The organism is Thermocatellispora tengchongensis (assembly GCF_014202315.1).
Taxonomy (GTDB): domain Bacteria; phylum Actinomycetota; class Actinomycetes; order Streptosporangiales; family Streptosporangiaceae; genus Thermocatellispora; species Thermocatellispora tengchongensis.
Window position 1 is genome coordinate 18,721 of sequence record NZ_JACHGN010000027.1, and the last position, 114,570, is coordinate 133,290.

Genomic DNA, 114,570 nt, shown 5'->3' on the forward strand with positions numbered 1-114,570 from the left:
GCGTCTTCTCCCGGCACGACCCGCGCTCAAGCCGCCGCATCCCGGGTGCTGGGCCTTCCCTTTGTGGCCCGCTTAGCGGGTGGGGTCGTGCCCGTGTGCGTGGTCGGAGTGGGCGCCGGTGGCGGCATCGCGACCGTGGTCCCTGCGCTTCTTCTCCCGGCACGACCCGCGCTCAAGCCGCCGCATCCCGGGTGCTGGGCCTTCCCTTTGTGGCCCGCTTAGCGGGTGGGGTCGTGCCCGTGTGTGTGGTCGGAGCGGGCGCATGTTCGCGGTGGCGGCATCGCGACCGTGGTTCCTGCGCTTCTTCTCCTGGCACGACCCGCGCTCAAGCCGCCACATCCCGGGTGCCGGGCCTTCCCTTCGTGGCCCGCTTGGCGGGTGGGGTCGTGCCCGTGTGGTGGTCGGAGCGGGCGCATGTTCGCGGTGGCGCCGGCCGTGCGGAGCGCGGGCCGTGAACGCAGCCCGGCCGTGCGGAGCGCGGGCCATAAGCACAGATGTCGCGGAGGTTAGGCGAATGAAACGTTTAGGTGACACGCGGACTAGAGTGGATTTCAACAGTCCACTGGCGGAAGGCGTAGACTTAGGAGTGCTCCACGGCGGACTATGGTTTTGGAGCACGACGTAATCCCCCTACTTCTGTTTGATCAATAAGCGTAAGTGTTGAGGAATGCACGCGATCACATTTGACGAGCCCGGTGTCGTCAGCGTCGGCTCCGAACCCCCCGCCGAGCTCATCCCCGGCAGCGTGCGGGTGCGCACGCTCTACTCCGGCGTGTCGGCGGGCACCGAGCTCACCGCGTACCGGGGCACCAACCCCTACCTCAACCGGCTTTGGGACCCGGACAAGCGCCTGTTCGTCGAGGGGCGCACGCACTCCTATCCGCTTACCGGCTGGGGCTACCAGGAGGTCGGCGAGGTGGTCGAGGCCGCGCCCGACGTCGCCGCCCCGGCCGTGGGCAGCATCGTCTGGGGCGTGTGGGGCCACCGCGGCGAGGCCGTGCTGCCCGCCGAGCGGGTGGCCGGCCACGTCCTGCCGCCCGGCGCCGACCCGCTGGCGGCGGTCTTCGCCCGCGTGGGCGCCATCGCGCTCAACGCCGTCCACGCCGCCGACGTCCACCTGGGCGACCAGGTCGCGATCTTCGGCCAGGGCGTGATCGGGCTGCTCGCCACCCGGCTCGCCGTGCTCAGCGGCGCCCGCGTGGTCGCCGCCGACGCCATCCCGGCCCGGCTCGAACTCGCCCGCGAGTACGGCGCCGCCGAGGTGTTCGACGTGCTGTCCGGCTCGGCCGCCGAGTTCGTGCGCAAGCGCATCGAGGGCGCCGACATCGCGATCGAGCTGAGCGGCACCCACCAGGGCCTGAACGAGGCCATCAGGACCGTGCGCCGGGGCGGCCGGGTGGTCGCCGCCGGGTTCTACCAGGGCGAGGGCCTCGGGCTGCGGCTCGGCGAGGAGTTCCACCACAACCAGGTGCAGCTCGTCTCCTCCCAGATCGGCGCCGTCGCCTCGTGGCTGTCGCACCGCTGGGACGTCGAGCGTCTGCAGCGCACCTTCATGGAGCTGGTCCAGCGCGGCGAGATCGACACCGCGCCCCTGGTCAGCCACGTCGTGCCGGTGCAGGACGCCGCGGCGGCGTACGAGCTGCTGGACCGGCACCCCGGCGGCGTGCTGCAGCTCGTCTTCAGCTTTCCCCCACCGCAGGATCTCCCATCCCTCCACCACCTAGCCGAGGAGCAGGAATGAAGCTGGCCGTCCAGGAGCAGTTGCTGCCCGGCCGCTCGCTGCAGGAGAAGTTCGCGTTCGCCGTTGACGCGGGCTTCGACGCCATCGAGCTGCGCGGCAAGGGCGACTTCGCCTTCGCGGGCCGCCTCACCGAGCTCAAGCGGGCCCTCGCCGACGGCGTGGTGATGCCGACCGTCTGCGTGGACATGCCCCACTTCATCGGCGACTTCGACCCCGACAAGCGCCGCGACGCCGTGCAGCAGCTCCGCTCCCAGCTCACCGTGATCGCCGAGCTGGGCGGCATCGGCGTGATGACCCCCGCCTCCTGGGGCCAGTTCTCCCTCAGACTGCCCCCGTTCGTGCCCCCGCGCAGCCCCGAGGAGGACCGCGAGGTGCTCGCCGAGGCGCTGAACGAGCTGGGCGAGCACGCCGCCCGCCACGGCGTGCTGATCATGCTGGAGCCGCTCAACCGCTACGAGAACCACATGGTCAACACCCTGGCCCAGGCGGTCGAGCTGTGCTCGATGGACTCCATCCGGGTCGTCGGCGACACCTACCACATGAACATCGAGGAGGACGACCCCTGCCGCGCGCTGGTCGAGGCCGCCCCCTACCTCGCCCACATGCAGATCAGCGAGTCCAACCGCAACCAGCCCGGCACCGGGCACATCGACTGGGCGGCCGAGCTGGCCACCCTCGACGCGATCGGCTACGACGGCTACCTGGCTCTGGAGTGCCGCCTGCGCGGCGAGCCCGAGATCGCGCTGCCGCAGACCGCCGCGTTCATCAGGAAGTTCCGGTGATCGCCGGGGAGGACGCCGCCGGGATATCCCGCGCGGCGGTCCGCGTCCTGGTCGCGAACTGGGATGGCGGGCACACCGTGCCCTCCAGGCGGCTCTACCCGCACCAGTGGAGCTGGGACTCCGCGTTCATCGCGATCGGCAACGCCCGCTGGGCGCCGCGCCGCGCCCGGTGCGAGCTGCTGACGCTGTTCGGCGCCCAGTGGCGCGACGGCAGGGTGCCGCACATCGCCTTCAACCCCGAGGTGCCCATGGGGGCGTACTTCCCGGGGCCCGACTTCTGGGACGTCAGCGCGCCCTCCGGCACCGTGACGTCCGGCATCGTGCAGCCGCCCGTGCACGCCATCGCGGCCTGGCGGGTGCACCTCGCCGACCCCGACCCGGCCTTCCTGCGCCGGATCTACCCGCGCCTGGTCGCCCAGCAGGAGTTCCTGCGCGCCAACCGGCGCAACCCCGACGGGCTGCTGTCGATCCTGCATCCCTGGGAGTCGGGCATGGACAACAGCCCGGCCTGGGACGAGCCGCTGGCCGCGGTGAACGCCGGGCCCCTGGCCGCCGCCGTCCGCCGCGACACCGCCGTCGTCAACGCCGACGAACGGCCCACCCAGCGCGACTACGAGTGCTACGTCGAGATCGCCCGCGCCTACCGCGACACCGGCTACCGCCGGGCCGGCGAGTTCTCCGTGGCCGACCCGCTGTTCAACACGGCCTACGCCGCCGCCGAGACCTCCCTGGCCAAGATCGCCATCGTGTGCGGCCTGGACCCCGAGCCGCACCGGCGCGAGGCCGCGGCCATGGTGCGGGCGATGGCCGAGCACCTGTACGACGACGGCCTGTTCCACGCCAAGGACGAGCTGACCGGCAAGCTGCTGCGCTCATCCAGCGGGGCCGGGCTCACCCCGCTGATGCTGCCCGGCCTGCCGCCCCGGCTCGCCGACGAGCTGATCGCCACGGCGCTGGAGCGCTTCGAGCTGAAGCGGGGCCTGCTGCCCAGCTTCGCGCCCGGCGCGCCGGAGTTCGACTCCGCCCGCTACTGGCGCGGCCCGAGCTGGATCAACCTGGCCTGGATGGTCTGGCAGGGCCTGCGGCACCGCCGACCGGTGGTCGCCGAGCGGATGGCCGAGACCATGATCCGGGTCGTGGGCCGCGCCGGCTTCCGCGAGTACTTCGACCCGCTCACCTTCGAGGGCCACGGCTGCCACGACTTCTCCTGGTCAGCCGCGCTCGTCCTGGACCTCATCGCCGAGTACGGCCTGGACGGCGTGCCGGCGGCCGGCGGCGAGGTCGGTCAGCAGCGCGGGCGCCTCCTCGAAGCCGACCAGATCGGTGACCACGTGCTCGCGTAGCATCGGGCCGCGCTCCCGCAGCAGGCCGACCGTCTCGTGGGACAGGCGCTCCCTGTCCCACGCGTGGCCAAGGCCCCGCGGCACCCTGCCGATCTGCGCGCAGCGCACGGTCAGCCCGTTGTGGTGGAACTCCTCGCCGAGCCGCACCTCGTCGGCGCCGTCGGGGTAGAACGCCAGGTCGATCACCGTGCCCTGGGGCCGCAGCAGCTTCAGGGCCAGGGCCAGCGCGCGGGCCCGGCCGCGGCACTGGAACACCACGTCCGCGCCGCGGTCGCCGGGGCCGTGCCGCCAGCGCTCCTTCAGCGCGACCGCCGACTCCTCGCCCGTGCCGCCTGGCTCCTCGCGCAGCGTCTCGGCGCCCAGGGCCTCGGCCACCCGCAGCCGCTGCGGGGTCTCGTCCACGACCACCACCTCGGCGGCCCCCAGCGCGAGCGCGAACGAGGCGGTCAGCAGGCCGACCACCCCCGCACCGACGACCGCGACGCGGCGGCCGTGCACGCCGTCGCCCAGCTCGCGCACGTACGGCCCGTGCAGGTCGGCCGCCGCGTGCAGCAGGCCGTTGGCGCAGATGGGGCCCATGTGGGCCACGTAGATGCCGAGCAGCGGGTCGATGTCCTCCGGCAGTCGGACGAACCGGTCGGCGAGCGGGTCGGCGACGTAGCCGGTGCGGTGCCCGTACGCCATCGCGACCGGCGTGCCCTCCGCCACGGCCCGCGTGCGCGACTCCACCACCGTGCCCACCTGCATGTAGCCGATGCCGCGTACGGGATACTCCACCGACGCCGTGCCGCGCCGGAACAGGCACAGCGCGGGGTCCCAGGTGGAGGTCAGGTAGGGGTTGGTGCCCTTGACGTAGGTCAGCTCGGTTCCCGCCGAGATCCCGCTGTAGCGGGTGCGCACCATGAACCCGCCGCGGGGCACGTCGGGCAGCTTCTCCTCGACCAGCGTGACCTGGCCGGGCGCCTCGATGCTCAGCGTCGAGACGACGTCCATCTGCTCACCTCTCCGTCTCCAGGGTGACCGGTACGCCCTCGGCGGCCGAGCGCGCCACCGCGTGCGCCAGCCGGTGGGTGGCCAGCGCCTCCTCGTACGTCGCACGCACGCCCGCGCCGTCGCCACGCACCGCGTCCACGAAGGCCCGGTCCACCAGGGTCTTGGCGTCGGACTCCGCGCGCACCATCGTGTCGCCGTCCACCAGCATCTCGGTCTCGTTCAGGTCCAGCGTCACGCCCTCGGCGTGCACCTCCAGGCCGACGCGGTGCTTGCGGTTGAGCAGGCAGGTGGCGGCCAGCAGCCCGGCCGCGCCCGAGGCGAAGCGCATCACCGCGGCCGTGGCCCGGTCCACCTCGCCGTCCGGCTGCGCGCCGTCGTCGCCCGGCACCGCGTGCACCATGGTCACCTCGCCCACCAGGACCCGCGCCAGGTCCAGCACGTGGACGGCCTGCTCCAGCACCTGCCCGCCCGACATCTCGCGCCGCGTCCACCAGGGGACCGGCGGCACCTTGTCCAGCCAGTGCCCGAGCGCGAGGCGTACGGGACGGCCGTCGAGCAGCTCGCGGGCCCGGTCGAGGGTGTCCAGGTAGCGCCAGTGGTGGCCCACGGCGGAGGGGAGCCCGCGCCTCCGGATCTCACCGCCGACTTTCTCCGCGGTGAGTATGTCCAGCGCAAGCGGCTTTTCAACAAATATGGGTAGATCGGCGGATAAGGCATCCAGCTCCGGCGTACCGTGCGCGAAGGGAGGAACGCACACGTAGACCGCGTCCAGCCCGCCCGCCTCCAGCAGGCCGCCGTGGTCGCCGTAGGCCGGAGCACCGAAGCGCGAGGCCAGTTCCCTGGCCTTGCTCAGATCGGTGTCGGCGATTCCCGCGATGGCGACATCCGGGAACCCGGACAGCACGGTGGCGTGCCGGGCCGCCACGTTGCCGGCTCCGATGATTCCGATCCTGGTGACTGAACTCACAGACCGGCATATGCCTCAGGTGCGGCGGAGCAAACAAGAAAGTGGGATTTGCTCGACTAATGTTCCAACCGCTCTGTTTGGGGCAGTTTTGTCCGACCGTGATGCGACGAGTGCGAGTGAGATCGGGGCGACGCATGGAGAACTACTCGGGACGGGGACCGGCCGTGCCGGACCGCGTACGGGAATGGTTCGGGCCGCACACCACCAGCGCGGCCGACTGGCCGCTCGACGCGCTCCTGCTGGCCAAGGGGCCGGTCACGGTGAGCGTCGTCCTGCCCGCCCGCGATGAACAGGAGACGGTCGGCGAGATCGTCTCCATCATCCGGCGCGACCTGGTGGACGCCGTGCCCCTGGTTGACGAGATCGTGGTGGTGGACTCCCGCTCCACCGACGCCACCGCCGCCGTGGCCGCCGCGGCGGGGGCCAGGGTCGTGCACCAGGACGCGGTGCTGCCCGGCCTGCCACCCCTGTCCGGCAAGGGCGAGGCCCTGTGGAAGGGCCTGGCCGCCTCCACCGGCGACCTGGTCGTCTTCGCGGACGCAGACCTGCGCAACTTCGGCGCCCACTTCATCTCCGGCCTGCTCGGCCCGCTGCTGACCGACCCGCGCGTCCAGTTCGTCAAGGGCGCCTACGAGCGGCCGCTGAAAGGGCCGGGGGGCGTCGTGCAGCGCGGCGCGGGCGGGCGCGTGACCGAACTGGTCGCGCGCCCGCTGCTCAACCTGTTCTGGCCGGAGCTGGCGGGGTTCGTCCAGCCGCTCGGCGGCGAGTACGCCGCCAGGCGGCGGGTCCTGGAGGCCGTCCCGTTCGTCACCGAGTACGGCGTGGAGTTCGGCCTTCTCGTGGACCTGCTCGAACGCGTCGGCCTGGACGCCATGGCGCAGGTGGACCTGGGCAGCCGCGAGCACAGCTCTCAGTCCATCGCCGCCCTGGGCAAGATGTCCGGGCAGATCATCCTCACCGCCTGGTCACGGCTGGAGCGGCAGGGCCGTCTCGTGTCCTCCGAGCCTCCGGCGACCGCCCTGCTGCAGTTCGCCCCCGATCTGAGCACCGCGGTGAGCGACGTCGCCGTCGCCGAGCGCCCGCCCCTGATGTCGGTGGTGCGCGAGGCCGTGGCACGGGGGCCGGAGGTCAAGGAGGACGTGGCATGAAGGTGCTGATCAACGCCGGGCCGTGGCTGCCCGTGCCGCCGACGGGGTACGGCGGCATCGAGAACGTCGTCGCCACGCTGATCCCGCCGCTGCGGCGGATGGGGGTACGCGTGGTGCTGGCCACGGTGGGCCAGAGCACCATCGAGGTGGACGAGGTGCTGCGCGTGTACGACGAGGGCCAGTTCCCCCACTTGCAGGAGCCGTACAACCAGGTCATGGGCATCGCCCACGCGCACCAGGCCGCCCTGGTCGCCGAGCTGCGCCGCCGCGACGACATCGACCTGGTGCACGACCACCTGGAGGTGGTCGGCCCCGCCGTGCTCTCCGCGCTCGGCGGCCCTCCCGTGCTGCACACCCTGCACTGGGACCTGCGCAAGCACCCGGACTTCTACGGCTCCTTCCCGCGCGACATCTCCGTCAACGGCGTGTCGAACTCCCAGCTCTCGCGGGCGCCCGCCCGGCTGCGCGCCGCCTCGCTCGGCGCGGTGCACCTGGCCACGCCGCTGGCCGACGCCCCGCCCCTCGACGTGCCGCGCGGCGAGCACGTGATCGTGATGGGCCGCATCTGCCCGATGAAGGGGCAGCACATCGCCGCCCGCGTCTGCCGAGACCTGGGGCTCCCGCTCGTGATGGCGGGGCCCGTGTGCGGGCTGAACACCCCCGAGGAGCTGAACGCGGTCCTGGACGACCCGGGCCACCCGCTCAACGGGCACGGCGACCTCCGCTACCACGCCGAGCGCGTCGCGCCGTACCTCGACGGCGACCTGATCCGGTGGATCGGCGCGGTCGGCGGCGAGGAGCGCGACCGCCTGTACGCCTCGGCGCGCGCCGCGCTGTTCCCCATCCAGTGGGACGAGCCCGGCGGCACCGCCGTCGTGGAGGCGCTCGCGCTGGGCGTCCCGCCGGTGGGGCTGCGGCGCGGCGTGCTCCCCGAGATCATCGAGCACGGGCGTACGGGGCTGCTGGCCGACACCGAGGAGGAGCTGGTTGGCCTGCTGGCCCGCGTGGACGAGATCGACCCCGAGGAGTGCCGCCGCGAGGCCAGGACCCGCTTCTCCCCCCACGTCATGGCCCAGCGCTACCTCGACCTGTACGAACGCACGCTGACCCGCGCCCGCCGCCGGGCCAAGCCCCCGCTGCGCTCCATCGCCGGCGGCGGCATGGCGTCGGTGGCCGCCGCCCGCGCCCGCTGACGGCTCAGGCCGGGCGCAGCCGCATCCGCAGCCGTACGCGGGAGCGCCCGGCCAGCCGCTGGATCGCCACCTCATCGCAGAGCACGCCCATCAGCCACAGCCCGTAGCCCCTGGCCCCCGGTGTGGCCGGCCGCCCGCGCCGGGCGTGCTCGGCGGTGAGCCGGCCCTGCTCGTCGGTGACGTCCACGGTCACGTACGCGCCGTCGTGCCAGCACGTGAGCGTGCCGCGCCCGCCGCCGTGCTCCAGCACGTTCACCACCGCCTCGTTGGCCGCGATCAGCAGGTCGTCCACCCGCTCGGGCGCCAGCCCGGCCCGCTCGGCGCACCGCTGCACGTGCGCGCGCAACCTGCCCAGATCGTCGGTGATCCGGATCCTGACCGGCCTGCGCGCGATCATCTCGGCGTCACGGCCCGGGGTGCCGGGACGAGGAGCGTACGGCCCGCGCCGCCTCGTCGGCCGTCTCGTGCACCAGGAACGCGTGCATCAGCCCGGTGGTCTCGAAGATCCGGACCAGCCGCCGGTTCAGCCCGGCCAGCGCCAGCACCCCGCCGGCCTCCTGAACCCGGGTGCGCATCGCCAGCAGCACCCGCACCCCGCTGGAATCGCAGAACGTCAGCCCCGACAGGTCCAGCACCAGCGCCCGTGGCGCATGCGTCTCCAGCAGCCGCAGGAAGTCGCCGCGCAGCCGCTCGGCGTTGCTGTGATCCAGTTCCCCGGCCGCGGTCAGCACCTCCACGTCGCCCTCGGCAGGATGCGGCCGCAGCCCGAGGATCACCGGGGCCGTCACCGCTCCACCCTGTCCACGCGAACCTCCCGAAGGGCCGCACCGTCGCGGGCCCCTTCACTGTAACGAGTCACGCAGCCCCGCGAGACGGCAAAGCGCCCGGAACCCGTCCTCGGTCCCCGGCCAGTGCCCCCGCACCGCCTCGATCCCCGCCCTGCGCACCACACTCCGCAACACCAGCGCCACCACGATCGCGTCGTCGGCCTGCCCCAGCACCGGCACGAAGTCGGGCACCAGGTCGAACGGCATGGCCAGATAGGCCAGCAGCAGCACCAGTCGCACCCGCACCCCCCGCGGCAACCCGCGGTCCGCCGCCAGCCGCCGCAACAACCGCACCAGATCAGGCAACAGCCGCACGGCCTCCCGCAGCAACGCCCCCCGCGGCCGCGCCACCGCCAGCACCCCCACCATCACCACCCACGCCAAAAGGACCCCACCCACCACACCCGCCAAGATCTCCCACCCCACCCGCACAACCTACTGCCGCCGAACCAAGACGAACACCCACCCCCACGCCCGAGAGGCGAGACCGACGCACCCGCCCGGCAAAAGGAAGCGCAGGGAGGCACGTGCACCCGATAAGTGGCGGGGATCGGGATGAGCGCCCCGCCGTTCACCACCGGGGCGCGCGTAGAAGGGCCCAACGGGTTCGGCCCGGGGCTGTCCGCGTCGCATCCCGGGGTGTGTCCGTGTTCGGGAGAGGGCTGTGGGAGGGCGTCGCGTTCGCGCAGGTTCCGTCACCCGCCCCCATCCCGCCTTGCGGAGAATCCACCATTGCCGGACACTCCCGCATCCCGCGGCCAGGCCGGACAGGTGCGCGACGAAGGGGAATGAGCAGGCTGCCAGGATGCGCGGCCGGGGCCGTTGTCCCTGTGATCGCATCGCTGCGCCGGTCTCTGCCGTTTCCAGCTCCCACCCTGAGGCCCCGGCATTCCCACTGTGCCGCGACGGCGGGTGTGAGGTGTGTCCCCGTGCCGGAGGAGGCGGCGGGAGGGCGCCGCGTTCCGCAGGCTCCGGCATCCAGCCCCATCCCTTGTGGAAGATCCACCGTTGCCGGGACACTCCCCGCCGCGACGGCGAAACCGCGCTGCCCGGCCACCTGCTCCCGGCCTCGGGCATACGTGAGATCGGCTGCGGGCACCGGGATGCTCGGAGCGGAGGCCGCGTGGTGGGGAGGCGTGCGGCCGGATGCGGCCAGGGCGTGGGCGTTGCCCCGGGCGCGTAGACCTGCCGCGACGGGCTCGGGCCCGGCGGCCATCGCGCCGACGGCCGGGGCGGGAGTGCGGGATGAAGGGGGGTGCGGGCTGTCAGGGGTCGGCCGCGCCGCCATCCCTTGACCGCATCGCTTCGCCCCACTGCATCCAGGATGGCGAGTGCTGGAACCTGGACGCCCTTCCGCCTACTTCCTTCCGAACCGGACACCCCCGATCCGGCCGCAGGGATCGGGGTGAGCGCCCCGCTACGGCCGTCGCCGGGAGCGCGCGTAGGCACGCCGTGGCAGGTTCGGCGCGGCGCCATGGGCGTCCCCGCCGCCGGGCAGGGCAGGGCATTGGGCGACGAAGGGGGATGAGCGGGTTGCCGGGTGGTGTGGCCGGGGCCGCCATGACTTGATCGCATCGCTGCGCCCACCGCCCGTCCCTACCGGGCCGGCCCCAGGCAGGCGGGATGGGCCGGGTGCTGGAACCCGCGCACACGTGACGCCCTCCCGCCTCCTCCCCGCCCCGGACGCCCCCGGTCCAGTGGGCCGGGGGCTGGGGTGGTCAGGTAGTGGAGGTGGGGCGGCGTTTCTCGTCGGTGAAGACCTCGTCGATCAGGCCGTAGGCCTTGGCCTCCTCGGCGGTGAAGATCTTGTCGCGTTCGGTGTCCTTGCGGACGCGGTCGATGGACTGGCCGGTGTGGCGGGCTATGAGGAGGTCCTGGAGGTCGCGCATGCGGATGATCTCGCGGGCCTGGATCTCCAGGTCGCTGCCCTGGCCCCGGCCGCCCTCGGTCCAGGGCTGGTGGAGCAGTACGCGGGAGCGGGGGAGGGCCGCGCGCTTGCCGGGGGCACCGCCCAGGAGCAGGACGGCGGCGGCGGAGGCGGCCTGGCCCAAACAGACCGTGGCGACGTCGGGCTTGATGAACTGCATGGTGTCGTAGATGGCGGTCATCGAGGTGAACGAGCCGCCGGGGGAGTTGATGTAGATGCTGATGTCGCGGTCGGGGTCCATCGACTCCAGGGTGAGCAGTTGCGCCATGACGTCGTTGGCCGAGGCGTCGTCGATCTGCACGCCGAGGAAGATGATCCGGTCCTCGAACAGCTTGTTGTAGGGGGTGGTCTCCTTAACGCCGTACGCCGTGCGCTCGACGAAGGAGGGCAGCACGTGGCGGGCCAGCGGTGACCGGTAGGGCATCGCCTGAAATCCTTTCGTGGGCGTCAGGAGGTCGCGACCCGGGCGGTGCTGGGGATCACCTGGTCGATGAGGCCGTAGTCCTTGGCCTCCTCGGCGGTGAACCAGCGGTCGCGGTCGAAGTCGGTGCGGATCTGGTCGATGGGGTTGTCGCTGTGGCGGGCGATGATCTCGGCGAGCGTCTGCTTGGCGTAGATCATCTGCTCGGCCTGGATCGCCACGTCGGACGCCGTGCCGCCGATGCCGCCGGACGGCTGGTGCATCATGATCCGGGAATGCGGCAGCGCGTACCGCTTTCCGGGCGCGCCCGCGGTCAGCAGGATCTGGGCCATCGAGCCCGCGAATCCCATCGCGACCGTGGCGACGTCGTTGGGAATGTATTGCATCATGTCGTAGAGGGCCATTCCCGCGGAAACCGAACCGCCCGGTGAATTGATGTAGAGCCAGATGTCGCGCTTTGCGTCCTCTGCGCTCAGCAGCAGCAGCTCCGAGCACAGCCGGTTGGCGATGGGGTCATCGACCTCCTCGCCCAGGAACACGATGCGCTGCTGCAACAGCCGGCCGTAGAGCTGCTCGCTCACGCTGGCAGGGGGCGTCTGGACGGCGCGGGCCCGGATCGGCGACACGTCGTCGCTCAGGTGCCGGGCCGGGCCGGGAATCTGCCACGGGTTGCTCATGTTCGCTGTCCCCTCATGCCGGATGGCTCACCGGACGCGGGCCGCCACGCGGCGGCGGGACGCGTCCCGTAAATCGGTCGAATTCGACACTAGAGCATTTCCCGTATTCCGGTGCCGCTGTTTTCGCCGACGGCAAATTTCGCTCACGGCCTATTCTGCTTAAAGCGTATTAAGCCCTAAGGGAATTCGAATGCGAAATGGCGGCGGTCGTGGTATCCGCGCGTTCCGGGCCGAGGGCGATTACCGTGGAAAGGGTGGATGAGAATCGGGCCCGCAGGGTCGTGGACGCGCTGCGCGAGCGCGGCATAGACGCCCACCTGGCGAGGGTGGGCGTCTATCAGTTCGGGGTGCGGGTGGCGCTGGGCGACGGGCGCGAGGCCGAGTGGGACACCGACGGCACGGCCGGCCTGGAGGCCCAGGTGATGCGCAACGGCATGCTGGTGGGCTTCGTGCCGGTGATCGAGGGCTCGGAGGATTTCGACGAGGCGCAGGTGGTCGATGCCATCGCGCGCACTGACTACGACCGGCCGATCGCCACGCAGCGCCCGGTCGCGCCGCCGCCGGGCGAGCCGCTGCCGCGCGTGGGCGGGCTGTTCCGCCGCTTCCTCGACGGCTTCCGGTATCGCTGAGCCCCGCCCTGTCCCGCACGCCGTCCTATGCGCCGTCCCGTGCGCCGTCGTCCCGTGCGCCGCCGCGCCGTCTTGACCATGGAAGGCCCCGCGCGTACCGTCAAATTGCCTATACAGGTATGAACAGGACCAAAGGGATGTAATGCGATGGCCGTGAACCAGCGTGACGGCGGGCCCGGCGTCCTGCGAGTGGAGACGAACGGCATCAACGTCATCTCCGACGCCGAGCGCAAGGGCACGCCGCGGCAGCTCTTCTGGCCCTGGTTCGCGGCCAACGTCTCGGTGCTCGGCCTGGGCTACGGCGCCTTCGCGCTCGGCTACGGGATCTCCTTCTGGCAGGCGGCCCTGGCCGGGGTGCTGGGCGTGGTGGTCTCCTTCCTGCTGTGCGGGTTCGTGGCCCTGGCGGGCAAGCGCGGCTCGGCCCCGACGATGGTGCTCAGCCGGGCCGCGTTCGGCGTGCGCGGCAACCGCCTGCCCGCGGTGATCTCCTGGATGCTGACCGTCGGCTGGGAGACCGTGCTGACCGTCCTGGCCACGCTGGCCACCGCCACGGTCTTCGCCGAGCTGGGCTGGGGCGGCGGCACCGCCACCAAGGTCGTCGCCCTGGTGGTCGTGGCCGCGCTGATCGTGGTGGCCGGTGTGATGGGCTTCGACCTGATCATGCGGCTGCAGGCGGTGATCACGGTGGTGACCGCCGTGCTGACCGTGGCGTACATCGCGTTCGTGGCCGATCGCATCGACTGGGCGACGGTGAGCGCCATCCCCGCCGGTTCGGCGCCGCAGCTCGCCGGCGCGCTGGTGCTGCTGATGACCGGGTTCGGGCTGGGCTGGGTGAACGCCGCCGCAGACTACTCCCGCTACCTGCCGCGCACCGCGTCCGGCCGGGGCGTGGTCGGCTGGACGGCCTTCGGCTCCGCGCTGGCCCCGGTGGTGCTGCTCGTGGCCGGGCTGCTGCTGGCCGGCTCCTCGCCGGAGCTGAGCGAGGCGATCTCCGGCGATCCGATCGGCGCGCTGGCCACGCTGCTGCCGACCTGGTACCTCGTGCCGTTCGTGATCGTGGCGGTGCTCGGCCTGGTGGGCGGGGCCGTGCTGGACATCTACTCCTCGGGGCTGGCGCTGCTCGCGGCGGGCGTACGCCTGCCGCGGTTCGCCGCCGCCCTGATCGACGGCCTGATCATGATCGCCGGCACGGTCTACGTCGTGTTCTTCGCCACCGGCTTCCTCGGCCCGTTCCAGGGCTTCCTGATCACGCTCGGCGTGCCGATCGCCGCCTGGTGCGGCATCATGCTGGCCGACATCGCGCTGCGCCGCCGCGACTACGCCGAGGCCGACCTGTTCCGCCCCTCGGGCCGCTACGGCGACGTCCGCTGGTTCCCGGTCGGGCTCCTGGCCGCGGCCACCGCGATCGGCTGGGGCCTGGTCACCAACACCTCGGCCGGCTGGCTGTCCTGGCAGGGCTACCTGCTCGGCCCACTGGGGCTCGGCGGCAGGCAGGGCGAGTGGGCCGGGGCGGCCCTGGGGGTGCCGGTGGCGCTGGTGCTGTGCTTCGCCGTCACGCTGGTCACCGGGCGCGCCGCGGTGCGGGCGCAGGAGGCGGCCGGCGTACGCGAGCCGGTGCCGGAGCGCTGAGGCGGCGGGGCACAGGGGGACGGCGCCCGATGGCGGCGAGGACGACCGGAGAGGGTGAGGGCGGCCGCGGGGCTGCGCGGACGGCCGGGCAGGGCGAAGGCGGCCGGAGGGCGGCGCGGACGCCGCGGCTGAAGCACGAGGGCGTGGTGGAGGCGCTCTCGCGCGCGATCCGCTCCGGAGCCCTGCCCAGGGGCGCCCGCCTGCCGGGCGAGGTCGCCCTCGCCGCCCAGTACGGCGTGAGCCGCAACACCGTACGCCAGGCGCTGGCCGAGCTGAGCGCCCGCGGCCTGGTCGCCACCAGGACCGGCAAGGGCTCCTACGTCGTCTTCGACGGCCGTCCCCCGGCCGAGCGCCCCTCCTGGTCCCGGCCGGTGCCCCGCCCCGGCCTCCGTGCCGCCACCGCCGTCGTCCGGCTGGACCTGCGGCCCGACCCGCAGCTCGCCGAGTCCCTGGAGCTGCCGGACTCGGCCGAGTTCGTGGTCGTGGACCGCCTGACCACGCTCTCCGGTGGCGCCGCCGTCGCCCTGGAACGTACCCACGTCCCCGCCGCCGGCCCGCTACGCGAGCTGCCCGCGACCGGCCTGACCGTCCCCCTGCACGAGGCCCTGGCCGAGGCGGGCCTGCACCCCGACCACGGCGAGGAGTGGACCACGGCGGCCCCGCTGACCCCGCAGGAGGCCGCCGTCCTGGGCCGCGCCCCCGGCACGGTCTTCCTGCGCTCCCGCCGCGTCCTGCGCACGCCGGACGCCCGCTTCGCCGCGCACGTCGATCGCCTCCTCGACCCGTCCTGCTACCACCTGCACACCCGCCTCCCCCCGGAGCCCTGAGCGGCCCGGGGGCGGCGGTGCCCCCACCGGCAGCCTGGCTGCCTCGGGCGGTTTGTGGTGGTGCGGGGGCGCACGCCGGTTCTTTCCGGCATGGCGGCCGGAGGGTTCCCGAAAATCCCGACATTGTTACTTTTTCAGTCATATCGTGGCTTGGGTGAACGTGATCCACTTCGGGCGCGATCGGCTGGCGGCGGCGCGTGAGGCCGCGGGGCGGGCCGCGGAGCTGCTGGAGGACGGCGACTACGAAGGGGCGCGGCGGGCCGCCGATCTCGGGATCGGGTTGCTGGAGGAGCCGGGCGCGGAGGAAGCGGGGGCGGACGCGCACCGGCGGGAGCTGGGCCGGCTGCTCGTACGGCGGGTGTTCGCCCGGTTCTCGCTGTCGGACCTGGACGGGGCCGCCGAGGACGCCCGCCGGGCGCACGCGGCGCTGGACGGGGTCGTGCGCACGGGCGACGACCCCGACGCCTACGACGCGGCCGACGCGCAGGTGTGGCTGGCCGGGCTGCTCGCCGCCGCCGGGCGGGACGACGAGGTGCGGGCGCTGGGCTGCGACCGGCTCGACCGCTACCGCGCCGCGGCCCTGACGACGCCGGAGGAGGCCCCGAGGCTGGCCGGGCTGCTCGGCCGGTACGGCGGCGCCATGCTCGCCATCGGCGAGTACGCGCGCGGCCACGAGCGCGTACGCGAGGCCCTGGAGATCTACCGGGCCCACGCCGGCGGGCTGTCCGCCGAGGACATGGCCCTGTTCGCGAACGCGGCCACCACGCTCGCCGAGAGCCTGGACCCCGGCCCGGAGACCGCGCCCGAGATGCTGGCCGCGGCCGAGGACGCGGTGGCGTACTGGAGCCATCTGGCGGGCCGGGGAGCGCCGGTGATCGACTGGGTCGTCTACGCGATGTACCTGCGCGGGATGGGCCTGGGCGCGCTGGACCACCCCGAGGCCGTGCAGGCACTGGTGGACGCGCGGTTCGTGCTGTTCTCCTTCTACGAGGAGGACTCCCAGGACGCCGAGAAGCTGGCCGGGCTGCTCACCCGGGCCCTGGACGGCCGGGGCGAGGACCACTACATCAGCCGGGACGTCGCCGTGGCCGTGGGCCGCTGGATGCGCATCCGCAGGGACGCCGAGTCCTAGCCGCAGCCCGCCCGCGGCGGCTCCCGGCGTTAACGCCGAGGACACCTCCACCCCGCGACCATGGGGGACCGGCGGGGCGACGCCCGCCGTCAGGGAAGGGCTACAGGGTGCGTGTTCTGGTGATCGAGGACGAGAAGGTCATCGCGGACGGGATCGCGGAGTGGCTGCGCCGGGAGGCGTTCGCCGTGGACGTGGTGTACGACGGCGGGGCCGCGCAGGAGCGCCTGGGCGTCAACGAGTACGACGTCGTGGTGCTGGACCGGGACGTCCCCGTGGTGCACGGCGACGAGGTGTGCCGTTCGATCGCGGAGGCGAGGGCCGGGGCCCGGGTGCTCATGCTCATCGCGGCCGGGCGGGTGCGCGACCGGGTGGCCGGGGTGCCGGCCGACGACTACCTCCCCAAGCCGTTCTCGATGCTGGAGCTGTCCGCCCGGGTGCACGCGCTGGCCCGCCGGGCCAGGCCGACGGCGCCGTCGGTGCTGAGCCGGGCGGGGATCAGGCTCGACCCGGACCACCGCGAGGTGTACCGGGACGACCGGCCGGTGCTGCTGGGCAACCGGGAGTTCGCGGTGCTCGCCGAGCTGATGCGCGCCGGAGGCGAGGTGGTCTCGGCCGAGGAGCTGCTGGAGCGCGTCTGGGACGAGCACATCGACCCGTTCACCAACGTCGTACGGGTGACGGTGATGAAGCTGCGCCGCAAGCTCGGCGACCCGCCCGTGGTGCTGACCGTGCCCGGAGCGGGGTACCGCATCCGTTGAGCGGCCGGCGGGCGGCCCGGTAAGTGGCCCGGTAAGCGGCCCCGCTCCCGCTCGCCGACCGGCCGCTGCTCAGGGACGGCATCGAGCGGACCCGCGCCGAGCGGCGGCGCGGCACGTCCCCGGCCCGGTGCCGCGATCGGTCCCGGCAGGGGGTCGCGGGAAGTCAACGACCTCCCTGTTGGAAGATGTGCCCTCTTGTACGTTTCGGTGCCGTGAACTAGCTTTGCGGCTCAGGCAAGCGCTTTCCAAGGCGATCGCCCTACCCGGTTTTTCCGACCCCCCGAGGAGAGACTGTGCCGGACCCGTTGAGTCGCCGCACCTTCATCGCCGTCACGGGCCCCGCGTTCGCCGGTGCGGTGGCGCCGCTGCGGGCGCGCAGTCAGATCGCCGAGGCCGCCACGGCGCCCCTGGGGGTGACCGTCGCATGAGCGCCATCGGCGACGACCGGCGGAAAGCAGCAACCCCCGTGGAAAGGACGTGCACCGATGCGGTCAGGAACCTTGGCCCGGCTCGCGGTGGCCGGCGCCCTCGTCGCCGCCACCGCGGCCTGCGGCGGTTCGGGCGGTGACTCCGGCGGTGGCAAGATCGAGCTGCGCTTCACCTGGTGGGGCTCCGACGTCCGGCACCAGGTGACGCAGAAGGCGATCCAGGCGTTCGAGGCGGCCAACCCGAACATCACCGTCAAGGGCGAGTACGGCGAGTGGAACGGCTACTGGGACAAGCTGGCCACCACCGTCGCCGCGAACGACGCCCCCGACGTGATCCAGATGGACGAGCGCTACCTGCGCGAGTACGCCGACCGCGGGGCGCTGCTGGACCTGAGGCAGCAGAAGGCGCTGCGCACGAACGAGATCGAGCCGGCCTCCCTCCGGGCCGGCGAGGTGGACGGCGGCCTGTACGGCCTGTCGGCCGGCATCAACGCCTACGCGATCGTGGCCAACCCGGCGCTGTTCGAGGCCGCCGAGGTCGAGTTACCCGACGACGAGACCTGGACCTGGGAGGACTACGCCCGCATCGCCAAGGAGATCACCGAGAAGTCCTCCGGCGTGTACGGCTCGCAGGCGTACGGGAACGAGGAAACGGCCCTTTCGGTGTGGGCCCGCCAGCACGGCGAGTCGCTCTACACCGCCGACGGCAAGCTCGGCGTGACCGCCGCCACGGTCGCCTCCTGGTACCAGAACCTGCTGAACATGCAGAAGGACAAAGGGCTGCCCCCGGCCGACGTCACCGCCCAGGACATGATCGCCCCGCTCGACCAGTCGCTGGTGGGCACCAACAAGGTCGCCATGGGCTGGTGGTGGAGCAACCAGCTCGCCGCGCTGAGCAAGGCCAGTGGCGAGAAGCTCACGCTGCTGCGGCTGCCCAGCGTCACCGGCAAGGCCGCCGAGAACGGCTCGTACTACAAGGCGTCGATGTACTGGTCGATCTCCTCGCGCACCGAGCACCCCGAGGAGGCGGCGAAGTTCGTCGACTTCCTCGCCAACACCACCCAGGCGGGCGACATCATCCTGTCCGACCGCGGGGTGCAGCCCAACACCACCGTACGGGCCGCGATCGGCGGCAAGCTGCCCGCCGAGGAGAAGGCGGCCCAGACCTTCATCGAGGACATCCGCGACGAGCTGGGCCCGGTGCCCGCGCCCCCGCCGCCGGGCGGAGGCGGCGCGCAGAAGATCCTGCAGCGCTACACCCAGGAGGTGCTGTTCGAGCGGCTGCCCCCGGCACAGGCCGCCGAGCGGTTCCTCAAGGAGCTCGGGTCGGAGATCACCAGTTGAGCGGCGAGCGGAGCGGGCGCAGGGCCAGGGTGGCGATCGTCGGCGCGGGCGCGATAGCGGCGCACTCGCACATGCCCGCGCTCGCCGCGCAGGCCCACCGCGCCGAGGTCGTGGCCGCGGTGGACACCGACCCGGCCAGGGTCAGGGAGTTCTGCGCCGGCCACGGGGTGCCCGCCGGCTACACCTCCTTGGAGGAGATGCTGGCGGCCGAGCGCCCGGACATCGTGCACGTGTGCACGCCCCCGTTCCTGCACGCCCAGCAGGTCGTGGCCTGCCTGGAGGCGGGCGCGTGGGTGTGGTGCGAGAAGCCGCTGTGCCTGTCGCTGGCGGAGTTCGACGCGATCTCGGCGGCGGAGGGCGACGGGGGGCCGTACTGCGCGGTGGTGTTCCAGCACCGCTTCGGCTCCGGGGCGCGGCACCTGCGCGACCTGGCCGCGTGCGGCGCGCTCGGGCGTCCCCTGGTCGCGGTGTGCTCCACCACCTGGTTCCGCGCGCCGGAGTACTTCGCGGTGCCCTGGCGCGGGCGCTGGGACACCGAGGGCGGCGGCCCGGCCATGGGCCACGGCATCCACCAGATGGACCTGATGCTCTCGGTCCTGGGGGAGTGGCGGGAGGTGCGCGCCATGGCCGGCCGCCTGGACCGCGACACCGAGGCCGAGGACGTGTCCATGGCCCTGGTCCGCTTCGAGAACGGGGCGATGGCGAGCGTGGTCAACAGCCTGCTCTCGCCGCGCGAGGAGAGCTACCTGCGCTTCGACTTCGCCGAGGCGACCGTCGAACTGCGCCACCTGTACGGCTACCGCAACGCCGACTGGTCCTCCACCTCGCCGCTGTGGTCCCCCGGCGAGGACGTGCCCAGCTCGCACGCCGCCCAGCTCGGCGCGGTGCTGGACGCGTACGAGAAGGGCGTGCGCCCGCCCGTCGGCGGGGCCGACGCGCGCGCCACCCTGGAACTGGTGGCCGGCCTGTACGCCGCCGCGCTCACCGGCGCCCCCGTGCGCCGCGCCGAACTCACCCCGGACCACCCCTTCTACCCCAGAATGAACGGAGGACTGAGCCTGTGAAGGACACCGGCGCCGAGCTGGTCCACGAGATCGGCGGGGTCGAGGTGCTGCGGTACGTCTACCGCCCCGACATGCCGCAGCGAGAGTCGCCCAAGCCGTACTTCCACCCGCTGCGCACCCTGAGCGGCGACCTCGTCACCGGCTACCGGCCGCACGACCACCGCTGGCACAAGGGCCTGCAGATGACCGTCTCGCACCTGTCGGGGCAGAACTTCTGGGGCGGCGGCAGCTACGTGCACGGCCAGGGCTACGTGGACCTGCCCAACAACGGGTCCATGCGGCATGAGGAGTGGCTGGCCCCGGGCGTCGAGCGGCTCACCTGGTGGACCCAGGACGGCGAGCACTGGGTGGACGAGACCCGTACCATCGAGGTCGCCGAGGGCGAGGGGTGGTGGCGGCTGGGCTTCGCCACCACGCTGCGCAACGTGCGGGGCGAGGACCTTCTGTTCGGCAGCCCCACCTCCCACGGCCGTCCCGCCGCCGGCTACAGCGGCCTGTTCTGGCGCGGGCCGCGCGACTTCACCGGCGGCACGGTGCTCGCCTCCGACGGCCAGGGCGGGCCGGAGATGATGGGCCGCACCGCGTCCTGGCTCGCCTACGTCGGGCAGCACGACGAGGTGGACCGGCACTCCACGCTGCTGTTCCTCGCCGGGCCCGGCCAGACCTGGTTCGTGCGCACCGAGCCGTTCCCCGCGGTCAACCCCTCGATCGCGTTCTCGGAGGACGTGCGCCTGCCCCCGGGCGGCGTCATGGACCTCCGCTACGCCCTGGTCGTCGCCGACGGGGCCCTGGACCGCGGCCGGCTGGAGTCGCTGGCCGCGGACCTCGCCCCCACCCCGTAGCCGGGGGACCGGGGCGCGGCGGGCCGGTCAGTACTGGTTCTCGCGCGCGTCCCGGTCCAGGGCCGCGTTCACCTCCGCCTCGTCGATCCGGTCGTCCCCCTGCTGGCTGCGCACCAGGCTGCCCGCGCTGGGCACGTTGCGCCGGTCGGGCCAGGTGGTGTGGTCCCACAGCGAGGAGCGCAGGAACGCCTTCGCGCAGTGCAGGAACAGCTCCTCGACCTCCACCACGATGGCCAGGTCGGGCGTCTTGCCCTGGACGGTCATCCGCTCCAGGAACGGCGCCCCCGTCACGATCGAGGCCCTGCCGTTGACGCGCAGGGTCTCGTTCACGCCCGGGATGATGAACAGGGTGCCCACGCGCGGGCGGCTGAGGATGTTGCGCATGCTGTCCAGGCGGCGGTTGCCCCTGCGGTCGGCGATGGCCAGCCGCTTGTCGTCCAGGACCAGCACGCTGCCCGCCGGGTCGCCGCGCGGGGACACATCGACGTTCCCCTCCTCGTCGGCGGTGGCCAGCAGGAAGAACGGCGACGCCTCGATGAACCGGCGCGACTGCTCGTCGATGTGGTCGGTGCCCTTGTTGGCGATGGACTCGTGCGGGGGCTTGACGAACTCGCGGAGCTCGGCCTCCGTGCCGAGCACCCGCATGCCGGCCGTGATCTCATCTCGCATTCCCCCATCATCCAGGACGGTGCTCTGGACACCGACCCCGGTTCACCGTAACTTTGTTCCGTAACATTGTCACGAAACCTCCTGGAGGCGTGCGTGGACGGCGCGCTCGTCACGTACCGGCTGGACGGGCCGGTGGCCACGATCACCATGGACGACGGCAAGGCGAACGCGCTGTCGCCGCGCATGCTCGCCGAGCTGGACGCCGCGCTCGACCGCGCCGCCGCCGACGGCGCGGTGGTCCTGCTCACCGGCCGCGAGGGGATCTTCTCCGCCGGGTTCGACCTGAAGGTGCTCGCGGCGGGCGGGACCGCGATGCGCGACCTGGTCGCCGCCGGCTTCACGCTGGCCGAGCGGGTGCTCGGCTTCCCGGCCCCCGTCGTCGCCGCGTGCGGCGGGCACGCGATGGCGATGGCCGCGTTCCTGCTGGCCTGCGCCGACCACCGGATCGGGGCGCGCGGGCCGTACAAGATCGCCACCAACGAGGTCGCCATCGGCATCACCATGCCGCGCGCCGCGGTCGAGATCTGCGCCCAGCGGCTCACGCCCGCCTTCCGCGAGCGGGCGCTCGTCCTGGCCGAGGTGTTCCCGCCCGAGGAGGCGGTCGCCGCCGGGTTCCTGGACCGCGTCGTGGACGCGGCCGAGCTGGAGAAGACGGCGCGCGAGACCGCCCTCGCGCTGGCCGGGCTCGACCGCGCCGCCCACGCCGCCACCAAGCGCCGCGTCCGCGGCCCCGCGCTGGCCGCCCTGCGCGCCGCCATCGAGGCCGACCGCGCCGAGCTGACGCCCGCTCCCTGACCCCCGCCCGGCTACGATCCACACCATGCCGAGGGCCAAGCAGCGCACTCCCGAGCTGCGCGAACGCGTGCTGGACGCCGCCGTCGGCCTGCTCGCGAACGAGGGCGTCGCCGCCTTCACCGCGCGCAACGTCGCCCGCGAGGCCGGGACCTCCACCCCGGCCATCTACGAGCTGTTCGGCGACAAGGCCGGCCTCGTACGCGAGGTGTTCTTCGCCGGGTTCCGGCTGCTGCGCGCCCGCCTCGGCGAGGTGCCCGAGACCGCCGACCCCCGGGCCGACCTGGAACGGCTCGCCGAGGTCTACCGGGCGTTCCTGCGCGAGAACCCGGTGCTGGCCGCGGTGATGTTCTCCCGCCCGTTCGCCGACTTCGACCCCGGCCCGGCCGAGATCGAGGCCGGCGGCTCGGTGCGCGCGTTCGTCGTCGCCCGCGTACGCCGCGCGGCCGAGGCCGGCGTGCTCGCGGGCGACCCGGTGGACGCCGCCCACGTCCTGGTCGCGCTGGTCCAGGGCATGGCCGCCGCCGAGCTCACCCACCGCCTCGGCACGTCGGAGGAGTCGGTGGACCGCCGCTGGGCCCTGGCGGTGCGGGCGGTCCTCGACGGCCTGGCGTCCCGGCCCGGAAACGGGCCCCCGCCGGGCTGAACTGCGCGCGGCGGCGCGGCGTACCTACCTTCGACCGCCTCTGGCGAAGGAGCCGCGCATGCCTGGGTCCAAGCTGCGCCGAGCAGCGACCGCCGCCCTCGTGATCTGCTGGGGGATCGCCGCCGCCGCGTCCCCCGCCTCCGCGCACAACGTGCTCGAAGCCAGCACACCCGCCGACGGCGCCGTGCTGGACCGGGCCCCCGCGACGATCCTGCTGGACTTCAACGACGAGGTCCTGCCCCGCGCCGCGATCGTCCAGGTACGCGGCCCCGGTGGCGACCGCGCCGACAGCGGCGACCCCACCGTCACGGCCGACAAGGTCAGACAGCGCGTAGACCCGCCACAGCGGCCCGGCCGCTACACGATCGCCTACCGCGTCGTCTCCGCCGACGGCCACCCGATCACCGGCGAACTCGCCTTCACCCTCACCGAGTCCGCGGCCGATCCGGCGGACGCGGCTGATGCGGCGGAGAAGGCAAAGGAAGACCAAGCCCAAAGCGCCCCCGCCGACACCGGAGATCACGAAGACCCCGCCACGGCGCCGGACACGAGCACTTCCGCCCAGAGGGACGCTTCCGCCGACTCCGGCACGTCCAGGGAAGCGGGCCGCACCGCCGCCCCCCAGCCGCCCCCGGGACCCGCCGGAACCGCCGCCGCCCCCTCCGCGGACGACGGCCCCGGCATGATCCCGCTGGCCCTGCTCGTCGTGGCCCCGGTCCTGCTGGCCGCCGCAGTGGTGCTGACGCTCCGGGCGAGGAGAGGAGCCGCCGATGCCCAAGACACCTGACCGCGCCGCCCGCGGAGGCCGCCACGAGCGCAAGCCCCGCGACCGCAAGCCCCGCCGCCCACCTTCCGGCTACGCCACAGTCACCCCGCTCCCCTGGGTGACCCTCCCTCCCGAGCCCACCCCCCACCCGACCCCCGAGCCCTCGCCGGATACGGCCCAGGCAGGTGGGGTGCGGCCGGATGGGATGTGGCCGGATGGGGCACCACCTCCGGCACCACCGCCTGCGCGGCCCGCGCCGCCCCCGATGCCTGGCGGTTCGTCGCCGTCTTCGGGCCCGGCTCGGGTGCCGTTGCGGCCGGAGGGGCAGGCGGCGGCGGGTGGTGGGGCGTTCCCGTGGCCTGCACCGGTTCCCGACCCCGCCGCCTCCGCCGTCGCGCCGCCGGATGGGGCGTGGCCGGATGGGATGTGGCCGGATGGGGCGCGATCGGATGGGGTGCGGCCGGATGGGGCCCGGTCCGATGAGGGCTGGCCGGATGTGGCACCACCTTCGGCACCACCGCGTGCGCGGCCCGCGCCGTCCCCGGTACCCACCGGTTCGTCGCCGTCTTCGGGACCGGCTTGGGGGCCCTTCCCGTTGGAGACGGAGGCCGTGCCGAGCACGGGGGCGTTCTCGTGGCCCGCACCCGTTTCCGACCCCGCCACCTCCGCCGGTCACCCCCACCCGGCCTCCGATCCCTCCGTGCGTGCGTCTCCGCAACCGGTGTCTGGCGGTTCGTCGCCGTCTTCGGGTCCGGCTCGGGGTGCGTTGCGGGCGGAGGGGCGGGCGGCGGGGGGTGGGGCGTTCTCGTGGTCCGCATCGGTTGCCGAGCCTGCCGCCTCCGGCGCTGCGCCGGGGCGGGATCGGGGGGCGGCGGGCGGGCGTGGGGGGTGGTCCTTCTTCGAGTCCTGGGAGGAGCAGGGCGACGCGGCGGTCGCCGGTGGCGGGCGGTGGGGGGACGCGGATGCCGGTAGGGGGGCGGCCGGGTTGTGGGGGGCCTCGGACACGCGGCTGCTGTCCGGGGCCTGGCCGCAGGGGGGTGGCGCCGCTGAGCCTACGCCCCCGAGCATGCCGCGTCCGGACAGGGCTTCGGACATGGCTTCGGACATGGCTTCGGACGTGGCTTCGGACATGGCTGTGCGTCCGGACATGGTGGCGAATATGCCGCTGGCGGCGTTCGGGCCCTCGCCCATGCCGGTGCGGCCGGAGTCGCGGGGGGAGTCGGCGCGCGAGGGGAGCGGGGGGCGGTTCCGGCTGGTTGTGATGCCGGGGGCGGCGGGGGGCGAGCGGCCGGTGTGGGTCGTAGCGCTGATGGCCGCCGGGTACGCCCTGTTCGTCATGCTGATCGGGCTGTGGCTCGGTGGCGGGCAGCCGCTCCCGGCGGAGGCCGGTGGGCTGCCGAGCCCGGGGGCCTTCGTGGCGTGGGCGATACCGGTGACGCAGCTCGCCCGTGACGCGTGCGCCATCCTCACCGTGGGCATGCTGCTCGGGGCGGCGGTCCTGGTGCGGTCGCGGGGCGCCCTGGCCGGACCCGCCGCGCGTTGCGTGCGCGCCGCCGGGTTGTGGGCGCTCGGGTGGGCCGCCTGCGCGGCGTTCGCCGTGTTGCTGGCGCTGGCCGACTTCGTGACCGTGCCGCTCACCGGGCTCGGCTCCGTGGACGGACTGGCCGGGCTCGCGCTCTCGCTCGCCCCTACGCGGGCGATGCTCCTCACCGTGGCCGCGGCGCTGGCCGTGGCGGTCGGCGGGCACCTGGTCAGGCGGCGGGAGGGGGCCGCGGCGCTTCTCGGCACGGCGGTGCTCGGGCTGTTGCCCGCCGCGTACGCCGGGCACGCCGCCACCGGCGACGACCACATGGTGGCCACCTCCGGCATGCTGGTGCACACCGTGGCCGTCGCGCTGTGGATCGGCGGGCTGGCCGCGATCGTGTTCCCGCTGCGCGGGGCGCGCGCCGAGCTGCCCGCCGCGGTCACCCGGTTCAGCGCGGTCGCGCTGGCCTGCTTCGCCGCCACCGGCGTGTCCGGGCTGGCCGGCGCCTGGGTCAGGACGGGCGGGCCCGCGGAGCTCTTCGGCTCCGCCTACGGCGTGCTGGTGCTGGGCAAGATCGTGCTGCTGGGCGCGCTCGGCTACATCGGGTGGCGGCACCGGAGCACCACCGTGGCGGGGCTGCGCGAGGGGCGTACCGCGTGGCGGCCGTTCCTGCGGCTCGCGGCCGGGGAGATCATGGTGATGGCGGCGGCGGCCGGGCTGGCGGTCGCGCTGTCGCGCACCCCGCCGCCGGTGACCGCGCAGGACCTGAGCGTCGCGCGGGTGCTGCTCGGCTACGACCTGCCGGTGCTCGACCCGGCCCGCCTGGTCACGCTGTGGCGGCCCGACCCGCTCATCCTGCTGTCCCTGGCCGGGGCCGCGCTGGCGTACGCGGCGGGGCTGCGCCGCCTGCGCGGGGCGGGGGAGACCTGGCCGCGCCACCGCGTGCTCGCCTGGTTCTGCGGGGTGGCGGTGCTGGCGTTCGCGCTGGCCGGGGGCGTCGCGGCGTACGCGCCGGCGTTGTTCTCCGTGCACGCCGTGCAGCACGTGATGCTCGGCGTCGTGGCCCCGGTCCTCCTGGTACGCGGCGCGCCCGTCACCCTCGCCACCCGCGTGTGCGGCGAGCGCGCCGAGGCGTGCGTGCGCCGCCTGCTGCCGCTGACCCGCCCGCCGGTCGTGCTGGTGGCCTTCGCCGTCCCGCCCGTGGCCCTCTACCTCGGCGGCCTGTACGAGCCCGCCCAATCCGGCCACGCCGTCCACCTGCTCGCCGTGCTCGCCACGCTCGGCTCGGGCCTGTTGTTCTTCGGCGTGGTCCTGGGCGGTGCCGGCGGGCTCGACCTGGGCACCCGCCGGCTGATGGCGCGGATCGCGATCCCCGGCGTCACGCTGGTCGCGCTCGCCGTGATCCTGGGGCCGCCGATCGCCCCGGAGTGGTTCGCCCGGCTGCGCCTGCCGTGGGCCCCCGATCCGGCGGTGGCGCAGGACGCGGGCGGCGCCCTGTGGGGCCTGCTCACGGTCACCGCCCTGCTCGGCCTGCTCGCGCTGCTCGCCGGACGCCGCCGCCGGGGCAGGCGGCGCGCCCGCGCCCGGTTCCTGCCCTGACCGTCGCGGCCGGGGCGGTCAGGTGTGCCGCTCGGCCTTGATCCGGGCCGCCAGCGCGGCGGCCTGGGTGCGGCGCTGCATGTTGAGCTTGGCCAGCAGGTTGGAGACGTAGTTCTTGACGGTCTTCTCGGCCAGGAACAGCCGCTCGCCGATCTGCCGGTTGGTCAGCCCCTCGCCGATCAGCTCCAGGATGTGCCGCTCCTGCTCCGACAGCGCGCCGAGCGGGTCCTTGCGGGCCGTCTGGTCGCGCAGCCGCGCCAGCATCGCGGCGGTGGTCTGCGGGTCGAGCAGCGACTGGCCCGAGGCGACCGTCCGTACCGCGCCGACCAGGTCCGAGCCGTGGATCTGCTTGAGCACGTAGCCCGCCGCGCCCGCCATGACCGCGTCGAACAGCGCCTCGTCGTCGGCGAAGGAGGTCAGCATCAGGCAGGCCAGCTCCGGCACCCGGGAGCGGACCTCGCGGCAGACGTCCACGCCGTTGCCGTCGGGCAGGCGCACGTCGAGCACGGCGACGTCGGGCCGCAGGGCCGGGATGCGGGCGACGGCCGACTCGGCGGTGCCGGCCTCGCCGACCACCTCGATGTCGTCCTCGGACTCCAGCAACGCGGCCACGCCCCGGCGCACGACCTCGTGGTCGTCTACGAGGAACACGCGAATCATGACGCAACGCTATCCCTCCCCTCGCCGCCGCCAGTAGGGGCGAAAGTCCCGCCGCCCGAGGGGTCCGCGCGCAGGCCGGGTACGAGCGCCAGCGTGACCGCCACCGAAGCCACCGCCATCACCGCCATCGCCGTCGCCGGGCCGGTGTGCTCGGCCACCGCGCCCGCGATCCCCGCGCCGACGCCCTGCATGGTCACCATCCCCGCCGAGTGCAGGCCCAGGGCGTGCCCGCTCATCTCCTCCGGGGTCAGGGCCAGCAGCCGGTCCTGGAGCAGCAGGCTCGCGGCGTACCCGACCGAGGCCAGGGTGACGGCGGCCACCGCGACCGGCAGCGCCGGGTCCAGCGCGAAGACCAGGTACGGCACCGCCAGCAGCAGGCGCAGCGGGGCGTCCAGCCGCCCGCGCCAGGCGGGCGGGGTGAACCGGCCGGTCAGCGTGTCGCCGGCGAGCATGCCGAGGGCGGCGCAGGCGAACAGCAAACCCGCGTGCCCGGGGGCGTACGGGACGTACAGCGACTCGCACCCCACGATCAGGCCGTTCGGCACCCACAGCGCCAGGTAGACGTACCGGCGGGGCCGCGAGGACCACAGCAGGACGTTGCCGCGCCAGGTCTCCGCGATCGACGGCCGCCCGGCGGCGCGCGGCGGCCTGCGCCGCAGCCCGAAGCGGGCGACCGCGGCGGCGGCGAGGTGGAGCGCGGCGGCGGCGAGGAGGGTCTGCCCCGGGGAGAGCACCGCGATCAGCGCGCCGCCGGCGGCGAACCCGCAGATCTGCACCGCTCCGACCGACATGTTCAGCACCGAGCGGCCCAGCAGGTAGTCCTCGCGCGGCAGGATCTCGGTCAGCAGCCCGTAGCGCACGCCCCCGGCCACGGCGGCGAGCATGCCGAGCGCCAGCACCACGGCGAACATCGCCGCCAGGTGCAGCCCCGGCACGGCCAGCAGCAGCGTGCCCAGGGCGAAGACGACCTCCACGCCCGTCAGCGCGGCCCGCGGCGGCAGCCGGTCGGCCGCCGACAGCAGCGCGGTCGCGCCCACCGCCTGGGCCAGCGAGGGCCCGAACATGCTCAGGGCCGACAGCAGCGGCGATCCGGTCGCCGCGAACACCAGCGTGCCGAGCGCCAGCCCGCTCACCGTGGACGCCCCCACCATCAGGGTGCCGGTCCCGAACAGGGCGGCGAATCCCGGCGTACGCCACAACTCCCGATACGTAGCCACGGACCGGAGTCTCGGCAGGGCGGCTGCCGGCCCGTTACTGTTTCGCACGCACGCGAAACCTCCGAAAAAGGGGTGCCATGGGCTGGTGGCAGGTCAACGCCGACACCCTCGCCGGCAGCCGGTTCGCCGTCTCCCCGCTGGCCGAGGCCACCGCGAGCCTGATCGTCCTGCACCGCGCCGTCGCCGGGCACCCGGGCGAACGCGCCTGGCTCGACGCGCACCTGCCCGCGTACCGCGAGCGGCTGGCGGCCGACCCGGTCACCGCGCTCCTGGTGAGCGCCGCCCTCGGCCGCCGCTGGATCGCCGACTTCCTCGTGCCCACCCCCACCGGCGAGGACGACCCCTGCTTCGAGGAGGAGCTGGATCGCGTCCGCGCGGCCCCGCCCGGCTCCGCCCGCGACGACCTCACCCTCTCCCTGCGCGGACCCCTCCCGGCCGAGCTGCACCGCGACGACCTGCCCGCGCGCATGGCGGACCTGCTGCGCTGGGTCTGGCACGAGACCGTCCTGCCCACCTGGCCCCGGCGCCGCCGGGTCATCGAGGCCGACGTGGTCGCCCGCACCGCCCGCCTGGGCCAGGGCGGCTGGGCCGCCGCCCTGGGCGGCATGCGCCCCGGCATGCGCTGGCTCGGCGAGGGCCGGCTCCAGATCAACGCCCACGACAACCCGCCCCGGGTGATCTCCGGCGCCCAGCTCCTGTTCGTCCCGGTCACCCCCGGCAAGGGCTGGGTCTCCTGGGACGCCCCCCGCCGCTACGCCGTCATCTACCCCTGCTCGGGCGCCCTCGCCGACCCCGCCCGCACCCCGGTCCCCGAATCGCTCGGCCGCCTGCTCGGCCCGGCCCGCGCCACGGTCCTGGTCCTCCTGGACACCCCCAAGAGCACCACCCAGCTCGTCGCCCTGACCGGCCAGGCCCTGGGGTCGGTGGGCCGCCACCTGAAGATCCTGCTGGACGCCGGCCTGGTGACCCGCCGCCGCGCCGGCCGCTCCGTCCTCTACTACCGCACCCCCGCCGCCGAGGCCCTCCTCCAGGCCCAGGATCGCCGGGCGGAGTACGGCGCTGATCCGGGACCTTAAGTTAGGCTAGCCTAAAGGCGTGATCTCTTCCGCCCCGCCTTCTGGAGCCGTGTCCCAGGAGGCCGTCCCCGTACGGCGGGCGGGGTGGCGGTTCGCCGGGCTGGTCGTGCTGGGCGGGGTGCTGGCGCTGACGGTGGTGGCCAGCGTCGCGCTGGGGGCGCAGTCGATCCCGTTCGAGCGGGCGGTCGCGGGGGTGTTCGCGCCCGACGGCTCGCAGAGCGCGCTGATCGTGCAGGAGCTGCGGCTGCCGCGTACGCTGCTCGGGCTGGCCGTCGGCGTGGCGCTGGGGCTGGCCGGGGCGCTGATGCAGGCGCTGACGCGCAACCCGCTGGCCGAGCCGGGGCTGCTCGGGGTGAACGGCGGCGCGGCGGTCGCCGTGGTGTCGGTGATCGCGCTGCTGCGGGTGGACGACGTGCTGGTGTACGTGTGGGCCGCCTTCGCCGGGGCCGCGGTGGCGGCGGTGGCGGTCTACCTGATCGGCTCGCGCGGACGGGCCGTGGCCTCGCCGGGGCGGCTGGTGCTGGCCGGGGCCGCGGTCAACGCGGTGGCCGTGGCGCTCACGAACGGGATCATGCTGCTCAGCCCGCGCAGCTTCGGCGGGTTCCGGTTCTGGCAGGTGGGGTCGCTGGCCGGGCGCGACCTGGGCACGCTGCTCCGGGTGCTGCCGTTCCTGGGGGCCGGGGTGCTCATCGCGCTGCTGCTGGCCCGGCCGCTGAACGCGCTGGCCCTGGGCGAGGACGCCGGGCGGTCCCTGGGGGCGCGGCCCGAGCGCACCCGGGCGCTGGGCGCGGTCGCGGTCGTGCTGCTGTGCGGCGCGGCCACCGCCGCCGCCGGGCCGATCGCGTTCGTCGGGCTCGCGGTGCCGTTCGTGGTGCGGGCGCTGGTGGGGCCCGACCAGCGGTGGGTGCTGCCGTACTCGGCGCTGCTCGCGCCGGTGCTGCTGCTGGCGGCCGACATCGCCGGACGGCTCGTGGTGCCGCCGGGCGAGCTGGAGACCGGGATCGTCACCGCGTTCCTGGGGGCGCCGATCTTCGCCCTGATGGTCCGCCGGGGAAGGGTGCCGAAACTGTGAGCGAGCGTAGCGAGCGAACCGGTGAGCACAGCAGTCTCCGGCTCACAGCCCCGACGAAGGAGGGGCTGTGAGCCGCGTGCTGCGGGCGGGGGGACTCTCGCTGCGGTGGGAGCCGCGTGCGGCGGCGATCTGCCTGGTGCTGGCCGGGGCGGCGCTGGCCGCGGCCGTGGTCGTCGTGGGCACCGGGGACGTGCCGATCACCGTGGGCGAGGTGCTGCAGGCGCTGACCGGGCAGGGGCACCCGGGCACCGAGTTCATCGTGACCACGCTGCGGCTGCCGCGCGCGGTCACCGGGGCGCTGGCCGGGCTGGCGCTCGGCATGAGCGGGGCGATCTTCCAGAGCATGTCGCGCAACCCGCTGGGCAGCCCCGACCTGATCGGGTTCAGCACGGGTTCCGCGACCGGCGCCCTGGTGCAGATCCTGGTGCTCGGCGGCGGGGCCGCGGCCGTGGCCGCCGGTTCGGTTGCGGGGGCGGTGCTGACCGCGCTGGCCGTGTACGCGGTCGCCTACCGGCGCGGGCACGGTGTGCACGGCATGCGGCTGGTGCTGGTGGGCGTGGCCGCGGCGGCGATGCTGGAGGCGCTGAACGCGTACCTGATCACCCGGGCCGAGCTGCGCGAGGCGTACGAGGCGGCGTTCTGGCTGACCGGCAGCCTGAACAACCGGGGCTGGGACCACGCGCGCCCGCTCGCGTTGGCGGTGCTGGTGCTGGTCCCGCTGGCGCTGGCGTCCGGGCGGGCGCTGCGCATGGGCGAGCTGGGCGACGACGCGGCGCAGGCGCTGGGCGTGCCGGTGCAGCGCTCGCGGGCCGTCCTGGTCGTGGCCGGGGTGGGGCTGTGCGCGGCGGCCACCGCCGCCGCGGGACCGGTGCCGTTCGTGGCCCTCGCGGCCCCGCAGCTCGCCCGCAGGCTGACCCGCCGCACCGGCCCGCAGCTCCTGCCGGCCGCGGCGATGGGCGCGGCCCTGCTCGTCTGCGCCGACCTGGTGTCGCTGAAGCTGCCGGTCCCGGTGCCGGTCGGGGTGGTCACCGGCGTGCTCGGCGGGGTGTACCTGGCCTGGCTGCTGGCGGCCGAGGCGCGGCGCGGCCGGGCCTGAGCGCGAGGGCGCGACACGCCCGTCCTGGAATTGCGCGAACGGCGTGAAAGTGTTAGATCTCTATTAGCACTCTATGATTGAGAGTGCTAAGCGTTGAGGTGGAATCACCGGTCAGGCAGCCCTTCCCGTCCCCCTACGAGGATTGTGTGCGATGCGGTCTTTCCTGGATCTCCTCGGCCGTGACATGGCAGTCGATCTCGGTACGGCCAACACCCTGGTGTATGTGCGCAACCGGGGCATCGTCCTGGACGAGCCCTCCGTGGTGGCCTTGAACACCCGCACGGAGAAGATCGTCGCGGTGGGCGCCGAGGCGAAACGGATGATCGGCCGCACCCCCGGGCACATCATCGCCATCCGCCCGCTCGCCGACGGGGTCATCACCGATCTCGACGTCGCCGAGCAGATGCTGCGCTACTTCATCCAGAAGGTGCACCGCCGGCGCTACTTCGTCCAGCCGCGCGTCGTCGTCGCCGTGCCCAGCGGCACCACCGGCGTCGAGCAGCGCGCCGTAAAGGAGGCGGGATACCAGGCGGGCGCGCGGCGGGTGTACATCATCGAGGAGCCCATGGCCGCCGCGATCGGGGCGGGGCTGCCGGTGCACGAGGCGGTCGGCAGCATGGTCGTCGACATCGGCGGCGGCACCACCGAGGTGGCGGTGATCTCGCTGGGCGGGATCGTCACCGCCCGCTCGCTGCGGGTCGGCGGCGACGAGCTGGACCAGGCCATCATCTCCTACGTCAAGAAGGAGTACTCCCTGCTGCTCGGCGAGCGGACCGCCGAGGAGGTCAAGATCGGCATCGGCTACGCCTGGCCGCAGCAGGAGGAGGCCAAGATGGAGGTCCGCGGGCGCGACCTGGTCAGCGGCCTGCCCCGGACCGTCATGGTCACCGCCGACGAGGTGCGCGAGGCGATCGAGGAGCCGGTGCACATGATCATCGACGCGGTGCAGACGGCCCTGGACCAGTGCCCGCCCGAGCTGGCCGGCGACCTGGTGCAGACCGGCATCACGCTGACCGGCGGCGGGGCCCTGCTGCGCGGGCTGGACCGCCGCCTCGCCGAGGCGACCGGCATGCCGATCAGGGCGGTGGACAACCCGCTGCACTCGGTGGTGCTGGGGTCGGGCCGCTGCGTGGAGGAGTTCGGCCGGCTGAACGGCGTGCTGGTGCCCGAGCCGCGGCGCTGAGGGCGTACCGGCAGGGTTTCTTTTTCCGACACGGGGGAGTGACATGCGCCTATTTCGTCCTTCCCGCCTGCTCGCCGTGCTGGTCGTCGCCTGCGCGGTGCTGATCACCCTGGACATGCGGGGCCACGCCTCCGTTTTGCGCGGGCTCGGCGCGGCCGTCACGGGCCCGGCCGAGCACGCGCTCGCGGCGGCGGCCCGGCCGGTGACCGGCCTGGCGGGCGCGGGCGACGCCCAGAGCCGCGTGCGCGAGCTGGAGCGGCGCAACGCGCAGCTCGCGGCGGAGCTGTGGGCCGAGCGCGCGGCCCGCGAGCGCGAGGAGCGGGGTGGCGCCGTACGGGCCGCGCACCCGCGGCTCGGCCTCGTCACCGCCGCCGTCATCGCGGCCCGCGGGCACACCGTGACGATCGACGCCGGCACCCGCGACGGCGTCGCCGCCGGCATGGGGGTGGTGACCGGCGACGGGCTCGCCGGCAGGGTGGTCCAGGCGGGCCCGGCCGTCGCGACCGTGCTGCTGCCCACCGCCCCGGCGGGCGGCGTCGGGGTCCGGATGGCGGAGACCGGCGAGATCGGCACGGTCACGGGCGCGGAATCGGGCCACGAGGGGCTGCTGCGGCTGCGGCTGCTGGACGCCGACGCGCGGCTCGCCGTGGGACAGCGGGTGGAGACGCTGGGGTCGGCCGGGTGGCGGCCGTACGCGCCGGGGGTGCCGGTCGGCACGGTGGTGGCCGTCGATCCGCCGCGCGACCCGCTGGCCCGCACCGCCCTCGTCCGGCCCGCCGCCGCCCTGACCAGGCTGGACGTGGTGGGAGTGATCACAGCGGCCGGAAAGGGGGCGCGCGATGACGCGGGCTAGGCTCGCCGCGGCGGTCGTGCTCGCCCCCCTGCTCCAGGTCGTGCTGGCCGAGCGGCTGCCCGTGCGGCCCGACCTGGTCCTGCTCGTGACCGTGGTCGCCGGCCTGTCCCGCGGGCCCGTGGCGGGGGCGGTCGCGGGGTTCGCCGCGGGCCTGATGACGGACCTGATCCCGCCCGCCCTGCCCCCCGCCGGCCGTACCGCGCTGGTGCTGTGCCTGACCGGGTACCTGTGCGGGCTGCTGCGCGGCCTGCCGGCGCCGGCCGGGATCGCCCTGGGGGTCGCGGCCGGCCGCATCGCCTTCGCCTGCGCCGCCCTGCTCCCCGGCGTGTGGCCCGCGCCCGCCCAGCACCCGCTGGCCGCCGTGCCGTACGACCTGCTGCTCAGCCCTCTGGTGTGGTTCCTCCTCGCCCGGCGCCGCCGGGACCGCCACCGGATACCGCTAGAGAGGATCACCGATGCGACCTCCCTCGCATCCTCGCCTGCTCGTGGTGCACCTGATGGTGGCCGCGCTGTTCGTCTCGCTGCTCGGCCGCCTGTGGCAGGTGCAGATCCTGGACGGCGAGCGCTACGCACGGGCCGCGGTCGCCGACCACGTGCGGCACGTCGTCATCCCGGCCGTGCGCGGGCGCATCGTTGACGCCCGCGGCCGTCCTCTCGCCCGCAACCGCACCGCGATGACCGTCACGGTGGACCGCGTCGCGCTGGGCCGCATGCCCGACGGCGGGCGCGCCGTGCTGCGGCGGCTGGCCGGCGTCCTGGACCGCCCGTACGCCGAGATCGCCGAGCGCATCCGGCTGTGCGGGCCCGGCGTGGCCGAGCCGTGCTGGGCCGGATCGCCGTACCGGCCGATCCCGGTCGCGGAGGGGGTGGACGAGCGCGTCGCCATGCGGGTCGTGGAGCGTCCGGAGGACTTCCCCGGCGTGAGCGCCGAGCCGCAGCCCGTACGCGACCACCCGCGCGGCCGGCTCGCCGCGCACGCGCTCGGCTACCTCGCCCCCTCCGACACCCCCGCCGAGGACGGGACCGGCCTGGTGGGCAAGGACGGCCTGGAGGCCGCCTACGAGGCCGACCTGCGCGGACGTCCGGGCGGCAAGGACGTCGTCGTGGACAGCTCCGGCCAGGTGCTGCGCACGGTGCGCGAACGCGCCCCGGTCTCCGGCTCGACCCTGGTCACCAGCATCGACGCGAGCGTGCAGGAGGTGGTGGAGAAGGCGCTGGAGCGGGCCGTGCACCGGGCCAGGAAGGACGGCAGGCCGGCCGACTCGGGGGCCGCGGTGGTGATGGAGGCGCGCACCGGGCGCGTGGTCGCGATGGCGGCGTACCCGGACTACGACCCGGAGGTGTGGACCGGCGGCATCCGCCCCAAGGACTACCGGCGCCTGACCGGCGGCGGGGGCGACGGCGGGGCGCTGGTGGCGCGCGCCGTGCAGGGGCAGTGGCCGCCCGCCTCCACCTGGAAGGTGGTCTCCACCGCCGCGGCGGCCGACGCCGGTTACGCCCTGCGCGGCCGCTACGACTGCTCGGGCTCCTACCGGATCGGCGACCGGGCCTTCCGCAACTTCGGCGGGGTCGCCCACGGCGTCATGGACCTGCGCCGGGCCCTGGTGGTGTCGTGCGACACGATCTACTACCGGTTCGCGCATCAGATGTGGCTGAAGGACGAGCGGGCCGAGCGGCCCGCCGACCCGATGCAGGCCATGGCCCGCGCCTTCGGCTTCGGCGAGAAGACCGGCGTGGACCTGCCGGGCGAGGCCGAGGGCCGCGTGCCCGACCGGAACTGGAAGCGGGAGTACTGGGAGCAGACCAAGGAGCAGGCGTGCCGGGACGCGCGCACCGGCTACCCGCGCCTGGCCCAGAGCGACCCCGGCCGGGCCGCCTACCTCAAGGCGATAGCCGCGGAGAACTGCGCCCGCGGGTACGTCTGGACCGCCGGGGACGCGGCGAACTTCTCCATCGGGCAGGGCGACGTGCTGGTCACGCCGCTGCAGCTCGCCCGCGCGTACGCGGCGCTGGCCAACGGCGGCACGCTGTTCAGCCCGCGCCTGGGCAAGGAGGTGCGCGGGCCGGACGGCCGGGTGGTGCGCACCATCACCCCGCCGGTGGCCGGACGCCTGCCGGTCCCGGACGGGACGCTCGCCTACATGCGCCGCGCCCTGGCCGAGGTGCCCAGGACCGGCACGGCCGCCGCCGCGTTCTCCGGCTTCCCGTTCGGCAAGCTGGCCGTGGCGGGCAAGACCGGCACGGCCGAGGCGTACGGCGAGGAGGACACCTCCTGGTTCGCCTCCTTCGCCCCGGCCCGCGACCCCGAGTACGTCGTGGTCGCGGTGATCTCCCAGGGCGGCTCGGGCGGCGAGGCCGCGGCCCCGGCCGTACGGGAGATCTGGTCCGGCATGTACGGCCTGGAGGGCCGCCCGGCCGCGCTGCCGAAGGAGCGCGACCGGTGACCGCGATCCTGGCCGCGCCCCTGCGGGCCGCCCGCCGACGCATGGACTGGCCGCTGCTGTCCGCCGTCACCGCGCTGTCGCTGATCGGCCTGCTGCTGGTGTGGTCGGCCACCCGGCCGCGGCTGCTCGCGGCGGGGGAGGACCCTCAGACGTACGTCAAGCGGCAGCTCGCCAACGTGCTCGTCGGGCTGGCCGTGCTGACCGCCGTCGCGCTGGCCGACCACGGCACCCTGCGCGCCTGGACCCCGCCCGCCTACGTGGCGTCCTGCCTGGGCCTGGCCGCCGTGCTCACGCCGCTCGGCAAGACCGTCAACGGCTCGCGCTCCTGGATCGGCGTGGGGCCGCTGGACGTGCAGCCGTCGGAGCTGGCCAAGGTGGCGCTGGTGCTCGGCCTGGCCACCCTGCTCGGCGACCGGCCGGGCGGGGAGCGGGCGCCGCGCGGCGCGCAGGTCGCCCTGGCCCTGGCCGCCACCGCCGCGCCGCTCGGGCTGATCATGCTCCAGCCCGACCTCGGCACCGCCGTGATCATGGTGGTCACCGCGTTCGGCATGCTGGTCGTCGCCGGTGTGCGCTGGCGCTGGCTGGCGCTGCTGGTGGCGGCCGGCGCCGCGGCGGCGGCCTCGGCGTGGTTCCTGGGCCTGCTGCGCCCGCACCAGGTGCAGCGGCTGCTCACCTTCGCCGACCCGATGGCCGACCCGCAGGGCGCGGGCTACAACGCCGTGCAGGCCCTGGTCACCGTGGGCTCGGGCGGGCTGGGCGGGCACGGTCTGTTCCGCGGCGACCAGACCGGCGGCCGGTTCGTCCCCGAGCAGCACACCGACTTCGTCTTCACCGTGGCGGGGGAGGAGCTGGGCTTCGCCGGGGCCGCGCTCGTCCTGCTCCTGCTGTGGTGGGTGCTGTGGCGCGCGCTGGGCATCGCCTCGCGCGCGGTCACGCCGTACGGGACTCTGGCCGCGGCCGGGATCGTGTGCTGGTTCGCGGCGCAGACGTTCGTCAACGTCGGCATGACGATCGGCCTCGCGCCGGTGGTCGGCGTGCCGCTGCCGTTCGTCTCGTACGGCGGGTCCTCCGTCGTGGCCTGCATGGCCGCGGCGGGCGTGCTGATCTCGGTCCACCGCCAGACCGCCCGCCGCCTGTGACGGCCAGGCCGCGACCGCCAGGCTTGTGACGGCCGGGCTTGTGACGGCCGGGCCGCGACGCTCAGGCGAGGAGCCGGGAGGCGATGCTGGTCCAGTCGTCCTCCGGCTCCTCGGCCTGCCGGTCCATGATCCGGTCGGCCGCGGCGGCGAACGCCTGGAGGCCGCGCAGCAGGGCGATGCGGCCCGCCTGCGGCATCTCGTCCAGGACCTGGATGAGGTCGGCGCGGCGGCGCTGCTCCATCTCCTCCACCAGGGCGCGGCCCGCCGGCGTCAGCGCCAGCGTCAGCTCGCGCCGGTCGTCCTCCCGGTGGGAGCGGCGGACCAGGCCGGCGGCCTCCAGCCGGTCGCACAGCCGGCTGGCCGAGGACGGCACCGCGCCGAGGGCGGCGGCCAGCCGGCCGAGGTTGACCGTCTCGTGCTGCTCGATGGTGAGCAGCGCCTGGAGCTGGACGGAGGAGATCCTGGTGGCGAACGCCTGGCGGGAGCGGCCCCAGACGGCTACCAGGGCCGCCGCCTCCCTCTCGATCATGGACCAGGGGGCGGTGGAGGGCGAGTCGGCATGCGGCACGTGCTGATCGTTCACATCGCTATCCACTCGACGAGGTGATCCTGGACACGAATGATGCCACCTGGAGCTCCCCGGGCAAGGGATCACCCGGTCCAGTCGAGGCATGTGACCACCGCATCGTCGGTCACCTCCAGCCCTTCGCGGAACTCCAGCAGGCCGCGGATCATGGTGCGGACCGCCTCGTCGGCGGGCTGCATCCGGGTGGAGCGCACCAGGTTCTCCAGCGGGGTGCCGCCGAAGCTCGCGCCGGAGGGCGAGCGGGAGGCGTACACGCCGTCGCTGGCGACGATCAGCCGGTCGCCGGGCCGGAGCCGGTGGTGCTGCTCGGTGTAGGCCGTGTTGCCGAACATGCCGAGCGGGAGCTGCTGCTCCAGCTCGATCTGGCGCACCCGGCCGTCGCGCATCAGCAGGACCTGCGGCGATCCGGCGTCCACCAGGAACAGATCGCCGGTCGTGGCGTCGAAGCGCAGCAGCAGGCTGGAGACGTGCCGCTCGCCGCCGTACTGGGCGTAGATCGCCTCGTCGGCGAGCCCGGCCTGCTCGTCCAGGCCGGCGCCGGAGCGCCGCGCGTTGCGCAGGGCGGTGATGGCCAGCGTCGTGAGCAGCGCGGCCTCGATGCCCTGGCCCATGCCGTCGGTGACCGACATCATCAGCCGCCGCGGGCCGCAGGTCCAGTCGAAGTTGTCGCCGTAGACCTCGTACGCCGGCTCCAACTGCCCGGCCAGCCGGTAGCCCTCGCCCTGGTGGCCGCGGCCGGGGAGCAGGCCCCACTGCATCTCGGCGGCCAGGGTGAGCCGGGCCATGCGGCGTACGCGCTGGTAGCGGTCGGTGATCCGGTCGGCGCCGCGCAGGGCGTGCCCCAGCGCGGTGGCGATCTCGGTCAGCTCGGCCAGGGTCTCCGAGCCGGGGGGCTGGGCGAACTCGACGGCCAGCACGCCCACGCGCTCGCCGCACGCGCTGACCGGCAGGTAGATCAGCCGGCCGTCCTCGGCGCGCTGGGGCACCTGGGCGGCGAAGGCGCGGCCGGCCGGGCTCGCGTCGATCAGGTCGCCGCGTGCGCCGGGCGGCAGCACGTCGAGCACCGGGCGCAGGGCGACCAGCGCGTAGTCGGCGAGGAGCACCTCCAGCCTCTCGACCGGATAGTGCAGCGTGACGGTGTCACGCAGCGCCTCCACGACTCCGTACGGTGGCGCCGCGTGCATCGCGTTCTGGACCGCGTGAAGGCATTCGGGGATGGTTCCCACCTGATCGTCCTCTTTCCCTGTGCCGTACGGCACGTTTCCCTGTGCCTGCGGCACGACGTTTGCACAGTAGCAACCAACTCGGGAGGGTAGACGCGTCCGCGTGGGGTAGTCGGGATGTCCGCCGTAGATCCGTTATATTTGCCATACTGCAAGTAATGGGCGGTGTGGAGAGGGTGTCCATGCTGGGTGAGAGACAGCGCGCGCGTGAGGAGATCGCGCGGGTGGTGGGCGCGCATCGGGAGCGTATCGTTGCGGCCTGGATCGTGGCGCAGGAGGGCGGCGCGGCCACCGCGGGGGCCGTCGGCGGCGAGGAGCTGCGCGAGGACGCCGAGACCCTGGTCTCGTGCCTGCTGGAGGCGCTGACCTCCCCGGTGCCCGTCGAAGGGCTCGTGGCCCGCTCCGCCCCGCTCAAGAGCGCCGTGACCGGCCTGTCCCACCGCTGGGCCAGGATCGGCGTCTCCGCCACCGCCATCGCCCGCGCCGTCTTCTCGCTCAAGGACTCCTGCGCCGCGATCCTCGCCGAGGAGACCCCCGACCTGGAGTTGCGGCTCGACGCCACCGAGCTGCTCTGCCGGATCTTCGACGACGCCGCGCTGCTGACCTTCCAGTCCTACGTGGACGGCCGCGAAGAGATCATCCAGCGGCAGAACCGGCAGCTCCTGGAGATCTCCACCCCCGTCGTACGCCTCTGGCGCGGGGTGCTGGCGGTGCCGCTGATCGGCACCCTCGACAGCGGCCGGGCCCAGATCGTGATGGAGAGCCTGCTCAAGGGCATCCAGGAGCACGAAGCCGCGGTCGCGATCATCGACATCACCGGGGTGCCCACCGTCGACACCGCGGTGGCCCAGCACCTCATGCAGACCGTCGCGGCCACCAGGCTGATGGGCGCCGACTGCATCCTCAGCGGCATCCGCCCCCAGATCGCCCAGATGATCGCCCGGCTCGGCATCGACCTGTCCGAGATCATCACCAGGTCCTCCCTGGCCGACGCGCTCACCGCGGCCATGCGCATGGTGGACGACCTGCGGCCCGCCGAGGAGGCCCGGAGCGAGAGCGCCCTCATCCCCTGACCATCACATGAGCGCTTCAGAGATCCCCATCCTCCGCCTCGGCACGGTCCTGCTCGCGGGGCTGGGCAGCGAGCTGGACGACAAGACGGCGGTGCTCTTCGCCGACGAGCTGAGCAGGCAGGTGGCCGACACCGGCGCCCGCGCCGTCGTCCTCGACATCACAAAGCTGGACGTCATCGACTCCTTCGCCGCCCGGATCCTCGTGGAGATCGCCACGATGGCCCGCCTCCTCGGCGCGCGGGTCGTCCTGGCCGGGATGCGTTACCCCGTCGCGATCACGCTGGTCGAACTCGGGCTCGGCCTGCCCGGCGTGCTGACCGCGCTGTCGGTGGAGCACGCGTTGAAGAAGCTTTCCACGCCCGAATCGCCGCGCGAACGGCCGGGAGGGTCACGTGTCCGATAGCCGAGTGGCGACGGCCGGCGAGGGGCGCGTGAGCTCGCTGCCCATCCGCGCCGAGGACGACCTGCTCGCCGCCCGCCACGCCGTGCGGGCCGCCACCCTGGAGGCCGGCTTCGGGCTGGTGGCCCAGACCAAGCTGGTCACCGCCGCCAGCGAACTGGTGCGCAACTGCTACGTCCACGGCGGCGGCGGGAAGCTGGTGATCGAGCACCTGGTCCCGCCGCCCCGGGCCGGGCTGCGGCTCACGATCTCCGACCAGGGGCCCGGCATCGGCGACCTCGAAGCCGCGCTGACCGACGGCTACTCCACCGGGGCGGGCCTCGGCCACGGCCTCGGCGGCGCCCGGCGGCTGGTGGACGAGTTCCACCTGGACACCTCCCCCGAGCGGGGCACCACAGTGGTGATCACACGCTGGGTGAACTGATGAGCGTCACCACCGAGATCCGGGTGGACCACGAGAGCGCGGTCGCCCACGCGACCTCGGTGGCCCGGCGCGCCGCGCGCGCCGCCGGGCTGCCCCCTCTCCTGGCCGAGCACGCGGCGGTCGCCGCCTCCGAGCTGAGCAGCAACATCACCAAGCACACCCAGGGCGGGACCCTGCTGGTCCAGCCCTCCCCGGAAGAAGGGCTGGAACTGCTGGCCATCGACCACGGCCCCGGCATGGACGACGTCGGCCTGTGCCTGACCGACGGCTACAGCAGCACCGGCACGCTGGGCAGCGGCCTGGGCGCGGTACGCCGGCTGGCGACGACGTTCGGCGTCTTCTCCCACCCCCGCCGCGGCACCGCGATCTTCGCCCGCTTCGGCGGCGCCCCCTCGCCCCCCAGGACGGCCACCCTGCGCCTGCCCGCGCTCGGGCACGACGGCTCCGGCGACGTCGTCGCGCTCGCCGAGACCGACCGGGCCACCGTCGCGCTGGTGGCCGACGGGCTCGGCCGGGGCGGCGACGCCGAGCACGCCGGGCGGCGCGCCGAGCGGGCCTTCCTGGCCGAACCCGACGCGCCCCTGCCGGTCCTCATGCACGCCATCCACGCCGCCCTGCGCCACTCCCGCGGGGCCGCGGCGGCACTGATCCGGCTGCCGCGCAGTGGCGCCGAGGCCGAGTTCTGCGGCGTCGGCAACGTGGCCGGGGCCGTGCTCGCCGGCGACGCCCCGCCGGTCACGCTGGCCCCGCAGCCCGGCACCCTCGGGCTGCGCATGCCGGAGCCGCGCGTCCAGACCGTGCCGCTGCCGCCCGGCGCGACCGTGGTCGCGCACAGCGACGGCATCTCCCAGAGCTGGCTGCGCGCCGCCGGCGAGTGGCTGTTCCCCCAGGCCCCGCCCCTGCTCGTGGGCCTGCTCGCCCGCGACCACCGCCGCCTTCGCGACGACGCGAGCGCGGTCGCCGTACGCGGCAGGAGGCCGTGATGGACAAGCCCGCCGCCGGCGACACCCACCCCGAGGTCCGCTCCGGCCGCGAAGAGGAGCTGAGACGGCGGGTCGAGACCCTCCAGGACGAGCTGGGCAAGCTCAAGGACGAGCTGGCCAAGACCAACCAGGGCGTCCTGGCCCTGGTGGTGGAGCTGGAGGAGCGCGACGAACAGCTCCGCCGCGCCCACCGCAGGATCTTCCGCGAGCTGGAGGACGCGCTGCGCCCGCCGCTGCCGACCGTGCAGGGGGTGGATCTCGCGGTCTACTACGCCTCGGCCGAAGACGACGCCCCCACCGGCGGCGACCTGTACGACGTGCTCCGCCTCCCCGGCGGCGACCTGCACATCGTCGTGGTGGACGCGGCGGGCCACGGCGTCGCCAGCACCCGTGCCGCCCTCACCATCATCCACGCCGTACGCGTCCTCGCCCTGGCCGGCGAGCCCCCCGAGACCCTGGTGGAACGCGCCGCCACCCTGCTCCGCCCGGTCTACCCCGACCTCGTCGCCACCCTCGTCGTCGCCCGCTTCGACCCCGGCTCCGGCGCCATGCGCGTCGCCTCGGGCGGCCACCCGCCGCCCCTGCTCGTCCCGCCGTACGGCGACCCGCACTACGTCGAAATCCTCGGCCGCGGCATCGGCTACCCCGACCCCGGCAGCGACGTGATCGCCGAACACCGCCTGACCCCGGGCACCCTGGTCCTCTTCTACACCGACGGCCTGGTAGAGGCCATGCGCAACCTCAACGCCGGCCTCGACGAACTCGCCGACCTGGGCGGCCGCTACCGCGCCCTGCCCGTGGACGACCTCACCGACTCCATCGTCCGCGTCATGCACCGCCAGGTCCTCCACAGCGACGACACCCTCCTCCTGGCCATGCGCTGGACCCCACCCGCCTGACCCCTCCCGGACCGGTCGAGGAACGCACGTGCCGGGATCAATCCCGGCCAGGCCCGGCACACGAGGTTGGTGGCCCTGCTCGCGGGGTTCCCGGGTCCGGGTGATGGGGCGGTGGGTTGGGGGGCCGCCTGCCCGCGCGACTTCCGGCCGGGGTAGTGAGCGGCGGGCATTGCGCGAGGCGGCTGAGGAAGGCTCGCGCCCGGTGCCCAGGCCCTGGCCGGTGTGCCCAAGGCATGCGCGACGTGGGACGAGTGGTCGCAGGGGCATGCGCTCTGGCTGCCCCCGCCACCCCACCACGGCCGCGCGGAGACAGGGGCTGCGCACGCGGGTCACCCACACCACCCCCACCACGACCGCCCGCAAGGGCCGCACGGAAGCGGGGCCGGCGGGCGGGCTCGTGGCGTGGGCGCAGCCCTCGCCCGGATCGCGTCCCGGTCGGGCCCGCACCCGCTCCGTGGGGCCCTGCCCGGCCCGCGCGACTCCCGGCCCGGGGAGTGGCGGGGGCGGGGCCATAGGGCGAGGCGGCTGAGGAAGGCTCGCGCCCGATGCCCCGGGCCACGTGCGGCGTGGGCGCGGGCCCGTCCGGATCGTCTGGAAGGGCCCCATCCGCGCCTGCTGCGTTGGGCCCCTGCCCGTGCGTCTTCCGGCCGGGGTGGTGGGTTTGGCGGGACGGGGCTTGGAGGCCCAGGCGTCGGCCTGCGTGCAGTAGGTGTGCGCGAAGCGTGGGGGGAGGTGAGGGCCGTGGGCGGGGGCGTGGTGTGGGTCCAGCGGGGGGCGGGCCGCGCTCTGGGGGCGGGCGCGGGTTCGGGCCGGCCCCGGATCGGCTGCACCGGCTCGCCTGGGGCTTTCGGGTGGGCGTTGACGGGGGTTTCGGGACGAATTAGGTTAGCCTTACCTAAGGCTAAGGGGAGCTCTGTGCTGACCAGGGAAGAACTGCACGATTCGCTGACGGAAGTGCTCGGTGAGCGGGTGGGCGCCGATGAGAACCTGATCGAGGCCGGCATGGACTCGATTCGGCTGATGAGCCTGACCGGGCGGCTGCGCAAGCGGGGGATCGAGGTGGGGTTCGCCGAGCTGGCGCAGCGGCCGACGCTGGCGGAGTGGTGGGAGCTGCTGGCCGAGCGGGGGGCGCTCGCGGACGCGGCGGACGCGCCCGCCTCCTCGGTGGGGGGCGGGGGAGAGGGCGGGCCCGCCGAGGGGGAGGCGTTCCCGCTCGCGCTGATGCAGCACGCGTACTGGATCGGGCGCGACTCCGGGCAGGCGCTCGGGTCCGTGGCCGCCCACCTGTACGTCGAGCTGGACGGGCGGGCGATCGACCCGGGGCGGTTCGAGGACGCGGTGCGCGAGCTGGCGCGAAGGCATCCGATGCTGCGCGCGGCGGTGTCCGACGACGGCACCCAGCGCGTCCTGCCCGAGCGGCCCGGTCCCGCCGTGACCGTGCACGACCTGCGGGACGTGCCCGATCCCGGCGCGGAGCTGGAGCGGGTGCGCGAGGAGATGTCGCGGCAGCGGCTGCCCATCGAGGACGGGCGGGTGTTCGACGCCCGGCTCAGCCTGCTGCCCTCGGGCCTGGCCAGGTTGCACCTCGACGTGGACATGGTGGCCGCCGACGCGATGAGCTACCGGACGATGCTCGCCGACCTGGCCGCGCTGTACCAGGGCGAGAGCCTGGAGCCGATCGGCTACACCTTCGCGCGCTACCTGGCCGACGACCCGCGCCGGGAGGCCCGCGAGCGTGACCGGCAGTGGTGGGCGGGGCGGCTGGGCGAGCTGCCCGGACCGCCGGAGCTGCCGGTCGTGGCCCAGCCCGGCGACCGGGTGGTGCGCAAGCACCACTGGCTGCCCGGCCCGGACAAGGAGCGGCTGATCGCGCGGGCCCACCGGGAGGGCGTCACCCCGGCGATGGCCCTGGCCGCGATCTTCGCCGAGGTGATCGGCGCCTGGTCGGCCACGCCGCGCTTCCTGCTCAACCTGCCGTTGTTCCACCGCGAGCCGGTGCACCCCGACGTGGACAAGGTGGTCGGCGACTTCACCGGCTCGATCCTGCTCGACGTGGACCTGTCGGCCGAGCTGCCCTTCGCCGAGCGGGCGCGGGCCGTCCAGGCCAAGCTGCACGAGGCGGGCGCGCACAGCGACTACTCCGGCCTGGAGGTGCTGCGCGACCTGTCCCGGGCGCGCGGCGAGCAGGTGCTGGCCCCGATCGTCTACACCAGCGCGCTCAACCTGGGCGAGCTGTTCGGCGAGCAGGTGCGCGAGCGGTTCGGCGAGCCGGAGTGGATCATCTCCCAGGGCCCGCAGGTGCTGCTGGACGCCCAGGTCACCGAGGTGTCGGGTGGGCTGCTGCTGAACTGGGACGTACGCGACCCCGCCTTCCCCGAGGGCGTCGCCGACGCGATGTTCGCCGCCTACACCGAGGCGATCACCCGGCTGGGCGCGCCCGGCGCCGACTGGACCGAGCCGCTGCGCCCCGGTCCCGGCCCCGACCGGCTCGCGCTGCGGGATCGGCTCAACTCCCAGCCGCCACCGCCCGCGCGCACCCTGCACGAGGAGTTCTTCGCCCGCGCCCGCCGCCACCCCGGCCGGCCCGCCCTGTACTGGGGCGCCGACGGCACGCTGACGTACGGCGAGCTGGCCGAGCGCGCGCTGCGCACCGCCGCGCACCTGGTGGAGCAGGGGGTGCGGCCCGGCGACCGGGTCTCGGTGGAGCTGCCCAAGGGGCCCGAGCAGGCCGTCGCCGTGCTCGGCGTGCTGGCGGCGGGGGCGGCGTACGTGCCGATCGGGGTGGCCCAGCCCGCCGCCCGCCGTGAGCGCATCCTGAAGGCGGCCGGGGCGGTCGCCTCGGTCACCGAGCCCGTCACCCACCCGGAGCCCCTGGCCGGGCCGGTGCCCGTCGCGCCGGAGCAGGTGGCGTACGTGCTGTTCACCTCCGGGTCCACCGGCGAGCCGAAGGGCGTGGAGGTCTCGCACCGGGCGGCCATGAACACGATCGGCGACCTGGTGGAGCGCTTCGCGCTGGCGGAGACGGACGTCTCGCTGGCGGTGTCGGCGCTGGACTTCGACCTGTCGGTGTTCGACCTGTTCGCGCTGTGGCAGGCCGGCGGCGCGGTCGCGATCCCGGAGGAGGACGACCGCCGCGACGCCGGGCGCTGGTCGGAGCTGGTGTCGCGCCGGTCGGTCACCGTGCTGAACTGCGTGCCCTCGGTGCTGGAGATGCTGCTGCAGGCCGGCCCGGCGCCGACGCTGCGGCTGGTGCTGCTCGGCGGCGACTGGGTGGGCGTCCACCTGCCCGCGCTGCTGGAGGACCGCGCCCCCGGCTGCCGGTTCGTCGCGCTCGGCGGCACCACCGAGACGGCCATCCACTCCACCGTGATGGAGGTGCGCGCGGGCGAGATCCCGGCCGACTGGACCGCAGTCCCGTACGGCGTGCCGCTGCGCGGGGTGGCCTGCCGGGTCGTGGACGAGCTGGGCCGCGACCGCCCCGACTGGGCGGAGGGCGAGCTGTGGATCGGCGGGCACGGCGTGGCCGACGGCTACTGCGGCGACCCCGAGCGCACCGCCGACCGGTTCGTCACCCACGAGGGCGTGCGCTGGTACCGCACCGGCGACATGGCCCGCTACCGCCCGGACGGCGTCCTGGAGTTCCGCGGGCGGCGCGACCACCAGGTGAAGATCCGCGGGTTCCGGGTGGAGCTGGGCGAGATCGAGGCCGCGCTGGAGGCCCACCCGGGCGTACGCCGGGCGGTGGCGCTGCTCGCCGGCACCCGGCTCGCCGCCGCGGTCGTCCCGGCCGCCGGGCCGGTGGACGCGGAGGACCTGCGCGCCCACGCGCGCGAGCTGCTGCCCCCGCACATGGTGCCCGACGTGGTGGTGCCGCTGGCGGAGCTGCCGCTGACCGCCAACGCCAAGGTGGACCGCAAGGCGCTGGCGGCGCTGGCCGCGGGCGCGGCCGGCGCGGGCGGCGCCCCGTACGCCGAGCCGCGCACCGCCCTGGAGAAGGTGCTGGCCCGGGTCGTGGCCGGGGTGCTCGGCGTGGACCGGGTGGGCGCGCACGACGACTTCTTCGCCCTCGGCGGGGACTCGGTGCTGGCCACCACGGTCCTCGCCCGGCTGCGCGACGCGCTGGACACCCCGTCGCTGCCGCTGCGTGCGCTGTTCGCCGAGCGCACGGTCGAGGCCGTGGCCGCCCGCTTCGTACAGGAGGAGGCGAACCCCGGCCGGCTGGAGGCGGTCGCGGAGATCTGGCTCGCCGTGGAGGACATGACCGACGAGGAGGTCGAGCTGGCCGCCGCCTCACTCGGCGGCGCGGGACTCGGCGGTGGTGTCGGTGGAGGTGTCGGCGGGGGCCTGGGCGATGGTGGCGGCGCGCAGGCGCGGCAGTGACAGCGCCATGGCCAGCGCCAGCACGGCGCTGATGCCGCCGTAGAGGGCGATGGCGGCGCCCGGGGCCAGGTGGCGGCCCAGGGCGCCCGCGCCCAGCGAGCCCAGGGCGTGGCCGCCGGTCTCCTGCGCCGACCACAGGGCGTTCACCCGGCCCAGGTACGCGTCGGGCGTGTGGCTCTGGATCAGGCCGTAGCGCAGGATCTCCTCCACCGAGGCCGCGAACCCGTACGCCAGCATGATCGCGACCGCGACGGCCGGGTGCCCGGCCAGGCCCAGGCTGCCCAGGATCGCGAACCCGCAGATCGAGGCGGCGAGCAGGGCCTTGCCCGGCGAGCGCAGCCCGGCCGTCCAGCCGCTGGTGACCGAGGCGAGCACGGCCCCGCAGGCGGGCGCGGCGTACAGCAGGCCGACGGTCGTGGGGCCGCCGCCGAGTTGCAGCGTCGCGAACGCCGGCATCAGCACCGGGATGCCGCCCGCGACCATCCACAGCAGGCCGAGCAGCATCAGGGAGCCGACGACGCGATGTGTGGCCACGAAGCGCAGGCCCGAGGCGATGGCCCGCAGCGGGTTCTCCGCCGTCCCGGCCTCCGGGCGCAGTACGGGCAGCCCGGTGAGCAGGCCGAGCGTGGCCAGGGTGCCCACGGCGGCGGCGGCGTAGTTCCAGCCGACCCCGAACGCCGAGACGGTCACCCCGCCGAGCGCGGGCGAGACCATCGAGCCCAGGCGCACGGTGAGCGTGTTCAGCGCGCCCGCCGCGACCAGCTTGTCCGGCCCGACCAGCGCTGGCGTGGCGGCCAGCAGCGCGGTGACGCTGACGCCGGTGGCCAGGCCGTCCCAGGCCGCCAGCACGTAGATCGCGGCCAGCGACGGGGCGGGCAGGAACGCGTTCAGCGTCAGCAGCGCGAAGCCGGCCCCGGCCACGGCGCGCGCGATCAGCATCAGCCGGCGCCGGTCGTGCCGGTCGGCCAGCACGCCGCCCCACAGGAACCCGGCGAGCAGCGCGAAGCCCTCGGCCGAGGAGACCGCGCCGACGTGCACGGTGGAGCCGGTCATGTCGTAGACCTGGACCGGCACCGCGACCATCAGCATGCCGATGCCGAACACCGACACCGTGCGCGCGATGAACACGTTCCGGAACGCCTTGCTGGTCGTGAGGGGGGTGATGTCCATGGCGACACGGCGGCGCGGCATATGCGGGGTTCTCCTCCGAGGACGTACCAGATAAGGTAAGGCTAGCCTAAGTTGATATCGAGTTGGGAGGCAGGGCCAAGTGCTGCGGACCCTGATGAACGGCAAGATCCACCGGGCCACCGTGACCCAGGCGGACCTGCATTATGTGGGTTCCCTGACCATCGACGCCGACCTCATGGCGGCGGCCGGCATCGTGGAGGGCGAGCAGGTCCACGTCGTCGACATCGACAACGGCGCCAGGCTCGTCACCTACGCGATCACCGGTGAGGCGGGCAGCGGGGTGATCGGCGTCAACGGGGCCGCGGCCCACCTCATCGAGCCCGGCCACCTGGTGATCATCATCACGTACGGCGCGTACGCCGAGGACGAGCTGGCCGGCTACGCGCCCAAGGTCGTGCACGTGGACTCCGCCAACCGGATCGTCGCGCTCGGCGACGACCCCGCCGAGCCGGTGCCCGGCGCCGCCGCCCAGCTCGCGGGGCGGTGAGCGGAGATGGAGACCCTGACCGGCCCTCTCGCCGGCTTCACCCCCTGGCCGGACGACCTCGCCGAGCGCTACATCGCCGAGGGCTACTGGGGTGACACCGTGCTCGGCGACGTGCTGCGCGGCGGCGACCCGCGGGCGACCGCGCTGGTGGCCGGCGACGAGCGGCTGACGTACGCCGAGCTGGACCGGCGGGCCGACCGGGCCGCGGCCGGGTTCCTGCGCCTCGGGGTGCGCGGCGGCGACCGGGTGGTGGTGCAACTGCCCAACACCGTCGCCTTCGCCGTGGTCTTCCTCGCCCTGGTCCGGATCGGGGCCGCGCCCGTGCTGGCCCTGCCCGCGCACCGCAGGAGCGAGATCTCCTACCTGTGTGAGCTGGCCGAGGCCGTGGCGTACGTCGTGCCGGACGTCCACGGCGGCTTCGACTACCGCGAGCTGGCCCGCGAGGTCGTGGCCGCGACCGGCGTGCCGCACGTCGTGGTGGACGGCGACGCCGCGGAGTTCACCCCGCTGGCCTCCCTCGACGCCGAGCCCGTGCCGTACGAGCGGCCCGACCCGGCCTCGGTCGGGGTGTTCCTGCTGTCGGGCGGCACCACCGGCCTGCCCAAGCTGATCCCGCGCACCCATCGCGACTACGTCTACAACGTGGAGGCCAGCGCCGACGTGTGCGGCTTCACCGACCGCACCGTCTACCTGGTCGTGCTCCCGGTCGCGCACAACTTCGCGCTGGCCTGCCCCGGCGTGCTCGGCGTGTGGGCCAGGGGCGGCACGGTGGTGCTCGCGCCCTCCGGCTCCCCCGACGAGGCGTTCCCGCTCATCGAGCGGGAGCGGGTCACCGCGTGCGCGGTCGTGCCCCCGATCGCGCTGCTGTGGCTGGACGCCGCCTCCTGGTCCGGCGAAGACCTGTCCTCGCTGGAGCTGCTGCAGGTCGGCGGGGCCAAGCTGGCCGCCGAGCGCGCCGCGCAGGTGCCCGGCACGCTCGGCTGCAAGCTGCAGCAGGTCTTCGGGATGGCCGAGGGGCTGCTCAACTACACCCGGCTGGACGACCCGGCGGAGCTGGTCGAGATCTCCCAGGGCCGGCCGCTGTCGCCGGCCGACGAGATCCGGGTGGTCGACTCCGAGGGACGGGACGTGCCGCCCGGCGAGGTGGGCGAACTGCTCACCCGCGGGCCGTACACGCTGCGCGGCTACTACCGCGCGCCCGAGCACAACGCGCGCTCCTTCACCCCCGACGGGTTCTACCGCACCGGCGACCTGGTACGCGTGCTGCCCAGCGGCCACCTCGTGGTGGAGGGCAGGGAGAAGGACCAGATCAACCGGGGTGGCGACAAGGTCTCGGCCGAGGAGCTGGAGGGCCACCTGCTGGCCCACCCGGCCGTGCACGACGCGGCCGTGGTCGGGGTGCCCGACCCGGTGATGGGGGAGCGCACCTGCGCGTTCCTGATCGTGCGGGGCGAGGCGCCGACGCTGCGCGAGATCAAGGAGTTCCTGAAGGAGCGGGGCGTCGCGGCGTACAAGTTCCCCGACCGGATCGAGGTCACCGACGCGTTCCCGCGCACACCGGTCGGCAAGGTCAGCAAGAGGACGCTGCTCGCGCGTCTCGGGTGAGCACGCCGATGGCCGCCGGGCGGCGCTCGCGCCTTCGCCTCCCGGCGGCCGGTCCAGCGGGGAGGTCAGGCCAGCGGCACGACGTACGGGGCGATGCTGGACAGCTTCTCGCAGGTCTCCTCGAACTCGCGCTCCGGCGTGGAGCCGGTGACGATGCCCGCCCCGGCCCGCAGCCAGGCCCGCCCGCCCTCGCTGTAGAGGGCGCGCAGCACCAGCGCGGCGTCCATCGAGCCGTCGTGCGCCACGGCGAGCACGGCCCCGGCGTACAGGCCGCGGGGCTCCTCCAGGCGGGCGATGGCCTCCATCGCCTCCCGCTTGGGGATGCCGGAGGCGGTCACGCCCGGGAACAGCGCGTCGAGCGCGTCCCAGCACGTACGCCCCGGCGCCAGCTCCCCGCTCACGCTGGAGCCGAGGTGCTGCACGCTGCCGCGCTCCTTGACCGTCATGAACCCGGTCACGCGCACGGTGTCGGGGCTGCACACGCCGTACAGCTCGTCCTGGGAGGCGCGCACCGACACCGCGTGCTCGAAGATCTCCTTCGGGTCGGTCTCCAGCTCGTGCCGGGTGGCGGAGTCGGCGCGCTCGCCCCGCCCGAAGGCCCGGGTGCCCGCCAGCGGCTGGGTGGTCACGCTGCCGGAGGCGTCCACGGCGGCCAGCACCTCGGGGCTGAACCCGGTGGCCCGGAAGCCGTCGAGGCCGAGCAGGAACGAGCGGGCGGGGGTGTTGGCCGCGCGCCCGCGCACGTACGTGCCGACGACGTCCACCGGGAACGGGATCGGCAGCGGCCGGGACGCGATCACCTTCTGGTACCGCCCCTCGCCGATCTCGGCCACCGCGCGGGCCACCCGCGCCCGGTAGTCCTCACCGCCCGCGCGCACGTCGATCGGCGCGGGGGCGGGCACCGGCGGCACCGACGGGTCGGCCAGCAGCTCGGCCACCTGGTCGGCCTCGCGCGGGTCGGCGCTCACCACGGTGGCCCGGCCCGCCTCGATCCGCACCTCGGTGCGCGGCACGATCAGGTGGGCCAGCCGCCCGCCGCGCGCGTCGCCGGTGGCGGCCTCGAACCCGATCCACCCGTACGCCGACCAGCCCGCCCACGGCGCGGTCGCGAAGGCCGCCTCCAGCGCCGCCGCCGCCCTCCCGGACCACGGCGAGGAACTCTCCGGCGCGTCCGCCCAGCGCACCCGCAACTCCCCGGGGTCGAGCACGACCTCCCCGAGCGCCCCGCCGGCGAAGGTCCAGCATCCGGGCCGTTCGTACACCACGTAGTCCCGGAACAGCCCGGACCCGGCCAGCTTGGCGGCCAGAAGCAGGGGATCGGCGGCGATCTGCACCGCCGCCTCGGCGCGGACCTGAACCGCGCGGACACCGAACGACAAGGAACCCACTCCCTAGAGGATCGGAAACCCACCGATCAATTTAGGCAAGGCTAACCTTGTGTGGAAATAATAGGCAAGGCTAACCTAAGTTGCGCCCCTCACTCCTGCCCTCCCGGCGCGTGCGGGGCCAACGGAACGTCGATCGGCGCTAAGGAGCCAGCGATGAGGGGTGCACGCCTGCCCGGCGTCACCCCTCTTTCCCATCCCGCGCCCCCCATATCCCCGCCCGTCCCGAAGGGGAAGGGCGCGGCCGGTCGGCATCCCGCAATGGCACACCCGTCGGCGCGGGGGGCCACCTCCGCGCCGGCCTGGGGTGCGGCCATGGTGCGCGTGCCCGTGGTGGCCGACGTGCCCCGGCGCGCGCCGAAGAGCGCGGGTGCGGCCCGGGGTTGGCCTGTCCTGGTGTGCGCGCCGGTGAGAGCTGCCGCTCCGGAGACCGGGTGGTGCCTTGGGCTGGTGTGCGCGCAGGGGCCGGAAGCGACCCCCGTGGCCCTGTGCCGACCGGGGAGGGCGCAAGCGGTCGGGGCGTGCCCCACGGTGGTTCACCTGCCGGTGGGGACGGCCACCCCTGCGCCTCAGTGGGGTGTGGTGGTGTGCGAGCCGGTCGCGGCCACCGCTCTGCGGGCTGCGGCGGTCGGTGACGTGTCCCCGCGCGGGCCGAAGGGCGCGCGTGCGGCCCGGGGGTGGCCTGTCCTGAGGTGCGTGCCGGTAAGAGCGGACGCTTTCGTCGGCGGGTGGTCCCCTGTAGCGGTGGGCGCGCGGGGGCCGGAAGGTGCCCGGGCCGCGGCCGGGGGGTGTGCGCTGCTTCCTTGGGGGCGGGATGGGCCCGGTGGGTGGTCGGGTGCCCCGTGGTGGCGGGCGGGTGCGCCCGGGAGGGCTGTCAGGTGGGGTGTATGGGCCCATGCCCTGCCCGTGCGGAGCGCGGGCCGTGAACACAGGAGTGCAGGTGCGGGAGTCTTCGGTAGAGCGGCGGCGGGAGCTGATGCGGCGCATGATCGCCGAGGCGGGGCTGAGGGCCGGGGCCTCGGGGATCGTGCCGCGCGAGGACGGCGGGCCGGGGCCGCTGTCGTACGCGCAGCAGAGCATGTGGCTGCATCACACGACCTTCCCCGGCAGCCCGGCGTACAACGTGTGCCTGCTGGTGCGGATGTCCGGGGCGCTCGACCCGGGGGCGCTGCGCGAGGCGCTGCGGGGGCTGATCCGCAGGCACGCCGTGCTGCGCACCGTGTACGACGAGCGGGACGGGCGGCCGGTGCAGATCGTCACCGGGGACGACGCGCTCGACCTGCCGGTGCGGCCGTGCGAGGACGCCGACGCGCGGGCGGCGGAGCTGGCCGCGGTGCCGTTCGACCTGCGCCGGGAGCGGCCGATCCGGCTGGAGCTGCTGGGGCTGGGGCCCGGGGAGCACGCGCTGGTGCTGGTCGTGTACCACATCGCCTGGGACGGGATGACCTGGGGCTCGCTGTCGCGGGACCTGTCGGCGCTGTACCGGGCCGCGCTGAGCGGCGAGCCGGACGGGCTGCCCCCGCTGCGCGTCCAGTACGCCGACTTCGCCGCCTGGGAGCAGGGCCGGGAGGTGCGGGCGGAGGATCTGGCGTACTGGCGGGCCCGGCTCGACCCCCCGCCGCCGCCCCTGGACCTGCCCGCCGACCACGCCCGGCCCGCGGTGCCGTCGGAGCGGGGCGGGCGCAGGGCGCGCCGGTTCGCCGAGGCGATCACGCAGGGCATGCGGGAGCTGGCCGCCCGCGAGAACGTCACGCCGTACATGGTGATGCTCGCCGCGTACGCCGCGCTGCTGCACCGCTACACCGGGGCCGTGGACGTGGCGATCGGCTCCTCGGTGATGAACCGGGAGCACGCGGAGGTCGAGCGGCTGGTCGGCAACTTCGGCAACACGCTGGTGCTGCGCACGGACCTGTCGGGCGCGCCGACGTTCCGTGAGGCGCTGCGCCGGGTGCGCGAGACCTGCGCCGAGGCGTTCGCGCACCAGGCCGCCCCGTACGACGTGCTGGTGCGCGAGCTGCGCCCGGCGCGGCAGGGCGGCCGGGCCCCGTTCTTTGGCACCATGCTGCTGTTCCTGGCCCAGGAGATCGGCGAGCTGGACCTGCCCGGCGTCACCACGAGCTGGACGCACGTGCACAACGGCACCACCCACTTCGACCTGTCGGTGGAGGCGTTCGTCCGCCCCGGCGGCATGGTGGTGGAGGCGACGTTCCGCCGCGAGCTGTTCGCCGACGAGCGGATCGACGCGCTGCTGGAGCACCTGGAGACCCTGCTGGCGAGCGCGCTGGCCGGCCCGGACCTGCCGATCGGCGACCTGGAGCTGATCCCGCCCGGCGAGCGCGACCTGCTCGCCGCCTGGAACGACACCGCGCGCCCGGTCCCGGACGCGAGCGTGGCGGCGCTGTTCGAGGAGCAGGCCGCGCGCACTCCCGGCGCGGTGGCGGTCACCGCCGAGGACGGCGAGTCGCTGACGTACGCGGAGCTGGACCGGCGCGCCTCGGGCCTGGCCGCCGAGCTGCGCGCCCGCGGGGCGGGCCCCGAGACGCTGGTGGCCATCGCGCTGCCGCGCACCCCGGACCTGGTGGTCGCGCTGATGGCGGTGCTGAAGGCGGGCGCGGCGTACCTGCCGCTGGACCTGGACCACCCGGCGGAGCGGCTGGCGTACATGCTGGGCGACGCGCGCCCGGTGTGCGCCGTCGCGACGCCGGAGACCGCCGCGCTGCTCCCTCCCGGCACGGACGTGCTGGCCCCCCACGCCGGACACCCGCGCGCCGAGCCCGCCCGCACGGTCCCGGGCGACGCGCTCGCGTACGTCCTGTACACCTCCGGCTCGACCGGGCGGCCCAAGGGCGTGGCCGTGCCGCACGCCGCGCTCACCGCGTTCCTGACCACCATGCGCGACCGGCTCGCGCTGGGCCCCGGCGACCGGCTGGTCGCGGTGACCACGATCGGGTTCGACATCGCGGCCCTGGAGCTGTACGTGCCTCTGATCAGCGGCGCGACCGTGGTGCTGGCCGGCCGGAGCACCGTGCGCGACCCCGCCGCCCTCGGCGCGCTGCTCGCCGGCGCCACGATCGTGCAGGGCACGCCGTCGCTGCTGGGCACCCTGGACCCGGCGGCGCTGGCCGGCCTGCGGGTGATCGTGGGCGGCGAGGCACTCCCGGCCGCGCTGGCCGCCAGCCTGGGCGCCGTCGCGGCCAGGGCCACCAACGCGTACGGGCCGACCGAGGCCACCGTGTGGGCGACCTCGGCCGACCTGCCCGAGACCGGCATCGGGCGGCCGTTCCCGAACACCAGGGCCTACGTGCTGGACGCCCGGCTGCGGCCCGTCCCGCCGGGGGTGCCGGGCGAGCTGTACCTCGCCGGGGCCCAGCTCGCCCGCGGCTACATCGGCCGCCCCGACCTGAGCGCGGAGCGGTTCGTCGCCGACCCGTACGGGCCGCCCGGCACGCGCATGTACCGCACCGGCGACCTGGCCCGCTGGACCCGCGAGGGCACGATCGAGTACCTGGGGCGCACCGACGACCAGGTGAAGATCCGCGGCTTCCGCATCGAGCCCGCCGAGGTGCAGGCCGTGCTCGCCGCGCACCCGGACGTGGCGCAGGCCGCGGTCGTGGTCCGCGAGGACGTCCCGGGAGACCGGCGCCTGGTCGCCTACGTCGTGCCGCGCGGCGAGGCGATCGACGCGGCCGGGGAGATCGACGAGGCCGCGCTGCGGGAGGCCGCCGCGGCGGCGCTGCCCGACTACATGGTCCCGGCCGCGTTCGTGACGCTGGACGCGCTGCCCCGCACCGTCAACGGCAAGCTGGACCGCGCCGCGCTCCCCGCCCCGGTCGCGGCGGCCTCGGGACGGGCGCCGCGCGACGCCACCGAGGCGGCCCTGTGCGAGGCCATCGCCGGGGCGCTGGGCCTGGACCGGGTGGGCGTGGACGACGACTTCTTCGCCCTCGGCGGCCACTCGCTGCTGGCCACCAGGCTGGCCGCGCGCATCCGCACCGTGCTGGACGCCGAGCTGACCATCGCCGACGTGTTCGAGGCCCCGACCGCCGCGGCGCTGGCCGCGCGGCTGCGCGGGCGCGCGCGGGCGGCGGCGCCCCGGGTGCGCGACGTGACCCGGCCCGACCCGGTGCCGGCCTCGGCGGCGCAGCGCGGGATGTGGCTGGAGGAGCGGCTGCGCGGCCCCTCCGCCTCCTACGCGCTGCCGCTCGGCCTGCGCCTGCGCGGCCCGCTCGACGCCGCCGCGCTGCGCGCCGCGTTCCGGGACGTGGTGGACCGGCACGAGGCCCTGCGGACGCTGCTGGTGGAGGGCCCCGACGGGCTGCCGGTGCAGCGGGTGCTCGACCCCGGCGCGGACGTGGCGTTCGACGTGCCGTTCGATGTGGTGGACGCGCGCGGGTGGCCCGCGGAGCGGGTGCGCGAGGCGGAGGCGCGCGCGGCGTCGTACGTCTTCGACCTGGGCGCGGACCTGCCCGTACGCGCGACGCTGCTGCGCGTCTCGGCGGAGGAGTCGGTGCTCGTCGTGCTGATGCACCACGCGGTCGCCGACGAGTGGTCCTTCACCCCGCTGCTCGCCGACCTGTCGGCCGCGTACGCCGCCCGGCGCGACGGCGCCGCCCCCGCCTGGGACCCGCTGCCGGTCCAGTACGCCGACTACGCGGTCTGGCAGGAGGGGAACCCGCCCGCGCCGGACCGGCCGGCGTACTGGGAGCGGACCCTGGCCGGCCTGCCCGGCGAGGTCACGCTCCCGCCCGACCGGCCGCGCCCGGCCGAGGCGAGCCACCGGGGCGGCCTGGTGCCGTTCCGGCTGCCGCTGGACGGCGTGCGCCGCCTGGCCGCCGAGACCGGCACCAGCGTGTTCATGGTGCTGCACGCCGCCGTCGCCGCGCTGCTGCGGGCGGAGGGCGCGGGCGACGACATCGCGCTCGGCTCCCCGATCACCTCCCGCGCGGACGAGGACCTGGCGGGCCTGGTCGGCGTGTTCGTCAACCTGCTCGTGCTGCGCACCGACCTGTCCGGCGACCCGGCGTTCGCCGAGCTGCTGGAGCGGGTGCGCGCCGCCGACCTGGCCGCGTTCGCGCACGCCGACGTGCCGTTCGAGAAGGTCGTGGAGCGGCTGGCGCCCGAGCGCTCGCTGGCCCGCAGCCCGCTGTTCCAGGTGATGCTGGTGCACCAGCGGCTGGAGGACGTGCGGCTGCGCCTGCCCGGGGTGGCCGCCGAGCCGTTCCTGCCCGAGACCGGCGGGGTGAAGTTCGACCTGGACCTGTACTTCGCCGAGGGCGAGGACGAGATCGAGGGCTTCGCCGCCTACGCCCGCGACCTGTACGACGCCGCCACGATCGAGGACCTGCTCGCCGGGCTGGCCGCCCTGCTCGGCCGGGCGGCCGAGAACCCGGGCCTGCGGCTGTCGGAGCTGACCGCGCCGCCGCCGCGGCCCGCCACCGCCGTGGCCTTCCCGCACCGCACCGCCGCCGAGCTGATCGAGGACCGGATCTCCCGCACCCCGGACGCCACCGCCGTGGTCGCCGGGGACGCCGTGCTCACCTACGCGGAGCTCGACCGGCGGGCCGAGGAGCTGGCCGCGCGGCTCGCCGCCGCCGGGGCCGGCCCGGAGCAGGTCGTCGCCGTCGCGCTGCCGCGCTCGGCGGAGTTCGTGGTCGCGCTGCTCGCGGTGCTCAAGACGGGGGCCGCGTACCTGCCGATCGACGTCACCTACCCGCCGGCCCGGGTGGACCTGATGCTCGCCACCGCCCGGCCGCTGCTGGTCCTGGGCCGGGACGAGCCCCCGGCCGCCGCCGGGCCGCGCCCGCGCCCGGACGTCCACCCCGACCACCCCGCGTACGTGATCTTCACCTCGGGCTCCACCGGCACGCCCAAGGCCGTGGCCGGCACGCAGCGCGCCCTCGCCAACCGCCTGGCCTGGGGCGAAGGGCTGGCCGGGCGCGGCGTGCGCGTGGCCAAGAGCTCCCCGTCGTTCATCGACGGCAGCACCGAGCTGCTCGGCGGCCTGGTCGCCGGCGACACCGTGGTGGTCGCCGACGACGCCACCGCCACCGACGCGGTCGCGCTCGCGGAGCTGATCGACCGGCACGGCGTCAACCTGGTCACGGTGGTGCCCGGCCTGCTCGCCGCCCTCCTGGAGGCGGGCGGCCCCGGCGGGCTCGGCTCGGTGACCACGTGGATCAGCAGCGGCGAGGCCCTGCCCCCCGGGCTGGCCGAGCGGGTGCCCGCCCGGCTGGTCAACCTGTACGGCTGCTCGGAGGCGGCCGGCGACAGCCTGATCCAGGAGACGGGCGCGGGGACCGGGCTGGAGCCGATCGCGAACACGGCGGCGTACGTGCTGGACGACGAGCTGCGCGAGGCGCGCGTTGGCGAGCTGTACCTGGCGGGCGACGGCCTGGCCCGGGGCTACCTAGGCGACCCGGCGCGCACGGCCGAGCGGTTCGTGGCCAGCCCGTTCGGGCCGCCCGGGTCGCGGCTGTACCGCACGGGCGACCGCGTACGCCGCCGCCGCGACGGCGGGCTCGACTTCCTCGGCCGGGCCGACGACCAGATCAAGATCCGCGGGTTCCGGATCGAGCCCGGCGAGGTGGAAACCGCCCTCGCGGCCCAGCCCGGCGTGCGCGACGCGGCGGTGGCCGCCGCCGGCGGGCGCCTGGTCGGCTACGTCACCGGCGAGGCCGGCCTGGACGCGCTGCGCGCCCGGCTGGAGGAGACCCTGCCCGGCTACCTGGTGCCCGCCGTGCTGGTCCGGCTGGACGAGCTGCCGCGCACCCCCAACGGCAAGGTGGACCGGCGCGCGCTGCCCGAGCCCGGCGCCGAGCCGGGCCGCGCCCCGCGCACCCCGGCCGAGCGCACGCTCGCCGCCCTGGCCGCCGAGGTCGCGGGCGTGCCGGAGATCGGCGCCGAGGACGACTTCTTCCGCGCCGGGGGCGACAGCATCGGCGCCGCGCTGCTGGTGGCGCGCGCCCGCCGCGCCGGGCTGTCCTTCACCGTCCGCGACGTGTTCAGGCTGCGCACGGTCGCCGCCCTGGCCCGCGCCGCCGTCCGCGACGAGCCCGTCCCGGTGGGGGAACCGGCCGCGAACGGTGGCCCCGGCGCTGGCGCTGACGGTGGCCCCGGCGCCGGCCTCGACGGGGGCCCCGCCGAGCTGCCGCTGTCGCCGCTTCAGGAGGGCCTGCTGTTCCACCTGATGCTGGCCGGCGCCGACCGCGACATCTACGTGCAGCAGGCCGTGGTGACGCTGGCCGGGCCGGTGGACCCGGATCGGCTGGCCGGGGCGGCGCGGCGGGTGCTGGAGAAGTACCCGAACCTGCGCGCCGGGTTCCGCGCCGACGGGCCGCGCACGGTGCAGTTCGTGCCCGGCGACTTCGAGGTGGACTGGACCTACGCCGAGGTGGACGGGCCGCAGGAGCTGGAGGCGTTCGTCGAGGCGCAGCGCGCCCGGCCGTTCACCCCCGCCGAGCCGCCGCTGATCCGCTTCGGCCTGGCCAGGACCGGCGAGGACGACCACCGCCTCGTGCTCACCTCCGAGCTGATCCTGCTGGACGGCTGGTCCGGCGGGCTGCTGGTCACCTCGCTGCTGGAGTTCTACACCGACGCCGAGGCCGAGGCGGCCCGGCCGGTGCCGCCGTTCCGGGCGTACCTGGACTGGGTGGGCCGCCAGGACCGCGAGGCCGCGGTCAAGGCGTGGCGGCGCGCCCTGGACGACCTGGAGGAGCCGACGCTGCTGCGGCCGGAGCTGGACGGCCGCCCGGCCGACCTCGCCAACGCCGGCGAGATCCACCGCAGGCTGCCCCCGGCCCTGGCCCCCCGCCTGGAGGAGGTGGCCAGGGAGACCGGCACCACCTCCGCCACCGTGTACGAGGCCGCGTGGGGCCTGCTGCTGATGGCGCTCACCGGCCGCGACGACGTGGTCTTCGGCGTCTCGGTCTCCGGCAGGCACCCCGACGTGGACGGCGTGGAGTCGATCGTCGGCCTGCTGTTCAACACCATCGCCTGCCGGGTGCAGGCCGGTCCAGGCGACGCGCTGCGCACGGTGCTGGAGCGGGTGCAGGCCGCGCAGTCGGAGCTGTTCGACCACTCCTACGTGGCGCTCGCCGACGTGCAGCGGGCGACGGGGCTCGGCACCCTGTTCGACACGCTGTTCGTGTACCAGAACTTCCCCGGCATGCCCACCGACCGGGCGTTCGGGCCCGCCGGCGACGTGCGGGTGACCGGGCGCGAGGTGCGCGACGCCACCCACTACCCGGTGACCATGGTCGTCGAGCCGGGCGGCGCGCTGCGCGTGATGCACCGCGGCGACGCCTTCACCACCGCCGAGATCGAGACGCTCACCGACAGGTACGTCCGCGTCCTGGAGGCGCTCGCCGCCGACCCCGGCGCGCCCTGCCACCGGCTGGACCCGCTGCTGCCCGCCGAGCACGAGGCGCTGCGCGCGGGCTGGGCCGAGGCCGAGCACCACGTGCCCGATCTCACCATCGCCGAGCTGCTGGCCGAGCAGGCCGCCCGCACCCCGGACGAGATCGCCCTGGTCTCCCAGCCGGACACCCGCCTCACCTACGCCGAGCTGAACGCCGAGGTCAACCGGCTGGCCCGGATGCTGCGCGCGCACGGAGCCGGCCCGGAGGAGGTGGTGGCCCTGGCGCTGCCGCGCTCGGCGGAGATGGTGGTCGCGCTGTTCGCGGTGCTGCGCACCGGGGCGGCGTACCTGCCGCTCGAACTGGACTATCCGGACGACCGGCTGGACTACATGCTCGCCGACGCCGCGCCGCGCTGCCTGGTCTCGCACCGCGACATCGCCGCCCGGCTGACGTACGCGGGCACCCGGGTCCTGCTCGACGAGCCGGAGGTGCGCGCCGGGCTGGCCGCCCTGCCGGACGGCGACCTGACCGACGCCGAGCTGCCCGGCTTCGGCCGCGACGTGCCGGACCGGCTGGACCACCCGGCGTACGTGATCTACACCTCGGGCTCCACCGGGCGGCCCAAGGGGGTGGTCACGCCCTACCGGGGGCTGACCAACATGCAGTACAACCACCGCGCCAACATCTTCGACCCGGTCGTGGCCGGGGCGGGGCGGCGGCTGCGGATCGCGCACACGGTCTCCTTCTCCTTCGACATGTCCTGGGAGGAGCTGCTGTGGCTGATCGAGGGCCACGAGGTGCACGTGTGCGACGAGGAGCTGCGGCGCGACGCGGAGGCGCTGACGGCGTACCTGCGGGAGCACCGGATCGACGTGATCAACGTGACGCCGACGTACGCGCAGCAGCTCCTGGAGGAGGGCCTGCTGGACGGCGAGCACCGGCCGCCGCTGGTGCTGCTCGGCGGCGAGGCCGTGCCCGCCTCGGTGTGGGACCGGCTGGCGCGGGCGGAGGGTGTGCTCGGCTACAACCTGTACGGCCCCACCGAGTACACCATCAACACCCTGGGCGGCGGCACCGAGGACAGCGCCACCCCCACGGTCGGCAAGCCCATCTGGAACACCCGCGGCTACGTGCTGGACTCCTGGCTGCGTCCGGTGCCGCCGGGCGCGCCCGGTGAGCTGTACATCGCGGGCGCGGGCCTGGCCCGCGGCTACCTCGGCCGTCCCGACCTGACCGCCGAGCGGTTCGTGGCCGACCCGTTCGGCGGCGGCCGGATGTACCGCACCGGCGACCTGGTGCGGGTGCGCCCCGACGGCAACATCGACTTCCTCGGCCGCACCGACGACCAGGTGAAGATCCGCGGCTACCGGGTGGAGCTGGAGGAGGTCGAGGCGGCGCTGGCCGCCGAGCCCGGCGTCGGTCAGGCCGCGGTCGTGGCCGCCGACACCGACGTGCCCGGCGTCAAGCGGCTGATCGGGTACGTCGTGCCCGACGCCGCCGGGCGGTCCGGCGCGGAGGAGGAGCAGATCGCCGAGTGGCGGCAGATCTACGACGCGGAGTACCTGGAGGTCGGCACGGCCGTCCACGTCGAGGAGTTCGCGGGCTGGAACAGCAGCTACGACGGCGCCCCGATCCCGGTCGAGCACATGCGCGAGTGGCGTGAGACCACCGTGGACCGCATCCGCGCGCTGCGCCCGCGCCGCGTGCTGGAGATCGGCGTCGGCACCGGCCTGCTGCTGTCGCGCCTGGCCCCGGAGTGCGAGGAGTACTGGGCCACCGACTTCGCCGCGCCCGTGATCGCCAAGCTCCAGGCCGACCTGGGCCCCGACTCCCCGGTGCGGCTGCGCTGCCGCCCCGCGCACGACATGTCCGGCCTGCCCGCCGGGCACTTCGACACCATCGTCGTCAACTCGGTGGTGCAGTACTTCCCCAGCGCGGCGTACCTGGCCGACGTGATCACCAAGGCGCTGGACCTGCTGGTCCCGGGCGGGACGCTGTTCCTGGGCGACGTGCGCGACCTGCGCACGTTGCGCGCCTTCCACACCGCGATCCGCCTCGGCCGCGGGGGCGAGCCCGGCGACATCGACCGCGCGGTGCGGATGGAGAAGGAGCTGCTGCTCGCGCCCGCGTACTTCGCCGCCCTGGGCCTGCCCGCCGAGCTGGAGATCCGGGTCAAGCGCGGCGTCTGCCACAACGAGCTGACCCGGCACCGCTACGACGTCGTCCTGCGCAAGCCGCCGGTGCGCGAGCCGCGCGTCCCGGCGCGGGTCGTGGAGTGGGCCGGCATGGCGGAGCTGGAACGGCTGCTCGCGGCCGGGACCGGGCCGCTGCGGGTCCGGGGCGTGCCCGACGCGCGGGTGAGCGGCGAGGTCGCCGCGCTGCGGGCCGTCGAGGACGGCGCGACCGCGGAGGAGGCGCGGGCGCTGCTCGCCACGGCCGAGGGGGTGGAGCCGGAGGCGTTTTACGCGCTCGACCCGTCGGCGGTGGTGACGCCCTCGGCCGAGATAGGCCGCTACGACGTGGTCTTCGGCGGCGGGGAGGCGTACCTGCCGGCCGAGCCGGGGCGGGCGCCGGAGGCGTACGCGAACAACCCGGCGGCGGCGCGCGACCACGGCGGGCTCGCGGCGCGGGTGCGCGAGGGGCTGAAGCGGCGGCTGCCGGCGTACATGGTGCCGAGCGCCGTGGTCACGCTGGACGCGCTGCCGCTGACCGTGAACGGCAAGCTGGACCGGCGCGCCCTGCCCGCGCCAGACGGCGGCGGGAGCGCGCGCGGCGGAGGGCGGCCCCCGCGCACGCCGGTGGAGCACCTGCTGTGCACGCTGTTCGGCGAGGTGCTGGACGTCGCCGGCGTCGGCGTGGACGACGACTTCTTCGAGCTGGGCGGGCACTCGCTGCTGGCCACCCGGCTGGTCGGCAGGGTGCGCGCGGTGCTGCGCACCGAGCTGGCGATCCGCGACCTGTTCGAGGCGCCGACCGTGGCCGAGCTGGCCGCCCGGGTGCACGAGAAGGCGGGCGCCGAGCTGCGGCCCGCGCTCACGCCGCGCGAGCGGCCCGAGCGCGTCCCCCTGTCGTACGCCCAGCGCCGCCTGTGGCTGCTGGACCAGATCCTGCGCGAGGACGACGGCCCGCGCGAGGCGTACCACCTGCCGCTGGCCGTGCACCTGCGCGGCGAGCTGGACCTGAAGGCCCTTGAGGCCGCGCTCGCCGACGTGACCGCCCGGCACGAGAGCCTGCGCACGGTCTTCCCCGAGCACGAGGGCGTGCCCTACCAGCGCGTGCTGCCGCCCGAGGAGGCCCGGCCCGCGCTGGAGGTGTGGACCGGGACCCCGGAGGAGTTCATCGCCCGCCCGTTCGACCTGGCCGCCCAGGTCCCGCTGCGGGTCGCGGTCATCCCGGAGGGCGAGCGCGAGCACCTGCTGCTGGCCGTCTTCCACCACATCGCCTTCGACGAGTGGTCCTTCGGCCCGTTCGCCCGGGACGTCGCCCGCGCGTACGCCGCCCGGGTGGAGGGCGCCGCCCCCGACTGGGAGCCGCCCGCGGTGCAGTACGCCGACTACACGCTCTGGCAGCGCGAGCTGCTGGGCGACCCGCTCGACCCGGGCAGCGCCCACGCCCGCCAGCTCGCGTACTGGGCCGGGGCGCTCCAGGGCATCCCGGAGGAGATCCCGCTCCCGGTGGACCGGCCCCGCCCGGCCACGGTCGGCCAGCGCGGCGGCACCGCCGCCCGCGACCTGCCCTCCTCGCTCACCGCCGAGCTGCGCCGGGTGGCCCGCGAGCACGGGGCCAGCATGTTCATGCTGTGTCAGGCCGCCGTCGCCGCGCTGCTGCACCGCATGGGCGCGGGCGAGGACATCCCGCTGGGCAGCCCGGTCGCCGGGCGCACCGACGAGGCGGCGGGCGACCTGGTCGGCTTCTTCGTCAACACGCTGGTGCTGCGCGCGGACGTCTCGGGCGACCCGGCGTTCGCCGAGCTGCTGGCCCGGGTCCGCGACACCGACCTCGCCGGGCTGGCCAACCAGGACCTGCCGTTCGAGGCGCTGGTGGAGGCGCTGCGCCCGCGCCGGGTGCCGGGCCGCAACCCGCTGTTCCAGGTGATGGTGGGCTACGAGGCGCAGGACCCCGGCGAGGTGCGCTTCCCGGGCCTGGAGCAGCGCGACGCCCTGTTCGGCCCGGCCGCGGCCAAGTTCGACCTGGACTTCATCTTCCGCGAGCGCGGCGATGACCTGACCCTGATCGTGGACTACTCGGCCGACCTGTTCGACCGGGCCACCGTGGACACCATGATCGGGGCGCTGTTCGCGCTGCTCGAAACGGTCGCGGCCGATCCCGGGGTGCGGATGAGCGGGCTGCCGGCCGCGCCCGAGGCGCGCGCGGTCACCGGCGACGGGGCCGGCCCGGCCGCCGAGCGCGACCGGGACCGGGAGGCCGTGCTGTGCCGGCTGTTCGCCGAGGCGCTGGGCGTGGACCGGGTCGGCCCGGACGACGACTTCTTCGACCTCGGCGGCCACTCGCTGCTGGCCATGACGCTGGTGCGGCGCATCCGGCGCGAGCCGGGCTGCGAGGGGGTGCGCATCGCGGCGCTGATGGCGGCGCCGACGGTGGCGGGGCTGCTGAGCCGGGTTCGCCAGCAGGTCCAGCAGCAGGCCCAGCAGCAGGATCGGGAGCAGGTCCGGGAGGGCGTGTAGGGGGTACCGCGGCGCTTCACACGATGCTCAAAGATTGCTAATTTAGGTGAGGCTTACCTTAGTTTTAGCTTCACTATGCCTGTTCGCGGGTTTTCCGGAAGGACACACCCTCATGTCCCTGATGCGTAAATCGATGCGCCTGCTGGCCACGGCCGGAGCCATGGCGCTCGGGCTCGGCCTGGCCACCGCGTGCGGCGGCGGCGACACCGAGACCGCGGCGACCGCCCCGGCCTCGCCGCAGGGCGGCGGTTCGGCGTTCCCCGTCACCCTCACGCACAAGCTCGGCACCACCACGATCAAGGCGGCGCCGCAGCGCATCGTGGCACTGGGCGAGGTGGACCAGGACACCCTGCTCGCGCTGGGCGTCCAGCCCGTCGGCATGGCCGAGCTGACCGGCATCCAGCCCGACGGGCTCACCCCGTGGACCGCGCCCAAGCTCGCCGGCGCCAAGCCCACCCTGCTCAAGGCGGGCGAGTCGGGCTTCTCGGTGGAGCAGATCGCCGCGCTCAAGCCGGACCTGATCCTGGCGGGCGGCGACTACTACATCGACAAGGAGTACGCCAACCTGTCGCAGATCGCGCCGACCACGGCGTACCAGACGGGGCCGGCGGAGGACTCCTGGCAGACCATCGCCAAGCAGGTCGCCCAGGCGATCGGCAAGCCCGCCGAGGGCGACAGGCTCGTCGCCGACGTCGAGGCCAAGATCGCCTCGGTCAAGACCACCTACCCCGAGCTGAGCGGCAAGGAGTTCGCGCTCACCAGCGTGTTCCCCTCCGGCAACATCGGCGTGCTGAAGTCCGAGACCGACATCAGCAACAAGCTGTTCGGCGAGTTCGGCATGGTGCTGCCCGAGGCGATCAAGCAGCTCCCCGGTGAGGGCTTCGCGGCCGAGCTGAGCATGGAGAAGATCGGCGTCCTGGACGTGGACCTGCTGTTCAGCCACTACAACGACGACCCGGCCACGCAGAAGAAGATCGAGGGGAACAAGCTGTTCGCCGGGCTCGACGTGGTCAAGCGCGGGTCGTACGTGCCGCTGGACCTCAAGGCGTTCTGGCCGCTGCGCACCCCGACCCCGCTCGCCATCCCGTACGTGATCGACAACGTCGTGCCGGAGGCCGCCAAGGCGGCGAAGGCCGCCGGCTAGACCTCCCGCTGAACCATCCACGCCGAGTGAGAGGCGAATGAGTTGACCCTGGTCTATGACGTCGTGGGCATCGGTTTCGGCCCGTCCAACCTGGCACTCGCGGTCGCGTTGGAGGAGCAGTACGGATCGAGCGTCAACGCGGTCTTCTTCGACAAGCAGCCGGCCTTCGGCTGGCACCGCGGCATGCTGATCGAGGGCGCGGAGATGCAGGTCCACTTCCTCAAGGACCTGGTCACCCTGCGCAACCCCACGAGTCCGTACTCCTTCCTGTCCTACCTGCAGGCCAAGGGGCGGCTGGTCGACTTCATCAACCACAAGACGATGTTCCCCAGCCGCCTGGAGTTCCACGACTACCTGGAGTGGGTGGCCGGGGCGTTCGCCGGTCTCGTCCGGTACGGATCGGAGGTGGTCGCCGTGCGCCCGTCGGCCGGCGACCCCTCCGGGGTCCTGGAGGTGGTGGTGCAGCGCGACGGCGAGCTGCACACCTGCCAGGCCCGCAACATCGTGATCGCCACCGGCCTCGACCCCGTGCTGCCCGAGGGCGTGCGGCCCGGGGAGCGGATCTGGCACACCGAGGAGCTGCTGCACCGCCTCGACGGCCTCGGCGGGCGGGAGCCGGGCCGGTTCGTCGTCGTCGGCGCCGGGCAGAGCGCGGCCGAGGCCGTGGAGTACCTGCACCGCACCTACCCGCGGGCCGAGGTCTGCGCGGTCTTCACCCGCTACGGCTACTCGCCCGCCGACGACAGCTCCTTCGCCAACCGCATCTTCGACCCGCAGGCCGTGGACCACTTCTACGCCGCGCCCGAGGACGTCAAGCGGATGCTGCTCGACTACTCGCGCAACACCAACTACTCGGTGGTGGACCTGGACCTGATCGACGAGCTGTACCGCAGGTCGTACGCCGAGAAGGTCGCCGGGCACGAGCGGCTGCGCATCCACAACGCCTCCCGCGTGGAGGAGGTCCGGGAGCGGCCCGGCGGCGTGCGGGCGAAGGTCCGCTTCCTGCCCACCGGCGAGGTCACCGACATCGACGCGGACGTGATCGTGTACGCCACCGGCTATCGCGAGCGCAACCCGCTCGACCTGATCGGCGAGGCGGGCGGGCACTGCCGGACCCGCCCCGACGGCTGGCCGCTCGTCGAGCGCGACTACCGGATCGCCACCGACCCCGAGGTCACCTGGGGCGTCTACCTCCAGGGCGCGACGGAGCCGACCCACGGGATCGCCTCCTCGCTGCTGTCCATCACCGCCGTGCGCACCGGCGAGATCGTCCAGTCCATCGCCCGGCGCTCGGCCCCGGTGCCCCAGGGAGCGTGAGCGATGACCAACCCCTTCGACGCGGAGGACGGCGAGTTCCTGGTGCTCGTGGACGACGAGGGCCGGCACTCGCTGTGGCCCTCCTTCTCCGCCGTCCCCGCAGGCTGGACCGCCGTGTTCGGCCCCGACCCCCGCGCGCTGTGCCTGGAGTACGTCCGCGCCAACTGGACCGACATGCGCCCCCGCGGCCTGGCCGCGCGCATGGACGCCGGGCGGTGACCCCGCCCCCTCGGGGGGCGCGGCGGACCGTTTAAAGCCCGAGGTGTGGGCAGCGGCCAGGGTGACGACCGATGCCGGCGACGCGAGGAGTCGAGGTTCGATGAGTGTCACGAAGTCGCCCCCGGAGGTCCGCACCGCCGGGCCGTCCGCGGAGCAGGGAACCGGCGAGCTGGTCAGGCAGGCCACGCAGCAGATGTCCGAACTCGTGCGCGGCGAGATGCGCCTCGCCGTCGCCGAGCTGAAGGACAAGGGCAAGCACGCGGGCACCGGCGCCGGGCTGTTCGGCGGGGCCGGGATCGTGGCCCTGTACGGCGTGGCGGCGGTGATCACCGCGATCATCGCCGCGCTGGCGATGGTGCTGCCCCTGTGGGCGTCCGCGCTGATCGTGGGCGTCGTGCTGCTGATCGTCGCGGGCGTGCTGGCCCTGGTCGGCCGCAGGCAGGTGACCCGCGCCGTGCCGCCGATCCCGGCCCAGGCCATGGACAGCGCCAGGCGCGACGTCGAGGAGATCAGGGGGAGGGCGCGCCGATGACCACCGAGCACGTGAGCAGGCCGCCGTCGGGTTCGACGGTGGTGCCCGAGCAGGGCCGCCGGCCCCAGAGCACCGAGGAACTGCGCGCCGAGATCGCCCGGCTGCGCCGGGAGCTCGGCGACACCGTCGAGGCCCTGGCCGCCAAGGCCGACGTCAAGGCCCGCGCGCGCGACAGCGTGGCCAGGACCAGGGCCGGGATCACCGAGCGCGCCCGCCGCACCACGGCCGCCGCCCGCGCCAGGGCCGCCGGCGCCGCCCCGCACCCGGGCGACCCGGAGGCGGCCCGCCGCACCGGCATGGCCATGATGGCCGCCGGGGCCGCGACCACCGCCGCGGGCGTCGCCGCCTGGTTCCGCACCCGCCGTCGCTGACCGGCTCGGGCACGGTGATCCCCCCATGACCCGTACCGGCCGCGACGTTCACCCGCGGGCCGCCGAGGCCGCGCGCCCCGGCGCGCCCACCGAGCTGCCGCCGCGGTCCTGGTGGGCCGCGGTGCGGCGCACCGTCGCCGAGTTCCGCCGCGACAACCTGGGCGACTGGGCGGCGGCGCTCACCTACTACGGCGTGCTGTCGATCTTCCCGGCGATCCTGGTCGTCGTCTCGCTGGTCGGGCTCGGCGGCCAGACGGTCTCGCGCGACCTGATCGCCAACGTGGGCGACCTGGCCCCCGGCCCGGTGCGCGACGTGCTGACGAACGCGCTCGGCGAGCTTCAGGCGGGCCGCGGCGTGGCCGGGCTGGCCGCGCTGGCCGGCCTGCTCGTGGCCGTCTGGTCGGCCTCGGGCTACGTCGCCGCGTTCATGCGCGCCTCCAACGCCATCTACGACGTGCCGGAGGGCCGGCCGATCTGGAAGACGGTCCCGATCCGCCTCGGCGTCACCCTGGTCACCCTGGTCCTGCTGTCGGCCTCGGCCGTCGCGGTCGTGATCTCCGGCCCGCTGGCCCAGCGCGCCGGCGACCTGCTCGGCCTGGGCTCCGCCGCCATAACGGCGTGGAACGTGGCCAAGTGGCCGGTCCTGCTCGTCGTGATCAGCTTCCTGTTCGCCCTGCTCTACTGGGCCTCGCCCAACGCCAGGCAGGGCTTCCGCTGGGTCACCCCCGGCGGGGTCCTGGCCCTGGTGCTGTGGCTGGCCGCCTCCGCCGGGTTCGCGTTCTACGTGGCCAACTTCGGCTCCTACAACAAGACGTACGGCAGCCTGGCCGGCCTGATCGTGTTCCTGGTCTGGCTGTGGATCACCAACATCGCGATCCTGCTGGGCGCCGAGCTCAACGCCGAGCTGGAACGCGGCCGGGCCGTGGCCGCCGGTCTGCCCGAGGACCGTGAGCCGTACGTCGTGCCGCGCGACACCCGCAGGTTCCCGCGCGAGGACGACCGGGGCGACCCCGAGGACCGCGACCTGCGCTAGCCCCGCATTTCGCGCGGTCTGACTCTCGGCTGGTAGTGGCGCTGTACGGGTTGCCATTCTCTGCGATCGTCGCTGGTCGCCGAGTGGGAGTGCGAAATGCAGGGCTAGCCCGCGCGCCTCCGGCGGCGTACCACCAGCAGGGCCGTTCCCGCCGCCAGGAGGGCGGCCACCGCGGAGGCGAGCGCGATGGCCAGCGGGGGCACCCCGCCGGAGGGGCGCGGCGCGGCGACGGGGCTCGCCGAGACCGGCGACGGTGTGGCCGACGGCGTGGGGGCCGGGAGCGGGGCGAGTCCCTGCTGTTGCTCGGGGGTGCCCAGGCCGGTCGGGTCGTCGTACACCGGGGCGCCCGCGCCCGCCTCGCCGCGCACGTCCACGGTGAGCGTGACCGGAACCTCCAGGTACGGGCTGTCGCGGTCGGTGTAGAGCCTGACCCAGACGTTGTAGTAGCCGGGGATGCCGGCCTCGCGGATGTGGTCCTGGCCCGACTCCCGGTTGCGGTAGGCGACCGGGACCGTCGCGCCGGTGAAGGTCTGCGGCCGATCGCCCAGGTCGGGCCGCCAGGCGTCGTCGGTCAGGTTGCCGCCCAGCACCCGGGGGTTCTCCGGGCTCAGGATCGAGGTGGACAGCTTCAGCGTGGCGCCGCCCAGCGCCTTGCGGTCGGCGTCCGACAGCGCGGGCAGGTCCACCCGGTAGGCCAGTTGCTCGCCCCAGCGCAGCGGGACCCGGAAGTACGCCTCCTCGCCCGGGATCAGCGTGTCGGTGTAGGTGCGCCCGTCCTCCAGCACCGGGCCGTCGCCGTAGGAGGCGCTGCCCGCGATCCGCACCGGCGTGCCGGGCGTGATCGGGTCCACGGGGCCGAGCTCCGTCGCGGGCGGGGGCAGCGCGGAGACGTTCGAGGCCCGCGGCTCCACGATCAGCGTCAGCTCGATGGTGGCCGGGGTCGCCTGCGGGTCGTCGGTGCGGTTGTCCACGCGGATGTAGTAGCGGCCCGGGGCGTCGCAGTTGCCCGTGGGCGAGCCGCTGCCCGCCGTGTGCTGCACCTGGCCCACGGCGAACGCGTTGCCGCCCGAGGGCAGGTTCGTGGTCGCCTCGGTCGTCTGGCAGTGGCCGGGCGCGTTCGGCGGCAGGATGCTCAGGCCGGCCCCGATCACGGCCGGGCGGCCCAGCGGGGCCGAGCGGGCCTTGCGCACCCCGACGTACGCGGTCGCCCCCGGCGGCAGGTCGAAGGCGTAGTGGCGGCCGGGCCGCTCGGCGCCCCGGTCGGGCGGCAGCTCGTCCACGTACGCCCCGGGCCGCAGCAGCGGGGCGCCCTGCGTGTCCGGCGTGCCGGTCACCGGCGTGCCCACCGGGGAGAAGCCGCGCAGCCCCCGCTCGGTCGCCCGCCTGAGCCTGCCGGCCAGCTCGGCGCCGTTCTGCGCGTCCACGTACCGGCCGCCGCCCTTCTTGGCGATCTGCTTGAGCTGGGCCCTGGCCCGCTCGTCCACCCGGAAGCCGATCACGTCGATGCGGGTGCGCACCTCGACGCCGCGGCGGCGCAGTTCCTCGGCCACCGCGACCGGGTCGCCGCCGCAGGTCTCCTCCCCGTCGGAGACCAGCAGGATCGTGCGCTCCTCCTCGCCCTCGACGCCGCCGCCCGCCTTGTCCTGGAAGTCCCCGGCGGCCTTGCGCAGGGCGTACGCGATGGGGGTGTCGCCGCGCGGGCGCAGCGCGGCCACGCGCTCCTTCACCGCGGCCCGGTCCAGGGGGCCGATCGGGATGCGCAGGTCGGTGTCGCGGCAGCCGCCGCCGTAGGAGCGCAGGCCGATCCTGGCGTCGTCGGGGGCCGCGTCCACCACCTTGCCGATGGCGCGGCGGGCGGCGGCGATGCGGCTGGTGCCGGTGCCGTCGTCCTCCTTCATGGACCCGGACGTGTCCAGCAGGATCAGCACCTGGCCGGGGGTCTCGTCGGCCGCCGCGGCTGGGGCCGGGACGAGGATGCTCGCCGCGACGCCCAGGACGGCCAGTGCAAGGCGGAACACTTGGAGGATTATCCGCCCATCGGCCCAGAAAAGATCTCGAAAGCCGCACTGGTGTAAGCAAGTCGTAACCCTTGTCAGGGGCGGCGGGTCACCACATAGCGCGCGGGCAGCTCGCCGCCGCCGTGCACGGCCAGGTCGGCGCCGGTGACGTACGCCGCGCGCGGGCCCGCCAGGTACAGGCAGGCCGCGGCCACATCGGCGGGCGAGGCCATCCGGGCCATCGGGATCAGCGCGGCCACCGCCGCGCCGCCGTCCTCGCCGTACTCGGGGGCCGCCGCCTCGGTGCGCACCAGCCCGGCGGTGACGTGGTTGACCCGCACCTTCGGGGCCCACTCCAGCGCCAGCGCCCGGGTCAGGGCCAGCAGCCCGGCCTTGGCCGCCGCGTACGGCGCGGTGCCCGGCTGCGGGTCGTGCGCGGCCACGCTGCCGATGTTCACGATCGCCCCGCCGCCGCCCCCCGCCATCACCTCGTACGCCCGCTGCGCCACGTAGAACGGGGCGAGCAGGTTCAGCGCCACGATCCGCTCGGCGAAGCGCGGCGACATCGTGGCCGCCTCCGCCGAGGGCGAGCCGCCCGCGTTGTTCACCAGCACGTCCAGCCCGCCCAGCACGGCCGCCGCCCGCTCCACCAGCCCGGCCGCCTGCGTCGCGTCGCGCACGTCGGCGGCCAGGAACGCCGCGGCCCGCCCGCCCGCCTCCGGGACGGACTCCGGCTCGGCGCGCCCGCACACCGCCACCGCCGCCCCCTCGGCCAGGAACGCCTCCGCCACCACCCGCCCGATGCCCCGCGTGCCGCCGGTGACCAGCACGGCGCGCCCCTCGAAGTCCATCTCTCCTCAACTCCTCCGCCCTCTGTTACGTTGTTTCTAACAAATGTTTGGTGAAAAGGATGCTCGCCCATGGGGATCTCCACCGTGACCTCCGGCGGCGTCGCCGAGGTCGTCGTCCACGTCCCGCCGGTGAACGCGCTGGGGGCCGAGGCGTGGCACGCCCTGGCCCGCGCGGTCACCGAGGCGGGCCGCGACCCGGCGACCCGGGTCGTGGTGCTGCGCGCCGAGGGCCGGGGCTTCAACGCGGGCGTGGACATCAAGGAGATCCAAGCCGCGCCGGGGCACGCCGCGCTGGTCGCGGTGAACCGGGCCTGCTTCGCCGCCTTCGCCGCCGTGTACGAGTGCGAGGTGCCGGTGATCGCGGCCGTGCACGGTCACTGCCTGGGCGGCGGGGTCGGGCTCGCGGGCAACGCCGACATCGTCGTGGCCGCCGACGACGCGTACTTCGGGCTGCCCGAGGTGGACCGGGGCGCGCTCGGGGCCGCCACCCACCTGGCCCGGCTCGCGCCGCCGCACCTCGTCCGGGCCATGGTCTACACGTGCCGGAACGCCACGGCCGCCGAGCTGGCGGCGTACGGGTCGGTGCTGGAGGTCGTGCCGCGCGCCGGGCTGCGCGAGGCCGCCCTGCGCGTCGCGGCCGAGATCGCCGCCCGCGACCCGTACGTGCTGCGGCGGGCCAAGGAGTCGCTGAACGGCATCGACCCGGTGGACGTGCGCCGCAGCTACCGCTACGAGCAGGGCTTCACCTACGAGCTGACCCTGACCGGCGCCGGCGACCGGCACCGCGACGCCTTCCTCGGCGGCGGGGGAGCGGCATGAGCGGCACGACCTCCACGGGGAAGGTGATGACCGCCGAGGACGTGGCCGCGACGCTGCGCGACGGCATGACCGTCGGCATCGGCGGCTGGGGGTCCAGGCGCAAGCCGATGGCGCTGGTGCGGGCGGTGCTGCGCGCCGGGGTGCGCGACCTGACCGTGGTGTCCTGCGGCGGCCCCGACGTGGGGCTGCTGTGCGCGGCCGGGCTGGTGCGCCGGGTCGTGGCCCCGTTCGTCACGCTGGACTCGGTCCCGCTCGAACCCCACTTCCGCGCCGCCAGGCAGTCGGGCGCGGTGGCGTTCACCGAGTACGACGAGGGCATGTTCCTGTTCGGCCTGCTCGCCGCCGCGCACCGGCTGCCGTTCCTGCCCACCCGGGCCGGGCTCGGCTCCGACGTGCTGCGGGTCAACCCGGAGCTGCGCACGGTGCGCTCGCCGTACGGCGAGGGGGAGGAACTGGTCGCGGTCCCCGCGCTGAGCCTGGACGTGGCCCTGGTGCACGTGGACCGGGCCGACCCCCGCGGCAACGGCCGGTACCTCGGGCCCGACCCCTACCTCGACGACCTGTACGCCAAGGCCGCCGCCCGCTGCTACCTGAGCTGCGAGCGCCTGGTCCCGCCCGGCGAGCCGGCCGGGCCCCCGCAGACCCTGCTGATCAGCCGGATGCACATCGCCGGGGTCGTGGAGGCCCCCGGCGGCGGCCACTTCACCGACTGCTCCCCCGACCGCGGCCGGGACGAGGCGTTCCAGCGGCACTACGCGCGGGCCGCCGCGGCGGGCGGGGAGGAGTGGGCGGCGTTCGCGGCCCGGTTCCTGGGCGGCGACGAGGCGGTGTACCAGGAGGAGGTGCGCCGCTGGCACGAGGAGCGGGCGCGCCCGGTCAAGGAGGGCGTATGACGGCCACCCGGGCGGAGGTCTGCGTGGCCGCGTGCGCGGAGGCGTGGCGCGGCGACGGCGAGGTGCTGGCCGCCGCCATGGGCGTGTGCTCCGTGCTCGGCGCCCGCCTGGCCAGGATGACCTTCGCGCCGGACCTGCTCACCACCGACGGCGGCGCGCTGCTCACCGCCGCGCCGATCCCGTACGGCGCGCCGCCCGGCCCGGTGGAGGGCTGGCTGCCGTTCCGCGACCACCTGTGGCTGGTGCTGAACGGGCGGCGGCACGTGATGATGGGCGCCTCGCAGATCGACCGGCACGGCAACACCAACATCTCCGCCATCGGCCCCTGGGCCCGGCCGAGATCCCAGCTCCTCGGCTCCCGCGGCGCCCCCGGCAACACGATCTGCTGCCCCACCAGCTACTGGATCCCCCGCCACTCCACCCGGGTCTTCGTGCCCGAGGTGGACATGGCCAGCGGCGTCGGCACCGACCGGGCGGCGGCGCTCGGCCCCCGGGCCGCCCGCTTCCACGACCTGCGCCGGGTGGTGACCGACCTGGCCGTGCTCGACCTCGGCGGCCCCGGCGGGACGATGCGGCTGCTCTCGGTGCACCCCGGCGTCACCGTGGACGAGGTCGTGGCCGCGACCGGCTTCCCGCTCGCGATCGGCCCCGGCGGCGTACCGGAGACACCGGAGCCCGGCGAGGAGGAGCTGCGCCTGATCCGCGACGTGCTCGACCCGGGCGGCGCCCGCGAGGCGGAGGTGCCGGGATGATCGGGCCGGTGCTGGACACGCCGCTCACCCGGCTGACCGGGGTGCGGCACCCGGTCGTGCAGACCGGCATGGGCTGGGTGGCCGGGCCGCGCCTGGTCACGGCGGTCGCCCGCGCCGGCGGCCTGGGCATCCTGGCCTCCGCCACCATGACCCTCGACGGGCTGCGCGCCGCGATCGAGGAGGTCCGCTCCCGCACCGACGCCCCGTTCGGGGTGAACCTGCGCGCCGACGCCGCCGACGCCGCCGAGCGCGCCCGGCTGCTCATCGAGCACGGCGTCCGGGTCGCCTCGTTCGCCCTGGCCCCGAGCCGGGAGCTGATCGCCACGCTCAAGGACGCCGGGGTCGTGGTGATCCCCTCCGTCGGCGCCCGCCGCCACGCCGAGAAGGTCGCCGCCTGGGGCGCCGACGCGGTCCTCGTCCAGGGTGGCGAGGGCGGCGGGCACACCGGTCCCGTCGCCACCACGCTGCTGCTGCCGCAGGTCCTCGACGCCGTCGGGATTCCGGTGATCGCCGCGGGCGGCTTCTTCGACGGGCGCGGCCTGGCCGCCGCCCTGGCCTACGGCGCGTCCGGGGTCGCGATGGGCACCCGCTTCCTGCTCACCGCCGACAGCCCCGTGCCCGACGCGGTCAAACGGGTCTACCTCGGCGCGGCCGAGACCGTGGTCACCCGCCAGGTGGACGGCATCCCGCACCGGGTGCTGCGCACCCCGCTGGTGGACGGCCTGGAGCGCTCGGGCCGGATCTTTGGGCTGGCCAGGGCGCTGCGCAACGCGGCCAGGTTCCGCCGCGTCTCCGGCATGTCCTGGGCCCGCATGGCCCGCGACGGGCTGGCCATGCGCCGCGGGCGCGACCTCACCTGGTCCCAGGTGCTCATGGCGGCCAACACGCCGATGCTGCTCAAGGCCGCCATGGTGGACGGCCGCCCCGACCTCGGCGTCATGGCCTCCGGCCAGGCGGTCGCGGTCATCGACTCCCTGCCCACCTGCGAGGAGCTGATCGACGCGATCGTGACCGGCGCGGCCGGCGTGCTGCGCGCCCTGCCCGACAGGCTGGTCCGGCCGTGAGCGCGCCGGCGTACGTGCCGGGGCACGGGCTGCTGCGCGGCCGGGTCGCGGTGGTCACCGCCGCCGCCGGCACCGGGATCGGCGGCGCGTGCGCCCGCAGGATGCTGGAGGAGGGCGCCCGGGTCGTGATCAGCGACGCGCACGAGCGGCGGCTGGGCGAGCACCTGGACGCGCTGCGGCGCGAGTTCGGCGCCGCGAACGTGGCCGGGGTGGTGTGCGACGTCACGATCGAGGAGCACGTACGGTGCCTGTTCGACACCGCCGAGCGGGAGTTCGGCCCGGTGGACGTGGCCGTGAACAACGCCGGCCTCGGCGGCACCGCCACCCTGGAGGAGATGACCGACGAGCAGTGGCACCGGGTGCTGGACGTGACCCTCACCGGCACCATGCGCTGCACCCGGGCCGCGCTGGCCCGCATGCGCCCGCGCGGGCGCGGCGCGATCGTCAACAACGCCTCCGTCGTGGGCTGGCGGGCCCAGGCCGGCCAGGCCCACTACGCCGCCGCCAAGGCCGGGGTCATGGCCCTGACCAGGTGCGCCGCCGTCGAGGCCGCCGGATACGGTGTGCGGGTGAACGCCGTAGCGCCCTCCCTGGCCATGCACCCCCACCTCGCCAAGGTGACCACCCCCGGACTGCTGGAGGAGCTGACCGCGAGAGAGGCGTTCGGGCGGCACGCCGAGCCCTGGGAGGTCGCCAACGTCGTCGTCTTCCTCGCCAGCGACTACTCCTCCTACATGACCGGCGAGGTCGTCTCCGTCTCCAGCAGGCACCCGTGAGCCCCCGCCGCCGCGACTCCGAGGTCACCGCCGCCGCCCGCGCCGAGCGGCGGGCCGAGCTGCTGGCCACGGCCGCGGAGGTGTTCGCCACCCGCGGCTACGCCTCCACCACCGTCAGGGAGGTCGCCGACGCCGCCGGGATGCTCGGCGGCAGCCTCTACTACCACTTCGACTCCAAGGAGTCGATGGTGGACGAGATCCTGTCCGCCTTCCTCACCGACATGTGGGACGCGTACGAGCGGGTGCTCGCCGCCGGCCACGGCCCGCGGCGCACGGTGGAGGAGCTGGTCGCCGAGTCGTTCCGGATGATCGACCGGCACCGCCCCGCCGTGGTCATCTACCAGAACGAGGCCCGGTACCTGGAGGCCACCGGCCCGCGCTTCGCCTACCTCACCGAGTCGCGGCGGCGCTTCCGCGAGATGTGGCTGTCGGTGCTCGACCGGGGGGTGCTGGAGGGCGTGTTCCGCGCCGGCCTGGACACCGCGCTGGCCTACCGGTTCATCCGCGACACCGTGTGGGTGGCCGCGGGCTGGTACCGCGCGGGCGGGCGGCTCGGCGCGGCCGAGATCGCGCGGCAGTACGTCGCGATGGTGCTGGAGGGCATCCTCGCGGACAGGGGGGAAACCGGCCGGAGCGGATAGGAGGAGGCGGGCGCGATGGCGGAGGCGTACATCGTGGAGGCGGTGCGCACCCCGGTGGGCAGGCGCGGCGGCGGGCTCGCCGGCGTGCACCCCGCCGACCTGGGCGCGCACGCGCTGAGCGCGCTGGTCGCGCGCTCGGGGATCGACCCGGCCGCCGTGGACGACGTGATCCTCGGCTGCGTGGACACGGTCGGCCCGCAGGCCGGCGACATCGCCCGCACCTGCTGGCTGGCCGCCGGGCTGCCCGAGGAGGTGCCCGGCGTGACCGTGGACCGGCAGTGCGGCTCCTCCCAGCAGGCCGTGCACTTCGCCGCACAGGCCGTCATGTCCGGCACCGCCGACCTGGTCGTGGCGGGCGGGGTGCAGAACATGTCCCAGGTACCGATCGCGTACGCCTCCTACGGCGCGGCCGAGCCGCTGGGCCTGGTAGGCGGGCCGTTCGCCGGCTCGGCGGGCTGGCGGGCCCGCTACGGGGACCAGGAGGTCTCCCAGTTCCGCGGCGCGGAGATGATCGCGGAGAAGTGGGGGATCGGCCGCGCGGCGATGGAGGCGTACGCGTACGAGTCGCACCTGCGCGCCATCGCGGCCCAGGACGAGGGGCGCTTGGACCGCGAGATCGAGCCCGTTGCGGGCGTGCGCGCCGACGAGGGGCCGCGCCGCGGCACCAGCCTGGAGAAGATGGCCGCGCTGCCCCCGCTGGAGGAGGGCGGGCGCCTCACCGCCGCCGTCGCCTCGCAGATCTCCGACGGCGCCGCCGCGCTGCTCGTCGCCTCCGAGCGGGCCGTACGCGCCCACGGCCTGCGGCCCCGGGCTCGGATCCACCACCTGTCGGCCCGCGGCGAGGACCCCATCCGGATGCTGTCCGCGCCGATCCCCGCCACCGCGCACGCGCTGCGCAAGGCCGGCATGTCCATCGGCGAGATCGGCGTCGTGGAGGTCAACGAGGCGTTCGCCCCGGTCGTGCTCGCCTGGATCGAGGAGACCGGCGCCGACCCGGCCCGGGTCAACCCCAACGGCGGCGCCATCGCCCTGGGCCACCCCCTCGGCGCGACCGGCGCCCGCCTGATGACCACCCTGCTGCACGAGATGGAGCGCGCCGGGAGCCGCTACGGCCTGCAGACCATGTGCGAGGGCGGCGGCCAGGCCAACGTGACGATCCTGGAACTCCTCTAGCGAGCGGAGGTCACCAGGCGACGGGCAGCGCCTCCACCCCGTACACGATCGCGATCTCGCGGAACGGCACCTCCTCCGGCGGCACCGACAGCCTCAGGCCGGGGAAGCGGCGCAGCAGGGCCGGGAAGGCGATCCGCATCTCCATGCGGGCCAGCGGCGCGCCCACGCAGTGGTGGATGCCGTGGCCGAAGGCCAGGTGCGTGGGCCTTTCGCGGGTGGGGTCCACCCGGTCGGCGTCGGGGCCGAGCGCGGGGTCGCGGTTGGCCGCGGCCAGCGAGCACAGCACCATCTCGCCCTTCGCGATCGGCTGCCCGGCCAGCACCAGGTCCTCGCGGGCGAAACGCGGGAACGCGACCTGCACCACGGTCAGGTAGCGCAGCAGCTCCTCGATCACCCGGGAGACGTGCCCGTCCTCGCCGTCGCGCACCGCGGCCAGCTCCCGCGGGTTCTCCAGCAGCCACAGCGTGCCCAGCGACAGCATGCTGGTGCTGGTGTCGTGGCCCCCGGTCAGCAGCCCGTCGGCCAGACTGGCCAGCTCCCGGTCGCCGACCTCCCCGCCGTGGTCGCGGATCAGCCTGCCGAGCAGCCCGTCGCCCGGATCGCGCCGCTCCCGGGCCACCAGCTCGGTCAGGTACGCCATCGAGTCGTTGACCGCCTGCAACGACGCCTCCGGCCCGGCCGAGAAGTCGAAGCGGTCGGTGCTCAGGCGCAGGAACTCCGCCCGCTCGTCGTACGGGACGCCCAGCAGCTCGCACACCACCAGCGACGGGATCGGCAGCGCGAAGGACTTCAGCAGGTCGGCCGGGGGACCGGCGGCCTCCAGCGCGTCCAGGTGCTCCTCCACGATCGCGGTGATGCGCGGCTCCAGCCTGCGCAGCCGCCGCATCGTGAACTCCGGCGTCAGCAGCTTGCGCAGCCGCGTGTGCTCCGGCGGGTCGCGGAAACCCAGCCCGCCCGGGTCCTCCTGGTTCGATCCCCCCGCCGCGATCACATTGCCGAAGTCGTTGCTGAACCGCTCGGCGTCGCCCAGCACCGCCCGCACGTCCTCGTACCGCGTGACCAGCCACACCGTCGAACCCCCCGGCACCTTCAACGGGTAGACGGGGTGCTCCTCCCGGATCGCCGCCAGCTCGGCCACGGGGTCCATCCGCTCACGGGTGAACTGGACCAGCGGAAACTCTTCCTCCGGCATCCGGCGCGCCCCCTTCTCCAGCCGGGAATTTCGTCGCGCAATCATTCCACGGGCGCCTTCCGGCCCACCTCCGCCCACAGGATGAGCCGGAGATGAACCCACGGTCGTAGAGACGCGTACCTGTAGGCGGAGGGACGCCCGCCCAGGCGTGCCGTTTTCACCTCCTTTCATCGGCGCGCGATGAAGGAGGGGGCGGTGCCCCGGCGCCGCTGGCCCGGGGCGCCCCCTTCTGAGACGATGCGCCCGGAACGACCGCAACGGCATACGCGCCGATCCCCCGGGCGGGAGGCTGATGGTGTCACCGGACCACAAGCACAACACCACCACGCCCACCCCCGAACCCCCCATTCCCTCACCCCCAGCTCCTGGCCGGTCCGGAGCCGCGGTGCCCGACGCGACTCCGCGCGCCGCCGAGCCTGCGGCTCCGACGCCTGACCCATCACCGCGCCCTGCCGTGCCGATGGCTTCCACCCCCGGACCCGCCGCCCCTGCGGACCCCAACCCCGGCCCTGCGGCCTCTGCCGCCGCCGGACCGGCGCCGGTCGCTTCGGGCTCCGCGCCGGCCGCCACCGGCTCGGCCCCGGCCGATTCCGGCCTTGGCTCCGCGACGCCACGTGAGGCCGCGTCCGGCGACCCGGGCGGCGCGGATAGGGAGGAGGGGGCCCTATCCTGTGATGCCGGCCGTGCTGATGGGGAGGGTGGTGCCTTGTCCGGTCGCTCCGTTCGCGAGGGCGTGGATCGCGGTGCCGGGGTCATGGGTGACGGGGTCGCATCCCCGAACTCTCGTGCTGCGTCTGCGGACCCCGCCTCTGCGATCGGGGGCCCGGCTCCGGTGGCCGCGGACTCTGCCCTCGCCTCCGTGGGGCCCGGCTCTCCGTCGCCGGTCAGCGCCTTCCCCCCTGGGGACGGGCTCTCCGCATCCGCGGCACCCGCGCCCGACCTCTTAGAGCCCTCTGCCACGCCTGCGGCTCCGACGCCATTACCGCGCCCTGCCGTGCCGGTGGCTTCCGCCCCCGGACCCGCGTTCCCGCCCGCTTCTGCGGACGTGTCCGAGGGCGCTCGGGCTGGGGCCGAGGGGCGGGGGCTGGGGGCGCCGGGGATCGCGGGGTGGGTGCTGGGGGTTGTGGCGGTGGGGGCGGCGGCGGTGGTGGTGTACGTCGTGTTGCGGGTGGGCGGGGGTGCGCCGGAGCCGGGGATCGAGGGGTTGCCGGATGCGGGGCCCGTTACCGGGTGGGGGTTGCCGCTCCTGCGGGTGGGGGCGGATCTGTGCGCGGCGGGGACGCTGGGGGCGCTGGTCGTGGGGGTGGTGCTGTGCCCGGTGCCGGGGGCGGGGCGGGCGGCGGTGGACGCGGTGCGGTGTGTGCGGGTGGCCGGGGGGTGGGCGCTGGGGTGGGCGCTGTGCTCGGCGGCCGGGTACGTGCTGACGATCTCCAGTTTCATGGCGTTGCCGCCGGCGCAGGTGCTGGGCAGCGCCGAGTTCCTGGGGCTCGGGGTGATGTTCTCCGAGGGGAAGGTCCTGCTGGTGACGCTGGCGCTCGCCGCGGTCGTGGCGGCCGGGGCGCGGGTGCCGGTGACGCGGGGGCGGGGGCTGGCGCTGCTCGCGGTCGCGCTGGGCGCGATCCTGCCGGTGGCGTTCGTGGGGCACGCGGCCTCGGCCGACAATCACGACATCGCCGCATCGGCGCTGATGACCCACCTGGTCGCGGTGGCGATCTGGGTGGGCGGGCTGGCCGCGGTGCTGGCCTGCCTGCGCGACTCGGAGCTGCTCGGGGTCGTGCTGCCGCGCTTCAGCACGCTCGCGCTCGGGTGCTTCGCCGCCGTGGCCGTCTCCGGCGTGGCGAGCGCGTGGGTGCGGATGGGGCCGGCGGACAACCTCTGGGACACCGGGTACGGCCGGTTCGTGCTGGTCAAGACGGCGGTGCTGGTCGCGCTGGGCGCGTTCGGGCACGCCCACCGGCGCAGGACCGTGCGGTTCGCCGGCGACCGCGGGCGGCGGCGTACGTTCGCCCGGCTCGCCGCGGGCGAGATCGTGCTGATGGCGGCGGCCATCGGGCTGGCCGTGGGGCTGTCGCGCACCCCGCCGCCCACCGACGGCGGTCACGCGCACGCGCTGCTCGACTACACGGTCGCGCCGTTCACGGCGGGCGGCCTGGTGACCGGGGTCCGGGTGGACCCGCTGATCCTGCTCCTGCTCGCGGGACTGGCGCTCGGCTACCTCGCCGGGCTGCGCCGGGTCGCCCGCGCCGGCGGCCGGTGGCCGGCCGGGCGGGTGGCCGCCTGGTACGCGGGGGTGCTCCTGCTCGCGCTGGTGCTGATGGGCGGCGTCGCGGCGTACTCGCGGGTGATGATGACCGCGCACGTCCTGCAGTTCGTCACGCTCACCGTGGTGGCGCCGCTGCTGCTCGCGGCGGGCGCGCCGGTGACCCTCGCCGTCCGGGCGCTGTCGCCCGCCTCCCAGTACGGCGAGGCCGGCCGGGCCTTCCTGGACGGCGCGCTCGCCCGCCGCCTGACCCACCCGGGCGGGCTGCCGGCGGCGTACGGGGTGGGGTTCGCGCTGTTGTACGGCACCGGCTGGTTCGAGCGGTCCCTGGCCTACCACGCCGTGCACCTGGCGACCCAGGGGGCGTTCCTGCTGGCCGGGCTGGCCGCGTTCTGGGTGCTGACCGGCGCCGACCCGCTGCCGCGGCCGGTGCCGTGGGCGGCCCGGATGTGGCTGCTCGCCGGGGTCGCCGCCGCCCACCTGGCCGTGGCCGCGCTGCTCATGGCCGGGCCGCAGCTCGCCGGCACCTGGCTGCCGCTGGTCACGCCGCCCGGCGCGCCGCCGCCCCTGGAGGACCAGCGCCTGGCGGGCGCGCTGCTGGCCACCCTCGCCGCCGTCCCCCTCGCCGCCCTGGCCGTGCTGCTCACCCTGCAGCGGCGCCTCGCCTCCGCGCGCCGGGCCCGTCCCGGCGCCTGATCCGCCGTCGGGTGATCTGGGGGTGCTCAGTCGTTCAGGAGCGCGGCCAGCGCGGCGCGGTCGTTGACGCCGGTCTTCTCGTAGACGGCGTACAGGGTGTTGGCGACGGTGCGGATGGACACGACCAGGCGGGCGGCGATCTCGCGGTTGGTGAGCCCCTGCGCGGCCAGGAGCGCCACCTCGCGCTGGCGCGGGGTCAGGCCGGGGACCTCCAGGCCGAGCAGCGCCGGGGTGCGGGCGCCCTGGCAGCGGCGCGACAGCGACCAGGCGCGGGTCTCGGCGGCGCGGGCGCTGCGGGTCAGGCCCGCCTCCCGGTACGCCGCGGCGGCGCGCGCCGACGCCTCGGCGGCGTACAGCGTCATGCCCAGCTCCTCGAAGCCGGCCGACACCGCGTCCAGGGCCTTGCCGTCGCCTGCCCGGGCGTGGCGGGCGTACAGGGGGATGAGGGCGCCCTCGGCGGCGAGCCCGGCCAGGCGGTCGGCGGCGAGGTCGGGACGGCCGAGCCGGACCAGGTCGTGCAGGACGTGCGGCAGATGGCAGGGGAGGGCGGTCTCGGCCAGGCGCAGTGCCCGCTCCACCGCCCCGCCGAGGTCGCCGCGGGAGGCGGCGGCCCAGACGTGCGCCACCCGCAGCGGCAGGAGCATGTGCGGGCTCTCCACCCGTTCGGCCCCGAGGGCCCGCGCCCTGGCCAGGGTCGCCTCGGCCGCGCCGGGGGCGCCGAGCAGGGCCTGCGCGTGGGCCAGCTCGCCCAGGCACGACATGGCCACGGCGCTGCCCTCGGGCGGTCGCACCACGGCGTCGGCGGCCGTTGCCCGCGCGTCGGCCACGCGTCCGCGCAGCCTGAGGACCTGGGCCTTCAGCGCCCCGAAGCGCAGCTTCGGGAAGGCCCAGGTGCCGTAGTCGCCGGCCAGGGCGAGGCCCTCCCCGGCCAGGCGCTCGGCCGCGGGGAGGTCGCCGAGCAGCAGGTGCGCCTGCGCGCCCGAGTCGAGCAGCGCCCCCAGCATGCTGGGCTGCGCGTCGGGCTCGCGGTCCAGCAGCCGCCTGGCCCGCTCCACCGACTCCAGGCACGCGGTGGCGCGGCCCTCGGCGAACAGCACGTTGGTCTCGGTCGTCGTCAACGCCCGTGCGCCGCGTGGGTCGAGCGGGCCCGCGCCGGGCACACCCCGCAGGCTCGCCCTGGCGCCGGTGACGTCGCCGCCGAGGCACTGCAGCGTGGCCCGGATGCACAGCATGAGCTGCCGCAGGTGGGGGTCGGCGACCTCGGCCCGGGTGGCGTCGAGCACCTCGATCGACTCGCGGATCCGCCCCTGCTCACGGCCGAGGGTGAACGCGAGCCCGGCGCCGGATTCGATGCGGGTCAGGTCGTCCAGGCCGCGCTGGGCCCAGGCGGCGGCGAACGCCTGCTCCGCCTCGGCGTGGCGCTGGGCGTACGACAGCGCGCTCGCCACCGCGATCAGCGCGCTCACGCCGCCGCCCGCCTCGACGGCCGCGCGCCCGAGCCGGATGGCCAGGTCCAGGTCGCGGGCGGCGCGGGCCTGCGCGGACGCGGCGAGCAGCAGGCCGGGGTCGCCGGGTGCGCCGGAGTCGAGCCGCCAGACCGCCACCCGCAGCACGTCGTCGCGCCGCCGCAGCCCGTGCCCGGCGACGGCGGCGGCCAGGGCGCGCATCATCGCGCGGGCGCGCAGCGTGCCGCAGCCGTCCCTAATGACCTCGCCGTAGAGCGGGTGGGCCAGGCGGACCTGGAGGCGGTCGCCGTCGGTCTCGACGGTGACGAGCTGGCGATCCTCCAGGTGCTCCACGGCCGCGGGGGAGGCGAGACCGGCCAGCAGTTCGGCGCCCAGCGGCTCGCCGAAGGCGAGATACTCCAGGACGTCGCGCTCCTCGCGGGTGAGCGCGCCGATGCGGGCGGCGATGGTCTCGCGCAGCGACGGCGTGATGGCCAGGCGCCCGGACCAGCGCCACACCCCGTCGCCGGAGTCGCGCAGCGCGCCGGCGAGCACCAGTTCGCGCAGGTAGAGCGCGTTGCCCAGGCTGGCGCGCCACATCCGCGCGACCGCGGCCGGCTCGACCCGGCCGCCGAGCGCGTCGGTGAGCAGCCCTTCGGTCTCCTGCTCGGTGAACGCGCCCAGCTCCAGCCGGGGGAGCAGGTCGTCCTTCCACAAGGCGAGCACGGCGTCGGGCGCGGGCTCGCGGGCGCGCACGGTGGCGATCACCCTGGCCCGGCGGTGCGCGGTGACGTGGTGGACCAGCGCGGCCGAGGCGGAGTCGAGCAGGTGGGCGTCGTCCACGACCAGCACCCGGGCCCGCAGGGCGCCGGCCGCCCAGCCCAGCGGGTTGCCGGCCGGCGGCGCCGCGGGCAGCAGCGGCGCGAACGCGCCGAGCGGGATCTCGGCCGCCGCGGCGGTCGCGCGCACCCACGCCACGCCGTCGAGCCCGCGCACCGCCTCGCTCACCAGGCGGCTCTTGCCCACCCCCGGCTCGCCCGCCACCACCATGCCCTCGGCCGCCGCCCTGATCGCGGAGACCTGGGACTCGCGACCGGAGAAGGGCCACGCGTTCGCCACCCCGCAAGGCTAGTGCGCAACGCCGCGCTTTGAGTAGGCCATGCTCATGCGGGCGGGCGTGCGTACCGGCAATCTGGACGCATGCTCACCACAGCAGGCACGGACGTCACGGCGCTGGTGCGTCAGATGCTCGGCGACCCCCGCGCCGAGATCGCCGAGCGGCGCGAGGAGCCGATCGGCCACCCCCTCGCGCTCTCCACCGCCGGGCTGCACCGCGTCTCCGGCACCACGACCGAGGGCAGGCCCTGGTCGTTCGTGGTCAAGGCGATCCGCTCGGCCAAGCACTTCCCCATGATCGGCACGCTGCCCGCGTCCTTCCGCGAGATGCTGCTGGCCGACTTCCCCTGGCGCGGCGACGCCGACGTGTACCTGTCCGATCCGCCGCTGCCGGGCGGGCTGCGCCTGCCCCGGCTGTACCGGCTGGACGACCTGGGCGACGAGCGGCTGGTGATGTGGCTGGAGGACGTCGAGGTGGACCCGGCCGCGTCCTGGGACCTGGCCCGCTACCGCGCCGCGGCCCGCCTCCTCGGCGCGCTGGCCGCCATGCGCCCCGCGCCGCACCAGGACCCTCCGGATCGCGGGCTGCGCCTGTTCTGCTCCGGCCCGGCGGCGCACATCATGATCCCCGCCCTGCGCGACCCGGACACCTGGCGGCACCCGCTGGTCGCCGCCCACGCCGACCCGCTGCTGCGTACGGACCTGCTGGCGCTCGCCGACCGCATCCCCGAGCTTCTCGACGCCGTCGCCGGCCTGCCGCACACCCTGCCCCACGGCGACGCGAGCCCGCAGAACCTCCTGGTGCCGCGCGACGGCTCGGCCGAGTTCGTCGCCATCGACTGGAACTGGACCGGCTCCAGCGTGATCGGCAGCGACCTGGCCCAGCTCCTGGCCGGCCTGCCCCAGGCCGGCCAGACCGAACCGGCCGACCTGCCGGCCGTGCACGAGGCCATCGAGTCGGCGTACACCGAGGCCGCCGGCGCCGACCCGGCCCACGTCTCCCTCGGGTACGCCGCCACCCTGGTGCTCCGCTGCGCCTGGACCGCCCTCCCCCTCGACCGCCTCGGCGAGAAGCCCACCCCGGAACTGGAGGACCTGTTCCGCAGACGCGCGGGCCTGGCCCGCTTCATCGCCGACATCGGCCGCAGCCTGCGGCTGTGACCCACCGCGGGTGGACGTCTGGGGGCTTCGGGGGCGAATGCGCCTGTTGGGGAAGAAAAGGGCGCTTGTAGGGGAATGGTCGATCTTGCGAAATTCGTTTATGTTAGAGGGTGCGTAAGGTTCGTCGCGGTGTGACGGCGCGAAGGCTTCCCTTGGCTGACCTCCGACAACGGGCGGAGTCCTGGTGATATATAGTTTAAGCACCTTGTCTCCGAAGTCGAACGCGTGTGTGAAAGCGTCGTTCCGGGCGGTGATTATGTGCGCACCCTATCGACGACGGAGACACAAGGCAGCGGCGTAAGCGATGAAAGTGCATCACAGCGGCAACGTCCACCTCAAAGATACCGCCAACAGCGAGTATCCCTGGGATGAGTTCGACCCATACCTGTACTTCCAGCACAACTACGGTATCCTCCGGCCCGACGACCGTGAGATCATCGAGCGGGTCGGCAAGTTCTTTTCCGGCATAACCGATATTTATGGTGCCGAGGGTGTCGATGTAGGAACCGGGCCGAATCTCTATCCCGCCCTCGCGCTGCTGCCCCTGTGCCGGACCATCACGATGGTGGAGTACTCGCGGTCCAACGTCGAATGGCTGGAGAGAGAGGTGAAGCGGTACTCCCCGTCCTGGGAGCCCTTCTGGGAGGTGCTGGCCGAGCATCGCAAGTACCAGGAGGTCGGCGACCCGCGCGCCGCGCTCGCCCGTCGCGCCCAGGTCTGGAAGGGCAGCCTGTTCAGGCTGCCGCCGACCAGAAAGTGGCATGTGGGCACGATGTTCTTCGTCGCCGAGTCGATCACCGGCACCCAGGCCGAGTTCGTCCGCGCGCTCCGCGCGTTCATGAACGCGCTGCGCCCCACCGCGCCCTTCGCCATCGCCTTCATGGAGAACTCGACGGGATACAAGGTGGGCGAGCATTTCTTTCCCGCCGTCAAAGTGGACGCGGGGATCGTGGAGAGCAAGCTGGAACCCTACACCGACACCCTACATGTGCACCATATCGACAGCGATGGGTTGCTACGCGACGGGTACAGCGGGATGATCCTGGCGTACGGTCGGCTTCGAAAATGAACTGACGTCGGTGTGGAGAGGGCCGGATCCGATGAAACTGCAGCCCCGCCAGCAGCTTCTGGACATATGGAAGGCCGTCGCCCGCGCGTCTCTCGACGGTGACCGCTGGGCCTGGGGCGGCCGCGACGGCTCCAACTCCATATCGGACACCGAGCAGCTTTTATGCCTGATGTTCCCGGCGTCCGAGCTGACCGCATTCAAGATAGACGTCCCGGACGAGACCGCGGAGGACGTGCTCGACGCGCTTTCCACGCTCGGCGACAGCGTCGAGGTGCCGAAGAGACTCATCCGCGTGATCAGCGAATATCTCGACACCTATACCGACGACCTCGGGCGGCCGGTCTTCGCGGGCGGCTCCTACTTCAAGTCCAGCGAACCGGGGCAGGAGCCCACCAAAGAACAGCAGGCGCTGGACGTGGTCGACTCCTTCTCCATGTCGGTCACGCTGATGCTCAGCGTCCTGGGCTTTTTGAAGGTGTTCCGGCGCAGTGTGCGCCGCGAGGAGCTGCTGCGCGAGATCCTGGACGTCGAGCAGCGCGCCGCCAAGCGGCTCTCCGCCGCCATGGTCAACCTGCTGCGGAGCTTCACCATCAACGCCTTCGAGCCGGGGTCCGCGGCGGGCCGGGCGCTGATCCGCTCGGTCAACCAGACCGGCTCCCCCGACCGGCGGGTCATCGAGGAGTTGCAGCGCCAGCTCACCGGCGTACGCGCCGGCCTGCGCGACCTGACCATCGGCTCCGCCCAGGTCGATCTGGACAACCCAACCTGCTGTTCGAATGCGGCTGGAGCTGGGGCATCGTCGCGGGCGCGCCCGAGGTGGAGACCGACCTCGACGTCGGGCCGCAGCCCGAAGGGTCGGCGCCCAACCTGCCGTTCCTGTATTTCACCGTCATCGCGCTGACCAGCATCGCCGACCTGTTCTCCGAGCGCACCCGCGTCCTCGGCCTGCTGGATGACGACCAGCAGCAGCTCGCCAACGCCCTGCAGCGCCGCTGGGACCTCACCCAGGCGTACTGGGCCAGGATCGCCATGTTCGGCCGCGGGCGCTGGCCGCTGGAGGACATCCCCTGGCGCACCACCGACGACGCCGAGTCGGAGTACTTCTCGCTGCTGGTCACCGCCATGGTGGTGGAGAACCTGATGCGCACCCGGGCCGGAGACGCGGTGCTCGGCCGCGTCTATGGCGTGCTGCACGAGCTGGCGATCCGGGCCCGCATCACCCGCCGCGCGGTCAAGGACGACCCCGCGGTCCGCATGCACGCCCCCGGCGTGGTCTACCAGCTCGACGGCACCGACGCCCTCGGCCCGCCGATGCACTGGCTGCTGTCCGACTTCGCGGTCACCCTGCTGAAACGGACGATGGGCGTGGCGTCCATCGCCCAGAGCACCGAGATGCGCGAGCGGCTGCTGTCGCTCGCCGATGAGATCTGGGACCACGTGTACCGGCGGCGCTGCGGCAACGGCCGGGCCCGTGACCTGTGGGACCAGCCGGGCAACGTGTTCGCCGAGGCCGAGCCGGGCAGCGAGCTGCCCTCCTGGTACTTCACCGAGCGCGTGGTGGAGTTCCTGGTCGCCGCGGCCAAGGCCACCGAGGCCGGACCGATCCGCAGCCCGCAGCTCGCCGAGATCGCCAACGAGATGCTCAGCGAGGCCGAGCACCTCTACGACCAGGAACAGCTCATCTGGGCCAACACCTCGGGGCCGCTTCAGCCCACGCTGCGCGCCATCGAGGGCAACCTCCAGCGGGCGAGGCTGATCGTCCGCACCCGGCCGGGCAGCGCCATGGCACTGATCAGCGACTGCCTCAAGGACCTCGAACTTCTCGCGCTGGCCCGGGAGACCGCCGCGGAGGCGACGTGACCATGCTGGTATTCGCGATCAGCGACAAGGGCGGCACCGGGCGCTCGGTCACGAGCACCAACATCGCCTTCCGCCGCGCGCTGCAGGGCGACGACGTGTGCTACCTCGACTTCGACTTCGGCTCCCCGACCGTCGGCGCGATCTTCGGCGTCAGATCGGCCGAGCGCGGCACCGAACGCGGCGGCATGCACTCCTATCTGCAGGAGAAGACCGAGGACCCCTACCGCGTCGACATCTGGACCGACTCCGACCGCAGCGCCCTGCGCAGCAGGCCGCCCGGGGCAGGGCAGCTCATCCTGCTGCCCGGCGACTCCAGCGGCGGCGAGTTCCCCGCCTCCCCGCGCGCGGTGGACCGCTGCGTCCGGCTGTTCTCCCGGCTGAGGGAGGAGTTCGATCTGTGCATGGTCGACTTGAGCGCCGGCCGGTCCTACGCCGCCGACATGGTGCTCGCCGCGACCGCCCGCGCCGAGCTGTCCGACGTCCCGTTCCGCTGGCTGGTCTTCCACCGCTGGACCAGGCAGCACATCATCGCCGCCGCCGGGCTGGTGTTCGAGCGGCGCGGCCTCCTCGACGTCGGCGCCGCCCACGGGCATGACAAGACCGCGCTGGCCGAGCGCATCCGGTTCGTACGCACCGCCGTGGTGGAGGCCAACGCGCCCGAGCGCTCGGCGCTGCGCTCCACCCAGCTCGCCTGGCTCGATGAGTGCGACCGCGACCTGCATGAACTGGCCCGCCGCCACGGCGTGGGGCGTACGGCGATGCTGGGCAAGGTCCCGCTGGACCCGGTCCTGCAGTGGCGCGAGCAGATCCTGGTGGACGAGGACGTCTACGCCAGCCAGATCGCCAACGAGAGCACGATCCGCGCCTTCGACCACATCGCGACCAAGATCTTCGATGCGCGCGCGTGGGAGGGGCTGTGACGGCCCCCTTCGCCGAGGACACCGCCGAACGCCGGGTCGAGGCCACCCCGCTGTCCCACGTCTCCATCGAGCTCGGCCACCTGTACATGGAGGACTACGCCGAAGGGCGCGACCACCTCCGCGAGCGGTTCCGGCAGGTGGCGCCATGGGCGCGCACGGTGCGCGAGAGCCTGTCCGAGACCCTGCCGGGCCGGGCGCGGATCAGCACCTGCTTCCTCATCGACGACTACTTCTCCAGGTTCGGCTCGCCCGCCGAGGTCGTGCCCATGGTGACGGAGGCAGCCGCCGAGAGCGGGCTGGTCGTCGACTACCTGGCCAGGGAGTCCGGCTGCGCCCGGTTCGGGCCGGTGGACCTGGCGACCCTGGTGCTCGACCGGATCGTCGTCGATCCCGCCCCCGGCGCCAACGGCTCTCGGCCGCCGCTCACCGAGACCGGCTGGCTGTGCAACGGCCAGCGCGGCCCGGAGACCGCTCACGTCGAGGCCATGGGGGCCCAGCCGGGCTGGCGTCCGCCGGTGCAGAACGCCAAGCGGCGGCACTCGATCTTCGTGGACGTGGAGCTGTGGGACGCGCCGGGGGGCGAGCGGGTGTGGTCGTGCCCGTTCCTGGCCGCGGTCTGGCAACTGCTGCGGCTCGGCCTGCTCCGGTATCACGGCAAAGCGGTCGCCGTCCCGGAAGAACCCGGGGAGACCTTTCCCGCCGAGTGGGACGCGCTGCCGCCCCTGCTCAAGCTCAACCCCAGGGCCGCGCCCTTCGCGGCGTACCGGACCGTGTCCGTGCTCTCCTCCCGGTTCCTGCCCGTCGAACTCGCGGTGCGCACCATCCTCGGCCAGGTCGCCGTCGATCTCGAGGTGCTCCGCCAGGTCACGGAGCGCGCCCGGGCGGAAGGCGTGCCGTTCGAGGACGAACTGGTCGACCGCGTCTCCTACGTCTTCACCTAGCGCCGCGCACCGGGGAGAGACATGCTGATCATGGGGGAGGTGCAGACCGGGCTCCTGCGCAACCTCGGGGAGCTCGGCGAGCCGAAGTGCCGCGAGGTGCTCGGCCTGGTCTCCGGTGAGGAGCCGCGCACCTCCATGCGCCCCCTGCCGTACGCGATCTCGCCCGAGCAGTTCACCGGAGTGGACTGCCGCCTGCCCGGCGTGTCCGGCGCGCGTATCCGGGGCACCGGGACGGTGGCGCAGCACGCCGTGATCGTCGGCGGCCGGGTGCTGCAGGCGTCCGCGTACGCCACCGTCGTGGCGGGCGCCGCGGACCACCGCCTGCCCTGGTCCCACTACTTGGCCCGGCCGGGGGACATCGAGGTGCACGGCCGGCCGCGCTGGGCCGACATGGCCGAGGGCTTCATGGCCGCCGAAATGCCGATGGACGCGCTGAACCTCTCCGCGATCGGCGGCCGGCTGATGGCCGCGGTGCAGGAGTCGCCGCACCTCGACGGCAAGACGCCGTTCAAGAGCACCCGCACCCACCTGCGCTGGGTGCTGTGGCGGGGCGAGGCGGGCGCGCCGCCCCTGCTGCTGACCCTGGGCAAGGGGTCCCTGCGCACGCTGCGCCTGACCGGCGAGCCCGCGACCGATGTGACCGCCTTCTGCGAGGACCTGGCCCTGCACGACTGGCTGCTGACGACCATCCAGGCCATCATCCAGCGCGCGCTCATCGGCACCGCCGCCCCGTCGCAGATCGCAGCCAGGCTCGCCCCGGCGATCGATCATCTGATGCACCTGTGGATGCCCGGCGCCCGCGTACCCGACTCCTACCAGCACCTGTGGAAGGAGCTGGAACGGCGGCCGGGGTTCAGCAGGCAGTGGGCCTCGTCCGTGACGCGAATCCGCGACCAGATCGCGGTCAACACCTTGTCCCTTCTCAGCGCGGCTGTGATGACAGAGAGCGGGCATGAACCTGATGGCGACATCTCACCGCACCGAGGTGCTTCCCAGGACGATCCGTAAGGTCATCGTCACCCTGGTCGTCGGCGGATCGTCCTTCGCACTGACCAACATGGTCGTGGAAGAGGCCGATCTCGTGTGGAGCGTGACACTGTCCGTCTTCATCGGCGGAGTGGTGTTCGTGGTCCAGTTCATGGTGGACGCCGACAACCTCCTGCAGACCGTGCAGGCCGAGCAGTACCGGCATCACGCCGCCTTGCAGGAGGCGGTGGAGCGGGGGTTCAACCGGGTCAGCGAGGCGACGGAGCTGTTCGATCTGGTGGAGTCGTCCACGCTGCCCACCGATGTGATCCACCGGTTCGTACGCAACGCGGCGACCCTGGGACCGGCCATCCCCAGCCTGGCCCGGGATCTCGCCCAAGCCGAGATCGGCCGGGTCTCGCAGTTCCTGCACGAGCTGAGCCAGGGCGTCGCCATCCACGAGGGCGAAGACCGCGAGTGGCTGCTCACGCTGTCGGCCCACGCCGCCAAGTCCATCGACGCGGTGAGCATCCCCGTGGTGGACGCGGGCGCCTGGGACCTCGACGGCGGCTTCTGGACCACCGACCTGGGGCAGCGCTACCTGGAGACGCAGCGCGAACGGGTGCAGAAGGGGGTGCGGATCAGGCGCATCTTCGTGCTGGACCGATCCGATCGGCAGCACAAGGACCTGTTCCGGCGCATCTACCGCTGGCAGTCGGAACTCGGCATACAGACGCGGGTCCTCGACGCCGACGCGCCCACCACGCCGCAGCGCTGGCTGAGCGACTTCATCGTCTTCGACGGCGTGGTCAGCTACGAGACCACGGCGGGGCCGAACCTGGCCCGCGACGTGCACATGATCATCAGCACTCAGCTCGTGCTGGACCCGGCGCGGGTGGAGACCCTGTCCGAGCGGTTCAACCTTCTGTGGGAGCAGGCACAGGAGCTTGAGTGAACCGCGCCGGGTCACAGCGCGCCAGCAGGTCCGCCGTTCCGGGGGCCGCCTCATCGCCGGTGATCAGCGCGGCCGTCAGCTCGGCAGTGACCGGGGCCAGCGTGATGCCGAACCCGCCGTGCCCGGTGGCGAGCACCACCCGCCCGTACAGGTCGAGGGCGCCGATCAGCGGGACTCCGTCCTCGCTGCCCGGCCGCACTCCCGCCCAGTGCCGCCGCTGCCGCCAGCCCGCGGCGGCCGGGGAGAGCGCGGCCAGCCCGCGCCGGATCCCGGCGAGGTTGCGTGGCGTCGGCACGGTGTCGGCGCGGCCGGGCTCGTGGGTCACCCCGGCGGCCAGCCGCCCGTCCCAGCGGGGCACGGCGTAGAGGTCGCGTCCGCCGGCGCGGGCGTACGCGGCGTGGCGCAGCGGGTACCCCGGCGAATTGGGGGCCATGACCTCGATCGCCTCGCCCTTGACCGGGAACAGCCGGGACGCGGCGGACGGCGCGAGCGCGGCACTGAGGTGGCCGCAGGCCACGACGGCGTGTCCGCACTCGATGCGGGTGCCGTCGTCCAGTTCCACTCGCGCACCGCCAGGCCGGGCCGAGACGGGTGACGGCCACGCCGAGCCGCACCTGTGCGCCCGGCGCGCGGCGCAGGGCGGTGGCGAGCGCCGACATCAGCAGCGGCGGTTCCAGCGCCAGTTCCCGCGGAAGGTGGAAACCCTCGCGCAGTCGCGGATTCAGCAGCGGTTCCAGGCGTAGCACCTCGACCCGGGAAAGGGGGGTCACTCGCGCCCCATTGGCGATCCAGCGAGGCACGATCTTCTCATGCAACCGATATGACTCCTCGTCATCCAATGCGATCTGCAGGGCGCCGGACGACAGCAACGGAATGTCTATTCCAGACAGCCCGATAATGGAGTTCAGCCATGCCGGATACAGCTCTCTGCTGCGTTCCGCGAGATCGTGCAGTGGGCCGAGGCACAATTCATCGCTTTCGGTGATGATGCCGCCCATCGCCGCTGATGAGGCGGCACCGCCGAGGCTTGCCCCGCGATCCACCATCACGACCCGCCGGCCTTCCGTGAGGAGCCGGTGGGCGATGGCGCAACCGATGATTCCGCCACCGGCTATGGTCACGTCACAGGTCTCACGCACACGCGTCTCCTCGCCGACCTGCCGTGCCGATTTTTCGGGCTATAACGCAGATTTAACCCTTTCTGTGAATATTGCGGCCCTACGACGATATCTCGCGATTCCGTATCGGAGGAGAGGCGGACCCAAACCTTGCCGGGACATCACCCCGCCTATGACCGGCACGGGTACGACCAGGCGTGCGGAACGGTCGCCCGCCTCACGAAGGGAACCCGCCATGTCCGTTCGGAGCCGTGCCATCATGCTGGTCACGTTCACCGCCGCCGGGGTCGCCCTGGCCATCGCCCCGGCGTACGCCGACGCCGCGAGCGCGCCCCTGAACGGTCTGCGCCGCCTGCTCGACCGGCTCGCGCCGGTAGGGCTTCCCGGGGGACCGCGCTTCCGGTGACCTCGCCCGGTGGGCGCCGGGCGAGGTGCCCACACCGGCGCCGGGCGTCACGTGCGGGGTGGGGAGAAACGTGGTGCGGTTCCGGGAGGGGAGGGGTAGGGTCCGGGTATGGCGTGGCGACATTGATCTTCGGCTGAGTTCGGGCTCACGCGCAGGCTCTATGCCTATGCGTTCTTCGAGGACCTCATCCTCCTTTACCCGGTGTACGCGCTGCTGTTCGCCGGCACCGGGCTGTCCACGGCGCAGATCGCCTCACTGTTCGTGATCTGGTCGGTGACCGGGTTCGTCCTTGAGGTGCCCTCCGGCATGTGGGCCGACGCGTTCTCGCGGCGGTGGCTGCTGACGATCGCGCCGCTGCTGTCGGGGGCGGGGTTCGCGCTGTGGACCTTCGCGCCCGCTTATCCCGCCTTCGCCGCCGGGTTCGTGTTGTGGGGGGCCGGGTCGGCGCTGCGCTCGGGGACCTTTCAGGCGCTCGCGTACGAGGAACTGGACCGGCTGGGAGCCGCCGCGTCGTACGCGCGCGTCATCGGGCGGGCCGAGGCCGTGGCCACGGGGGCCCAGTTGCTCGCCACCCTGCTGGCCGCCCCGGTGCTCGCGGCGGGCGGGAACACCGCGGCCGGGGTGGCCAGCGTGGCCGTGTGCCTGGTCGGGGCGGCCGTGGGGTGGTCGTTGCCGGAGTCCAGGGGAGCGGGGGAGCGCGAGGGGGCCGGGTTCGCCGCGGTGCTGCGCGAGGGGGTGGCCGAGGTGCGCGCGACCCCGGGCGTACGCGGGTCGCTGCTGCTCGTCGCGGTGCTGATGGGGGCGACCGCGCTGGACGAGTTCGTGCCCCTGCTCGCCGAGGCGACCGGGGCCGCGCCGTCGGTCGTCCCGCTCCTCGTGCTGGTCGTCACCGCCGGCTTCGCCGTGGGCGGGTGGCTGGCCGGGCGCGGCACCCGGTGGGCCGGGCCCGCGCTGATGGGCGGCGCGGGGCTGCTCGCCGTCGGCGCGCCGGTGGCCGTGGGCGAGGGCTGGTGGGGTGGGACCGTGGCGGCGGGGACGGAGGCGGCTCCGTGGATCGGGATGGTGCTGATCGCGGCGGCCTTCGGGGTGTTCCAGTGGGCCATCACCGCCGCCGACGCCCGGCTGCAGGCGCGCATCGCCGACCGGTCGCGGGCCACGATCACCTCCATGGCGGGCTTCGGCGCGGAGGTCGTGGGGGTGCTGGCCTTCGCCGCATACGGGCTCGGGTCGGGGCTGGCGGGGCCGGGGACGCTGTTCGCCCTGGCCGCGGTGCCGTACGCCGTCGTGGCGGTGGTGCTGTGGCGGGGCAGGTGAGTCCCCGGGCGGCCAATGATGGGTCAAGAGAGCGTGGCCGGGGTGGCGTGGTGCGCGTGGCCGGGAAGAACTCCTGACCAGGCACTATCCGACTGCGAGGGACCATGAGACTGTACGCACGCCGGCATCAGATGCCCGCCCGGATCGCCACGGGCGCGTACATTCTGAACTCCGGTCTGTCGAAGGTGAACGCCGACGCCGAGACCGCGGCCGGTGTGCACGGCATGGCGGCGGGGACGTACCCGTTCCTGCACGACCTGGAGCCGGAGCGGTTCACCCGCATGCTGTCGCGGGCGGAGATCGCGCTCGGGGCGGCGCTGCTGCTGCCGGTGGTGCCCTCGCTGGTGGCCGGGGCGGCGCTGACCGCGTTCGCGGGCGGGCTGCTCGGGCTGTACCTGCGCACTCCCGGGCTGCGCCAGGAGGGCAGCCTGCGCCCGACCCAGGAGGGCATCGGCGTCGCCAAGGACGTCTGGCTGCTGGGCATCGGCGTGGGGCTGGTCGTCGAGGAGCTGAGCCGCGACTGAGGCGAGCTCGTCGTCCGTCGTGTGGGTGGTGTCCCCTCGTGTCCGTCGTGTCCCCTCGTGTTCGTCGCAAGGAGGCCGTTCGCATGTCGTCGCTGTCCACGCTGCCCTACCTGGGCTCCGGTCTCGGCCACCGCGGTGAGCTCGACGAGCCGATACGCAGCGCCGCCGGCAAGATCGACTGGGTCGAGGTCATCAGCGAGGAGTACCTGTTCGCCGACGACGGGCGGCGCGAGCGGCTGGAGCGGCTGCGCGAGCTGTTCCCGATCGTGCCGCACGGGGCCGAGCTGTCCATCGGCTCGCCGGGCGAGCCCGACCCGCTGTACCTGGACGCGCTGGCCCGGCTGGTGGACGAGCTGGACGCGCCCTGGTTCAGCGACCATCTCGGCTACCGGTGCGCGGAGCCGTCCGGTCCCGGGGCGCTGATGCCGCTGCCGCGCTCGCGCGAGGTGGCCAGGGAGCTCGCCGCCAAGGCCCGTACGGTGCAGGCCGCGGTCGGCGCGCCGTTCCTGCTGGAGAACATCGCCTACCAGGTCGATCTGCCCGCGCCCATGTCCGAGGCCGACTTCGTCGCCGAGGTCCTCGAACACTGCGAGGCCGGGCTGCTGCTCGACCTGGCCGCGCTGGACGCCAACGCCGCCGGCCACGGCTACGACCCGTTGGCCTACCTCGACCGGGTGCCGCTGGAGCGCCTGGTGGAGGTGCACCTGTCCGGCGGCGCGGGCCGCGACGGGCGCGCCGAGGACGCCCGCAGCCGCCCGGTGCCCGAGCGGGTGTGGGCGCTGCTGGACGAGGTGGTGGCCCGCTGCCCGGTGCCGGCCGTCCTGATCGAGCGCGACCGGGACTTCCCCGAGGACTTCACCGACCTTCTCGACGAGGTCGAGCGCGCCCGCCAGGCCCACGTACGCCGCCGCGACGAGCTCATGTGGGTATGACGCCGCGGTTGCCGTGATGTAAGCGTGATGTGTCACGGCATTGCCCGGCGATGAAAAGGATTGCATTATTTGCGTCATTGAAGCTCTCGGACGGCGGACGGCCCAGGAGACGGCGATGGCGGTGACGATCCTCGATGTCGCGAAGGCGGCGGGGGTGTCGGTGTCCACGGTGTCGCGGGCGCTGTCTTCGCCGGAGATGGTCCGCCCCGAGACGCGGGCGCGGGTGCGCGCGGTGGCCGACAGTCTCGGCTACCGGCCCAACCTCGCCGCGCGCGGCCTGATCACCGGCAGGACCGCCAACCTCGGCCTGGTCGTCCCCGATCTGACCAACCCGTTCTTCCCCAGCCTGCTCAAGGGCGCGCAGGCGCGGGCGCGGGAGGCCGACCACGCCGTCTTCCTGGCCGACTCGCAGGAGGACGGCGCGGAGGAGGCCCGGCTGGTCGCCGCGATGGCCAAGCAGGTGGACGGCGTGGTGATGTGCGCCTCGCGCATGGACCGGCCGCTGCTGGAGACCGTGCTCGGGCTGGTCCCCATCGTGTTCATCAACCGCGCGGTGCCCGGCCACCCGTCGGTGATCATGGACAACGCGGGCGGCATGCGGCAGGCGGTGGACCACCTCGCCGCGCTCGGTCACCGCCGGATCGCCTACCTCAACGGCCCGCGCTCCTCCTGGACCAACAAGGAGCGCCGCAAAGGATTGCGGCGAGCCGACCGGCACGGAATGGAGGTGACCCACCTCGGCCCGTTCGCGCCGAGGTTCGAATCCGGGCAGCAGGCCGCCGACCTGGTGATCGCGGCGGGGGTGTCGGCCGTGGTGGCCTACAACGACGTGATGGCCCTCGGCGTGCTGTCGCGGCTCGCCGAGCGGGGCGTGCCCGTGCCCGGCCGGATCAGCGTGGTGGGCTGCGACGACATCGGCTTCGCGGCCATGGCCACGCCCGCGCTCACCACGGTCGACCTGCGCGGCGAGCGGGCCGGGCGCGCCGCCGTGGAGACCCTGCTGGACGTGCTCGCCGCTCCGGAGCAGAGCACCCCGGCCCGTACGCGGGCGCCGCTGCGCCCCGACCTGACCGCGACCCTCATCGTCCGGGCCTCGACCGGGCCCGCGGCGTAACCCGCAGCTCGCCCAGCTCGCCCAGCTCGCCCAGCTCGCCCAGCTCGCCCAGCTCGCCCAGATCACGCATCACACAGATCCGATATCGTCCGGGCCGCGGCAGGCCCGAGCGCTCCTGACCCCTTCGTCTCCCCCCAGAAGGGACGCGCACATGACCATCACCCGCTTCGGCGTGCTCCTCGCCGCCGCCGTGCTCGTCGCGGCCGGCTGCGGCGCCCCCGGCTCCGGCGGCGGCACCGCCACCACCTCCTTCGCCCCGGGCGACGTCCCGGACAAGCCGCGCGAGCCGGTCACCCTCAACATCATCGACGTGGCCGGCAACCTCCAGCTCACCCAGGGCATGATCGACGAGTTCGCGCAGAAGAACCCGGACATCGTCGCCAAGGTCACCTACACCAAGGCCACCGCGCCCGAACTGGCCGGCAAGATCAAGGCTCAGCAGCAGGCGGGCCGGGTGCAGATCGGCCTGGTGCTGACCGGCACCGACGGCCTGTCGGCCGGCATCGAGCAGGGCCTGTGGCTGCGCACCGACGACTACGCGAGCAAGATCGGCCCCATCGACTACCAGGAGCCCGCGGCCAAGATGCAGGAGCTGGCCCAGGGGCAGGGCCAGGTCGTCACCTACTACCCCTCCGGCCCGCTGATCGAGTACAACCCGGCCAAGGTCGCCGACCCGCCCAAGACCGCCGAGGAGCTGCTGGCCTGGGCCAAGGCGAACCCCAAGCGCTTCCAGTACGCCCGCCCGGCCAACTCCGGCCCCGGCCGCACCTTCCTGATGGGCCTGCCGTACCTGCTCGGCGACTCCGACCCGAAGAACCCGGCGAGCTGGACCAAGACCTGGGACTACCTCAAGGAACTCGGCAAGTACATCGACTACTACCCGACCACCACCACCGAGACGATGAAGAACCTGGGCACCGGCACCGTGGACATCGTCGCCACCACCACCGGCTGGGACATCAACCCGCGCGCCCTGGGCACCGTCCCGGCCGAGGTGAAGGTGCAGCCGCTGGAGGGCATGCACTGGGTCACCGACGCGCACTACGCGGTGATCCCCAAGGGCGTGAGCGCCGATGTCGTGTCGGCGAACATCGCGCTGATCAAGTGGATGCTGACCCCGCAGCAGCAGGCCAAGGCGTACGACACCGGCTACTTCTACCCCGGCCCCGCCGTCAACGGCGTCACGCTGAGCATGGCCCCCAAGGAGTCGCAGGACGTGATCGCCAAGTTCGGCCGCCCCGAGTACGACCAGTGGATCTCCCAGTTCCCCAAGGAGACGTCGCTGCCCGCCCCCCAGCAGGTGGCCATGTTCGACAAGTGGGACCGGGAGGTCGGCGCCGGAAAGTACAAGACCCAGTGACCGCCAGGAAGATCTCCGAGCTGCGGCTGGAGGGCGTCAGCCGCGGCTTCGGGGGACGGCTCGCCCTCGACGGGCTCGACGTGACCATCAAGGGCGGCGAGTTCGTCGCCCTGCTCGGCCCCTCCGGCTGCGGCAAGTCCACCGCCCTGAACTGCGTGGCCGGGCTGCTGCCGCTGACCGCCGGGCGCATCTGGCTGGACGACGCCCGCATCGACACCCTCCCGCCGGAGAAGCGCGGCTTCGGGATGGTGTTCCAGAACTACGCCCTGTTCCCGCACATGACCGTCCGTGCCAACATCGGCTTCGGCCTGCGCATGCGCAAGACGCCCGCCGCCGAGATGCGCACCCGCGTGGACGAGGCCCTGCGCCTGGTCCAGCTCGCCGACCTGGCCGACCGGCTGCCCGGCCAGCTCTCCGGCGGCCAGCAGCAGCGCGTGGCCATCGCCCGCGCGGTCGTGCTGGAGCCGCCGCTGGTGCTGATGGACGAGCCGCTGTCCAACCTGGACGCGGCGCTGCGGCTGGAGATGCGCACCGAGATCCGGCGCCTGCACCAGACGCTCGGCCTGACCACGATCTACGTCACCCACGACCAGGAGGAGGCGCTGTCGCTGGCCGACCGCCTGGTCGTGCTGCGCGACGGGGTGCTGCAGCAGGCGGGCACGCCCGAGCAGGTCTACACCGAGCCGGCCAACCGGTTCGTGGCCTCGTTCATGGGCTACCGCAACGCGCTGGAGCTCCCGGTCACCGGCGGCGAGGGCCGCATGGTCCGGCTGGAGGACGGCGGCGGCCTGACGCTGACCGGCGTACGGCGCGGCGAGGTCGGCGGCGCCGGCGCCACGGCCGTCGCCTGCGTACGGCCGGAGGACTTCACCGTCGGCGACGGGCCCAACCCGGTCGCCGCGGCCGTGGAGGTCGTGGAGTACCACGGCCGCGAGAGCGCCGCCCTGGTGCGCGCCGACGGCGGCGTGGCGCTGCACGTGCGCACCTCCGCCCGGCTCGCGCCCGGCGACCGGGTGACGCTGTCGGTGCCGCCCGAGCGGGTCCTGGTGTTCGCGCCATGACCGCGCCGAGCGTGGAAGGGGTGGCGCTGCGGCACCGCCTGGCCGAGCGCGGCCTGGACCGTACGCTGCTGCTCCTGCTGCCCGCGGCCGTGTTCGTGGCCGGGCTGTTCCTCTACCCCTTCCTGTACGGCCTGCAGCTCTCCTTCCAGCCGCAGGACGGCGGCGGGGTGTTCGCCAACTACGCCGAGTTCTTCCGCGACGGCTACCTGCGCGACACCATCGCCACCACCCTGTGGCTCGGGGTGCCGGCCGCGCTGGGGAACGTGGCGGCGTCGGTGCCGCTGGCGTACCGGATGCGGGGCCGCTTCCGCGGCAAGCGGCTGCTCACCACGGTCCTGGTCGTGCCGATCACCCTGGGCACGGTGCTCACGGCCGAGGGCCTGCTGACCTTCCTGGGCCCGACCGGCTGGTTCAACCGGGTCCTGCTCGGCCTCGGGCTGGTGGACGAGCCGGTACGCCTGACGCACAACTACTGGGGCGTGCTGTTCTCGCTGATCATCACCGGGTTCCCGTTCGCGTTCCTGCTCACGCTCAGCTACCTGACCGGCATCGACCCCTCGCTGGAGTCGGCCGCGGCCACGCTGGGCGCGGGCTGGTGGCAGCGGTTCCGGTTCGTCACCTTCCCGCTGCTGGTGCCGGGGCTGGCCATCACGTTCTGCCTGTCGTTCGTGCTGGCGTTCTCGGTGTTCCCCTCGGCGATCCTGGTCGGCGAGCCGTCGGGCGGCACCCGGGTGATCTCCATCGCGGCCTACCACGCCGCGTTCGAGGAGTACGACTACTCGATGGGCTCCGCCATCGCGATGATCATGGGGGTGGTGGAGCTGCTGGTCATCGCGCTGGTCCTGGGCTGGCGGGCCACGCTGTACCGCGGCTCGACGGGAGGCAAGGGATGACGCGGACGGCCTGGCGGCCGGGGACCTGGGTGGTCTGGGGCACGGTCGCGTTCTTCCTGATCTTCGTCGGGGGAGTGGTCGGCTCGGTCGTGGTCAACTCCTTCGCGGTGCGCTGGTTCGACACCTGGCTGCCCGACGGCTGGACCACCCGCTGGTACGGCGCGTCGTGGAGCGACTTCGACCTGCCCTCGGTGCTGCTGGTCACCTTCCAGGTCTCGGTGCTGGTGGTGGCGATCTCGCTGCTGACCGGGGTGCCCGCGTCGTACGCGCTGGCGCGGCGCGAGTTCCCCGGCAAGCGGGCGCTGACGCTGCTGTTCCTGCTGCCCATCATGATCCCGCCGGTCACGTACGGCATCCCGCTGGCCACCGTGCTGTACAAGTTCCACCTCGCCGGCACCCTGGCCGGGGTGGTGCTGGCCAACCTGGTGCCCTCGATCCCGTTCGTGATCCTGGTCATGACGCCGTTCATCGAGCAGATCGACCCCCGGATCGAGGCCGCCGCCCGCATGTGCGGCGCCCCGACCCGGGCCGTGCTGGGCCGGGTGCTCGCGCCGCTGCTGGTGCCGGGCATGCTCGCCGCGGGCATCCTGGTGCTGGTGCGCACGGTCGGCATGTTCGAGCTGACCTTCCTCACCGCTGGGCCCGACAGCGAGACCCTGGTCGTCGCGCTGTACTACTCGGTCTCGGCCGCCGGCATCCGGGCCCAGCAGCAGGTGGACGCCATGGCCGTGGTCTACACGATGTCCATGCTGGTCCTGCTGGTGATCGCGCTGCGCTTCGTCAACCCGACGCAGCTCGTCACCCAGATCAAGGAGCGTCCCGGCACGTGATCACGCCGGGTCGGGCAGCGACGTGGCGGGCGGGGCCGTCGGCACGGCCCGCCCGAACGGCACCGCGTCCGGCGCCCCGGTGACCTCGGGGGGCGGCGGGAGCGCGTCGGCGTCCGCGAGCCCGGTGCCCTCCAGCAGGTCCATGTGGGTGTTGACGAACTTCGCCGCCCGCTCGGCGAAGTCGCGGATCAGCGTGTTCTGCGTCGTGGCCCGCACCTGCGCGATGACCGGGAACACCTTGCCGTGCGCCTGGCGCAGCCGCATCACGGCGGTGCGGTCGTAGTCGGGCCCGCTCTTGCCGGAGATCTCGGCGATCCACCCCTTCTGCTCGTCGGTGGGCTCGCTGGGCAGGGGCACCCGCAGCCGGGCCGCGACCGCGCGCACGTCGGCGTCCAGTTGGCCGTGCTGCTGGGCGATGTGCCCCAGGTTCTCCCGGGTCTTGGCGTTGCTCGCCTTCCGCGCCGCCTCCCGGCCCACCGGGATCTCCCACAGCCCGGCCAGCCGTACCTTCACCAGCAGGTCCCGGTCGGCCGGGTTCAGCGGGCCCCACTTCGTCCGCACGGTCCCGGCGCCCGACGGCGGGCGCACCCCGGTGGCCGACGGCACCGGAGCGGCGCTGGTGGCGGCGGTGGGTGCCGCTGTCGGGGCCGCTGTCGGGGCCGCTGTGGGCGCGGCGGTCGCGGGGGCGAGGTCCGGGGGCGGCGGCAGCGCGGAGGCGTCGGCGAGCCCGGTGTCCTCCAGCAGGTCCATGTGGGTGTTGACGAACTTCGCCGCCCGCTCGCTGAAGTCGCGGATCAGCGTGTTGCGGGTGCTGGCCCGCACCTGCGCGATGGCGCCGAACACCTTGCCGTGCGCCATGCGCAGCCGCTGCACCGCCACCCGGTCGAAGTCGCCGCCGGAGCGGCCGGTGATCTCCGAGATCCAGCCCTGCTGCTCGTCGCTGGGCCGGTTCGGCAGCGGCACCCGCAGCCGCGCGGCCACCGCGCGCACGTCGTCGTCCAGGGTGCCGTGCTGCGTGGCGATGTGCCCCAGGTTGGTACGCGTCATCGCCCGCGCCGCCCGTGCCGCGGCCTCCTTGCCCACCGGGATCTCCCACAGGCCGGCCTGGCGCACGCGTACCAGGAGGTCCCGGTCGGCCGCGCTGAGCGGCCCCCACCTCGTGGGGACGAACCCGTCGCCGCCCACCGCGGCGGCCGGCGGCGGCTCGGCGGCCCCCTCCGCCTCCTCCGCGGGCGGGGCGGTGGGCGCCGGCTGCCCCTGGGGCACCGGCGCGGGCGCCGCGGCCACCTCCGGCACCGGCGGCAGCGCCTGCTCGTCCACCAGGCCCGTGCCCTCCAGCAGGTCCATGTGGGTGTTGACGAACCTCGCCGCCCGCTCGGCGAAGTCGCGGATCAGCGAGTTCTGGGTGCTGGCCCGCACCTGGGCGACGACCGGGAACACCTTGCCGTGCGCCATCCGCAGCCGCCGCACCGCCGTCTTGTCGTAGGCGGGGCCGCTCTTGCCGGAGATCTCGGCGATCCACCCCTTCTGCTCGTCGGTGGGCTGGTCGGGCAGCGTCACGCCCAGCTTGGCGGCGACCGCCCGTACGTCGGCGTCCAGCTCGGCGTGCTGCTCGGCGATCTCGCCCAGGTTGGCCCGGGTCCTGGCCGCGTCGGCCCGCTCCGCCGCCTGCTCGCCCACCGGCATCTCCCACAGCCCGGCCTGGCGCACGCGTACCAGCAGCTCCCGGTCGGCCGCGCCGAGCGGCCCCCAGTCGGTGGGCGTCAGCTCCTCCCGCGACACCGCCTCCACCCCGCCCCCGGTCGCGGCCGGACTCACGGCGCCGTACCCGGCCGTGTTCCCGGTCGCGTTCCCGGTCGCGGTGAACGCGGCACATCCTCCGGCGAGCTGGATCACGGCGAGGCCGCACAAGGTGGTGACGGCAACGCGGCTGGGTCGCTGGCCCACAGCGGACACCTCTCCTGGAAACCTCGGGTCACCCGGAGGTACGCACCCGTGTGCGAAGCCGTTCGATCCACCCCCGAAACCGGCATCCCCCGCTCAGCCGGGGCGGAGTATTTTACGTACGACACATGTTCATGCTGCGAACCGGATGCCGCCGGAGGTCGGGTTGGTCCAGGAGGAGATCCGCCGGCGCAACCTCGGCACCCTGCTGCGCCACGTGCACCTCGACGGCTCGCTCTCCCGGGCCGCGCTGGCCGAGCGGATGGGGCTCAACCGCAGCACCATCATGGCCCTGACCGCCGAGCTCACCGCGGCGGGCCTGGTGCGCGAGGAGCCTCCCGCCGACACCGGCCGGGCGGGCCGTCCCTCCCTGGTGGTGCGGCCGGAGTCCAATCGGCTGTACGTGCTGGCCTTCGACGTCGCGGTGGACCGCCTGGTCGCCGCCCGGGTCGCGCTCGGCGGCATCATGCTGGAGCGCGAGGAGGCGGTGCGCCCGCGCGCCGGCGCCGACCTCGACCGGGTGGTGGACGTCCTGGCCCGCTTCGGCCGCCGCCTCTACCACTCCGCGCCCCCCGGCTCGGTGTGCGTCGGCATCGGCGCCTCGTACTGCGGGATGATCCGCCCCGGCGACGGCGTGGTCCGCTTCGGGCCCGACATGGGCTGGGTGGACCAGGCGTTCGGCCCCGAGCTGAGCCGCCGGCTGGGCCTCGGCCTGCCCGTCCCGGTCGGCAACGAGGCCCACCTCGGCGCCCTGGCCGAGCAGCAGCGCGGCGCGGGCATCGGCCTGGGCAACCTCATCTACCTGCACGGCGACGTCGGCGTCGGCGGCGGCATCATCGTCGGCGGCAAGCTCCTGGACGGCGAGGGCGGCTACGGGTGCGAGCTGGGCCACATGGTCGTCAACCCCTACAACGGCCGCCCGTGCGGCTGCGGCTCCCACGGCTGCCTGGAGGCCGAGGTGGGCGAGCGCGCCCTGCTCGACGCCGCCGGCCGTCCTGCCGAGGAGTGGGGCCGCGACGCCATACGCGCCGTCGTGGACGACGCCGACCGCGGCGACCCGGCGGCCCAGGAGGCCCTGCGCCGCATCGGCGACTGGCTCGGGATCGGCGTGGCCAACCTGATCAACCTGTTCAACCCCGCCATGGTCATCTTCGGCGGCATGCTCCGCGACATGTACCCGGGCGCCGCCGCCCAGGTACGCGCCCGCATCGCCGCCAACGTCCTCCCGGTCGCCCGCGAACGCGTCCGCCTGCGCACCTCGGCCCTGGGCGACGACGCCACCTTGGTGGGCGCCGCCGAACTCGGCTTCCGCCGCCTCCTGGCCGACCCTCTGGGCGTCCTCGCCCGCACCCACCCCTGACCCCGCCCCCGGACCAGAGGAGCAGGACCCCCGTTGAGCAGCCCGGCCGTGCCCTGGAAACCGCTGGACCCGGTCCCGCTCGACCACGCGCGCGCCGCGGCGGGAGAGGGAGCCGACGCCTTCCCGGCGTCCGGAGCCGAGATCCTCCTGGGCCCCCTCAGCGCGGTGATCATCGCCCCCGCCGTGGACGACCTCACCGCCAGCGGCGTGTGGGACGGCAGGACGTTCCGCCTGGTCGGCCCGGTCCCGCGGCTCACGTCCTCCCGCTTCCACGCCTACGGCTCGGAGTCCCGCCCGATCCACCTGTTCGTCCGGCTCCCCGAAGGCGGCCTCTACCTGGGGACCCTCAGCCACGCCTCCAGCACCTGGACCCGCGACCCCGAGGTGCTCCGGCAGGGCGACCTGTGGCTCGACTCCCCGCTGAGCCGGGACGTGCTGGACCGGGTGCGCCCGCCGGCCGCCCCCTCCTCGCTGCCCGGCCTGGACTGGCTGGACCACCTGCCGGCCGACCCCGTCGAGGCGCTGCGCCTGTTCCTGCGCACCTGGCATCCCGCCCCCGCGGCCGAACCGGAGGAACCGCCCCCGGCGATCCCCGTCCCCCCGGCCCTGGCCGAGTTCTACCGGCTGACCCGCGGACGCCCGCACGCCCGGGGCGTCCAGAACTTCATCCGGCCGCCGGGAGAACTCGGCCTCCGCGCGGACGGCCTGCTGGCGTTCGGTCACGAGAACCAGGGCTACTTCGAGTGGGTTCTCGACCCCGGGCAGGACGAGCCGACCGTCTGGACGATCGACGACTACCAGGAACGGCATCCCGAACGCGAGCGCCTGACCGGCTTCCTGCTCCAGTTCTCCCTGTACGAGGCGGCCGTGGACGCCCCCTACCGCGCCTGGACCGGCCCGCTGCCCACCCCCGTCGCCGAGGAGTTGACCACCCGCCTCCGCCGGGTCCCGCTCAAGACCTGGATGTGGCCCCTCTACCGGATCTCCTTCTACGTGGCCCCGGGCCTGATCGCCACCGTGGAGACCGACGAGGAACAGGAGGAATGCGACATCTCCCTCGGCGCCGCCCACCGCAGCGTCCTGCGCCCCCTGGCCGGCCTGGACATCGACTGGACCGCCTTCGACGGCTGAGCCCTTGGCAGTGACCGGCCGCGGTGGTGCGCGCCATGGACATGGCACGGGCAATGGACATGGCACGGGCAATGGACATGGCACGGGCAAGGGGTGCGCGTGCCGTCTCGACCGGTGACCTCGGCTTCGTTAGCATCGCCTGCCGCGCCGTCGTTCAGGACGTGGTGAAACCCCATCTGGAACCGGTGTTAACCCGAGTTAACCCGCGTTTCGCGAACAAGATGCCAACATTCTGGAATGATCGCGTGGATATACAGTCGGACATCGAGACTGACGGACAGTGACAGATGCCTCCCATCGATCAAGTAACCACCTTCGTCTCGGACAATCCGGTCGGAGCAGTCATCATCTCCGTGTTCGCCCTGGTCGGGTTGGCCGCGGCGTACTTCTTGCTCCGGGCGGTCATACGTGGCGTGGCCCGACTCTGGGCGACATATGTCGCACCACGCCCAGCGGAGGACATTCTTACTATCGTCGCCGCTTCCATCGCCACCGGTGTCTCCGCGCAGGGCATGTGGAATTTCTCCGGTGACGTGCTCGGCTTCGACGGGCCGCTGCGGCTGCTGCTCTTCGCCTTCATCGAGGTCGCGGTGATCACCAGCGCGGTGCGGGCGCGGCGGAACATGCGGGAGAACTACTCGGCGGGCATCGACGGCGTCGCGGTGTGGGCGCTGACCGGACTGACCGCCGTGCTGTCGAGCATGGACTCCAACAGCCTGCCCGAGGCGGTGTTCCGGCTCGCCGCGCCGCTGGTGGCGGCGTGGCTGTGGGAGCGCGGGATGGCGATCGAGCGGCACCGGATCACCGGGCGGGCGCGCATCCACTGGCGGATCACCCCGGAGCGGATGATGGTGCGGCTCGGGCTGGCCGAGGCGAGCGACCGTACGGCGAGCGAGGTGGACGCGCACCGGAGGCTGACCCGGGTCGCGCTGGCCGCCAAGCGCGCCCGCGCCCTGCGGGAGGCCGGGGCGTCGGAGCGGAAGATGCGCATCGCGCTGGCCAAGCTGGACCAGGCCATGGACCGGGCCGTGGAGCACACCGGCCTCGCGGCCGACCCCGCGCGTCAGGAGGCGCTGCTGTCCCAGATCGGCGCCCTCTACAACACCTCGGCGCTGATCGACCTGACGCCGCCGGTGCCGTGGGCGCCGGAGCCCGAGCAGGCCAAGCCGCGCGAGCAGCCCGCCCTGGTGGCCGGGGGGCCCGCGCGCCCGGCGCGTGCCGCCGAGGGCGCCGCCTCGCTGATCGACGACGAGGACGAGGAGATCGAGGTCGTCGAGGCCGCGCCGCCGGTCCTGGACCCGTCGCAGCGGGCGGCGCTCTACCGGGCGGCCCGGGAGTACTGGGACAAGCAGATCGAGCGCAAGTTCGTGCCGCGGGCGGCCGACATCGCGCACGAGACCGGCCTGCCGCTGGCCACCGCCCGCGAGTACCGGGCGCTGTGGAAGCTGGAGCCCAAGGCGCACGCGCTGATCGAGGCGGCGTACAACGAGCATGGCATCATCGACACCGGCACCTTCCCGGCGATCATCCGGGAGGAGGCGGGGGCCGAGCAGCCCTCGGGGCCGATCCTGACCGTCAACGGGTCCTCGTCCTCGGCCCGTTGATCCTGACCGTCAACGGGTCCTCGTCCTCGGCCCGTTGCCGGCGGCCCGCCTGCGGTGTCCGTCCCGGCGGTCTCACGCGGCCGCCGGGGCGGACAGCTCCCGCCACCCGGCGAGCGGGATCTCGCCGGGGCGGGCGGTGGAGCACCCGCAGGCACACGTGGTCCGCGCCCGCGTCGAAAGGGGCGCGGACCCGTCCGGCCACGGCGTCCGGGTCGCCGTAGGCCACGATCGCGCCCCTGAGCCGGTCGCCGCCGGTCGCGAACCCGCCCTCGGTGAAGCCGAGGCGGCGCAGGCCGGCCTGCTGGGCAGGTGCGGCGCCGCCGTAGCGGGCGGCGTGCTCACGCGCCATCTCGCGGGCCCGGCGTCGCGCACCTCGCCCGCGCTCATGGGCGCCCCTTCCGGGCGGAAATCCGGACAACTTCTCCGGATAGTGCCCGGACTATGATACGGAGAGTTTCTCCGGTTCAACGTCGGGAGTGCCCGTGCAGACCACCCGGCCGAGGCGGGCCGACGCCCGCCGCAACTACGAACTGCTGCTGGCCGCCGCCACGGCCGTGATCGCGGAGGAGGGGCCCGACGCGTCCCTCAACGAGATCGCCCGGCGGGCCGGGGTGGGGCCGGGCACCCTCTACCGGCACTTCCCCACGCGCGACGCGCTGCTCGCGGCGGTGTTCCAGGGGCGCCTGGCCGCGCTGTGCGCGCGGGCGGAGGAGCTGGCCGAGGAGCGTCCCCCCGGCGAGGCGCTGGTCGCGTGGCTGCGCCTGCTGGTCGCGCACGCGATGACCGACCGCGGCCTCGGCGCGCGGATGATGCTCAACCCGGCGGCCCCCGGCGTGGACTGCTGGGCCATGCTGGGCGGCGCCGCCGGCAGGCTGCTGCGCCCGGCCCAGGAGGCGGGGGTCGTACGGGCGGACCTGGAGTTCGCCGACCTGGTGGAGCTGGTGGCGGGCATCGCCCAGGTCGCCTCCGGCCCCGAGCGGGCCGAGCGGCTGCTCACGCTGACGCTCGACGGCCTGCGCGCACGCGACGGCGGAGATCAGCGGGGCGCCGGATCGTCCCTGAGAGTGCCGTAGGTGGAGGCGCGGAACAGGAAGGAGGCCCAGGAGCGGTAGGGCCGCCAGGCGTCGGCCAGGCGCCGGTACGCCGCCGGCGGCGCGTCCTGCGGCAGGCCGTACGCCTCGCGCAGGATCGCGAACAGGCGCGGCTCGTCGCCGGGGAACGCGTCCGGCGCGCCCGCCCCGCGGATCAGGATCAGGCCCGCGGAGAACGGCCCCACGCCGGGCAGCGCGCGCAGCTCGGCCAGGGCCTCCTCCGGCGCGAGCGAGCGCAGGTGCTCGGTGGTGAGCACGCCGTCCAGCGCCGCGGCGGCCAGGCCGCGCACCCACTCCTCCTTCTGCGCGGGCAGGCCGAGCCCGCCGGCCTCCAGCAGGGTCACCGGCGGCGGGAAGGCCGAATACGCCCGCCCGTCCACGACGACCTCCGCGCCGTACCGCTCGGCGATGCGCTGCTTGAGCCGCGAGGCGATGACCATGGACGAGCGCTGCACGATCACCGCCCAGCACGCGGCCTCCCACGGGCTCCAGAAGCACACCGGGCGCAGGCCGGGGCTGCGCCGCTGCAAGTCGCCGAGCACCGGGTCGGCCTCGCCGAGCTTGGCGAATCCGGCCCCGTCCACGTCCAGGGAGAGGATGCGCGCGATCTCCGCCCGGAGGCCCGGCCCCGCGGCCCTGGTTGTCGTCACCGAGACCCCGCCGGGCGCGGCCGTCACGGTCACGCCGATCGGCAGCCAGTCGGACTCCGCGCAGTAGGCGAAGCGCAGCGCCCGCCCGTCGGAGGGCAGCGCGCTGGTGGCGGGCCAGTCCTCCACGAAGCGCAGCGAGGCGGCGAAGTCGAACGGGCCGTCGGCGGTGAGCGTGAATCCGTGCGCGGTCATGGGCGTATGGTAGGAGCCCTCCGCGCGTGCCCGTACAGTGGCGGAATGGGGATGGTCACGACGGTGGGGCTGGTCCTCCACCCCAGGCGCGACTCCAAGCAGGCCATCGACACGATCATCGAGTGGGCCCGCGCGCGCGGGTGCACCGTGCTGGGCCTGCCCGACGAGGTCGGCAGGATCGACTGCTCGGCGGTCGCCGTCGAGCCGTCGGCGCTGGTGGGCCGGGCCGACCTGCTGGTCAGCCTGGGCGGCGACGGCACGATGCTGCGCACCATGCGGCTCATCGCCGGACGGGCCACGCCGGTGCTGGGCGTCAACGTCGGCAAGCTGGGCTTCCTCGCCGAGATCGACGTCGAGGAGCTGAAGACGGCGCTGTCGGCCATCGACGAGCACCGCTACTCGGTCGAGCCGCGCATGGCCGTGCGGGCGGAGCTGGGCTGCCCGGAGGGGCCGGGGCGGGCGCTGGCCTTCAACGACATCGCGCTGGTGCGCACCCCCGGCGAGGGCCTGGCCGCCGTCGCGGTCTCCGTCCAGGGGCACCCCTTCGTCCGCTACGCCGCCGACGCGGTGATCGTCGCGACCTCCACCGGCTCCACCGCCTACAGCTACTCGGCGGGCGGGCCGATCGTCTCGCCGATCGTGGAGGGCTTCCTCGTCGTCCCCGCCGCCGCCCACTCCACGTTCAACCGGGCGCTGATGCTCTCGGCCGACGAGTCGGTGCGCCTGGACGTCCTGCCGTCCAGCGGGCGCCTGGCCGTCGAGGTGGACGGCGCCGTGGCCGGCTACGTCTCGCCCGGCGACGCGGTGACCGTGACCGCCTGGCGCGACGCCGCGCGGGTGGTGCGCTTCGGCGGCACCACCTTCTACGAGCGCGCCCGGCGCAAGCTGCGCGTGAACGGCAGCGCCGAGGTGGAGTGAGCCTCGCGTTAGGCCCCCGCCCCCGGTGGTAGAGGGCTCGCACGGGGCGTCCCGCCCCGTGCGACGGGGAGAGGGGAACGCCGATGCGTGTCGCGGCCGTGCGAACCGAGGTCCCGCCCAACCGCTACGAGCAGCGGCAGATCACCGACGCCTTCGCGCGCATCAACGGCGGGGACGAGGCGCTGCTGCGGCGCTTCCACACCTCGTCCGGGGTCGGCGCGCGGCACCTGGCGCTGCCGATCGAGGAGTACGCCGCCATCGACGGGTTCACCCGCGCCAACGACGCCTACATCGACGCGGCGGTGGCCCTGGGGGAGAAGGCCCTGCTCGGCGCGCTCGACAGCGCCGGGGTGGAGCCGCACGAGGTGGACCACGTCATGCTCTGCTCCTCCACCGGCGTCGCCACGCCCTCGCTGGACGCCCGGATCGCGCAGCGGGCCGGGCTGCGCCAGGACGTCAAGCGGGTGCCGGTGTTCGGGCTCGGCTGCGTCGCGGGCGCCGCGGGCCTGGCCAGGACGCACGACTACCTGACCGGGCACCCGGGCGAGGTGGCGGTCCTGGTGTGCGTCGAGCTGTGCTCGCTCACTCTCCAGCGCGACGACACCTCCCCGGCCAACCTGGTGGCCAGCAGCCTGTTCGGCGACGGCGCCGCGGCCGTGGTGGGGCTGGGCGACCGGCGCGAGGCCGAGTCGCCGGGGCCCGTGGCCGGGCCCCGGGTGACCGCCACCCGCAGCCGCCTCTACCCCGACACCGCGCGGCTGATGGGCTGGGAGGCGGGCGGCCACGGGCTGCGCATCGTGCTCGCCGCCGACCTGGTGGACACCGTGGAGAAGCACCTCGCCGACGACGTGGAACGCTTCCTGGCCCGCGAGGGGCTGACCCCGGACGACATCGCCACCTGGGTCTGCCACCCGGGCGGGCCCAAGGTCATCGACGCGGTCGCCGGGCTGTTCGGCCTGCCGGGCGACGCGCTCGGCCACACCTGGCGCTCGCTGCGGGAGCTGGGCAACATGTCCTCGGCCTCGGTGCTCAACGTGCTGGAGCGCACCATGGCCGGGCCCCGCCCCGAGCCGGGGGAGCCCGGCCTGCTGCTGGCCCTGGGCCCCGGCTTCTCCGCCGAGCTCGTGCTGCTCAGGTGGTGACCGCGCAGATGGTGACCGCTCCGATGGTGACGATGACCGGCTCCGCCGCCTGGTACCTGGTGCTGATCGCGCTGGTGTGCGCCGAGCGGATCGCGGAACTCGCCGTCTCGCGCCGCAACCTCGCCCGCGCGCGGCGGCGGGGCGGCGTCGAGTACGGCAGGGAGCACTACCCGTACATGGTGCTCGCCCACGCCGGCCTGCTGGTGGCCGCGCCGGCCGAGGTCGTGCTGCTGGACCGGCCGTTCCTGCCCTGGCTCGGCTGGCCGATGCTCGCCGTGGTGCTGCTCGCCCAGGCCCTGCGCTGGTGGTGCGTGAAGAGCCTGGGCGAGCGCTGGAACACCAGGGTGGTCGTCGTGCCCGGCATGCCGCTGGTGCACGCCGGGCCGTACCGGTGGCTGCGCCACCCCAACTACGTGGCGGTCGTGGCCGAAGGGCTCGCGCTGCCGCTCGTGCACACGGCGTGGATGACCGCGCTGACGTTCTGCGCGGTCAACGCCTGGCTGCTCGCCGTGCGCATCCGGGTCGAGGACACCGCGCTCGGCCGCGCCGCCGCCTTCCCCGGCGCCGGGCTCAGCCCAGACGGGCCAGCTCCTCCGCGGTGAGCTCCAGCTCGGCCGCCGCGGCCGAGTCGCGGATGCTCTCCGGGCGGCTCGCCCCCGGGATGGGGATCATGACGGGGCTTCGGGCCAGCTCCCAGGCCAGGCACACCTGCTGCGGCGAGACCCCGCGCTCGCGGGCGATCTCGGCGAACGGCGCCGCCTTGCCGCCCAGGTCGTCCGCGCGGCCGATGCCGCCGAGCGGCGACCAGGGCAGGAACGCCAGGCCCAGCTCCGCGCACACGTCCACCTCGGGCTCGCTGGTGCGGAACCGCGGCGAGTACTCGTTCTGCACGCTGACCAGGCCCTCGCCCAGGATCGAGTGCGCCAGCCTGATCTGCTCCGGATCGGCGTTGGAGATGCCCGCCGCCCGGATCTTGCCCGCCGCGAGCAGGTCGGCCAGCGCGCCGATGCTCTCCTCGTACGCCACCTTCGGGTCGGGCCGGTGGTGCTGGTACAGGTCGATCGCCTCGACGCCGAGCGCCTTGAGGGACCGCTCGCAGGCCCGCTTGATGTACTCGGCCCGGCCGTCCACGTCCCAGCCGCCGCCGGCGACCCGGGTGTGCCCGCCCTTGGTCGCGATCAGGACCCCGCTCGTGTCGCCGCCCCACGAGGCCAGCGCCTTGGCGACCAGCCGCTCGTTGTGGCCCACGTCCTCGGCCGAGGGCGTGTAGGCGTCGGCGGTGTCGATCAGGGTGATCCCGGCGTCGAGCGCCGCGTGGATCGTGCGGATCGACTGCTTCTCGTCGGGCATGTGCCCGGCCACGGACATCGGCATCGCGCCGAGCCCGATGGCACTGACCTGCCTGGTTCCGATCGTACGGGTCTTCATGCCCCCACCCTGCCCGCTGGAGCGCACTCCAGGTCAAGCGGGGCGGCGTACCAGGGTCATGACCGCCCACGCCGCCCCGGCGCCGGCCGCGTACCACAACAGGTCGGGCGCGTTGAACGAGGTGCCGAGCACCAGCCGGGCGAGCGCGCTGCGCGCCGACAGCTCCGCCGGCACCCCGGTGAGCTGGAACAGCTCCACCGCCCAGCTCGCCGCCAGGCCCAGGCCGGCCGCGACGGCCGGGCGCGCCCGCGGCGCGACCGCCACGACCAGCGTGACCAGCAGCACCGTGTAGAGCGCGTCGCCGGCGT

General features: G+C 74.3%; 95 protein-coding genes and 3 pseudogenes (1 of these 98 only partly in view). 73 read left to right on the forward strand and 25 right to left on the reverse strand.

Annotated features, from left to right (window positions below; translation table 11 throughout):
- Nucleotides 1–667: 667 nt before the first annotated feature.
- From HNP84_RS43145 to HNP84_RS56955, 3 genes and pseudogenes are all read left to right on the forward strand, one after another.
- On the forward strand, nt 668–1,741 hold the full coding sequence (locus tag HNP84_RS43145; RefSeq protein WP_185055893.1) for a zinc-dependent alcohol dehydrogenase: 1,074 nt from the start codon (nt 668–670) through the stop codon (nt 1,739–1,741).
- On the forward strand, nt 1,738–2,523 hold the full coding sequence (locus HNP84_RS43150) for a sugar phosphate isomerase/epimerase family protein (RefSeq protein WP_185055894.1): 786 nt from the start codon (nt 1,738–1,740) through the stop codon (nt 2,521–2,523). Before HNP84_RS43145 ends, HNP84_RS43150 begins: the two co-directional genes overlap by 4 nt.
- Before the next feature lie 77 nt (nt 2,524–2,600).
- Nucleotides 2,601–3,725 (forward strand): annotated as a pseudogene (locus tag HNP84_RS56955) (MGH1-like glycoside hydrolase domain-containing protein); the annotation flags it as partial.
- 9 nt (nt 3,726–3,734) lie between these two features.
- On the opposite strand, the gene HNP84_RS43160 reads toward HNP84_RS56955, so the two are convergent.
- The gene (locus HNP84_RS43160) at nt 3,735–4,859 is read right to left on the reverse strand and encodes a zinc-dependent alcohol dehydrogenase (protein WP_185055895.1); all 1,125 of its coding nucleotides are present in this window, start codon (nt 4,857–4,859) and stop codon (nt 3,735–3,737) included.
- 4 nt (nt 4,860–4,863) lie between these two features.
- Entirely contained in the window at nt 4,864–5,826 is a 963-nt protein-coding gene (locus tag HNP84_RS56530; protein WP_221337485.1) for a Gfo/Idh/MocA family protein, read from the reverse strand.
- Nucleotides 5,827–5,960: 134 nt separating this feature from the next.
- Between HNP84_RS56530 and HNP84_RS43170 the strand changes: the two genes are divergently transcribed.
- Entirely contained in the window at nt 5,961–6,974 is a 1,014-nt protein-coding gene (locus HNP84_RS43170) for a glucosyl-3-phosphoglycerate synthase (RefSeq protein ID WP_185055999.1), read from the forward strand.
- Nucleotides 6,971–8,167 (forward strand): glycosyltransferase, encoded by a 1,197-nt coding sequence (locus HNP84_RS43175; protein ID WP_185055896.1) that lies wholly within the window; start codon nt 6,971–6,973, stop codon nt 8,165–8,167. The genes HNP84_RS43170 and HNP84_RS43175 overlap by 4 nt, the downstream gene beginning before the upstream one ends.
- A 4-nt stretch (nt 8,168–8,171) precedes the next feature.
- Here the strand turns inward: HNP84_RS43175 and HNP84_RS43180 are convergent, their stop codons facing one another.
- The 5 genes from HNP84_RS43180 to HNP84_RS43200 all read right to left on the reverse strand — a co-directional run bounded on the left by HNP84_RS43180 (nt 8,172) and on the right by HNP84_RS43200 (nt 12,019).
- A complete protein-coding gene (locus tag HNP84_RS43180) occupies nt 8,172–8,564 on the reverse strand; it encodes an ATP-binding protein (RefSeq protein ID WP_185055897.1) in 393 nt (130 codons plus the stop codon).
- Nucleotides 8,565–8,571: 7 nt separating this feature from the next.
- Complete coding sequence (locus HNP84_RS43185) at nt 8,572–8,955, reverse strand: STAS domain-containing protein (RefSeq protein WP_312926983.1); 384 nt, start codon at nt 8,953–8,955, stop codon at nt 8,572–8,574.
- A gap of 54 nt (nt 8,956–9,009) precedes the next feature.
- A complete protein-coding gene (locus tag HNP84_RS43190) occupies nt 9,010–9,396 on the reverse strand; it encodes a YkvA family protein (RefSeq protein ID WP_312926985.1) in 387 nt (128 codons plus the stop codon).
- A gap of 1,316 nt (nt 9,397–10,712) precedes the next feature.
- A complete protein-coding gene (locus tag HNP84_RS43195) occupies nt 10,713–11,345 on the reverse strand; it encodes an ATP-dependent Clp protease proteolytic subunit (RefSeq protein WP_185055898.1) in 633 nt (210 codons plus the stop codon).
- A gap of 23 nt (nt 11,346–11,368) precedes the next feature.
- Nucleotides 11,369–12,019 carry a ClpP family protease gene (locus tag HNP84_RS43200; protein WP_185055899.1) on the reverse strand — a complete coding sequence of 217 codons (651 nt, stop codon included), beginning with the start codon at nt 12,017–12,019 and terminating at the stop codon, nt 11,369–11,371.
- Between the two features lie 254 nt (nt 12,020–12,273).
- On the opposite strand from HNP84_RS43200, the gene HNP84_RS43205 reads away from it, so the two are divergent.
- The 9 genes from HNP84_RS43205 to HNP84_RS43240 all read left to right on the forward strand — a co-directional run bounded on the left by HNP84_RS43205 (nt 12,274) and on the right by HNP84_RS43240 (nt 20,672).
- Complete coding sequence (locus tag HNP84_RS43205; RefSeq protein WP_185055900.1) at nt 12,274–12,648, forward strand: hypothetical protein; 375 nt, start codon at nt 12,274–12,276, stop codon at nt 12,646–12,648.
- Nucleotides 12,649–12,795: 147 nt separating this feature from the next.
- Entirely contained in the window at nt 12,796–14,277 is a 1,482-nt protein-coding gene (locus HNP84_RS43210) for a purine-cytosine permease family protein (protein WP_185055901.1), read from the forward strand.
- 29 nt (nt 14,278–14,306) lie between these two features.
- Nucleotides 14,307–15,104 (forward strand): GntR family transcriptional regulator, encoded by a 798-nt coding sequence (locus HNP84_RS43215; protein WP_185055902.1) that lies wholly within the window; start codon nt 14,307–14,309, stop codon nt 15,102–15,104.
- A gap of 154 nt (nt 15,105–15,258) precedes the next feature.
- Nucleotides 15,259–16,236 carry a hypothetical protein gene (locus tag HNP84_RS43220; RefSeq protein WP_185055903.1) on the forward strand — a complete coding sequence of 326 codons (978 nt, stop codon included), beginning with the start codon at nt 15,259–15,261 and terminating at the stop codon, nt 16,234–16,236.
- 107 nt (nt 16,237–16,343) lie between these two features.
- Nucleotides 16,344–16,994, forward strand: coding sequence for a response regulator transcription factor (locus HNP84_RS43225; protein ID WP_185055904.1), 651 nt, complete (start codon nt 16,344–16,346; stop codon nt 16,992–16,994).
- Between the two features lie 293 nt (nt 16,995–17,287).
- A complete protein-coding gene (locus tag HNP84_RS55630) occupies nt 17,288–17,422 on the forward strand; it encodes a hypothetical protein (protein ID WP_281396462.1) in 135 nt (44 codons plus the stop codon).
- Between the two features lie 57 nt (nt 17,423–17,479).
- Nucleotides 17,480–18,766: an ABC transporter substrate-binding protein gene (locus HNP84_RS43230; protein ID WP_185055905.1), complete on the forward strand. Its 1,287-nt coding sequence runs from the start codon at nt 17,480–17,482 to the stop codon at nt 18,764–18,766.
- Nucleotides 18,763–19,830, forward strand: coding sequence for a Gfo/Idh/MocA family protein (locus HNP84_RS43235; protein WP_281396463.1), 1,068 nt, complete (start codon nt 18,763–18,765; stop codon nt 19,828–19,830). Before HNP84_RS43230 ends, HNP84_RS43235 begins: the two co-directional genes overlap by 4 nt.
- Nucleotides 19,827–20,672: a DUF6807 domain-containing protein gene (locus tag HNP84_RS43240; protein ID WP_185055906.1), complete on the forward strand. Its 846-nt coding sequence runs from the start codon at nt 19,827–19,829 to the stop codon at nt 20,670–20,672. Before HNP84_RS43235 ends, HNP84_RS43240 begins: the two co-directional genes overlap by 4 nt.
- A 27-nt stretch (nt 20,673–20,699) precedes the next feature.
- Here HNP84_RS43240 and HNP84_RS43245 read toward each other — a convergent pair whose 3' ends face one another.
- Nucleotides 20,700–21,341: a pyridoxamine 5'-phosphate oxidase family protein gene (locus HNP84_RS43245; protein WP_221337487.1), complete on the reverse strand. Its 642-nt coding sequence runs from the start codon at nt 21,339–21,341 to the stop codon at nt 20,700–20,702.
- Nucleotides 21,342–21,407: 66 nt separating this feature from the next.
- Here HNP84_RS43245 and HNP84_RS43250 point away from each other — a divergent pair, with 66 nt between their 5' ends.
- The 4 genes from HNP84_RS43250 (at nt 21,408) to HNP84_RS43265 (ending at nt 26,669) form a co-directional block, all read left to right on the forward strand.
- Entirely contained in the window at nt 21,408–22,136 is a 729-nt protein-coding gene (locus HNP84_RS43250; protein ID WP_221337488.1) for a crotonase/enoyl-CoA hydratase family protein, read from the forward strand.
- Nucleotides 22,137–22,161: 25 nt separating this feature from the next.
- Nucleotides 22,162–22,779 (forward strand): TetR/AcrR family transcriptional regulator, encoded by a 618-nt coding sequence (locus HNP84_RS43255; protein WP_185055907.1) that lies wholly within the window; start codon nt 22,162–22,164, stop codon nt 22,777–22,779.
- 58 nt (nt 22,780–22,837) lie between these two features.
- Nucleotides 22,838–23,566, forward strand: coding sequence for a copper resistance CopC family protein (locus HNP84_RS43260; RefSeq protein ID WP_185055908.1), 729 nt, complete (start codon nt 22,838–22,840; stop codon nt 23,564–23,566).
- A gap of 1,108 nt (nt 23,567–24,674) precedes the next feature.
- Entirely contained in the window at nt 24,675–26,669 is a 1,995-nt protein-coding gene (locus HNP84_RS43265; protein ID WP_185055909.1) for a bifunctional copper resistance protein CopD/cytochrome c oxidase assembly protein, read from the forward strand.
- 18 nt (nt 26,670–26,687) lie between these two features.
- On the opposite strand, the gene HNP84_RS43270 is transcribed toward HNP84_RS43265, so the two are convergent.
- Nucleotides 26,688–27,329, reverse strand: a complete 642-nt coding sequence (locus HNP84_RS43270) for a response regulator transcription factor (protein ID WP_185055910.1) — start codon at nt 27,327–27,329, stop codon at nt 26,688–26,690.
- A complete protein-coding gene (locus tag HNP84_RS43275; protein WP_185055911.1) occupies nt 27,326–28,546 on the reverse strand; it encodes an MFS transporter in 1,221 nt (406 codons plus the stop codon). Before HNP84_RS43275 ends, HNP84_RS43270 begins: the two co-directional genes overlap by 4 nt.
- A 77-nt stretch (nt 28,547–28,623) precedes the next feature.
- Between HNP84_RS43275 and HNP84_RS43280 the strand changes: the two genes are divergently transcribed.
- From HNP84_RS43280 to rodA, 8 genes are all read left to right on the forward strand, one after another.
- Nucleotides 28,624–29,622, forward strand: a complete 999-nt coding sequence (locus tag HNP84_RS43280) for an ArsR/SmtB family transcription factor (RefSeq protein ID WP_185055912.1) — start codon at nt 28,624–28,626, stop codon at nt 29,620–29,622.
- Nucleotides 29,623–29,641: 19 nt separating this feature from the next.
- Complete coding sequence (locus HNP84_RS43285) at nt 29,642–30,694, forward strand: iron chelate uptake ABC transporter family permease subunit (RefSeq protein ID WP_185055913.1); 1,053 nt, start codon at nt 29,642–29,644, stop codon at nt 30,692–30,694.
- 67 nt (nt 30,695–30,761) lie between these two features.
- The gene (locus HNP84_RS43290) at nt 30,762–31,790 is read left to right on the forward strand and encodes a FecCD family ABC transporter permease (protein ID WP_185055914.1); all 1,029 of its coding nucleotides are present in this window, start codon (nt 30,762–30,764) and stop codon (nt 31,788–31,790) included.
- A 151-nt stretch (nt 31,791–31,941) separates the two neighbouring features.
- Nucleotides 31,942–32,973, forward strand: coding sequence for a rod shape-determining protein (locus tag HNP84_RS43295; RefSeq protein WP_185055915.1), 1,032 nt, complete (start codon nt 31,942–31,944; stop codon nt 32,971–32,973).
- A gap of 43 nt (nt 32,974–33,016) precedes the next feature.
- Entirely contained in the window at nt 33,017–33,826 is an 810-nt protein-coding gene (gene mreC, locus HNP84_RS43300) for a rod shape-determining protein MreC (protein WP_185055916.1), read from the forward strand.
- Nucleotides 33,813–34,463: a hypothetical protein gene (locus tag HNP84_RS54290; protein ID WP_246519387.1), complete on the forward strand. Its 651-nt coding sequence runs from the start codon at nt 33,813–33,815 to the stop codon at nt 34,461–34,463. Before mreC ends, HNP84_RS54290 begins: the two co-directional genes overlap by 14 nt.
- The gene (mrdA, locus tag HNP84_RS43305) at nt 34,348–36,270 is read left to right on the forward strand and encodes a penicillin-binding protein 2 (protein WP_246519398.1); all 1,923 of its coding nucleotides are present in this window, start codon (nt 34,348–34,350) and stop codon (nt 36,268–36,270) included. The genes HNP84_RS54290 and mrdA overlap by 116 nt, the downstream gene beginning before the upstream one ends.
- Nucleotides 36,267–37,409, forward strand: coding sequence for a rod shape-determining protein RodA (rodA, locus tag HNP84_RS43310; protein ID WP_312926997.1), 1,143 nt, complete (start codon nt 36,267–36,269; stop codon nt 37,407–37,409). The genes mrdA and rodA overlap by 4 nt, the downstream gene beginning before the upstream one ends.
- 61 nt (nt 37,410–37,470) lie before the next feature.
- On the opposite strand, the gene HNP84_RS43315 is transcribed toward rodA, so the two are convergent.
- Together HNP84_RS43315 and HNP84_RS43320 are read right to left on the reverse strand one after the other, a co-directional pair.
- Entirely contained in the window at nt 37,471–37,992 is a 522-nt protein-coding gene (locus HNP84_RS43315) for a MarR family winged helix-turn-helix transcriptional regulator (protein WP_221337489.1), read from the reverse strand.
- A gap of 68 nt (nt 37,993–38,060) precedes the next feature.
- A complete protein-coding gene (locus tag HNP84_RS43320; RefSeq protein WP_221337490.1) occupies nt 38,061–39,152 on the reverse strand; it encodes a PP2C family protein-serine/threonine phosphatase in 1,092 nt (363 codons plus the stop codon).
- 248 nt (nt 39,153–39,400) lie between these two features.
- Between HNP84_RS43320 and HNP84_RS43325 the strand changes: the two genes are divergently transcribed.
- The 6 genes from HNP84_RS43325 (at nt 39,401) to HNP84_RS43350 (ending at nt 47,377) form a co-directional block, all read left to right on the forward strand.
- Nucleotides 39,401–40,291 carry an STAS domain-containing protein gene (locus HNP84_RS43325; protein WP_185055918.1) on the forward strand — a complete coding sequence of 297 codons (891 nt, stop codon included), beginning with the start codon at nt 39,401–39,403 and terminating at the stop codon, nt 40,289–40,291.
- Nucleotides 40,292–40,298: 7 nt separating this feature from the next.
- Nucleotides 40,299–40,694 carry an STAS domain-containing protein gene (locus HNP84_RS43330; protein ID WP_185055919.1) on the forward strand — a complete coding sequence of 132 codons (396 nt, stop codon included), beginning with the start codon at nt 40,299–40,301 and terminating at the stop codon, nt 40,692–40,694.
- Nucleotides 40,684–41,115 carry an anti-sigma regulatory factor gene (locus tag HNP84_RS43335; protein ID WP_312926999.1) on the forward strand — a complete coding sequence of 144 codons (432 nt, stop codon included), beginning with the start codon at nt 40,684–40,686 and terminating at the stop codon, nt 41,113–41,115. Before HNP84_RS43330 ends, HNP84_RS43335 begins: the two co-directional genes overlap by 11 nt.
- A complete protein-coding gene (locus tag HNP84_RS43340; protein ID WP_185055920.1) occupies nt 41,115–42,098 on the forward strand; it encodes a SpoIIE family protein phosphatase in 984 nt (327 codons plus the stop codon). Before HNP84_RS43335 ends, HNP84_RS43340 begins: the two co-directional genes overlap by 1 nt.
- Nucleotides 42,098–42,997, forward strand: coding sequence for a PP2C family protein-serine/threonine phosphatase (locus HNP84_RS43345; RefSeq protein WP_185055921.1), 900 nt, complete (start codon nt 42,098–42,100; stop codon nt 42,995–42,997). The genes HNP84_RS43340 and HNP84_RS43345 overlap by 1 nt, the downstream gene beginning before the upstream one ends.
- A 915-nt stretch (nt 42,998–43,912) precedes the next feature.
- Nucleotides 43,913–47,377, forward strand: a complete 3,465-nt coding sequence (locus HNP84_RS43350) for a non-ribosomal peptide synthetase (RefSeq protein ID WP_185055922.1) — start codon at nt 43,913–43,915, stop codon at nt 47,375–47,377.
- Here the strand turns inward: HNP84_RS43350 and entS are convergent.
- Nucleotides 47,288–48,568 (reverse strand): enterobactin transporter EntS, encoded by a 1,281-nt coding sequence (entS, locus tag HNP84_RS43355; protein ID WP_185055923.1) that lies wholly within the window; start codon nt 48,566–48,568, stop codon nt 47,288–47,290. The genes HNP84_RS43350 and entS overlap by 90 nt on opposite strands.
- A 79-nt stretch (nt 48,569–48,647) precedes the next feature.
- Between entS and panD the strand changes: the two genes are divergently transcribed.
- Complete coding sequence (gene panD / locus HNP84_RS43360; protein WP_185055924.1) at nt 48,648–49,055, forward strand: aspartate 1-decarboxylase; 408 nt, start codon at nt 48,648–48,650, stop codon at nt 49,053–49,055.
- Nucleotides 49,056–49,061: 6 nt separating this feature from the next.
- Nucleotides 49,062–50,660: a (2,3-dihydroxybenzoyl)adenylate synthase gene (locus HNP84_RS43365; RefSeq protein WP_185055925.1), complete on the forward strand. Its 1,599-nt coding sequence runs from the start codon at nt 49,062–49,064 to the stop codon at nt 50,658–50,660.
- A gap of 65 nt (nt 50,661–50,725) precedes the next feature.
- On the opposite strand, the gene HNP84_RS43370 is transcribed toward HNP84_RS43365, so the two are convergent.
- Nucleotides 50,726–52,039: a salicylate synthase gene (locus tag HNP84_RS43370; protein ID WP_185055926.1), complete on the reverse strand. Its 1,314-nt coding sequence runs from the start codon at nt 52,037–52,039 to the stop codon at nt 50,726–50,728.
- A gap of 946 nt (nt 52,040–52,985) precedes the next feature.
- On the opposite strand from HNP84_RS43370, the gene HNP84_RS43375 reads away from it, so the two are divergent.
- From HNP84_RS43375 to HNP84_RS43405, 7 genes are all read left to right on the forward strand, one after another.
- Nucleotides 52,986–65,087, forward strand: a complete 12,102-nt coding sequence (locus tag HNP84_RS43375) for a non-ribosomal peptide synthetase (protein ID WP_185055927.1) — start codon at nt 52,986–52,988, stop codon at nt 65,085–65,087.
- Between the two features lie 112 nt (nt 65,088–65,199).
- The gene (locus HNP84_RS43380; RefSeq protein WP_185055928.1) at nt 65,200–66,231 is read left to right on the forward strand and encodes an iron-siderophore ABC transporter substrate-binding protein; all 1,032 of its coding nucleotides are present in this window, start codon (nt 65,200–65,202) and stop codon (nt 66,229–66,231) included.
- Nucleotides 66,232–66,273: 42 nt separating this feature from the next.
- Nucleotides 66,274–67,548 carry a lysine N(6)-hydroxylase/L-ornithine N(5)-oxygenase family protein gene (locus HNP84_RS43385; RefSeq protein WP_185055929.1) on the forward strand — a complete coding sequence of 425 codons (1,275 nt, stop codon included), beginning with the start codon at nt 66,274–66,276 and terminating at the stop codon, nt 67,546–67,548.
- A gap of 3 nt (nt 67,549–67,551) precedes the next feature.
- On the forward strand, nt 67,552–67,767 hold the full coding sequence (locus HNP84_RS43390) for an MbtH family protein (protein WP_185055930.1): 216 nt from the start codon (nt 67,552–67,554) through the stop codon (nt 67,765–67,767).
- Between the two features lie 100 nt (nt 67,768–67,867).
- Nucleotides 67,868–68,299, forward strand: a complete 432-nt coding sequence (locus HNP84_RS43395; RefSeq protein WP_185055931.1) for a phage holin family protein — start codon at nt 67,868–67,870, stop codon at nt 68,297–68,299.
- The gene (locus HNP84_RS43400) at nt 68,296–68,670 is read left to right on the forward strand and encodes a DUF3618 domain-containing protein (protein WP_185055932.1); all 375 of its coding nucleotides are present in this window, start codon (nt 68,296–68,298) and stop codon (nt 68,668–68,670) included. Before HNP84_RS43395 ends, HNP84_RS43400 begins: the two co-directional genes overlap by 4 nt.
- Before the next feature lie 25 nt (nt 68,671–68,695).
- Nucleotides 68,696–69,703: a YihY/virulence factor BrkB family protein gene (locus HNP84_RS43405; protein ID WP_185055933.1), complete on the forward strand. Its 1,008-nt coding sequence runs from the start codon at nt 68,696–68,698 to the stop codon at nt 69,701–69,703.
- A gap of 104 nt (nt 69,704–69,807) precedes the next feature.
- On the opposite strand, the gene HNP84_RS43410 is transcribed toward HNP84_RS43405, so the two are convergent.
- Entirely contained in the window at nt 69,808–71,721 is a 1,914-nt protein-coding gene (locus HNP84_RS43410) for a vWA domain-containing protein (RefSeq protein WP_185055934.1), read from the reverse strand.
- A gap of 74 nt (nt 71,722–71,795) precedes the next feature.
- Nucleotides 71,796–72,551, reverse strand: a complete 756-nt coding sequence (locus HNP84_RS43415) for an SDR family oxidoreductase (protein ID WP_185055935.1) — start codon at nt 72,549–72,551, stop codon at nt 71,796–71,798.
- A 69-nt stretch (nt 72,552–72,620) separates the two neighbouring features.
- On the opposite strand from HNP84_RS43415, the gene HNP84_RS43420 reads away from it, so the two are divergent.
- From HNP84_RS43420 to HNP84_RS43450, 7 genes are read left to right on the forward strand one after another with little or no spacing between them, the layout of a single operon-like run.
- Nucleotides 72,621–73,370: an enoyl-CoA hydratase family protein gene (locus tag HNP84_RS43420; RefSeq protein ID WP_185055936.1), complete on the forward strand. Its 750-nt coding sequence runs from the start codon at nt 72,621–72,623 to the stop codon at nt 73,368–73,370.
- Nucleotides 73,367–74,263 (forward strand): CoA transferase subunit A, encoded by an 897-nt coding sequence (locus tag HNP84_RS43425; protein ID WP_376772038.1) that lies wholly within the window; start codon nt 73,367–73,369, stop codon nt 74,261–74,263. Before HNP84_RS43420 ends, HNP84_RS43425 begins: the two co-directional genes overlap by 4 nt.
- On the forward strand, nt 74,260–75,015 hold the full coding sequence (locus HNP84_RS43430; protein ID WP_185055937.1) for a CoA-transferase subunit beta: 756 nt from the start codon (nt 74,260–74,262) through the stop codon (nt 75,013–75,015). The genes HNP84_RS43425 and HNP84_RS43430 overlap by 4 nt, the downstream gene beginning before the upstream one ends.
- On the forward strand, nt 75,012–76,079 hold the full coding sequence (locus HNP84_RS43435; RefSeq protein WP_185055938.1) for an NAD(P)H-dependent flavin oxidoreductase: 1,068 nt from the start codon (nt 75,012–75,014) through the stop codon (nt 76,077–76,079). Before HNP84_RS43430 ends, HNP84_RS43435 begins: the two co-directional genes overlap by 4 nt.
- A complete protein-coding gene (locus tag HNP84_RS43440) occupies nt 76,076–76,855 on the forward strand; it encodes an SDR family oxidoreductase (protein WP_185055939.1) in 780 nt (259 codons plus the stop codon). Before HNP84_RS43435 ends, HNP84_RS43440 begins: the two co-directional genes overlap by 4 nt.
- Nucleotides 76,852–77,496: a TetR-type transcription factor C-terminal domain-containing protein gene (locus tag HNP84_RS43445; RefSeq protein WP_185055940.1), complete on the forward strand. Its 645-nt coding sequence runs from the start codon at nt 76,852–76,854 to the stop codon at nt 77,494–77,496. Before HNP84_RS43440 ends, HNP84_RS43445 begins: the two co-directional genes overlap by 4 nt.
- A gap of 15 nt (nt 77,497–77,511) precedes the next feature.
- Complete coding sequence (locus HNP84_RS43450; RefSeq protein ID WP_185055941.1) at nt 77,512–78,669, forward strand: acetyl-CoA C-acetyltransferase; 1,158 nt, start codon at nt 77,512–77,514, stop codon at nt 78,667–78,669.
- Between the two features lie 10 nt (nt 78,670–78,679).
- On the opposite strand, the gene HNP84_RS43455 is transcribed toward HNP84_RS43450, so the two are convergent.
- Nucleotides 78,680–79,861 (reverse strand): cytochrome P450, encoded by a 1,182-nt coding sequence (locus HNP84_RS43455; RefSeq protein ID WP_221337491.1) that lies wholly within the window; start codon nt 79,859–79,861, stop codon nt 78,680–78,682.
- 1,111 nt (nt 79,862–80,972) lie between these two features.
- Between HNP84_RS43455 and HNP84_RS43460 the strand changes: the two genes are divergently transcribed.
- A complete protein-coding gene (locus tag HNP84_RS43460; RefSeq protein WP_185055943.1) occupies nt 80,973–82,817 on the forward strand; it encodes a bifunctional copper resistance protein CopD/cytochrome c oxidase assembly protein in 1,845 nt (614 codons plus the stop codon).
- Between the two features lie 26 nt (nt 82,818–82,843).
- On the opposite strand, the gene HNP84_RS56535 is transcribed toward HNP84_RS43460, so the two are convergent.
- Nucleotides 82,844–85,381, reverse strand: coding sequence for a helix-turn-helix transcriptional regulator (locus HNP84_RS56535; RefSeq protein ID WP_185055944.1), 2,538 nt, complete (start codon nt 85,379–85,381; stop codon nt 82,844–82,846).
- An 81-nt stretch (nt 85,382–85,462) separates the two neighbouring features.
- On the opposite strand from HNP84_RS56535, the gene HNP84_RS43470 reads away from it, so the two are divergent.
- From HNP84_RS43470 to HNP84_RS43500, 7 genes and pseudogenes are all read left to right on the forward strand, one after another.
- On the forward strand, nt 85,463–86,539 hold the full coding sequence (locus tag HNP84_RS43470; protein ID WP_185055945.1) for an aminoglycoside phosphotransferase/kinase family protein: 1,077 nt from the start codon (nt 85,463–85,465) through the stop codon (nt 86,537–86,539).
- A 304-nt stretch (nt 86,540–86,843) separates the two neighbouring features.
- Entirely contained in the window at nt 86,844–87,608 is a 765-nt protein-coding gene (locus HNP84_RS43475) for an SCO2525 family SAM-dependent methyltransferase (protein WP_185055946.1), read from the forward strand.
- Nucleotides 87,609–87,639: 31 nt separating this feature from the next.
- A pseudogene (locus HNP84_RS54300) lies at nt 87,640–89,468 on the forward strand (SCO2524 family protein).
- Between the two features lie 2 nt (nt 89,469–89,470).
- Nucleotides 89,471–90,388 (forward strand): SCO2523 family variant P-loop protein, encoded by a 918-nt coding sequence (locus HNP84_RS43485; protein WP_185056010.1) that lies wholly within the window; start codon nt 89,471–89,473, stop codon nt 90,386–90,388.
- Nucleotides 90,385–91,329, forward strand: coding sequence for an SCO2522 family protein (locus tag HNP84_RS43490; RefSeq protein WP_221337495.1), 945 nt, complete (start codon nt 90,385–90,387; stop codon nt 91,327–91,329). The genes HNP84_RS43485 and HNP84_RS43490 overlap by 4 nt, the downstream gene beginning before the upstream one ends.
- Before the next feature lie 21 nt (nt 91,330–91,350).
- Nucleotides 91,351–92,337 carry an SCO2521 family protein gene (locus HNP84_RS43495; RefSeq protein WP_185055948.1) on the forward strand — a complete coding sequence of 329 codons (987 nt, stop codon included), beginning with the start codon at nt 91,351–91,353 and terminating at the stop codon, nt 92,335–92,337.
- A complete protein-coding gene (locus tag HNP84_RS43500) occupies nt 92,291–93,250 on the forward strand; it encodes a DUF6879 family protein (protein ID WP_185055949.1) in 960 nt (319 codons plus the stop codon). The genes HNP84_RS43495 and HNP84_RS43500 overlap by 47 nt, the downstream gene beginning before the upstream one ends.
- Here HNP84_RS43500 and HNP84_RS54305 read toward each other — a convergent pair.
- Nucleotides 93,213–93,812 (reverse strand): NAD(P)/FAD-dependent oxidoreductase, encoded by a 600-nt coding sequence (locus tag HNP84_RS54305; protein ID WP_185055950.1) that lies wholly within the window; start codon nt 93,810–93,812, stop codon nt 93,213–93,215. The two genes, HNP84_RS43500 and HNP84_RS54305, sit on opposite strands and share 38 nt — an antisense overlap.
- Before the next feature lie 58 nt (nt 93,813–93,870).
- Nucleotides 93,871–94,389 (reverse strand): annotated as a pseudogene (locus HNP84_RS56960) (NAD(P)/FAD-dependent oxidoreductase); the annotation flags it as partial.
- Nucleotides 94,390–94,603: 214 nt separating this feature from the next.
- On the opposite strand from HNP84_RS56960, the gene HNP84_RS43515 reads away from it, so the two are divergent.
- The 9 genes from HNP84_RS43515 (at nt 94,604) to HNP84_RS43555 (ending at nt 102,802) form a co-directional block, all read left to right on the forward strand.
- The gene (locus HNP84_RS43515) at nt 94,604–94,774 is read left to right on the forward strand and encodes a hypothetical protein (RefSeq protein ID WP_185055951.1); all 171 of its coding nucleotides are present in this window, start codon (nt 94,604–94,606) and stop codon (nt 94,772–94,774) included.
- A gap of 201 nt (nt 94,775–94,975) precedes the next feature.
- The gene (locus HNP84_RS43520; protein WP_185055952.1) at nt 94,976–96,088 is read left to right on the forward strand and encodes an MFS transporter; all 1,113 of its coding nucleotides are present in this window, start codon (nt 94,976–94,978) and stop codon (nt 96,086–96,088) included.
- Between the two features lie 104 nt (nt 96,089–96,192).
- Complete coding sequence (locus HNP84_RS43525; RefSeq protein ID WP_185055953.1) at nt 96,193–96,612, forward strand: hypothetical protein; 420 nt, start codon at nt 96,193–96,195, stop codon at nt 96,610–96,612.
- A gap of 83 nt (nt 96,613–96,695) precedes the next feature.
- On the forward strand, nt 96,696–97,544 hold the full coding sequence (locus tag HNP84_RS43530) for an MbnB/TglH/ChrH family RiPP precursor modification enzyme (protein ID WP_185055954.1): 849 nt from the start codon (nt 96,696–96,698) through the stop codon (nt 97,542–97,544).
- A 115-nt stretch (nt 97,545–97,659) separates the two neighbouring features.
- On the forward strand, nt 97,660–98,658 hold the full coding sequence (locus HNP84_RS43535) for a LacI family DNA-binding transcriptional regulator (protein ID WP_185055955.1): 999 nt from the start codon (nt 97,660–97,662) through the stop codon (nt 98,656–98,658).
- Nucleotides 98,659–98,809: 151 nt separating this feature from the next.
- Nucleotides 98,810–100,018: an extracellular solute-binding protein gene (locus HNP84_RS43540; RefSeq protein WP_185055956.1), complete on the forward strand. Its 1,209-nt coding sequence runs from the start codon at nt 98,810–98,812 to the stop codon at nt 100,016–100,018.
- Entirely contained in the window at nt 100,015–101,079 is a 1,065-nt protein-coding gene (locus tag HNP84_RS43545; RefSeq protein ID WP_312927010.1) for an ABC transporter ATP-binding protein, read from the forward strand. The genes HNP84_RS43540 and HNP84_RS43545 overlap by 4 nt, the downstream gene beginning before the upstream one ends.
- A complete protein-coding gene (locus tag HNP84_RS43550) occupies nt 101,076–101,972 on the forward strand; it encodes an ABC transporter permease (RefSeq protein WP_185055957.1) in 897 nt (298 codons plus the stop codon). Before HNP84_RS43545 ends, HNP84_RS43550 begins: the two co-directional genes overlap by 4 nt.
- Nucleotides 101,969–102,802 carry an ABC transporter permease gene (locus HNP84_RS43555; RefSeq protein WP_185055958.1) on the forward strand — a complete coding sequence of 278 codons (834 nt, stop codon included), beginning with the start codon at nt 101,969–101,971 and terminating at the stop codon, nt 102,800–102,802. Before HNP84_RS43550 ends, HNP84_RS43555 begins: the two co-directional genes overlap by 4 nt.
- Here HNP84_RS43555 and HNP84_RS43560 read toward each other — a convergent pair whose 3' ends face one another.
- Nucleotides 102,803–104,749: a DUF4142 domain-containing protein gene (locus HNP84_RS43560; RefSeq protein ID WP_185055959.1), complete on the reverse strand. Its 1,947-nt coding sequence runs from the start codon at nt 104,747–104,749 to the stop codon at nt 102,803–102,805.
- Between the two features lie 145 nt (nt 104,750–104,894).
- On the opposite strand from HNP84_RS43560, the gene HNP84_RS43565 reads away from it, so the two are divergent.
- From HNP84_RS43565 to HNP84_RS43580, 4 genes are all read left to right on the forward strand, one after another.
- Nucleotides 104,895–106,106 (forward strand): ROK family transcriptional regulator, encoded by a 1,212-nt coding sequence (locus tag HNP84_RS43565; RefSeq protein WP_185055960.1) that lies wholly within the window; start codon nt 104,895–104,897, stop codon nt 106,104–106,106.
- Between the two features lie 33 nt (nt 106,107–106,139).
- On the forward strand, nt 106,140–107,237 hold the full coding sequence (locus HNP84_RS43570; protein ID WP_185055961.1) for a hypothetical protein: 1,098 nt from the start codon (nt 106,140–106,142) through the stop codon (nt 107,235–107,237).
- A gap of 35 nt (nt 107,238–107,272) precedes the next feature.
- Nucleotides 107,273–107,521: a hypothetical protein gene (locus HNP84_RS43575; protein WP_185055962.1), complete on the forward strand. Its 249-nt coding sequence runs from the start codon at nt 107,273–107,275 to the stop codon at nt 107,519–107,521.
- Between the two features lie 228 nt (nt 107,522–107,749).
- Nucleotides 107,750–108,841: a hypothetical protein gene (locus HNP84_RS43580; RefSeq protein WP_246519388.1), complete on the forward strand. Its 1,092-nt coding sequence runs from the start codon at nt 107,750–107,752 to the stop codon at nt 108,839–108,841.
- On the opposite strand, the gene HNP84_RS43585 is transcribed toward HNP84_RS43580, so the two are convergent.
- Nucleotides 108,813–109,190, reverse strand: a complete 378-nt coding sequence (locus HNP84_RS43585; protein ID WP_185055964.1) for an LLM class oxidoreductase — start codon at nt 109,188–109,190, stop codon at nt 108,813–108,815. The genes HNP84_RS43580 and HNP84_RS43585 overlap by 29 nt on opposite strands.
- A gap of 133 nt (nt 109,191–109,323) precedes the next feature.
- Here HNP84_RS43585 and HNP84_RS43590 point away from each other — a divergent pair, with 133 nt between their 5' ends.
- The gene (locus tag HNP84_RS43590) at nt 109,324–109,914 is read left to right on the forward strand and encodes a TetR/AcrR family transcriptional regulator (RefSeq protein WP_312927014.1); all 591 of its coding nucleotides are present in this window, start codon (nt 109,324–109,326) and stop codon (nt 109,912–109,914) included.
- Here the strand turns inward: HNP84_RS43590 and HNP84_RS43595 are convergent.
- Entirely contained in the window at nt 109,878–110,774 is an 897-nt protein-coding gene (locus HNP84_RS43595) for a DNA-3-methyladenine glycosylase family protein (RefSeq protein WP_185055965.1), read from the reverse strand. The two genes, HNP84_RS43590 and HNP84_RS43595, sit on opposite strands and share 37 nt — an antisense overlap.
- Before the next feature lie 45 nt (nt 110,775–110,819).
- On the opposite strand from HNP84_RS43595, the gene HNP84_RS43600 reads away from it, so the two are divergent.
- From HNP84_RS43600 to HNP84_RS43610, 3 genes are all read left to right on the forward strand, one after another.
- Nucleotides 110,820–111,692 carry an NAD(+)/NADH kinase gene (locus HNP84_RS43600; protein WP_185055966.1) on the forward strand — a complete coding sequence of 291 codons (873 nt, stop codon included), beginning with the start codon at nt 110,820–110,822 and terminating at the stop codon, nt 111,690–111,692.
- A gap of 83 nt (nt 111,693–111,775) precedes the next feature.
- On the forward strand, nt 111,776–112,834 hold the full coding sequence (locus tag HNP84_RS43605; protein WP_185055967.1) for a type III polyketide synthase: 1,059 nt from the start codon (nt 111,776–111,778) through the stop codon (nt 112,832–112,834).
- Between the two features lie 8 nt (nt 112,835–112,842).
- Nucleotides 112,843–113,436, forward strand: coding sequence for an isoprenylcysteine carboxyl methyltransferase family protein (locus tag HNP84_RS43610; RefSeq protein WP_246519389.1), 594 nt, complete (start codon nt 112,843–112,845; stop codon nt 113,434–113,436).
- Here the strand turns inward: HNP84_RS43610 and HNP84_RS43615 are convergent.
- Both HNP84_RS43615 and HNP84_RS54310 read right to left on the reverse strand, forming a co-directional pair.
- Nucleotides 113,405–114,262, reverse strand: coding sequence for an aldo/keto reductase (locus tag HNP84_RS43615; RefSeq protein WP_185055968.1), 858 nt, complete (start codon nt 114,260–114,262; stop codon nt 113,405–113,407). The genes HNP84_RS43610 and HNP84_RS43615 overlap by 32 nt on opposite strands.
- 33 nt (nt 114,263–114,295) lie before the next feature.
- A protein-coding gene (locus tag HNP84_RS54310; protein WP_221337497.1) for a DUF2809 domain-containing protein crosses the window boundary here: on the reverse strand, nt 114,296–114,570 show its 3' portion. It continues 97 nt past the right edge of the window; the window shows 275 of its 372 coding nt (coding positions 98–372); its start codon lies off the right edge, out of view; it ends in the stop codon at nt 114,296–114,298.

What these genes read in the sequence shown, in the direction of transcription:
- HNP84_RS43145 (WP_185055893.1), top strand. Translation starts at nt 668, where the DNA reads ATGCACGCGATCACATTTGACGAGCCCGGTGTCGTCAGCGTCGGCTCC.
- HNP84_RS43150 (WP_185055894.1), top strand. Translation starts at nt 1,738, where the DNA reads ATGAAGCTGGCCGTCCAGGAGCAGTTGCTGCCCGGCCGCTCGCTGCAG.
- HNP84_RS43160 (WP_185055895.1), bottom strand. Translation starts at nt 4,859, where the DNA reads ATGGACGTCGTCTCGACGCTGAGCATCGAGGCGCCCGGCCAGGTCACG.
- HNP84_RS43170 (WP_185055999.1), top strand. Translation starts at nt 5,961, where the DNA reads ATGGAGAACTACTCGGGACGGGGACCGGCCGTGCCGGACCGCGTACGG.
- HNP84_RS43175 (WP_185055896.1), top strand. Translation starts at nt 6,971, where the DNA reads ATGAAGGTGCTGATCAACGCCGGGCCGTGGCTGCCCGTGCCGCCGACG.
- HNP84_RS43180 (WP_185055897.1), bottom strand. Translation starts at nt 8,564, where the DNA reads ATGATCGCGCGCAGGCCGGTCAGGATCCGGATCACCGACGATCTGGGC.
- HNP84_RS43195 (WP_185055898.1), bottom strand. Translation starts at nt 11,345, where the DNA reads ATGCCCTACCGGTCACCGCTGGCCCGCCACGTGCTGCCCTCCTTCGTC.
- HNP84_RS43200 (WP_185055899.1), bottom strand. Translation starts at nt 12,019, where the DNA reads ATGAGCAACCCGTGGCAGATTCCCGGCCCGGCCCGGCACCTGAGCGAC.
- HNP84_RS43210 (WP_185055901.1), top strand. Translation starts at nt 12,796, where the DNA reads ATGGCCGTGAACCAGCGTGACGGCGGGCCCGGCGTCCTGCGAGTGGAG.
- HNP84_RS43215 (WP_185055902.1), top strand. Translation starts at nt 14,307, where the DNA reads ATGGCGGCGAGGACGACCGGAGAGGGTGAGGGCGGCCGCGGGGCTGCG.
- HNP84_RS43230 (WP_185055905.1), top strand. Translation starts at nt 17,480, where the DNA reads ATGCGGTCAGGAACCTTGGCCCGGCTCGCGGTGGCCGGCGCCCTCGTC.
- HNP84_RS43245 (WP_221337487.1), bottom strand. Translation starts at nt 21,341, where the DNA reads ATGCGAGATGAGATCACGGCCGGCATGCGGGTGCTCGGCACGGAGGCC.
- HNP84_RS43255 (WP_185055907.1), top strand. Translation starts at nt 22,162, where the DNA reads ATGCCGAGGGCCAAGCAGCGCACTCCCGAGCTGCGCGAACGCGTGCTG.
- HNP84_RS43260 (WP_185055908.1), top strand. Translation starts at nt 22,838, where the DNA reads ATGCCTGGGTCCAAGCTGCGCCGAGCAGCGACCGCCGCCCTCGTGATC.
- HNP84_RS43265 (WP_185055909.1), top strand. Translation starts at nt 24,675, where the DNA reads ATGGCTGTGCGTCCGGACATGGTGGCGAATATGCCGCTGGCGGCGTTC.
- HNP84_RS43270 (WP_185055910.1), bottom strand. Translation starts at nt 27,329, where the DNA reads ATGATTCGCGTGTTCCTCGTAGACGACCACGAGGTCGTGCGCCGGGGC.
- HNP84_RS43280 (WP_185055912.1), top strand. Translation starts at nt 28,624, where the DNA reads ATGGGCTGGTGGCAGGTCAACGCCGACACCCTCGCCGGCAGCCGGTTC.
- HNP84_RS43295 (WP_185055915.1), top strand. Translation starts at nt 31,942, where the DNA reads ATGCGGTCTTTCCTGGATCTCCTCGGCCGTGACATGGCAGTCGATCTC.
- mreC (WP_185055916.1), top strand. Translation starts at nt 33,017, where the DNA reads ATGCGCCTATTTCGTCCTTCCCGCCTGCTCGCCGTGCTGGTCGTCGCC.
- HNP84_RS54290 (WP_246519387.1), top strand. Translation starts at nt 33,813, where the DNA reads ATGACGCGGGCTAGGCTCGCCGCGGCGGTCGTGCTCGCCCCCCTGCTC.
- HNP84_RS43325 (WP_185055918.1), top strand. Translation starts at nt 39,401, where the DNA reads ATGCTGGGTGAGAGACAGCGCGCGCGTGAGGAGATCGCGCGGGTGGTG.
- HNP84_RS43330 (WP_185055919.1), top strand. Translation starts at nt 40,299, where the DNA reads ATGAGCGCTTCAGAGATCCCCATCCTCCGCCTCGGCACGGTCCTGCTC.
- HNP84_RS43340 (WP_185055920.1), top strand. Translation starts at nt 41,115, where the DNA reads ATGAGCGTCACCACCGAGATCCGGGTGGACCACGAGAGCGCGGTCGCC.
- HNP84_RS43345 (WP_185055921.1), top strand. Translation starts at nt 42,098, where the DNA reads ATGGACAAGCCCGCCGCCGGCGACACCCACCCCGAGGTCCGCTCCGGC.
- entS (WP_185055923.1), bottom strand. Translation starts at nt 48,568, where the DNA reads ATGCCGCGCCGCCGTGTCGCCATGGACATCACCCCCCTCACGACCAGC.
- HNP84_RS43365 (WP_185055925.1), top strand. Translation starts at nt 49,062, where the DNA reads ATGGAGACCCTGACCGGCCCTCTCGCCGGCTTCACCCCCTGGCCGGAC.
- HNP84_RS43380 (WP_185055928.1), top strand. Translation starts at nt 65,200, where the DNA reads ATGTCCCTGATGCGTAAATCGATGCGCCTGCTGGCCACGGCCGGAGCC.
- HNP84_RS43390 (WP_185055930.1), top strand. Translation starts at nt 67,552, where the DNA reads ATGACCAACCCCTTCGACGCGGAGGACGGCGAGTTCCTGGTGCTCGTG.
- HNP84_RS43395 (WP_185055931.1), top strand. Translation starts at nt 67,868, where the DNA reads ATGAGTGTCACGAAGTCGCCCCCGGAGGTCCGCACCGCCGGGCCGTCC.
- HNP84_RS43400 (WP_185055932.1), top strand. Translation starts at nt 68,296, where the DNA reads ATGACCACCGAGCACGTGAGCAGGCCGCCGTCGGGTTCGACGGTGGTG.
- HNP84_RS43405 (WP_185055933.1), top strand. Translation starts at nt 68,696, where the DNA reads ATGACCCGTACCGGCCGCGACGTTCACCCGCGGGCCGCCGAGGCCGCG.
- HNP84_RS43415 (WP_185055935.1), bottom strand. Translation starts at nt 72,551, where the DNA reads ATGGACTTCGAGGGGCGCGCCGTGCTGGTCACCGGCGGCACGCGGGGC.
- HNP84_RS43420 (WP_185055936.1), top strand. Translation starts at nt 72,621, where the DNA reads ATGGGGATCTCCACCGTGACCTCCGGCGGCGTCGCCGAGGTCGTCGTC.
- HNP84_RS43425 (WP_376772038.1), top strand. Translation starts at nt 73,367, where the DNA reads ATGAGCGGCACGACCTCCACGGGGAAGGTGATGACCGCCGAGGACGTG.
- HNP84_RS43430 (WP_185055937.1), top strand. Translation starts at nt 74,260, where the DNA reads ATGACGGCCACCCGGGCGGAGGTCTGCGTGGCCGCGTGCGCGGAGGCG.
- HNP84_RS43435 (WP_185055938.1), top strand. Translation starts at nt 75,012, where the DNA reads ATGATCGGGCCGGTGCTGGACACGCCGCTCACCCGGCTGACCGGGGTG.
- HNP84_RS43450 (WP_185055941.1), top strand. Translation starts at nt 77,512, where the DNA reads ATGGCGGAGGCGTACATCGTGGAGGCGGTGCGCACCCCGGTGGGCAGG.
- HNP84_RS43455 (WP_221337491.1), bottom strand. Translation starts at nt 79,861, where the DNA reads ATGCCGGAGGAAGAGTTTCCGCTGGTCCAGTTCACCCGTGAGCGGATG.
- HNP84_RS43470 (WP_185055945.1), top strand. Translation starts at nt 85,463, where the DNA reads ATGCTCACCACAGCAGGCACGGACGTCACGGCGCTGGTGCGTCAGATG.
- HNP84_RS43475 (WP_185055946.1), top strand. Translation starts at nt 86,844, where the DNA reads ATGAAAGTGCATCACAGCGGCAACGTCCACCTCAAAGATACCGCCAAC.
- HNP84_RS43485 (WP_185056010.1), top strand. Translation starts at nt 89,471, where the DNA reads ATGCTGGTATTCGCGATCAGCGACAAGGGCGGCACCGGGCGCTCGGTC.
- HNP84_RS43495 (WP_185055948.1), top strand. Translation starts at nt 91,351, where the DNA reads ATGCTGATCATGGGGGAGGTGCAGACCGGGCTCCTGCGCAACCTCGGG.
- HNP84_RS43500 (WP_185055949.1), top strand. Translation starts at nt 92,291, where the DNA reads ATGGCGACATCTCACCGCACCGAGGTGCTTCCCAGGACGATCCGTAAG.
- HNP84_RS43515 (WP_185055951.1), top strand. Translation starts at nt 94,604, where the DNA reads ATGTCCGTTCGGAGCCGTGCCATCATGCTGGTCACGTTCACCGCCGCC.
- HNP84_RS43525 (WP_185055953.1), top strand. Translation starts at nt 96,193, where the DNA reads ATGAGACTGTACGCACGCCGGCATCAGATGCCCGCCCGGATCGCCACG.
- HNP84_RS43530 (WP_185055954.1), top strand. Translation starts at nt 96,696, where the DNA reads ATGTCGTCGCTGTCCACGCTGCCCTACCTGGGCTCCGGTCTCGGCCAC.
- HNP84_RS43535 (WP_185055955.1), top strand. Translation starts at nt 97,660, where the DNA reads ATGGCGGTGACGATCCTCGATGTCGCGAAGGCGGCGGGGGTGTCGGTG.
- HNP84_RS43540 (WP_185055956.1), top strand. Translation starts at nt 98,810, where the DNA reads ATGACCATCACCCGCTTCGGCGTGCTCCTCGCCGCCGCCGTGCTCGTC.
- HNP84_RS43550 (WP_185055957.1), top strand. Translation starts at nt 101,076, where the DNA reads ATGACCGCGCCGAGCGTGGAAGGGGTGGCGCTGCGGCACCGCCTGGCC.
- HNP84_RS43555 (WP_185055958.1), top strand. Translation starts at nt 101,969, where the DNA reads ATGACGCGGACGGCCTGGCGGCCGGGGACCTGGGTGGTCTGGGGCACG.
- HNP84_RS43565 (WP_185055960.1), top strand. Translation starts at nt 104,895, where the DNA reads ATGCCGCCGGAGGTCGGGTTGGTCCAGGAGGAGATCCGCCGGCGCAAC.
- HNP84_RS43575 (WP_185055962.1), top strand. Translation starts at nt 107,273, where the DNA reads ATGGACATGGCACGGGCAATGGACATGGCACGGGCAATGGACATGGCA.
- HNP84_RS43580 (WP_246519388.1), top strand. Translation starts at nt 107,750, where the DNA reads ATGTGGAATTTCTCCGGTGACGTGCTCGGCTTCGACGGGCCGCTGCGG.
- HNP84_RS43585 (WP_185055964.1), bottom strand. Translation starts at nt 109,190, where the DNA reads ATGGCGCGTGAGCACGCCGCCCGCTACGGCGGCGCCGCACCTGCCCAG.
- HNP84_RS43595 (WP_185055965.1), bottom strand. Translation starts at nt 110,774, where the DNA reads ATGACCGCGCACGGATTCACGCTCACCGCCGACGGCCCGTTCGACTTC.
- HNP84_RS43600 (WP_185055966.1), top strand. Translation starts at nt 110,820, where the DNA reads ATGGGGATGGTCACGACGGTGGGGCTGGTCCTCCACCCCAGGCGCGAC.
- HNP84_RS43605 (WP_185055967.1), top strand. Translation starts at nt 111,776, where the DNA reads ATGCGTGTCGCGGCCGTGCGAACCGAGGTCCCGCCCAACCGCTACGAG.
- HNP84_RS43610 (WP_246519389.1), top strand. Translation starts at nt 112,843, where the DNA reads ATGGTGACCGCTCCGATGGTGACGATGACCGGCTCCGCCGCCTGGTAC.
- HNP84_RS43615 (WP_185055968.1), bottom strand. Translation starts at nt 114,262, where the DNA reads ATGAAGACCCGTACGATCGGAACCAGGCAGGTCAGTGCCATCGGGCTC.